This is a genomic window from Rhizobium changzhiense, from assembly GCF_013087625.1.
GTDB classification, from domain to species: Bacteria; Pseudomonadota; Alphaproteobacteria; order Rhizobiales; family Rhizobiaceae; genus Rhizobium; species Rhizobium sophorae.
On the sequence record NZ_JABFCQ010000001.1, the window covers coordinates 1 to 113,149 of the forward strand.

Sequence of the window (113,149 nt, forward strand, 5' to 3'; positions counted from 1 at the left end):
AGAAGTTCGGGTCGACATATTTGATGATCGTCGCCAGATTGTCGAAGGACTTCTTCATCGTGTCGGACTTCAGCGATTCCTCGTCGAGGTCGTTGAAGGCCTTCTTGTAGAACTCCGGACCGCCGGTCGACAGTACGATGGAATCGAACATCGTCGCTTCCTGCCAGTTCTGGCCGCCGAGTGCCAGCGGGATCACGCCGGCGGCCTTCGCCTTGTCGAGCAGCGCGATCAGATCGTCGAAGGTCTTCGGCTGCGTGCCGCCGATCTTGTCCATCACCGCCTTGTTGATCCACAGCCAGTTGACCGAATGCACGTTGACCGGGGCAGCCACCCACTTGCCGTCATAGACCGAGAACTTCTGCAGCGCTGCCGGAACCGACTTGTCCCAGCCTTCCTTCTTCGCCGTCTCCGTCAGGTCGCCCATGACGCCGGCCTCGGCATAATCGAGCACGGTATAACCCAGCATCTGCGAGGCTGTCGGATAGGTGCCGGCCGCCACCATCGCCTTCAGCGCCGTCATCGCCGCGTCACCGCCACCGCCGGCAACAGGAACGTCCTTCCAGGCAAAACCTTCCTTCGACAGATCCTGCTTCAAGACGTTCAACGCCGCTGCCTCGCCGCCTGACGTCCACCAGTGCAGCATCTGCACTTCCTTCACGTCGGCAGCTCGTGCGGACACGTGAGCGCCGGCCAGAGCCAATGCGATCATTGCGGTCGTGGTCAAAAACCTTTTCATCGAAGAACCTCCCAGTTCCAGTTTGGAAGATGCGGGACCCATTCCCGCACCAATCACCCGCCCTCATCGAGCGTAGTTCGGCCGCCGGCTAAGCCGGCTTTTCCGTCTGCGGCATCCACCAGCTGGTGCGTTTGCCGATATGCATGTTGAGCGTCTTGGTCTCCGTGTAGTCTTCGACCGCATGGCGGCCGAGCTCACGGCCGAGGCCGCTCTGTTTGTAGCCGCCAAAGGGAAGTTCCGAGGCGCCATCCATGAAGGTGTTCATCCAGACCGTGCCGGCCCGCACCGAGCGGCCGATCGTCAGGCAGGTGTCGAAATCGCGGCTCCAGATACCCGCCGACAGGCCGTAGTCGATGGAATTGGCAATCCTGATCGCTTCGGCTGACGTCTCGAATGTCAGCACCGAAAGCACCGGCCCAAAGACTTCCTCGCGCGCCACGGCCATATCAGGGGTGACCGCTTCAAGGATCGTCGGCGACATGAACTGCCCCATGCCGAGATCGAGCGTCTCGCCGCCATGCGCGACCCGGGCACCGCTGCTCCTGGCGCCGGCGACGTATCCTGATATCTTCTCCAGATGCTGCGGCGTGATGATGGCGCCGACCTGCGTCGAAGGATCGAGCGGGTCGCCGACCTTCACCGCCTTCGACAGCTCGGCAATCCGCTTGACGACATCGGAAGCGATTGATTTGTGAAGGATTAACCGCGAGCCGGCATTGCAGCACTCGCCGGCATTGAAGTATGCGCCGAAGACTGCGGCATCGATGAAAGCATCGAGATCGGCATCCGGGAAGACGATCTGCGGGTTCTTCCCACCAAGTTCCAGCGAGACCTTCTTCAGGGTCTGAGCAGCATTCGACATGGTCAGCTTTCCGACACCGGTCGAGCCGGTGAAGGACACCATGTCGACGTCGGGATGCGACGTCATGACCGCGCCGGCCTCTGGGCCCGTACCGGTGACAATGTTGACGACGCCATCCGGAATGCCTGCCTCTTGCAGGATTTCTCCCAGCACCAGCGTCGATCCCGAGGTCAATTCCGAGGGCTTGACGACGGTCGTGCAGCCGGCGGCCAGAGCGAACGGCAGCTTCTGGCCGACGATCAGGAACGGAAAGTTCCAGGGCGTGATGATCGACACCACGCCGATCGCTTCGCGCAAGACGACGCCGAGCGTGCCGTCGCCGAGCGTGTTGTAGCTTTCACCGTGGAGGTCCCGGGCAAGCGCCGCCGCGTAGCGCCATATGTCAACGGAGCCGGCAATTTCTCCCCGCACCTGCGTGATCGGCTTCCCTGCCTCGATCGCATCGAGAAATGCCAGTTCGTCCGCACGCGCCGCGATCAGATCGGCAGCCTTGAGCAGGATGGCGGAACGTTCGGAAGCAGTCATTCGCGGCCACGGCCCGAGATCGAACGCCTTGCGTGCCGCGGAAATCGCACGCTCGGCGTCCCTCTTGCTGCCGGTCGGAAACCTGCTGACTACGACACCATGGCTTGGCGCTACACGCTCGATCGGATCGGAGGAACCAGCCTCCCACTTGCCATCGATGAGCATCTTGAAATCACGCGCTTTGTGGTCGCTGAGCGCGGTGGGGTTGACGAGAACCGTCATTACCATTCTCCCTTGAACGTTGCCGGGCGCTTTTCGCTGAATGATGCGACGCCCTCCTTCAGATCGCCGGTCTTCGCAGCGAGGATCGAGCCCAGGGCTTCGACCGCAGTTCCGTTGTCTTCGCCGTTCGCCGATGCGATCATCAACTTGGCGATCTCGACGGCAGCCGGGCCCCTTGCGGCAATCCGCTCAGCGTATTCCCTGGCGGCAGCAAGCGAGCTTCCCGAGGGAACCACCGCGTCGACGATCCCGAGCAGACGCGCCTCCTCGGCGGTGAATATCTCGCCGCCCAAGGCCATGCGCCGGACGGCCTGCGCGCCGAACCGGCGCACCAGACGCTGTGTCCCCGACCAGCCCGGCACCATTCCCAAGCCGGTCTCCGGCAGGCCGATCTTGATGTGCTGCTCGGCGAGGCGAATGTCGGCAACCCCCGCAAGCTCAAGCCCCCCTCCGAGGGCGTGGCCGTTCAGAGCCGCGACCAGCGGCACCCTGAGCGTCGCCAGTCTCTCGAAGATACGGTGGCCGTGGCGAACCCAGAGATGACCGAACTCCTGAGGCGACATTCCGCCCCAGGCCTTGATATCGCCGCCGGCGGAAAAGCCCTTTCCTTCGCCCGTGAGAACGGCAGCGCGCACATTGGCGTTCGCCTCCACCGCGTCGGCCGCGTCTGCCAGCGCTTTCAGCATGTCGAGGTCGAGCGCGTTCAGCTTCTCCGGACGAGAAATCGTCAGCGTCGCAACATGTCCATCGACGTCAATTCTGACGGTTCCGCTAGCCATGGAAGCTGCCCTCCAGCGTCCGTGCCTTTTTTCCCGGAAGCGACAGACCGATCGCAGACTCCGCGAAGAGCGCGGCGTTCATGACCTTCAAATCAGGCGCAACGATCAATGGAAACTCCGACTGATCGAGGATGTGGGATTGGAGATCGATACCGGGGGCAATCTCGGTGAGGACGATGCCGTCGGGCGTCAGCTTCATCACGCACCGCTCGGTGACATAGGTGATATCCTGCCCCTGCTCGATCGCGCGCCTGCCGCTGAAGGTCACGTGTTCGACCTCGTTCACCAGCTTCTTCAGCCTGCCTTCCCTCTCGATCAGAAGGGCGCCATTGGCGATCGAAAGCTTCGCTCCGGCGTTGAACATGCCGGAGAAGACGATCTTCTTCGCCCGCGCGGTGATGTCGACGAAACCTCCGGCGCCGGCCGTCACATGCGGCCGGAAGGAGAGCTTGGAGACATTGACCGAACCGTCTTTGCCGATCTCGAGGAAGGACAGCAGCGATGCATCGAAGCCTGCCCCCTGGAAATAGGTGAACTGATAGGGGGACGGCATATAGGCGTCCGCATTGGAGGCGCAGCCAAAGGCGAAGTCGAGCAGCGGCACCCCACCGACCGCGCCTTGCTCGATGACCCAGGTGACCGCGCCATGCAGCCCCTCCTCCAGCAGAATGCGCGGCACGTTGGCCGATATGCCGAATCCGAGATTGACGCAGCTTCCCGCCTGAAGTTCCTGCGCGACACGGCGCGCGATGACTTTCTGAACATTGAACTCCGGAACGCTGAATGTATCGAGCGGGCGGAAAATCTCCCCCGAAATCGCCGGATCGTACTGCGTCTGCGTCGTCTGCTTCTGCTCCGGATCGACGACCACATAATCGACCAGCATTCCCGGCACCCGGACGTCATGCGGTTTCAGCGAGCCTTCCTTGGTGATCCGTTTGACCTGCGCAATGACGATGCCGCCGTTGTTGCGGGCGGCTAGCGCCTGATCGAGGCCACCGAGATAGGCGCCTTCATGTTCATATGTCAGGTTGCCGCGCTCGTCGGCGGTGGTGGCGCGGATGATGGCGACCTCGGGGACGATTGCGGGAAAGAACAGCCAGTCATCGCCCTCAAAGCTCACGCGCTTGACCACCGGATGTTCGGACGCCAGGCCGTTCATCGCGCAACCCTGCCGCTCCGGATCGACGAATGTATCGATGCCGATCTTGGTCAGGACGCCCGGCCGCTTGGCGGCGGCTTCGCGATGGATGTCGAAGAGGATACCCGAGGGAATGTTGTAGGCCGGGATTTCGTTGTTGGTGATCATTTGCCAGATCAGCGGCGGCTCAGACGATGACGGGCCGGACGGATAGGAGCCACCGATGATGCGCTTGAGCAGGCCCTTCTTGGCAATGTAGTCGACGCCCTTGATGCCGCTCATGTCGCCGGCGGCGATGGGATGAAGGGTCGTGATATCCCGGGGATGGCCGGTCGCATCGAAACGTTCGCCAATCGCCTTCAGCATGAGGTCCGGGCAACCGAGACCGCTCGAGGAAGACACCGTTACAACAGCGCCATCCGGGATTAGCGCGGCGGCTTCGGCTGGGGTGAGATGCTTCTGCATGTGCATTACTCAGCGTCCTGTTTCGATTTTTACGCTCTTGCCGGTCCTCGCCGGCGCGGTCTTGCCGGCGCCGCAGCTTTCGCGAACGACCAGCCGAACGGCTGTCGTCACCGTCTCCGCCTCGGCCTTGCCCGCATTGATCTGCTTGAGCAGCATCTGTGCGCCCCGTCGCCCGATGCCCTGCGGATCGACCGAGACCGTCGTCAGCGCGGGAACCGCTGCCTGAGCCTCGATGACGTCGTCGAAACCCACGACCGCGAAGTCGCCACCAGGCTCCAGACGGCGCGCACGCAATCCGTCGCAAACACCGAAGGCGACGGCATCGTTGAAGCAGACGGCTGCGGTCGGCCGACGGGCAAGAGCAATCGCTTTGCCGATCGCCTCCACCCCGCCGGCCCGCGAAGGTGCCGACGCGATGACGAGTTCTTCGTGATAGTCGAGCCCTGCAGTCTCCACACCGCTTCGGTAGCCGGCAAGCCTGTCGTCGAAGACAGCGGTGTCGGGAAAGCCGCCGAGAAAAGCGATGCGCGTGTGGCCGAGCCCCACCAAATGCTTGACCGCCGACATCATGCCGGCCCGGTTGTCGGAGACGATCGACGAGACTTTGGCGCCGGGCAGGTTTCGGACGACAACCACCACCGGTATGCCTGCCGCGACGAGCGGCTTGAAGTCTGCGGCATCGGTAGCGCGCGCTGGCGACACGATCAGCCCCGAAATGCCATGTTCCCGCATCGACGCGACGACCTCGCGCTGCCGGTCAATGCTCTCACTGGTGTTCGACAGGAACTGCACGAAGCCGGCCGACTGGACAACCATATCGACGCCAACCGCCAGCTCGGCAAAGAAGCTGTTCGTCAGGTCGTTGACGACGACGCCGATGATCTTCGATTTGGCGCCGGCTTGGCGAAGATTGGCGGCGCCGCGATTATAGACATAGCCCAACTCGCGCATCACGGCGTTGACCTTGGCGCGCGTTGCCTCATTGACCAGGGAGGACCCCTGAAGCACTAGCGAAACCGTCGACTTGGAGACGCCGGCGGCTTTCGCAATGTCGATGACGGTTACCCGCGCCTTTGTCATTTGCCCTCCCGACGCCAACGTCGACTGATCGTTAAATATTTGGAACGTTCCAATTATGTCAAGAGGAATTTGCACGAATACCAGCAAATGCTGGGTACGAGCGAATTCCGTGCGCATTTTTTTGGCGGTGAAAGCGCCAAAATAATTGGAACGATCTAAATTAAGACCGCAGAAGAGAGGCATTTGCCGATATTCTCGGGCACGAGAAAGCTAGAGTTTCTGTGAAGCACACGGCCAAATCTCAGGCTGGCATTTTTCACGACATCGACTACAAGTCGAAACGAGGCGCCTGTCGAGAGCTGAATATATTCGTCAAACCTATTGAGATTTTTATGCAAATTTTTAGAGCTTTTCGCGCTCGCCACCCCATTTGTGCAGCCACGCTGGGATTTCTATTCGGTCCAGATGTCGTTATGGCCTATCTCGGGCGCGGCTGGAAAGCGACTGCTTACTTTACCGTTGGCATCGTCATCTCGATCGCGCAACTCTGGTTGTTTGGCGTTCCGTCAGCCGCTGTTTTTGGTTATTTCCTGTTCTTGGCCTGGCGTCTGATCGGCCTACTGCATGGCTATCGTGCAGCAAAGATGATGCCAACAGACACCGTGTTTCCGTGGTATTCGCGGTGGTATAGTCTTGCCCTGATCTTTCTGATTGCACCGTTCGCCTTAGCGATGCTGGTTCGAAGTTTCGCCTTTCAACCATTCACGATACCGTCGAGCTCGATGCTGCCCAATTTGCGGAGCGGCGACTACATGTTCGCGCAAAAATACGCCTACGGGTACAGCCGCTATTCGCTCCCGTACGGGCTTGGACCGGAGCGTCGTATATTTGGACATGGACCGGAGCGAGGAGACGTCGTCATGTTCCGGACGCCAATGGACTCGAAGGTCGATTACGTGAAACGCGTCGTCGGCCTGCCAGGTGACCGCATTCAGATGAGATCGGGTGTTCTCTACTTGAATGGTACCGCAGTTGTGCGCGAGCCGGCAGGTGATTTGACCTATCAATCAGTAACAGTGCAGGCGTTTAAGGAGACGCTGCCATCTGGCCGCAGCTATGCGATCGTTGAGCAAGTGGACAACGCCCGTGGCGACAATACAAGGGAATTCGTTGTCCCCGACGGGCATTACTTCGTGCTGGGCGACAATCGTGACAACAGTCTGGATAGCCGCTTCGATATGGGATTTATCCCAGATGACAACATATATGCGAAGGCAGCCATCGTGCTTTTCAATTCCGAGGATGGATCGCGGCAGATGTCGTGGATTCAATAACCTCGATAGGCAGAAAATTTTGCGACCAGGCCCGTAAAGAGCGTGAACAGATGAAACTACGCGCTGAACTGATCGCTCTGCCGCCACGCCAGCAAGCACGGCGCTTGGCAGCCGTCGCCGCGTCTCTGGTCATCCAAATCAAGCATACCGAACCCCACGCGCCCGAAGCCGAGGCCGCCTTGGCGGCAATCCGCACCTGGGGTGATGGCGGAGGACTGACCGGCCGATACGTCTCCGATCTTGTCTATAGCGACGAGGAGCGCGGGACGCTTCGCCGACTCTCCGAGGCGGCCGGAAAGCCCAGCGAAGGCGCCTGGAATGCGCTCACGACGGCAGTCATGTACGTTGCCTGGCTTGTTTATCAGGAGACCGGCGAACCCATGCCGAGTGACGTCAACGAGGTGGGCGAGGACAGCCTTGATTTTCTGGACGAGCAACTGGCCCAACTCGGCTAAGTGACGCAGAATCGCGGCGCAGTTTGGCTGGAATTGTTCTCAAGGAACGCCCGCCCGGAGACATTAGCGAAACTTTATCGTTTCTAACGAATGCTACGGATACGTGCAACCCGCCAGATCTGAAGCAGGACCGGATGATGCCACACTCGTTTGAATCTATCCTTGAGAGCCTGCCTCAGGGCATTGTTCTGCTTGATCCTGCCGGTACGGTGACGGCTTTCAATTCACGCACGCTTGATATTCTCGGCCTTCCGCAAGGCGCTATCCGCAAGGGCATGAACATCGACGGATTGCCGGGCACCGCAGACTGCCGTGCAGTGGCATCCCGACAGTCGACGGTCGGTGGACGGCCGACGTCTCAGTTTGCCCTTTCCGACGGAGGGATGGTCTCACTGACCTGCGCCCCGTCGCGGGATGGGGGCTGGATCCTCAGTTACGAAGACATCTCGACCCTTATCCGTGTCGAAGACAGTCTCACCGAACAACATCACCGGTTCGACGCGGCCCTCAGCAACATGCCGCATGGGCTTTGCATGTTCGATTCGAAAAAGAACTTGATCCTGTGCAACGCCTCCTACGCACGGATGTACAATCTGCCGGACCTGCTGACGCAACCGGGAACGCCACTTGTGGATATCCTGGCCTATCGCAGCCGGGAGGGAAATGGCCCGGCCGATACCACGACCTATTTCGACGTGGTCTTTGAAGCGACAGCCCGCGGTGCGCCGGCCAGCCAGAACATCGTCCTCGCCGATGGGCGCGTTATCAAGATCACCCACAATCCGATGCAAAGCGGCGGATACGTGGCCACCCATGAGGACGTCACCAAGACCGTTCGACTTGCCGAAGAGCTGCGCCGGCATCACGATCAGCTCGAAGCGACGGTGAAGAGCCGCACGGCGGAAGTCGAGCGGCAGGCGCGGGAACTCGAGCGAATGCTGGCGCAGGAGCGGAACATCAACGAATTGCAGCGGCAATTCGTGGCGATGGCATCCCATGAATTCAGGACCCCGCTTGCTATCATCGACGCTGCCGCCCAGCGACTGCTGCGAAAAAAGGGGGCGGTCGAGCCCGAATTTCTCAGTGACAAGGTCGATCAAATCCGCGCATCGGTGAACCGGATTGTCGATCTTATGGAGAGCATCCTGTCAGCCGGACGGCTTGATACCGGCAAGATCGACATCAACTACGACGCCTGCGCATTGAGATCATTGATAAAAACCTGTTGTGAGCGGCAGTCGACGATCGCAAAATCGCACAGCTTTGTGTTGGATATCGATAGGCTGCCGGAGTTCATCGATGCCGACCCCCGCACATTGGCGCAGGTCTTTACTAACCTGCTCTCCAATGCCGTCAAGTACGCGCCTGGAACTTCCGAAATTCGCGTCACGGCATGGGCAGAGACGGGAAACGTCAAAGTTTCGATCAGCGATGATGGAGTGGGGATCGACGCCGAAGACGTGCCCCGGCTGTTCCAGCGCTATTTTCGGGCCCGGACGTCGACCGGGATTGCCGGAACCGGTATCGGCCTCAACCTGGTGAAGCAGATCATCGAACTGCACAACGGCTCGATAGAGGTTCGAAGTGCAAGAGGATGCGGATCGACGTTTACCGTAACTCTTCCAATCAAGAGAAATGGCAACGCTTCCGCGACCAATAACGCTGCCTGACGTTTCAGGATTGCTGTCCTGCTTATCTACCCTATCCTTCTCACAATAGAGGAGGATCATGCCATGGCTTTCATTCACACCCCCAATGCATCCGCCAGCGAGAAGACGACGTCGATGTATGCGTCGGCCGAGGCGAATTATGGTTATCTGCCGAACATGTATCGGGCCTTCGGCCATCGGCCGGAGGTGATGGAGAGCTGGGCGGCGCTGCTTTCGAGCATTCGCGGCCATATGAGCTTGCGGCGCTACGAACTGGTGACGCTGGCGGCGGCCAAGGAGCTCAAATCCTCGTATTGCATGCTGGCGCACGGCTCGGTGCTGCTGCGCGAGGGTTTCACCAGCGACGGGCTGACGGCTGTTGTCAACGAGACGGAGAAGGCGCCGATCGATGCCGGCGAACGCGCGATCATGGCCTTTGCCGCCAAGGTGGCTCGCGATGCGACGTCGGTGACGCAGCAGGACATCGACGGGCTGAAGAAACACGGGCTGAGCGACGCCGATGTCTTCGACGTCACGGCTGCGGCAGCGGCCCGGTGTTTCTTCTCGAAAATGCTGGATGCGCTGGGTGCTGCACCGGACCATGCCTATATCGAGCGGCTGGAGCCGAATGTGCGAAAGGCGCTCAGCGTCGGCCGAGAGGTCGAGCGGCCTCTGGCGCCGTCACCGTCTCGCGCGCAATGATGCGATGACGGAGAGCGTGAGTATCTGCTCTCGCGGCCCCTACTCCGGCGGTTTGTCCGCAAAATGCCGGATCGCGAACTCGGCGATATTCTGGATCGACCGATCGGCATCGTCGAGCAGCGAGGGAAACAGCTGCCACTGATGGGGCATGCCCGGCCAGACCTCGGTGGTGACGTCCACTCCAGCCTGGCGCGCCTTGTCGGCGAGCCGCAGCGCGTCGTCCAGTAGGACTTCGCCGGAGCCGACCTGCAGCAACAGCGGCGGAAAGCCGGTCATGTCAGCATAAAGCGGCGATGCCTGGGGATCGGTCGGAGACCGGCTGCGGAGATAGGTCTTGCGCAAGGTCTCGATCCAGTCCTTGTCGACCAGCGGATCGCTTCCGGCGTTTGATGTCATAGATCCGCCTGTCGCGGCAAGATCGGTGATGGGGCTGAGCGCAATCACAGCCGCCGGCAACGGCTTTGCCGCCTGCATCTGCCTCAGCACCGTCTCGATCGCCATATTGCCGCCGGCGCCGTCTCCGGCCACGATGACATTCTCGCTCCGATAGCCGTTGTCGAGAAGCCAGCGATAGGCGGTCAGCGCGTCGTTGATCTGCGCGGGATAGGCATATTCGGGCATCAGCCGATAATCAATGAGAAGAATGTCGCTGGATGCCGCCTTGGCGAGCGAGCCGGCAAGCAGGCTATGTGTGCGAATGGAGCCGCTGGAAAAGCCGCCGCCATGGATATAGAGGATCACCCTTTGGCCGATCGGGTGATGAAGACGGGCAGGCCACATCAGCTCGGCGTCGACGCCGTCGGCATCGACCTGCCGCACCTGGATGCGCGTCGGCCCCGGCGTCGTCTCCATCAGCGTCCTGAAGGCCGTTCGCCGCTGCTGCAGGCTATCGGCGCCGGCAAAGTGATCCTTCCAGAGGCCGATGAGTTTTTCGACCTGTTCGCCCGAGGCCGGGCTTTGCGGCCCAATGTCCCGCCCGACCGCCGCCGAGGCGAGCAGCATCAGCGCAGCCAAAGCGGGGAACAGACATTTGAGCCGCTTTGGGGCTCTTCGAATACCAGTTGGCAAAATCCGACCGTTCATCAACCTCTCCCGACGATGCAGGCCATGGCGGCATCTTTGGCCGGTTCGTCCACCGGAGTCAAAAGGGTGACAGGCGCGAACCCCAAGCTTTTCACTCCGCCTGCATCGCCTCGCCGCCTGAAGCCCGCCGGTCTCAGGCGGCGACCCGATGATGGAGATAGGGCGGCTCCTCCGGACGCGCCTCTGCTTGTGTCGGGAATGAAGTCGGCCGTTGCCCGTCCACTGCCGGCGCATCGGGCGCTACTAAAAAAATTGGACAATGCCTGCCGGTACGGCTTGCCATTTGCCGCGCTTCCGTCGGAAATGGACCACGTGCCTGGCTGCTCCCACCCTGGCGCCTCGTCTCGCGTGTGAGTGAAGGATACCGATGACCACCATTTACCTTGCCGGCCCGGAAGTCTTTCTTCCGGATGCCATGCCCATCATGGCCGAAAAACGCCGATTGGCGCGCCAGTTCGGCTTCGAGCCGACCGGTCCCGGCAGCGACGAAAACCAGACGCCAGTAAAGCGGACGGCCGCAGAGATCTACGCACGCAACGACGATGCCATGCGTCGAGCCGAGATCTGCCTTGCCAATGTCACTCCCTTTCGAGGTGTCAGCGCCGATCCGGGTACGGTCTACGAGATCGGCTTCATGATTGCGCTGGGAAAAGCGGTCTTTGCCTATACCAATCACCCCGACGACTATGGTCTGCGTGTTCGCTCGATCTGGTATGCGGGACTCGATATCGATGAGACGAGCGGGCGCCCACGCGGACCGGATGGTATTGCGATCGAAAATCACGGCATGGCCGACAACCTGATGATCGACGGAGGGGTTGAGGCGACGGGAGGCAAGGTGTTTCGTGCGGCCGCACTCCCGGCGGATCCTGCCCGCGACCTTACGGTTTACTTCGAGGCGCTTCAGACGATCGCCGGCATCCCGGCCTCTTTTACTCCGCCTTCATCGCGTCGATGACCGCCCTGAAGCCCGCCGACATATGGCGGCGGCTAGGATAGTAGAGATAGAGCGGTTCCTCCGGCTGGCACCAGTCGTCCAGGACCTGGATCAGTTCACCGCCGGCAACGGCCTTTTCCACGCGCGGCTCCCAGATGTAGGCAAGGCCGACGCCGCCGAGCGCTGCCTGCATCATCAGTTCGTGATCGTCGAGCGACAGCGGTCCGGTCGGCTGAAAGCTCACCGTCTGGCCGTCCTTCTCGAACTCCCAGGCATAACGCGCGCCTGACGGAAACATGTTCTGAATACAGAGATGGCGCTTGAGCTCGTGCGGTGTCGCCGGCTTCGGCCGGGTCTCGAAATAGGCGGGCGAGCCGACGACGACCAATCGGATGCGCGGTTTTATGCGGAGCGCGATCATGCCCTCGGTGACGCGCTCGCCGAAGCGGATGCCGGCATCGAAGCCCTCCTCGACGATATCGACCAGCCTGTCGGTTGCGTTGATCTCCAGCTGCAAGTTGGGGTTCCTTTTCAGCAGCGGACCGATAATGCGACCGATGACAAAGGGGCCGATCGAATTCGGCACGTTGATCCTCACCTTGCCGAACGGCGTGTCGCGATAGCGGTTCAGCGCATCGAGCGCTGCCACCATCTCGCCGAAGGCCGGGTCGAGATGCGAGATCAGCAGTTCGCCGGCCTCCGTAAGCGAGACGCTGCGCGTCGTGCGGTTGAGCAGGCGGATGCCGATCCGGTCTTCGAGATTGAGCACGGCATGGCTCACCGCAGAGGCGGTGACACCTCGCTCCTCGCCCGCCTTGCGAAAGCTCTTATGCCGGGCGACGGCGGCAAAGGCCGCGAGTTCGGACAGTTCGGTAGCACGCATTGCTGAATTGAACTCATCATAGTTTCAAGAATAACAAACCTTATACAGCAATGGATTTTCGGTCAAATTCACCTCGTCGGCACAGAGATGCCGCAACCGAACCGTTCGAAAGGAATTCGTCATGAAAGTCTGGTTCATTACTGGTGCATCCCGCGGCTTCGGCGCGCTGATGACCATGGAAGCCCTTGCGTCAGGCGATGCCGTCATCGCCACCGCCCGCAACCCGAAGACCGTGACCGAGCAGTTCGGCGATCACCCGAACCTGCTTGCCGTCGCCCTCGACGTGACCAACGAGGCACAGGCCAAGGAAGCCGCGGCTGCCGGCATCGCCCGCTTCGGCCGGATCGACGTCCTTGCCAACAATGCCGGCTACGGCCTGCTCGGCGCTGTCGAGGAAGCCACGGCCGAAGAGATCGAAAGGCTCTATGCCACGAACGTCTTCGGCCTGCTGAAGGTGACGCGCGCCGTGCTGCCCTATATGCGCCGCCAGCGCTCCGGCCACATCCTGAACTTCTCGTCGATCGGCGGTTACTTCGGCTATCCCGGCTGGGGCGTCTACGGCTCGACGAAGTTCGCCGTCGAAGGCCTGTCCGAATCGATGGCCGCCGAACTCGAACCTTTCGGCATCAAGGTGACGATCGTCGAGCCGGGCTTCTTCCGCACCGACTTCCTTGCCGACACTTCGCTGGCGATCAGCCCGGCCTCCATCGCGGACTACGAGGGTACGCCGGCCGGCAACATGCGCAGTTTCGCTGCCGACGCAAACCATGCCCAGCCCGGCAATCCCGCCAAGCTTGCCGCCGGCATCATGGCGCTCGCCAATTCGCCCAATCCGCCGCTGCGCATGCCGTTCGGCAGCGATACGGTAGCCGTGATCGAGGAGCAGCATGCCAGCGTCGAAAAGGAACTTGCCGCTTGGCGCGAGCTCGCGCTGTCCACGGATTTTCCAAGCGATGCAACGGCCTTGGCCTGAAGGGCACTGCCCGCCGCATCCTAGATCTCGGGATGCGGCGACAGCGCCGCTGTGACCGCAGGAAAACGCATGATGCGGCAAATTAGCATTCGCCTCACGCCTGGAATGACCTAGATCTAGGTTCGATCATCACCATGAAGAGGCGAGCATGTCCATCAAGTCCATCTGCATCTATGGCGCCGGGGCGCTCGGCGGCGCTATCGCCGCCAAGCTTGCAAGCCAAGCCGCAAACGACGCCACCATCTCCGTCATCGCGCGTGGGGCGCACCTCGACGCCATCCGCGACAACGGTCTCAGCCTGCGCGAAGCCGATGCGGAAAGGCCGCTCAATGTCCGCCTCACTGCGACCGACGATCCCAGGACATTGCCGCCGCAGGATCTCATCATCACCGGCCTCAAGGGGCATCAATTGGCACCTGCTGCCGAAGGCATTGCAGGCCTCCTTAAGGAGGGCACCCGCGTCGTCATGATCCTCAACGGCATTCCGTGGTGGTATTTTCACCGCGATACCCAGAGCCGGCATGCCGAGCTGCAGTTCGACGAGCTCGATCCCGGCGGCAGGCTGTGGCGGCTGATCGGGCCGGAACGCGTCATCGGCTGCGTCGCTTATCAGGGTGCCGAGGTGATCAACCCCGGCGAGATCCAGCTTTCCCACAACGGCCGCTTCGTGCTCGGCGAGCCCTCCGGCGACATCTCGCCCGATCTCGAGGCGATCGCCGCGGTGCTGACCGGCGCCGGTCTCAGCATTACGACGACAGCTGATATCCGCGGCGAGATCTGGAGCAAGTTGATGGGCAACGCCGCTTTCAACCCGATCAGCGCGCTGACCAAGGCGCTGATGACCGACATCATGGCGGATCCCGCCCTTTCGGCTACGGTCGGCAAGGTGATGAGTGAGGTCCGCGTCGTCGGCGAGGCCTTGGGTGCGCGGTTCAGCATGACCGTCGAGCAGCGGCTGGAACAGTCGCGCCATATCGGCGGCGTGCGGACGTCGATGCTGCAGGATCTGATCGGCGGCAAGGCGCTCGAAATCACGCCGTTGGTCGGCATGGTGGTGGCGCTCGGACGCCTGAGCGCCGTGCCGACGCCGGTTTCGGAAACGATCCTGGCGCTGGTGACCCAGTTGGATCGGGAAAACCAGCGCGGCAGCTGATCGCGGAGGAAAGGGCGGCCGGGAAAACCCGGCCGTCTTCGCGCTTACTTTCCGACCTGCTCGGCCCAGTTCGGCGCCTTGCCGCCGCCATCGAGAAAGGTCATAGCCATATTCGCCATGAGGGGCGAGGCGAAGGTCTCGTAGTGGGTGAGATCGGGCAGGATCGCCAGCCGGTTCTTCGACATGTTTTCCCGCATCCAACCCGCATCGCGCAGACCGCCGCCGAGCTTGTGGTAGAATTCGATCATATGCTCGGGCCGGATCATGTCGGCATCGCCATAGATCAGCATAACCGGCATGGTGAGCTTGGCAACGGCATCGCTATAGTCGATGGGTTCGCGCATCAGCGCGCCCATGGCGTCGAGCAGCTTCGGAAATTCGGAAACGTCAGGCGCGACCGCCTTGTAGGAGAGGAACATCGGCGTGTCCTTCATCATGTCGGCCATACCGGCGCCGACGGCCGCCTGCTGCGGCAGCATCTCCGGGAAGAAGCCGTTCTGCGCATAGGGTGCCGAGAGTATCACCAGCCGACGCACCTGGTCGGGCGCGTTCGCCGCCATGTTCAACGCCACCCCGCCGCCGAAGGAATAGCCGAAGACGTCGAGCTTATCGTAACCGAGCTGCTTCATCAGGATCGCAAGATCGGCACCGATGGCCGGAAGCTCGATCGGCCGCTTGCCTAGGGGCGTGCGGCCATGCCCCTGCAGATCGACGGCGATCACCTGCCGGTGGTCGGTGAAAACAGGCATGACCGGCGCGAACATCTCGATCTGCCCGAGGCCGCCGTGAAGCATCAGCAGCGGTTCACCCTCGCCGCGGATCTCGTAATAATAATGGATGCCGTTGACCGGCAGACTCCCCTTCCGGACGATCGGCGCTATCGCCTTTTTGTTCTCGATACCAGGTGCATTGCCGCCCGCACCCGCCATATCCGGCACGGCCAGGAATGCGGCAGCCGTTGCGATCATCGAAATTAGCGTCATCTTCGACATGTCCGTGCTCCATGTTTGCTTGGATATCGCAAGGACGGCGGCGATCATGCGTTTCCGACAGCGCGCTTCAAAATTTCTCGCATCGGTCTTTATGTCATTCCTATATTTTCGCCTTTCACTCCGAATGGATTTCCTATCGCAAACGGCAGTAGGCTTTTGCCATCGTTGCAAAGGTCAAACGCCATGCGAAATATCATGTCCTCCGCCTTCCACCCTCTTCGCCCGCACAGAATCACGCGCGGTAACCGGCAGATGCGCGAGAAGCGCACCGCCTGGGCGCTGATCGTCTTCGGCATCGTGCTCGCCTGCATAGAGCTTTACATCATTTATTCCGCGCTCTGAGGTCCGTCCGTGGAAACGGCTGGAATGCCGCGCCTTGGCGGCGCGATCACCGCCCTCGTTACGCCGTTTCGTCATGACGGTCTCGACAGGCCGGCGCTTCGGGCGCTTGTGGAATGGCAGATCCTCAACGGCGTCGACGGACTAGTCGTCTGCTCGACAACAGGGGAAGGCCCGACGCTTTCGCCGCAGGAGCGCGCCGAGGAGATCGACCTCAGCATTCGGTCTGCGGCCGGCCGCGCGCTCGTCATCGCCGCCACCGGCACCAATTCCACCGAAAGCACGATCGCGCTCACCCGTGAGGCGGAAGCGCTGGGCGCCGCTGCAGCACTCGTCACCGTGCCCTATTATTCCAAGCCCGGGCAGACAGGCATCGTCCACCACTTCGAGCAGGTGGCGGCAGCAGGCGGACTGCCTGTCATTATCGACCATGCGCCGGCGCAGACGGCGAGCGATCTTTCGACGGAAACACTTGGCAGACTGGCCGCCATCCCGGGAATCTTTGGCATCCGCGACGCCACGGGCGACATCGCTCGCTTCGTCGGCCTTTCGGCTATCCTGCGGCAGCGCTTCCGCTTCTTTTCCGGGCATGATCCTTCCGCGCTCGCCTTCACCATCGCCGGCGACGACGGCATGATCTCGTCGGGCGCCAATGTAGTGCCGCGGCTCTTCACCTCGATGCAGCAGGCGGCCCGGGCCGGGAACCTTTCGGCCGCGCATTCGCTGCAGGATCGGTTGTTGCCGCTGGTATCCGCGCTCGGGCCGGAGGGCGATCCGGCGCGGATCAAACACGCGCTGCGGCTGATGCGTGGGCTGGAGGTCGAGCTTCGGCTGCCGCTTGTCGCCGCCGAGCCGGATCTGTGTTCGGCCATCGGCGAAGCGCTTGCGCCCTTCCTTGACGAAAGCAGCGCGAGGAAGGCGCTATCCCTATGAGATTTTTATATTTTTGTCTCGGGCGCCAAATGGAAACCCTATCCGCCACGGCCTATTTGTTGAAGCGTGACACCGCCGCATCGTCAAGCGGCGATTGAGTGAGATTTCGAAAGGACAAACGATGTCACGCCTGACTGAACCGAGTGCCGCGAGCGACCCGCTGCAACGCAGTCCCATCAGAGCACTCGCTGCCGATCCCTCCCATCCGATGCTCTCCGGCTTTGCCGCCATTGCGCCCCGCCTTGCGGCAGCGATGGCCTTTGCCGGGCTGGTGCAGATGACCTTCAACCTCATCTCCCGCTGAACCATCAGGACCCAAGGATCATCACAATGGCAAACACACAGCAACGCCGCAGCCTTCCCGCTGCAGCACCCTCGCCTTCCCGCTTCACCGTCGGCCGCGACAGAAGCGGCCGCTGGATCGTCCACGACCGCGATGGCCTCGTCGGCGGACTCTTCATCAATGAGGCGGCCGCCCTCCACTTCGCCGCGGGGGAATGCAACTGCCCCTCGGCCGATATCCATAGGGCGGCCGCAAGCATGGTGCTTGAATTCGCGCCCTTTGCGCGCGGCACCGCGAAAATCCACTAAAACTTGCCGTACTCCCGCTGTTTTCATGCAGCGGGAGTACGAAGACATAAGCTGAAGGGCCGGTTTCCAACTTTTCCTTAACCCACATTCTGGTAAAATCCGGGCGCAGAGACTTCAGACGCCACGAGACCGATGCCGAAACCGAATTTCCGCTTCACCCATTACGATCTCAAGGAACAACGCGCCGGAACGATCATCGAGGTGTCGTTGAATGCGGTGAACAATGTCCGCCTGATGACGGCCCCGAATTTCCAGCGGTTCACCGAGGTTCTCGACTTCAAATATATAGGCGGCGTGGCACGCAAATCGCCGATCAAGATCGCCGTTCCGGAAAGCGGTCACTGGCATGTCATCGTCGATATGGAAGGCCATCACGGGCTTGCGGAATCTTCCGTCAAGGTGATTGCCGCGCCGGCAAATCAGAAGACACCGCGCGCCTCCTGAGGTTCGCCGGGTTTCAACGCGGATTGCGCTCCTTGCGAAGCTTTGCCCACCATTCCAGCCGCTTGCGGATATCGCGCTCGAAGCCGCGTTCCGGCGGATCATAGAAGATCTGGCGGCCCATCTTTTCCGGGAAATAATCCTGGCCGGAAAAGGCATCCGGCTCGTCGTGGTCGTAACGATAGCCCTCACCGTAACCTTCGCCCTTCATCAGCTTGGTCGGCGCATTGAGGATATGCTTCGGCGGCAGCAACGAGCCGTTCTGCTTTGCCGCCTGGCTTGCCGCCTTGAAGGCGGTGTAGACCGCATTCGACTTCGGGGCGGTGGCGAGATAGACGCAGGCTTGGGCCAGCGCCAGTTCGCCTTCCGGCGAGCCGAGATAGTCATAGGCATCCTTGGCGGCGTTGCAGATCACCAGCGCCTGCGGATCGGCAAGACCGATATCCTCCACCGCCATGCGCACCAGCCGCCGGCCGAGATAGAGCGGGTCCTCGCCTGCATCGAACATGCGGGCGAGATAATAGAGCGCGGCATCGGGATCCGAGCCGCGCACGGATTTATGCAGTGCCGAGATCAGATTGTAGTGGCCATCCTGCGCCTTGTCGTAGACGGGGGCACGGCGCTGGACGATGCGCGTCAGGCCTTCGGAATCGAAGCTCTCGCCTTCGCGCGCCGCGCGCCAGACTTCTTCGGCAAGCGTCAGCACCGCGCGGCCGTCGCCGTCGGCCATGCGGATCATGCTGGCCCGGGCATCCTCCGTCAGCGGCAGCGGCTTCTGCTCGATCGCCTCGGCACGCGTCAGCAGTTCCTCGAGGCTCTCCTCGTCATGCGACTTGAAGGTGAGCACACGGGCACGCGACAGCAGAGCGGCGTTGAGTTCGAAGGATGGGTTCTCGGTGGTGGCGCCGACGAGGATGACGGTGCCATCCTCCATGACGGGCAGGAAACTATCCTGCTGGGCGCGGTTGAAACGATGGATCTCATCGACGAAGAGCAGCGTCTGACGGCCGTCCATACGCCGCAGGCGGGCTGTCTCGAACACCTTCTTCAGATCGGCGATGCCGGAGAAGATTGCCGATATCTGCTCGAAAGCCAGGCCCGCCTCGCCCGAGAGCAGCCGTGCCACTGTCGTCTTGCCGGTGCCGGGCGGACCCCAGAAGATCATCGAGCCGAGCGAGCCGCTTTCGATCATTCTTTTCAGCACGCCATCCTCGCCGGTCAGGTGTTCCTGACCGGTGACATCGGCAAGCGTCTTCGGCCGCAACCGGTCGGCAAGCGGCCGCCTGGCAGCGACCTCCTCCGGAACACGCGGCGCGAAGAGATCGTTGCTCATCGGAAGAACTGCCGGATGCGCTGGCCGTCGCGCTCGATCTCGACCCGCCAGAGGCCGGGGTCGCTATCGGCGATTTCGGACAGTTCGCTGGTCGTCTTCACGTCGGTGCCGTTGATCGAGACGATGATATCCTTCGGTTCGAAACCGAGACGGGCGGCAGGCGAATCCTCTTTCACCTCGGATACGACGACACCCGCTGATTCCGGCGGCATGCGCAGTTCGTCGGCGACCCGCGGCGACAGGTTCTCGACGACGGCACCGGTAAACGGCGTGTGTCCGCCGATAGTACGCTGGTCGCGCGGCGAGGTTTCCGGGGCACGGGCGAGCGTCAGCGGCAGTTGCTCCTCGCGGCCGTTCTCGATGACGGTGAGCTTGACCGAATTGCCGAGACCGGCCGTCGTCAGCCGGTAGAGCAACGCATCCGGATGCTCGACGGAAATTCCGTCGACGGCGGTGACGATTTCGCCGGCCTTCAGCCCGGCCTTGGCGGCCGGCCCACCTTCCGAAACCTTGACGACGAGCGCGCCGCGGGCCTTGTTAAGCCCCAGCGCCTCAGCCACTTCCGAGGTCACTGCATCGAAGCTTGCGCCGACATAGGGCCGCTCGAAAGATTTAACGCCCGCATCGGCAGACGTGAGGAAGACCTTGACCAGATTGGCGGGGATGGCGAAACCAATGCCGTTCGATCCGCCGCCGCGCGAGAAGATCGCCGTGTTGATACCGATCAGCTCGCCCTTCATATTCATCAAGGCGCCGCCGGAATTGCCGGGGTTGATCGAGGCATCGGTCTGGATGAAGAAGCCGAATTCGTTCTTGATCACCTGGTTGCGGGCAAGCGCCGAGACGATCCCGCTCGTTACCGTCTGGCCGACACCGAAGGGATTGCCGATCGCCAGCACGAGATCACCGACCTCGACCGTATCGGAATTGCCAATCGGCAATGTCGGAAAGCTTTCCTTGGCGTCGATCTTCAGCACGGCAAGATCGACACGGTCGTCGCGCAGCACCACCTTGCAGGGGAACTCGCGGCCGTCCGAGAGCGCCACCTTTATATCGTCGGCGCCCTCGATGACGTGATTGTTGGTCACGACAGTGCCGTTCGCCTCGACGATGACGCCGGAGCCGAGCGAAGACTGCTTCTCCGAACGGTTCGGCATCTGCTGGCCGAAAAATTGCTCGAAGAAAGGGTCGCCGGCAAAGGGCGACTGCCGCTGGACGGTCTTTTCCGCATAAACGTTGACGACGGCGCCTGACGTCTGTTTGACGAGCGGCGCGAAGGAGAGCTGCATCTGCATCTGGCTCTCGGGTACGGTCTTTGCCGTCTGCGCATGGGCAGCAAGCGGCAGAACGAGTATGAGAGCGAATAGCGAGACGGAGGCGCGCTTGAACAGGCCTTGCATGGGTATCCCTTTTGAATCCTCTTGAGGAACGTTTTAGAGCATGATGCCGAAAAGTGTGAGCGGTTTTCGGACGACATCATGCTCTAACTATTTAATTGCGAACAGAATTCAGATTTTAGGCCGAACCGCCTAAAATCATCCTGTTCTGCGGCCCGACGCTAGAAAGGAAAGAGGGCGGAAGCATGGAAGAATAAGCCAAGAGGGCGTCTTGGAAACCGGTTGAAGTCATTGTGAATTTGATTCAGGAAGATTGGCCATGCAACTGATATCAAAAGCCAAAAACTGGGCGAAGTCACTGAAGCGTGACATCGTGGCCCTATGGCTTGCCGGCCGCGATCCCCGCGTACCGTGGCATGCCAAAGCGGTGGCCGGCGCCGTTGCCGCCTACGCGCTGTCCCCCATCGATCTCATCCCCGATTTCATCCCCATCCTCGGCTATCTCGACGATCTTCTCATCGTGCCGCTCGGTATCATGCTGGCGATCCGGCTCGTTCCCACAGAGGTGATGAACGAGCTTCGTACGGAGGCGACAAGGCGCATCGAGCGTCCCTCCAGCCGGGTCGGACTGATCTTCATCCTTGCCGTCTGGCTCATCTGCATCATCTTCCTGGCTCTGGCACTGCGGAAGCTAGCCTGACCGGCAGCAATAGGAACATATGAATGATCACGACAAGAACGACGACAGCGGCCCTCGGCTTTGCGATCCTGCTCATTGCATCGAACCTGGCACAGGCAGCAAGCTTCGATTGCGATGCGAAAGAATTGAAGGCGGATGAAAAAGCGATCTGCGACAACCGCGCACTCAACGACGCCGACGTGAGGATGGTGACGACTTTCGAACTGCTCTCGGGCCTGCTGGCGATGGGCTCGCGCGGAACGTTGCAGGACGAACAGACGGCCTGGCTGAAAAAACGGCAGGAATGCGGAGCGGATGGGGCCTGTATCAAGGCTGCCTATGACGAGCGGCTGAAGCAGTTCGGCGAGACCTATAAAAACATCAACCGGCCGCTTTGAAAGCGACCGGTCGGTGGAGCCGCCGACTCTTCATCGGTGGGTCGTAGGCTGAAGCTGATCAGCGGGCGTTCAGATCGCGCACGGCACCGCGATCGGCGCTCGTTGCGAAGGCTGCATAGGCCTTGAGTGCGGTCGTGACGTTGCGCTTGCGGACTTCCGTGGGATACCAGCCCTTGGCGTCCTGTTCGGCGCGGCGGGCGGCGAGTTCAGTCTCGCTGACACGCAGGCTGATGGTGCGGTTGGGGATGTCGATGTCGATCATGTCACCTTCGCGCACCAGGCCGATCGTGCCGCCATTCGCCGCTTCCGGCGAGGCATGGCCGATCGAGAGGCCGGAGGTGCCGCCGGAGAAGCGGCCGTCGGTGATGAGCGCGCAGGCCTTGCCGAGGCCCTTCGACTTCAGATAGCTGGTCGGATAGAGCATTTCCTGCATGCCCGGGCCGCCCTTCGGGCCTTCGTAGCGGATGACGACAACGTCGCCGGCCTTCACCTCGTTGGCAAGGATCGCCTTGACCGACGAATCCTGGCTTTCGAAGACGCGGGCGGGGCCGGAGAACTTCAGGATCGATTCATCGACGCCGGCGGTCTTGACGATGCAGCCGTCAATCGCAAGGTTGCCCTTGAGCACGGCAAGGCCGCCATCCTTGGAGAAGGGATGCTCGACCGAGCGGATGACGCCGTTCTCGCGATCGGTGTCGAGATCGTCCCAACGGGCTTCTTGGCTGAAGGCGACCTGGGTCGGGATGCCGCCGGGTGCGGCACGATAGAAGTTGCGCACGGTTTCGCTGTTGGTGCGGGTGATATCCCAGCGATCGATCGCATCGCCCAGCGTCTCGGCATGGACGGTCGGGCAATCGCGGTTCAGCAGGCCACCCTTGTCGAGTTCGCCGAGGATCGACATGATGCCGCCGGCGCGATGGACGTCTTCCATATGAACATCGCTCTTGGCGGGTGCGACCTTCGACAGGCACGGCACGCGGCGCGACAGCGCGTCGATATCGGCCATAGTGAAATCGATCTCGCCTTCATGGGCGGCAGCAAGAATGTGCAGGACCGTATTGGTGGAACCGCCCATGGCGATGTCGAGCGTCATGGCATTCTCGAAGGCCTGCTTGGAGGCAATGGTGCGCGGCAGCGCCTTGACGTCATCCTGCTCGTAATAACGGCGGGCGAGATCGACGATCAGATGACCGGCCTCGACGAAGAGGCGCTTGCGGTCGAGATGGGTGGCAAGCGTCGAGCCGTTGCCGGGCAGCGACAGGCCGAGGGCTTCCGTCAGGCAGTTCATCGAATTGGCAGTGAACATGCCGGAGCAGGAACCACAGGTCGGACAGGCCGAGCGTTCGATGGTCTGGACGTCCTCGTCGCTGATCTTGTCATCGGCTGCGGCAACCATGGCATCGACGAGGTCGAGTGCATGCGTCTTGCCGTGCATTACGACCTTGCCGGCTTCCATCGGACCGCCCGAGACGAAGACCGTCGGGATATTGAGGCGCAGCGACGCCATCAGCATTCCGGGAGTGATCTTGTCGCAGTTGGAGATGCAGACCATGGCGTCGGCGCAATGGGCGTTGACCATGTATTCGACGCTGTCGGCGATGAGCTCACGCGAGGGCAGCGAATAAAGCATGCCGTCATGACCCATGGCGATACCGTCATCGACGGCGATCGTGTTGAATTCCTTGGCAACACCGCCGGCCGCCTCGATCTCGCGGGCAACGAGCTGGCCAAGGTCCTTCAGGTGCACATGGCCGGGCACGAACTGGGTGAAGGAATTCACCACCGCGATGATCGGCTTGCCGAAATCCGAATCCTTCATGCCTGTGGCGCGCCAAAGGCCGCGGGCGCCTGCCATGTTGCGGCCATGGGTCGTGGTTCTGGAACGGTAAACTGGCATCGGTGTCTTCCTCAACGTGTCGGAATTATCAGGCGAAGCCGGGCGGCATGGAGCCTGCGGGCCGGGCAAACGCTGCTTTTTGGAATTGTCCTAATCCAATCGACGGGGGCTGTCACTACCGGGAAGCCCAAATCCGGTACGCCGGGGAGAAGCGCCATGAGACCCATCGATCATATACGGTTCGACGCGACGTTTTGTTACAGCCTATTCCATCACGGCCGAACACAAAAAATTGGCTTCCCGTCAGCAATATTCAAGGCTTAGACACTAATCTAGACATGCCGGCGGTTCGTTTAAGGGCTATATTTCAGGATATCCGCCGAGGAGGTTTCGACATGCCAAGCTATCGCCCGCCGAAGATCGCGTCATCGGAGATTACGCCGCGCCAGATCTATGTGCGCCGCCGTGAATTCCTCGGCGCGGCAGCGCTTGGCGCCATGGGGCTCTACAGCGCCGGCAAGGCGAGTGCTGCGGCCCTATCCGCCGTTGAGAGCAAATACAAGGTCGACGAGAAACCGACGCCGATCAAGGACGTCACGACCTACAATAATTTCTATGAGTTCGGCCTCGACAAGGGCGATCCCGCAGCACTTTCCGGCGATTTCAAGCCGCTGCCCTGGACGATCAAGGTCGACGGCATGGTCAACAAGCCAGGCACCTTCGACCTCGAGGCGCTGATCAAGGAATTCCCGATCGAGGAGCGCACCTACCGAATGCGTTGCGTCGAGGCCTGGTCGATGGTCATCCCCTGGGACGGCTTTCCGCTGGCATCGCTGCTCGACAAGGTGGAGCCGCTCGGCAGCGCCAAATACGTCGCCTTCGAAACCGTGGTGCGGCCAGAGGAGATGCCTGGGCAGAAGGGTTTCTTCCAATCGCTCGACTGGCCCTATGTCGAGGGCCTGCGCCTCGACGAGGCGCGCCATCCGCTGACGCTGCTGGCCGTCGGGCTCTATGGCGAAACGCTGCCGAACCAGAACGGGGCGCCGATCCGACTCGTCGTACCGTGGAAATACGGCTTCAAGGGCATCAAGTCGATCGTCAGGATCACACTCACCGACCAGCAGCCGAAGAATACCTGGCAGGTCACCAATCCGCAGGAATATGGCTTCTACGCCAACGTCAATCCAGCGGTCGACCATCCTCGCTGGAGCCAGGCGACCGAACGGCGCATCGGCGAAAGCGGCTTCTTCGGCGCGAGCCGCCACCCCACCCTGCCCTTCAATGGTTATGCCGACGAGGTGGCAAGCCTTTATGCCGGCATGGACCTGAAGGCGAATTTCTGATGGCGGAACTGTCGCTCGCCATCCCGAAGCGCTGGCAACCCGCCTCCGTCTGGCTGCTTTATGTCGTCGGGCTCGTGCCTGCGGCCTGGACTTTCTATCTCGGCGCGACCGATCAGCTCGGCGCCGATCCGGTCAAAACCTTCGAGCTCTTCCTCGGCATATGGACGATCCGTTTTCTGATCGCAACACTTGCCGTTTCCCCTGCCCGTGATCTCTTCGGCTGGAACTATCTGCGCTATCGCCGCGTGCTTGGCCTGCTGACCTTCTATTACGCGCTGATGCATTTCACCGTTTACATGGTGCTCGACCAGGCGATGGATATTCCCGCCGTCATCAACGACGTGCTGAAGCGCCCCTTCATCATGTTCGGCATGGCAGCCCTTGCGATGCTCATTCCGCTGGCGCTGACATCCAACAATTTCTCGATCCGCCGCCTCGGCAAGAACTGGATCTGGCTGCACCGCCTTGTCTATATCATCGCCGCCTGCGGGGCGCTGCACTTCGCGCTCTCGACCAAGATCCTCGATCTCGAGCAATATATCTATGTCGGGCTGATCATCGCGCTGATCCTCTATCGCTCCTACCGACCGATCGCACGCAACAAGCAGAAGGGCAAAGGGCGGACGCGCAATCGCGCAGTGGCGTCGGCCTCGTGAGACGGCAGGTTTAGCGCATAACCCCGAAAATCGGAATCGATTTTCGGAAAGGATTATGCGCAGATTCAAAGTGATAGAGCGTCCTTAGCGCGTCTGAAAAGACGCGCGGCGCTGTCGTGTACAAGCAAAAACAGCCGGGCTTCGCAGCCCGGCTGTTTTGTTTCCGCCGGAGCGGAAGATTAAGCGGCGACAGCCTGCTCTTCGGCAGCGACGCGGGCCTTGTCGGCAGCGCCCTTGGCATAGGCATCGCGGTCAACGAATTCGATCACAGCCATGGCGGCATTGTCGCCCTGGCGGAAGCCGGCCTTCATGATGCGCAGGTAGCCGCCGTTGCGGGTGGCGTAGCGCGTTGCGATCGTGTCGAACAGCTTCGAGACGACAGCGGCATCGCGGATCTGCGAGATCGCCTGACGGCGAGCGTGCAGGTCGCCGCGCTTGCCGAGCGTGACGAGCTTCTCGACGATCGGGCGGATTTCCTTGGCCTTCGGCAGGGTCGTGACGATCTGCTCGTGGGTAATCAGCGAAGCCGCCATGTTGGCGAACATCGCCTTGCGGTGGCTTGCAGTTCTATTGAGCTTGCGGCCGGCTTTACCATGGCGCATTGCTATTCTCCTTTAATGCAGGTGCCCTTACGCTAAGTGGGCCTGCCGTTTCCTGGCACATGCAGGCGATCGGCCTGCTGTTTGACGGGGAAAGGCAGCCGAAAGAGCCTGCCTTTTGTTATGTTCTTGCGATCGGCGTGCGGGCGGAAAACCGCCTTACACTTTTCCTCACGCCGCTCAGTACTGGTCTTCGTAACGCTTGGCGAGATCTTCGATGTTCTCGGGCGGCCATGCCGGCACTTCCATGCCGAGGTGCAGGCCCATGGAAGCGAGAACTTCCTTGATTTCGTTCAGCGACTTGCGACCAAAATTCGGTGTGCGGAGCATTTCTGCTTCGGTCTTCTGGATGAGGTCGCCGATGTAGACGATGTTGTCGTTCTTCAGGCAGTTTGCCGAACGGACCGACAGTTCGAGTTCGTCCACCTTCTTCAGGAGAGCCGGGTTGAAAGCGAGTTCGGTGACTGCTTCCTCTTCGGTTTCCTTCTGCGGCTCGTCGAAGTTGACGAAGACGCCAAGCTGATCCTGGAGAATGCGCGCCGCGAAAGCGACGGCGTCTTCGCCGGTGATCGAGCCATCGGTTTCGATGGTCATGTTCAGCTTGTCGTAGTCGAGAACCTGTCCTTCGCGGGTATTTTCAACCTTGTAGGACACCTTCTTGACCGGCGAATAGAGGCTGTCGACCGGGATGAGACCGATCGGAGCATCTTCCGCACGATTGCGCTCGGCCGGAACGTAGCCCTTGCCGTTGTTGACGGTGAATTCCATGCGGATCTCGGCGCCCTCGTCGAGCGTGCAGATGACATGCTCGGGGTTGAGGATTTCGATATCGCCGACCGTCTGAATGTCGCCAGCCGTGACAACACCCGGGCCCTGCTTACGCACGACCATGCGCTTTGCGTCGTCGCCATCCATCTTGATGGCGATTTCCTTGATGTTGAGCACGATGTCCGTGACGTCTTCGCGGACGCCCGGAATCGAGGAGAATTCATGCAGCACGCCATCGATCTGCACCGCCGTGACGGCAGCACCGCGCAGCGAGGAGAGCAGAACGCGGCGAAGCGCGTTGCCGAGGGTGAGGCCGAAGCCGCGCTCCAGCGGTTCGGCAACAAGCGTCGCCCTGGTGCGCGAGCTCGAAGAGAACTCCACCTTGTTCGGCTTGATCAGTTCCTGCCAGTTCTTCTGAATCATGAGTTTGCCTTCCGTTCGTTGCCACCATCCAATCGTGGCAACCGAGCTTGAAAACCACCGGGAGCGCTGAGGCGCTCACCGGTGACGAGAGCGATGATCAGACGCGGCGCTTCTTGCGCGGACGGCAGCCATTGTGCGGGATCGGGGTCACGTCGCGGATGGACGTGATCATGAAACCTGCAGCCTGGAGCGCGCGCAGAGCCGATTCACGACCCGAACCCGGACCGCAGACTTCGACTTCCAGCGACTTCATGCCGTGCTCCTGGGCCTTCTTGGCGCAGTCTTCGGCAGCGATCTGGGCAGCGAACGGGGTCGACTTGCGCGAGCCCTTGAAGCCCTTGGCGCCAGCCGACGACCAAGCGATCGCATTGCCCTGCGCATCGGTGATGGTGATCATCGTGTTGTTGAAGGTCGAGTTGACGTGAGCGACACCCGACGAGATATTCTTGCGCTCGCGACGGCGAACGCGGACGGCTTCCTTAGCCATGGTATTCCTTTCGTTGATCTCTTCACCGCCGTAATGCCAGCGGCTACACCGGAACGGCGCCTATATGGTCCCGCTCCAAACTCAAAAGAGGCCGGCGCAGACCGCCAGCCTCCCCACCCCGGTTTCCCGGAAATTACTTCTTCTTGCCAGCGATTGCCTTTGCCGGACCCTTGCGGGTGCGGGCATTGGTATGCGTGCGCTGACCGCGGACCGGAAGGCCGCGGCGATGACGCAGGCCGCGGTAGCAGCCGAGGTCCATCAGGCGCTTGATGTTCATCGCGGTATCGCGACGAAGATCGCCTTCGACCTGATAGTCGCGGTCGATGGCTTCGCGGATCTGAAGGACTTCTGCGTCCGTCAGCTGATGCACACGACGTTCGGCCGGGATACCGACCTTTTCGACGATTTCCTGTGCGAATTTCGGACCGATCCCGTGAATGTAGGTCAGCGCAATAACAACGCGCTTCGCAGTCGGGATGTTGACGCCAGCGATACGTGCCACGCCTGTTCTCCTTGCATTCCAGTTGCCATCCGGCAAGTGGGCTTCGTTATGCGGCTCTTGAGAACCGCCCGTTCAGATTTACGTCCGTAACATGTCAAAACGACCGCACCCGGACTTCCCTGGGAAATCCGCGCCGATCGCATGGAATGTCGCGAGTTGGCGCGGTGTTTAGCGGAATCACTGCTGAAAAGCAACCGTTCCGCCAAGTTTATTTTCAAAGCCTTAAAGCTTGGAAAGAATGCTTTCGACCTCGGCGGTCACCTGATCGATCTCTGCCATCCCGTCCACGGACTTGAGTTTGCCCTTGGCATGGTAATAGCCGATCAGCGGTGAGGTTTCCTTGTAGTAAACCTGTAGCCGAGCCGTCATGGTCTCCGGAGTGTCATCAGGACGGCGCTTGAAGTGGGTGGAACCGCACTTGTCGCACACACCCTCGGCAGCCGGAACCTTATCGGTATCATGATAGACGCTGCCGCACTGTGCACAGGAGTAGCGACCGGCAACGCGACGAACCAGCTCGTCGTCATTGACACGGAATTCGATGACGACCGAAAGATCGAGACCCTTCGCCCTCAGCATCGCCTCGGTGGCGTCCGCCTGGACGAGCGTCCTGGGGAAGCCGTCGAGGATGAAGCCGTTGGCGCAATCGGGTTGATCGATACGCTCGGAAACGATGGCGATAACGATCTCATCCGAGACGAGCTTGCCGGCGTCCATGACCGCCTTCGCGCGCTTGCCGACATCGGTGCCGGCGTTAACCGCTGCACGCAGCATGTCCCCCGTGGAAAGCTGCGGAATGCCGTGCTTTTCCACGATCCGCTGGGCCTGGGTTCCCTTACCCGCGCCCGGCGGCCCCAAAAGGATAAGTCTCATCGCCCCCTCTTTCCTCCACGCAACTTCGATTTCTTGATCAGGCCTTCGTATTGCTGCGCGATCAGGTGACCCTGGATCTGTGCAACCGTATCAAGAGTTACGCTAACCACGATCAAAAGCGAAGTCCCACCAAGGGCTAATGGAATGCCGGTTTGCGACACCAATATCTCCGGGAGGATGCAGACGAAGACCAGATAGAGTGCACCGATCACCGTGATTCGGGTCAGCACGTAGTCGATATATTCGGCGGTGCGCTCGCCCGGACGGATGCCGGGAATGAAGCCGCCATGCTTCTTCAGATTATCAGCCGTGTCCTTCGGATTGAAGACGATGGCCGTATAGAAGAAGGCGAAGAAGGCGATCAGCGCCGCATAGAGCACCATATAGAGTGGCTGGCCATGACCGAGGGCAGCGACGATCGATGTCGCCCAAGCGGGCATTGCCGTGGTGCTGGCAAAGCCCGCAATCGTTGCCGGCAGAAGCAGCAGTGACGATGCGAAGATTGCCGGAATGACACCTGATGTGTTGAGTTTCAACGGCAGATGGGACGTATCGCCCTGGAACATCCGGTTGCCGACCTGGCGCTTCGGATACTGGATCAGCAGCCGGCGCTGGGCGCGCTCGACAAAGACGATGATGGCGATGACGGCGATCGCGACGATGATCACGAGCAGGATCAGCGGGGTCGACAGTGCACCGGTGCGGCCGAGTTCAAGCGTTCCGGCAAGGGCTGTGGGAAGGCCGGCGGCGATGCCGGCGAAGATGATCAGCGAGATGCCGTTGCCGATGCCGCGCGAGGTGATCTGCTCGCCGAGCCACATCAGGAACATCGTGCCGCCGAGCAGTGTCAGAACGGTGGAGACGCGGAAGAACCAGCCCGGATCGACGACCAAGCCCTGGCCGCTCTCAAGGCCGGCGGCAATGCCATAGGCCTGCAGCGCGCCGAGGATAACAGTACCGTAGCGGGTATACTGGTTGATGATCTTACGGCCCTGCTCGCCTTCCTTCTTGAGGTTTTCGAGCGCCGGCACGACCGAGGTCATCAGCTGAACGATGATCGAGGCAGAAATATAGGGCATGATGCCGAGCGCGAAGATTGCCATGCGCTCAACGGCGCCGCCCGAAAACATGTTGAAAAGGCCGAGAATGCCGCCTGCCTGGCCGCGGAAAGCCTGGGCATAGGCTTCGGGATTGAGACCCGGAAGCGGAATATGCGTGCCGAGCCGGTAGACGAGGAGAGCTGCCAGTGTGAACCACAAGCGCTTCTTCAAATCCTCGGCTTTGGCGAAGGTCGAAAAATTGAGGTTGGATGCCAATTGTTCCGCTGCAGAAGCCATGCGTTTCTCCGCGCTACCAATTCCGGCGTCTCTGGGGGACAGGCCGGACCCGGAATCAGTATGAAATTATTCAAAACCGGGCTCAGGACGGATTGCAACGCAACCCCATGCCTCACCCTTGTTTTCGAGTCTTACCGGCATGACGCGGGCGCGCCAGCCAAGTTTTTGTGAGGCCCACATATGGGAGCAAAATCGCCCGGTGTGAAGCACCCCGGGCGATATATCATCAGATTATTATTCGGCTGCAGCCGGAGCCGAAAGCAGCGTCACGGTGCCGCCGGCCTTTTCGATCTTCTCGACGGCAGGCTTGGAGGCGCCCGCAACGACGATGGTGATCTTAGCCTTGATCTCGCCGTCGGCGAGAACGCGAACGCCGTCCTTGACGCGGCGGATGACACCAGCAGCCTTGAGGGCGGCTGCGTCAACTGTCGTCTTGGCATCGAGCTTGCCGGCGTCGATCGCCGTCTGGATACGGGCCAGCGACACGACAACAAAATCGGAAGCGAAAATGTTGTTGAAGCCGCGCTTCGGCAGGCGACGATAGATCGGCATCTGGCCGCCTTCGAAGCCGTTGATGGCGACGCCCGAACGGGACTTCTGACCCTTCACGCCGCGACCACCTGTTTTGCCCGAGCCCGAGCCAATACCGCGGCCGAGGCGCTTGCGGCTGTGGGTCGAGCCTTCGTTGTCCTTGATTTCATTGAGTTTCATGAGCGTTTCCTCCGTCTCACTTCTCGTCGACGACGCGAACGAGATGCTGGACAGCACGGATCATGCCACGAACCGAAGGAGTATCCTCCAGCGTGCGGCGACGGTGCATCTTGTTCAGTCCGAGACCGATCAGCGTGCGCTGCTGGACATCCGGACGGCGAATCGGGCTGCCGATCTGTTCGATCGTGACAGTCTTCGCTTCAGCCTTCTTAGTAGCCTTGGCCATCTGTCAAACTCCTCTTATTCTTCAGAGGCGTTGCCGGAGGCGCCACGACGAGCCTGCAGCGTTGCATACTTGATGCCGCGCTGAGCTGCGATGTCCTTCGGGTGAACCTGGTGCTTCAGAGCGTCGAAGGTGGCGCGAACCATGTTGTAGGGGTTCGACGAACCGGTCGACTTGGCGACGACGTCGTGCATGCCGAGCGTCTCGAATACGGCGCGCATCGGGCCGCCGGCGATGATGCCGGTACCGACCTTGGCCGAGCGCAGCAGAACCTTGCCGGCGCCGTGGCGGCCATGGACGTCGTGATGCAGCGTACGGCCGTCACGCAGCGGTACGAAGATCAGTTCGCGCTTGGCGGCTTCGGTTGCCTTGCGGATGGCTTCCGGCACTTCACGTGCCTTGCCATGGCCGAAGCCGACGCGGCCCTTCTGGTCGCCGACGACGACGAGTGCTGCGAAACCGAAACGACGGCCGCCCTTGACGACCTTGGCGACGCGGTTGATCGCGACAAGCTTGTCGACGAATTCGCTATCGCGCTCTTCACGGCTCTGGCGGTCGTCCCGCTGCGGCCTTCTTTCCTGTGCCATTGTCCTCTTCCTTTTTCTTTTCCGGGTGCAATCGGCAAACAAATGTGGACCGCATCAGCCTCCCCTTTCGGAGAGTGACTGCGGTCCGGCGAAAATCCGGCCGGCGCTTGAGGCGTCCGGCCGGAAACTGATCAGAAGGTGAGACCGCCTTCGCGGGCCGCTTCGGCGAGAGCCTTGATGCGGCCGTGATAGATGAAGGCGCCACGGTCGAACACGACTTCCGTAACACCGGCCTTGGAGGCGCGCTCTGCGAGGAGCTTGCCCACAACGGCAGCGGCGGCGGTATCGGCACCGGTCTTCAGAGAACCGCGCAGATCCTTCTCGAGGGTGGAGGCAGACGCAAGCGTCTTGCCGGCCACGTCATCGATGACCTGGGCGTAGATGTTCTTCGAGGAGCGATGAACCGACAGGCGCGGACGGCCATTGGCCACCGACTTGAGATGACGGCGCACGCGGTTGGCACGACGTGCAAGTGCTTCTTTCCTGCTAGCCATTTCGCGTGATCCTTACTTCTTCTTGCCTTCTTTGCGGACGATCCGCTCGTCAGCGTACTTGACGCCCTTGCCCTTGTAGGGCTCGGGACCGCGATATTCGCGGATTTCGGCGGCAACCTGACCGACCTGCTGCTTGTTGATGCCGCTGACGACGATTTCCGTCGGCTTCGGAACAACGATCGAGATACCGACCGGCGGCTCGTAGATCACGTCGTGGCTGAAACCGAGGGCCAGTTGCAGGTTCTTGCCCTGCATGGCGGCGCGGTAACCGACGCCGTTGATTTCAAGCTTGCGCTCGAAACCGTCCTTGACGCCCTTGAAGATGCCTTCGATCATCGTGCGGGACATGCCCCACTTTGCGCGCGCATCCTTGCTCTGGTTCACCGGCGTCACGACGACGGCGTTATTTTCAAGCTTGAGGCTGATTTCGTCGTTAGCAACGAAAAACAGCTCGCCCTTCGGGCCCTTTGCAGTCACCTTCTGGCCATCGACCGTAGCCGTGATCCCAGCAGGCACCTGAACGGGCTTTTTACCGATACGAGACATGTTTCAATCCTGTCTGTTCGCTATGGAGATCCCTGCCCGATCTTAGAAGACCGAGCAAAGAACCTCGCCACCAACGTTCTGTTCGCGAGCCTGGTGATCGGCCATCACACCCTTCGGAGTCGAAAGGATGGTGATGCCGAGACCGTTCGCGACCTGCGGAATGGACTTGACCGAGACATAAACCCGGCGGCCCGGCTTGGACACACGGCCGATCTCACGGATCACCGATGCGCCTTCATAATATTTCAGCTCGATGCTGAGTTCCGACTTGCCATTGCCGAAATCGACAACGGAGTAGCCACGGATGTAGCCTTCGGACTGCAGAACATCGAGAACACGTGCACGGAGCTTCGAAGCAGGCGTCGAGACCGACGACTTGCGGCGGGAAGCGCCGTTACGGATGCGAGTGAGCATATCGCCCAACGGATCAGTCATTGTCATGTAACCTGCTCCTTACCAGCTCGACTTGACGATACCCGGCACCTTGCCGAGATTGCCGAGTTCACGCAGCGCAATACGCGACATGCGCAGTTTGCGGTAATATGCGCGCGGACGCCCCGAAACTTCGCAACGGTTGCGAATACGGGTCTTCGATCCATCACGCGGCAGGGATGCCAGCTTGATCGAGGCCTTGAACCGCTCTTCGATTGGAAGAGCCTGGTTCATGATGATCGCCTTCAACCCAGCCCGCTTAGCGGCCTGGTTAGCGACCGTAGTACGGCGGCGCTTGTTCTTTTCAACTGCGCTTGTCTTCGCCATGTCAGGTTCCTTTTCTACGCTCGTCGTTACGGTTATTGACGGAACGGGAAGCTGAACTCTTTCAGAAGAGCCCGTGCTTCGTCGTCGGTCGTCGCCGTCGTGCAAACGATGATGTCCATGCCCCACATCTGATCAACCTTGTCGTAGTTGATCTCAGGGAACACAATGTGCTCCTTGATGCCCATGGCGAAGTTGCCACGGCCGTCAAAGCTTTTCGGGTTCAGGCCGCGGAAGTCGCGAACGCGCGGGAGCGCGATGTTCACGAGACGGTCCAGGAACTCGTACATGCGGGCGCCGCGCAGGGTGACCTTCGCGCCGATCGGCATCTGTTCGCGGACCTTGAAGCCTGCGATAGAGTTACGTGCGCGGGTGATGACCGGCTTCTGACCGGCGATCGCTGCGAGGTCGGCGGCAGCTACCGTCGGCTTCTTCGAGTCAGCGGTCGCTTCGCCGACACCCATGTTGATCACGATCTTGTCGAGCTTCGGGATCATCATCTCGTTGGCGTAGGAGAACTGCTCCTGCATCGCCTTGCGGATGCGCTCGACATATTCCTTCTTGAGCCGCGGCTCATATTTTGCCTCAGCCATCGATCACTTCTCCAGAACGCTTGGCCACACGGACCTTCTTGCCGTCAACAACCTTGAAACCGACGCGGGTCGGCTTGCCGTCCTTGTCGATGATTGCAACGTTGGACAGGTGAACCGGGGCTTCCTTGTTGATGATGCCGGCTTCCTGGGTCTGCGTCTGGCGCTGGTGGCGCTTGACGACGTTGACGCCACGAACAACGGCACGATCTTCCTTCGGCATGACCTGGACAACTTCGCCGGTACGGCCCTTGTCCTTGCCAGCGAGCATGACGACCTTGTCGCCCTTACGAATCTTCTGCATCGCTTCGCTCCTTACAGTACTTCGGGAGCCAGCGAGATGATCTTCATGTGGTTCTTGGCGCGAAGTTCGCGCGGAACCGGTCCGAAGATACGGGTGCCGATCGGCTCTTTCTTGTTGTCGATGAGGACTGCTGCGTTGGTGTCGAAGCGGATGACGGAGCCATCCGGACGACGGATGTCCTTGGCGGTGCGAACGACAACCGCCTTCATCACGTCACCCTTCTTCACACGGCCGCGCGGGATCGCTTCCTTGATCGAAACGACGATGACGTCGCCGATCGAGGCATACTTGCGCTTCGAGCCGCCCAGCACCTTGATGCACATGACACGACGTGCGCCGGAATTATCCGCGACGTCGAGGTTTGTTTGCATCTGAATCATATCAGGTCGCCTTCTTGGTTTACCGGAATGGTTGGGCTAGCCCCCTACTCCGGCTTATGAAAATTTTCGCCGGCCGAGCTGCCATAACGGCAGCACAGACGCGGCAATAGCTGAATAGCGCGGGATCGATCGTGCCAGGGTGGTTTCCCAAACGGGACCTTCCGTGCGCTCAAAGCAAAAGAACGCCCGGCTTTCGAGCGTTCTGACGCTGCTTCATACAGATATTTCGGCGAGACGCAAGGCCTCGCACAAAATTCTGTTACTGGCCCTGGGCGGAAATGACCGTCCAGCGCTTGTCCTTGGAGATCGGCGCGCATTCCTCGATGGATACGGTATCGCCAATCTTGTACTGATTGTTCTCGTCGTGGGCCTTGTACTTCTTGGAACGACGAACGGTCTTCTGGAGCAGCGGGTGAGCGAAACGACGCTCGACACGAACCACTACCGTCTTCTCGTTCTTGTCGCCAACGACGACGCCCTGCAGGATGCGCTTCGGCATATTTTTCTTCCTTTAGGCCTTAACTTCTGCCGCCTTCTGGCGGGCAATGGTTTTCACGCGGGCGATGTCCTTGCGGACTTCGTTGATGCGCGAGGACTTTTCGAGCTGGCCGGTCGCCTTCTGGAAGCGCAGGTTGAACTGCTCCTTCTTCAGCTTGGCAAGCTCGTCCTTAAGTTGGTCGGCGGTGAACCCGCGAACATCTGAGGCTTTCATGAGCTCAATCCCTTACTCTGCAATGCGCTGAACGAAGCGCGTCTTGACCGAGAGCTTGGCAGAGCCGAGGCGAAGCGCCTCACGGGCGATTTCTTCGCTGACACCGTCGATCTCGAACATCATACGGCCGGGCTTGACCTTGCATGCCCAGTATTCAACGGAGCCCTTACCCTTACCCATGCGGACTTCGGTCGGCTTTGCGGTTACCGGAACGTCCGGGAACACGCGGATCCATACACGGCCGGCGCGCTTCATATAACGCGTGATCGCGCGGCGGGCCGCTTCGATCTCGCGCGCGTTGACGCGGTTGGGTTCCTGTGCCTTCAGGCCGAATTCGCCGAATGCCAGGTCAGAACCGCCCTTGGCGACGCCCTTGATGCGGCCCTTGAACTGCTTGCGGTACTTGGTACGCTTTGGCTGCAACATTTTCTTATTCTCCGAACTTCTCTGCCACGCGCGCTATCAAGCGTTGTCGCGGCGACGGTCTCTGTCGCGGTCACGATCACGGCTTGCCGGACCCTGGGCGTCACCTTCCATCGCACGGCGCTCGGAAGCCATCGGATCGTGCTCAAGGATTTCGCCCTTGAAGATCCAGACCTTGATGCCGCAGATGCCGAACGCGGTTTCTGCTTCAGCCGTGCCGTAGTCGATGTCGGCGCGCAGCGTGTGCAACGGCACACGACCTTCGCGGTACCATTCCGTACGGGCGATTTCAGCGCCGCCGAGACGGCCAGCGCAGGTGATCTTGATGCCTTCGGCGCCAAGACGCATCGCGGACTGAACGGCGCGCTTCATGGCGCGGCGGAAAGCCACGCGACGCTCGAGCTGCTGGGCGATCGACTGAGCGACCAGCGTCGCATCGACTTCGGGCTTGCGCACTTCGACGATGTTGAGGTGCGTTTCCGAATTCGTCATCTCCGACAGCTTCTTGCGGAGCTTGTCGATGTCAGCGCCCTTGCGGCCGATGATCAGGCCCGGACGTGCCGAGTGGATCGTGACGCGGCACTTCTTGTGCGGACGCTCGATGACCACCTTGGAGATCCCGGCCTGCTTCAGTTCGCTCATGACGAACTTGCGCATCTTCAGGTCTTCGTGCAGCAACTGGCCGTACTCGGCATTGTCCGCAAACCAGCGGCTATCCCAGGTACGGTTGATTCCGAGACGGAAACCGATTGGATTGATTTTCTGACCCATTATGCGGCCTCCTCTGCTGCCTGCACTTCACGAACGACGATCGTCAGGTGCGCGAAGGGCTTTTCGATGCGCGACGCGCGACCGCGGCCACGAGCGTGGAAACGCTTCATGACGATCGACTTGCCGACATAGGCCTCGGCGACAACCAGCGAGTCGACGTCGAGATCGTGGTTGTTCTCGGCGTTGGCGATCGCAGATTCGAGCGTCTTCTTGACGGCGCCTGCGATGCGCTTGCGGGAGAACTCCAGCTCAGCGAGTGCACGCTCGACCTTCTTGCCGCGGATAGCCGCAGCAACCAGGTTGAGCTTCTGGGGGCTGACGCGGAGCGTGCGGGCGACTGCTTGCGCCTCGTTGTCCTTCAGCCGGCGTTCGGCTTTTGCCTTGCCCATTGTTACTTCCTCTTCGCCTTCTTGTCCGCGCCGTGACCGTAGTAGGTGCGGGTCGGAGAGAATTCACCGAATTTGTGGCCGACCATGTCTTCATTGACGCTGACCGGGATATGCTTGCTGCCGTTGTAGACGCCGAAGGTGAGACCGACGAACTGCGGCAGGATCGTGGAGCGACGGCTCCAGATCTTGATCACTTCACTACGACCGCCTTCACGAACCTTCTCAGCCTTCTTGAGAAGATAGCCGTCAACGAACGGACCTTTCCATACTGAACGAGCCATTGGAGACTTCCTCTCTTACTTCTTACGCTGATGACGCGAGCGCATGATCATCTTGTCGGTCGACTTGTTCGACCGGGTGCGCTTGCCCTTGGTCGGCTTGCCCCACGGTGTCACCGGATGGCGACCACCGGAGGTGCGGCCTTCACCACCGCCGTGCGGATGGTCGACCGGGTTCATGACGACACCGCGGTTATGCGGACGCTTGCCACGCCAAACGGTACGACCGGCCTTGCCGTCGTTGATGTTGGCGTGATCAGGGTTGGAGACCGCGCCGATCGAAGCAAGGCAGGAGCCATGAACGAGACGCTGTTCACCGGAGTTCAGGCGAAGGATCGCCATGCCCTGGTCGCGGCCGACGAGCTGTGCGTAGCCACCGGCGGAGCGAGCGATCTGACCACCCTTGCCCGGCTTCATTTCCACATTGTGGATAATGGAGCCGACCGGGATGAACTGCAGCGGCATGGTGTTGCCGGGCTTGACGTCGACAGCCTTCTCGGAAGCGATGACCTTGTCACCGGCAGCAAGGCGCTGAGGAGCGAGGATATAAGCCTTCTCGCCGTCAGCATAGTTCACCAGCGCGATGAAAGCCGTGCGGTTCGGATCGTATTCGATACGCTCGACCGTGCCTTCGACGTCGAACTTGCGACGCTTGAAGTCGATCAGACGATAGGTGCGCTTGTGACCGCCGCCGATGAAGCGGGCGGTGATGCGACCGAGGTTGTTACGACCGCCGCTCTTGGTCAGACCTTCCGTCAGCGCCTTGACCGGCTTACCCTTGTAGAGGGCCGAACGGTCGACGATGACCAGCTGGCGCTGGCTCGGGGTGATCGGATTGAATGTTTTCAATGCCATTTTCTTATACCTCAGAGACCGGTGGAGACGTCGATCGTCTGGCCTTCAGCCAGCGTCACAACAGCCTTCTTCACGTCCTTCTGCTTGCCGACGAAACCGCGGAACCGCTTGGTCTTGCCCTTGCGCAGCAGAGTGTTGACAGCCGTGACCTTGACGCCGAACAGCGCCTCGACCGCAGCCTTGATTTCCGGCTTCGTCGCCTGCTTGGCGACATTGAAAACAACCTGGTTGTTTTCGGATACCAGCGTGGACTTTTCGGTGATCGCCGGAGAGACGATCACATCGTAGTGGCGAAGATCGGTCACTTGAATCGCTCCTCTAGCGCTTCAACCGCAGCCTTGGAAAGCACGAGCTTGCCGCGGCGCACGATGTCGTAAACGTTGATGCCCTGGATCGGCAGAACATCGATGTTCGGGATGTTCTGAGCTGCGAGCTTGAAGTTGCCGTCAAGCTCTGCGCCGCCGATGAAGAGGGCGTTGGTCAGGCCGAGCGTCTCGAAAACAGACGCGAGAGCCTTGGTCTTGGCTTCGGTGGCAACCAAGTTGTCGATGACGATGACGTCATCGGCCTTGATCTTGGCCGAAAGGGCGTGGCGAAGGCCAAGTGCACGAACCTTCTTCGGAAGATCGTGCTCGTGGCTGCGCACGACCGGGCCATGAGCCTTGCCGCCGCCGCGGAACTGCGGAGCGCGAGCCGAATGGTGGCGGGCGCGGCCCGTACCCTTCTGCTTGTACATTTTGGCGCCGGTGCGCGAAACTTCCGCGCGGCCCTTAGCCTTGTGGGTGCCCTGCTGCTTCTTGGCAAGCTGCCAGCGGATGACGCGGGCGAGAATGTCTTCACGGGGCTCGAGGCCGAAAATCGCGTCCGAAAGGGAAACCTTCCCGGCGTCTTTTCCCTCGAGGGTCTTGACGTTGAATTCCATTGATCTGGCTCCCTTACTTCGCGGCCGACTTGACGGCGTCGCGCACGATGATCCAAGCACCCTTGGAACCAGGAACAGCACCCTTGATCAGGATCAGACCACGATCTTCGTCGGTCGAAACCACTTCCAGGTTCTGCGTCGTGACGCGCGTCTGGCCCATGTGACCAGCCATCTTCTTGTTCTTGAACACCTTGCCCGGATCCTGGCGCGAGCCGGTCGAACCGTGTGAACGGTGCGACACCGACACACCGTGCGTGGCACGCAGACCGCCGAAACCGTGGCGCTTCATGGCGCCGGCAAAACCCTTACCGATCGTCGTGCCCGTCACGTCGACGAGCTGACCGGCTGCAAAGTGACCCGCCTTGATCTCAGTGCCGATCTCGAGCAGTTGATCTTCCGACACGCGGAATTCAGTGAGCTTGGCCTTCGGCTCGACGTTGGCAATGGCAAAGTTGCCGCGCATCGCCTTCGACGTGTTCTTCACCTTCGCCTGGCCGGCACCGAGCTGAACTGCGGTATAGCCATTCTTTTCGACAGTGCGCGTGGCCACGACCTGGCAGCCTTCCATACGCAGTACCGTTACCGGGACATGCTCGCCGGCGTCGTTATAGACGCGGGTCATTCCCACCTTCTGTGCAATCACACCTGAACGCATCGGTTCAATCCTTCTCACTCAGCCCGAAGACCCGAGGTCTCAGAGCTTGATCTCAACATCGACACCGGCGGCGAGATCGAGCTTCATCAGCGCGTCTACCGTCTGCGGGGTCGGGTCAACGATATCGAGAAGGCGCTTATGCGTGCGCATCTCGAACTGTTCACGGCTCTTCTTGTCGATGTGCGGGGACCGGTTGACCGTAAACTTCTCGATGCGGGTCGGAAGCGGAACGGGGCCCCGGACGCTTGCACCGGTGCGCTTAGCCGTCGATACGATCTCGCGCGTGGAGGCATCGAGAATCCGGTGATCGAACGCCTTCAGGCGGATGCGGATATTCTGGCCGTTCATTCGACTTTATCCTTGTGTCTGTTATCCGCGTGTCACCACTTAGGGACACGGCTTACCTTCAGTTACGTTAGCGGGCCACCGGTTTCAAAGATCGAGAAGGACACCGAGATCGGCGTCCCTATCCTTTCCTTGGGCCAGGTGGCCCAGCCGCTAATTACTCGACGATCGACGCGACGATGCCGGCGCCGACGGTGCGGCCGCCTTCGCGGATGGCGAAGCGCAGCTTTTCTTCCATCGCGATCGGAACGATCAGCTCGACGGCAACCGTGACGTTGTCCCCCGGCATAACCATCTCCGTGCCTTCCGGCAGCGTCACAATGCCCGTCACGTCGGTCGTGCGGAAGTAGAACTGCGGACGGTAGTTGGTGAAGAACGGCGTATGACGGCCACCCTCTTCCTTCGTCAGGATGTAGGCTTCTGCCATGAACTTCTTGTGCGGCTTCACAGAGCCGGGCTTCGCCAGGATCTGGCCACGCTCGACGCCGTCACGGTTCACACCGCGGATCAGCGCACCGATGTTGTCGCCAGCCTGGCCCTGATCGAGCAGCTTGCGGAACATTTCAACGCCGGTCACCGTCGTCTTCGAGGTCGGACGGATGCCGACGATCTCGACTTCTTCGCCAACCTTGACAATGCCACGCTCGACGCGGCCGGTCACAACCGTGCCGCGGCCAGAGATCGAGAACACGTCTTCGATCGGCATCAGGAACGGCTGGTCGATCGGACGCTCAGGCGTCGGGATGTAGGCATCGACAGCGGCCATCAGTTCGCGGATCGCGTCTTCGCCGATCTTCTTGTCCGAATCTTCAAGAGCAGCAAGTGCCGAACCCTTGACGACCGGGATATCGTCGCCCGGGAAGTCGTAGGACGACAGCAGTTCGCGTACTTCGAGCTCGACCAGTTCGAGAAGCTCGGCGTCGTCAACCTGGTCGACCTTGTTCAGGAACACAACGATTGCCGGAACGCCGACCTGGCGAGCCAGCAGGATGTGTTCGCGCGTCTGCGGCATCGGGCCGTCAGCAGCCGAGCACACCAGGATCGCGCCGTCCATCTGGGCAGCACCGGTGATCATGTTCTTGACGTAGTCGGCGTGGCCGGGGCAGTCGACGTGGGCGTAGTGGCGGGCCGGCGTCTCATATTCAACGTGAGCCGTCGAAATCGTGATGCCACGCGCCTTTTCTTCCGGAGCCGCGTCGATCTGGTCGTACGCCTTGTACTCACCGAAGTACTTCGTGATCGCTGCCGTCAGAGACGTCTTGCCGTGGTCAACGTGGCCAATCGTGCCAATGTTGACGTGCGGCTTGTTGCGCTCAAACTTACTCTTTCCCATTTTCGGGTCTCCGTTTTGCTAGTCCCCGAGGGGATCTAATTCTTGTTATCGGTCAATTGGTATTCCGGTCACTTCTGACCGGAATACTTTGCCTGGATTTCAGTTGCGACGTTCGACGGGACCGGCGAATAGTGATCGAAGGTCATCGTGTACTGGGCGCGGCCCTGGGACATGGAGCGCAGGTTGTCGACGTATTTGAACATGTTCGCGAGCGGGACGTTCGCGTTGATGACGACGGCGATACCGCGGCTTTCCTGGCCCTGGATCTGACCGCGACGGGAGTTCAGGTCGCCGATAACGTCGCCGACATAATCTTCCGGGGTGACGACTTCAACCTTCATCATCGGCTCGAGCAGCTGAGCGCCGGCCTTCTTGGCTGCTTCACGGAAGCAGGCACGCGATGCGATTTCGAAGGCGAGAACCGAGGAGTCGACGTCGTGGAATGCGCCGTCTATGAGGGTCGCCTTGACGCCCAGCATCGGGAAGCCGGCGAGCGGACCCGAAGACAGAACGCTTTCGATGCCCTTCTGGACGCCGGGGATGTATTCCTTCGGAACGGCACCGCCGACGATCTTCGATTCGAACTTGAATTCGTCGCCGTCCGGGTTCGGTTCGAAGACGATCTTGACGCGCGCGAACTGGCCGGTACCACCGGACTGCTTCTTGTGCGTATAGTCTTCTTCATGCGTCCGGGTGATGGTTTCGCGATAGGCAACCTGCGGCGCGCCGACAGTTGCTTCAACCTTGAATTCACGACGCATGCGGTCGACGATGATGTCGAGATGCAGTTCGCCCATGCCGGCGATGATGGTCTGGCCGGATTCCTGGTCGGTCTTGACGCGGAAGGACGGATCTTCAGCAGCCAGGCGGTTGAGCGCGAGGCCCATCTTTTCCTGGTCGCCCTTGGTCTTCGGCTCGATGGCGATCTGAATGACCGGCTCCGGGAATTCCATGCGCTCGAGGATAACCGGCTTCAGCGGATCGCAGAGCGTGTCGCCCGTCGTGGTTTCCTTGAGGCCGGCGAGAGCGACGATGTCACCTGCGAAGGCTTCTTCGATGTCTTCACGCGAGTTGGAGTGCATCTGCAGCATACGGCCGACGCGCTCGCGCTTGTCCTTGACCGTGTTGATGACCGACGCGCCTTTTTCGAGCTTGCCGGAGTAGATGCGGGCGAAGGTCAGCGAACCGACGAAGGGGTCGTTCATGATCTTGAAGGCGAGCATGGAAAGTGGCTCGCTATCATCGGCATGACGCTCGATTTCGGCTTCCGTCTTGAAGTCGATGCCCTTGATCGCCGGGATGTCCATTGGCGACGGCAGGTAGTCGACAACGGCGTCGAGCAGCGGCTGCACGCCCTTGTTCTTGAAGGCGGTGCCACAGAACATCGGGTGGAACTTGACGTCGATCGTGCCGCGGCGAACCAGCGCACGGATCTGATCGTTGTCCGGCAGAATGCCTTCGAGGTAAGCTTCCGTGGCGGCTTCGTCGATGTCGACGACCGTCTCGATCAGCTTTTCGCGATATTCTTCAGCCTTGGCCTTCATGTCCTCGGGGATCTCGACGACGTCCCACTGGGCGCCGAGCGACTCGTCGCGCCAGATGAGTGCGTTCATCTCGACCAGGTCGATGACGCCCTTGAATTCGGTTTCCGCACCGATCGGCAGCTGCATGACGACAGCCGTTGCACCGAGACGGGTCTTGATCATCTCGACGGAGCGGTAGAAGTCCGCGCCGGTCTTGTCCATCTTGTTGCAGAAGATCATCCGCGGGACATTGTACTTCTCAGCCTGGCGCCAGACGGTTTCCGTCTGCGGCTCAACACCGGCGTTGGCGTCGAGCAGCGCGATGGCGCCGTCGAGAACGCGCAGCGAACGCTCGACTTCAATGGTGAAGTCGACGTGGCCGGGAGTGTCGATGATGTTGAAGCGGCGCATTTTGCCGTCACGACCCTTCCAGAAGGTCGTGGTGGCAGCAGAGGTGATCGTGATGCCACGCTCCTGCTCCTGCTCCATCCAGTCCATCGTGGCTGCGCCGTCGTGAACTTCGCCGATCTTGTGCGACTTGCCGGTGTAATAAAGAATACGCTCGGTGGTCGTGGTCTTGCCGGCATCGATATGCGCCATGATACCGAAATTGCGGTAGTCTTCGATCTTATATTCGCGAGCCATTGTGGACTGCCTTTCGATACCGTTCGGAATTACCAGCGATAGTGCGAGAACGCGCGGTTGGCATCAGCCATCTTGTGCGTGTCTTCGCGCTTCTTGACGGCGGAGCCGCGGTTGTTGGACGCATCGAGCAGTTCGCCGGAAAGGCGGTCAACCATTGTCGTTTCATTGCGCTTGCGGGCAGCAGCGATCAGCCAGCGAATAGCAAGAGCCTGGCGGCGCTCCGGACGAACGTCGACGGGGACCTGATAGGTCGCACCACCGACACGACGCGAGCGGACTTCAACGTGCGGGGCAATGTTCTCGAGCGCAGAATGGAAAACCGTGAGCGGCTCCTGCTTGGACTTGCCGTGGACCACGTCGAACGCACCGTAGACGATGTTTTCAGCAACGGACTTCTTGCCGTCGAGCATGATGGCATTCATGAACTTGGTGACGACGAGATCGCCGAACTTCGGGTCCGGATTGATCTCGCGCTTTTCTGCTTTATGACGTCTGGACATACTTTTGTCTCTTCAACCGTTAAGGCGCTTCATGACGCGGAGGACCTCGCGCAGCGCCGGATTATTCAAAACCGAATTACTTCGGACGCTTCGCGCCGTACTTGGAGCGGCGCTGCTTGCGGTTCTTGACACCCTGGGTATCGAGAACGCCGCGGATGATGTGATAACGGACACCCGGAAGGTCCTTGACGCGGCCGCCACGGATCATGACGACAGAGTGTTCCTGAAGGTTGTGACCTTCGCCGGGGATATAACCAATGACTTCGAAGCCGTTGGTCAGGCGGATCTTTGCGACCTTACGCAGAGCCGAGTTCGGCTTCTTCGGCGTCGTCGTGTAGACGCGCGTGCAAACGCCGCGCTTCTGCGGGTTCTCCTGGAGTGCGGGAACCTTGTTACGCTTTACGTTCGCCTGGCGAGGCTTGCGGATCAGCTGGTTTACGGTAGGCATTCAACCATCCCTTACGTTTTATCTCAGTACCCTTGCGGGCTTGAACTCGCGCCGTCTCCGGCAGTGACGTACGCTTTCCGCCAATGCGCAAAATATGGCCCGATCCGCTTCCGCAGATGGACCACAAGGAGCAGAGGACGCATAGAATATGCGTCGTGCGTGCAGCATCATGACTTCAACGTGCGTTTAGAACCTTGTTTGAGGTGAACTTCAGGGCGAGTCGCCCCGAACAGCCAAGCCTCACATGGGATCTGATGGCCGGGGTACTACTGGTTTCCACCCGTCTCGTCAAGGCCGGTTAAGAAATAAACTCGCCGTATCGCCTTGATATGCCGGACGAACGCCCTGTTTCATTCTTCTAGACGCATTCACGGCTGTGCACCAAGATAAAAACTTGGGCATTGCAGCAAAAGCAGTTAAGGAATCAGCAATTGCGGCGTTCGGCCCTCACAGCAGGATTCGAGCGACCGAATCGTCAAAGAGCCGAAGGACAGGCGATGATCACGACACCTGATAACGACAATAATTTCGACGGCCCGATGATCTTCATCATCATCGGCAAGGGCTACGAGTCGGACGCCAGCGAAGGCATCGACCTGCACATCATGCTGAAGGCGCCTGACGACGACACTGCCGTACGCGAGGCCCTGAACGCCCTTGCCGAGGAAGGCTTCATCGAGGCCGATCTCGACCAGATCGGCATGCTGACCGAGATCCCTGCCGAAGAGCCGCACGCATCTGCCTACCAGGGCGCAGTCGAAGGCGAGGTCGCGATTATCCGGTTCAACTGAAGGGAGCCGCCGCTCGCGCTGTCAAAGTCAGCATAAGCGGAAGCAGTCTCCCCTCGCCGCCCGCCCAATCAGAGCAGACTAAAAACGAAAACCGCCCGGATCGCTCCGGGCGGTTTTTCAATTCGTCGACTTCAGCCGCGGATTATTCCGCAGCCGGAGCCTTTTCGGCCATGTCCTGCAGCATCGGCGTGGCAACGGCAGCACCGGTGCCCTTGCGGCGCTCTTCGAGGATCATCTCGTCGCGCGACGTAGCGATGCGGCGGATCTGGGTCATGGTGCCGCCGGTACCGGCCGGGATGAGGCGGCCGACGATGACGTTTTCCTTCAGACCCTGCAGGCCGTCGGTCTTGCCGGCGATCGCAGCTTCCGTCAGCACCTTGGTCGTTTCCTGGAAGGACGCGGCCGAGATGAAGGACGGGGTCTGCAGCGACGCCTTGGTGATGCCGAGAAGAACCGGATCGCCGTAGGCTGGCTTCTTGCCCTGCTCGATCAGGTGATCGTTGACATCTTCGAGCTCGATCCGGTCGACATTGTCGCCGACGATATAGGTCGAGTCGCCCGCATCGGTGATTTCCACCTTCTGCAGCATCTGACGGACAATCACCTCGATGTGCTTGTCGTTGATGACGACGCCCTGCAGGCGGTAGACTTCCTGGATCTCGTTGACGAGGTAGGAGGCCAGAGCCTCCACGCCCTTGATCGCCAGGATGTCGTGCGGAGCCGGGTTACCGTCGAGGATATAGTCACCCTTTTCGATATAGTCGCCTTCCTGAAGGTGGAAGGGCTTGCCCTTCGGGATCAGGTACTCGACAGGCTCGACACCGTCTTCCGCCGGCTCGATGATGACGCGACGCTTGTTCTTGTAGTCGCGGCCGAGGCGGATCGTACCATCGATCTCTGCGATGATGGCGTGGTCCTTCGGACGGCGGGCTTCGAACAATTCGGCAACACGCGGCAGACCGCCGGTGATGTCCTTGGTCTTGGCGCTTTCGAGCGGCGAACGCGCGAGAACGTCACCCTGGGAGACCTTCGTGCCCGGCTCGACCGACAGAATCGCATCGACCGAGAGCAGGAAGCGGGCGTCACCGCCACGGGACAGCTTTGCGATATTGCCGCTGGCGTCCTTGACGACGATCGCCGGCTTGAGGTCCGAGCCACGCGGGGTCGAACGCCAATCGATGACCTGACGCTTGGTGATGCCGGTCGATTCGTCGGTCGCTTCCAGAACGGAGAGACCGTCGACCAGATCTTCAAACTGAACGGTACCGGCCACTTCCGTCATCATCGGACGGGTGTAGGGGTCCCACTCTGCCAGACGCTGGCCGCGCTTGACCTTGTCGCCTTCGTCGACATGCAGCTTCGAACCGTATGCCACACGCTGCGACGACCGCTCTACACCACGTTCGTCCAGGATCTGGACGGTCATGTTGCGGCCCATGGCAACGAGGTTGCCATCGGAGTTGCGCAGGATGTTGCGGTTCTTGATCTGCACCGTACCTTCGTACGAGGCTTCGAGGAACGACTGGTCGACCACGGTTGCCGTACCGCCAAGGTGGAAGGTACGCATGGTGAGCTGGGTGCCCGGCTCGCCGATCGACTGAGCGGCGATGACGCCGACGGCTTCGCCCATATTGACCGGCGTACCGCGCGCGAGGTCGCGGCCGTAGCAGACCGAGCAGACGCCCGTCTGGATTTCGCAGGTCAGCGCCGAGCGGATGCGGATCGACTGGATGCCGGCCTTCTCGATTTCGACGACGTCGGGCTCGAGGATCATCTTGCCGGCATCGACGATGCGCTCACCGGTGACCGGATGATCAATGTCGTCGAGCGCCGTGCGGCCGAGGATACGGGCGCCGATCGAAGCAACCACCTGGCCGGCATCGACGATGGCGGTCATGGTGAGGCCCGTCTGCGTTCCGCAATCGACGTGCGTGACGATGCAATCCTGCGCGACGTCGACGAGACGGCGGGTCAGGTAGCCGGAGTTGGCGGTTTTCAGGGCGGTGTCTGCGAGACCCTTACGGGCGCCGTGCGTCGAGTTGAAGTACTCGTTGACGGTCAGGCCTTCCTTGAAGTTCGAGATGATCGGGGTCTCGATGATTTCGCCCGACGGCTTGGCCATGAGGCCACGCATGCCGCCCAGCTGGCGCATCTGGTTCGGAGAACCGCGGGCACCGGAGTGGCTCATCATGTAGATCGAGTTCATCGGCTTCTGGCGACCGGTCTTCTCGTCGAATTCGACCGCCTTGATGCGGGCCATCATCTCTTCGGCGACCTTTTCGGTCGCCTTGCCCCAGGCGTCGACAACCTTGTTGTACTTCTCGCCCTGGGTAATGAGGCCGTCATTGTACTGCTGCTCGTATTCCTTCACCAGGTTTTCGGTGTCGGCAACGATCTTGGCCTTGGCATCCGGAATGACCATGTCGTCCTTGCCAAACGAAATGCCGGCGCGGCAGGCATGCGAGAAGCCGAGCTGCATGATGCGGTCGCAGAAAATGACCGTGTCCTTCTGGCCGCAATGGCGATAGACCGTGTCGATCATCTTCGAGATGTTCTTCTTGGTCATTTCCTGGTTGCAGATATCGAAAGGCACCTTGCCGTTCTTCGGCAACAGTTCGCCGATGAGCAGACGGCCAGGCGTCGTCTCATAGATCTTCGAGTAAGGCTTGCCATCCTCGTCGACCGACTTGAAGCGGCCGCGGATCTTGGTGTGCAGCGTCACGACCTTGCTTTCGAGGGCGTGATGCAGCTCGCCGAGATCGGAGAAGGCCATGCCTTCGCCCGGCTCGTTCTGATTGAGGATCGACAGATAGTAGAGACCGAGAACCATGTCCTGCGAGGGAACGATGATCGGCGCGCCGTTGGCCGGATGCAGGATGTTGTTGGTCGACATCATCAGCACGCGGGCTTCGAGCTGGGCTTCGAGCGACAGCGGCACGTGAACGGCCATCTGGTCACCATCGAAGTCGGCGTTGAACGCCGTGCAGACGAGCGGATGCAGCTGGATCGCCTTGCCTTCGACCAGGGTAGGTTCGAAGGCCTGGATGCCCAGGCGGTGCAGCGTCGGTGCGCGGTTCAAGAGAACCGGATGCTCGCGGATAACCTCGTCGAGGATATCCCAGACTTCCGGCTTTTCCTTTTCGACCAGCTTCTTGGCCTGCTTGACGGTCGAGGAGTAACCCTTGGCGTCGAGGCGGGCATAGATGAACGGCTTGAAGAGCTCGAGCGCCATCTTCTTCGGCAGGCCGCACTGGTGCAGCTTCAGTTCCGGACCGGTGACGATGACCGAACGGCCGGAATAGTCGACGCGCTTGCCGAGCAGGTTCTGGCGGAAGCGGCCCTGCTTGCCCTTCAGCATGTCCGAGAGCGACTTCAGCGGACGCTTGTTGGCGCCGGTGATGACGCGGCCGCGACGGCCGTTGTCGAACAGCGCGTCAACGGATTCCTGCAGCATGCGCTTTTCGTTGCGGATGATGATGCCGGGCGCACGAAGCTCGATCAGGCGCTTCAGACGGTTGTTACGGTTGATGACGCGGCGGTACAGATCGTTCAGATCCGACGTCGCGAAACGGCCGCCGTCGAGCGGAACCAACGGACGCAGGTCCGGCGGAATGACCGGAACGACCTTCATGATCATCCATTCCGGACGGTTGCCCGACTCCATGAAGTTCTCGACGATCTTCAGGCGCTTCATCAGCTTCTTCTGCTTGAGATCCGACGTGGTATCGGCAAGCTCGGCGCGCAGGTCCCCAGCGATCTTTTCGAGGTTCATCGAGGCCAGCATCTCGTAGATCGCCTCGGCGCCGATCATCGCGGTGAACTGGTCTTCGCCGTATTCGTCGACGGCGAGCATGTACTCTTCTTCCGAGAGGAGCTGGTGCTCCTTCAGGGCGGTCAGGCCCGGCTCGGTGACGATGTAGTTTTCGAAGTAGAGGACGCGCTCGACATCCTTCAGCGTCATGTCGAGCAGCGTCGAAATGCGTGATGGCAGCGACTTCAAGAACCAGATATGGGCAACGGGAGCGGCGAGCTCGATATGGCCCATGCGCTCACGGCGAACGCGCGACAGCGTAACTTCGACGCCGCACTTTTCGCAGATGATGCCCTTGTACTTCATACGCTTGTACTTGCCGCACAGGCATTCGTAGTCCTTGATCGGCCCGAAGATGCGCGCGCAGAACAGACCGTCACGTTCCGGCTTGAACGTGCGGTAGTTGATGGTTTCCGGCTTCTTGATCTCACCGTAAGACCAGGAGAGGATCTTCTCCGGAGACGCGATCGAAATCCGAATGGAATCGAAATTCTGTGCAGGCACCTGCGGATTGAAAAGATTCATGACCTCTTGGTTCATGCCTGTCTCCTTCATGGGCTAAAGCGCCCTCAAAATGCGATGGTCGGCGGCAAATTCCCGGGAGCCGCCTCCCTCGCTTAAACGAGAATAACCGCTGGATGCGGCGAAACTTCCCTTCCGGGCCGACACGGATACGGCGCCCGGCGGGACCGGCGTGCGCCGCATTGGCAGCGCACGCCCTATCAAGTGCTTACTCGGCCGCGTCGGGCAGCTGCGCTGCCTGCGCCTCGTCAAGCTTGGTGTTCTCGAGCTCGACGCTGAGGCCCAGCGAGCGCATTTCCTTGACGAGAACGTTGAAGCTTTCCGGAATACCGGCTTCGAACGTGTCGTCTCCGCGGACGATGGCTTCGTAGACCTTGGTGCGGCCGGCGACGTCGTCCGACTTCACCGTCAGCATTTCCTGCAGCGTGTAGGCCGCGCCGTATGCTTCGAGCGCCCAGACTTCCATTTCGCCGAAGCGCTGGCCGCCGAACTGCGCCTTGCCGCCCAGCGGCTGCTGGGTCACGAGCGAGTAAGGTCCGATCGAACGGGCATGGATCTTGTCGTCGACCAGGTGGTTGAGCTTCAGCATGTAGATGTAGCCCACGGTCACCTGGCGGTCGAACTGCTCGCCGGTACGACCGTCATAGAGCGTCGACTGACCGGTATCCTTGAGACCTGCCAGACGCAGCATGTCGTTGACGTCGGCTTCGTTCGCACCGTCGAAAACAGGCGTCGCAATCGAAACGCCACGCTTCCACTGGTCGGCGAGACGCAGAACCGAGTCGTCGTCGAACTCATGCACCTGCTCGGCCTTAGGGCCGGCACCGACGACATCGCCGATGGTCTTGCGCAGCGGCTCAATGTTGCCATTGGCCTTGTATGCGTCGATCAGTTCGCCGATCTGGCGTCCCATGCCGGCGCAAGCCCAACCCAGATGGGTTTCCAGAATCTGGCCGACGTTCATGCGCGAAGGCACGCCGAGCGGGTTCAGAACGACGTCGACATGCGTGCCGTCTTCGAGGAACGGCATGTCCTCAACCGGCACAATGCGCGAAACGACGCCCTTGTTCCCGTGACGGCCGGCCATCTTGTCGCCCGGCTGGATCTTGCGCTTTACGGCGACGAAGACCTTGACCATCTTCATGACGCCAGGAGGCATTTCATCGCCGCGCTGGACCTTTTCGACCTTGTCCATGAAGCGCTGTTCCAGGCGCGACTTGGATTCGTCGTACTGACCGCGGAGCGCTTCGAGCTCGCTCTGGACCTTTTCGTCTTCGACCGCGAACATCCACCACTGCGAGCGGGGATATTCGGAGACGACAGCGTTCGAAAGCTCAGCTCCCTTCTTGAAGCCCTTCGGGCCGGCAATGGAGGCCTGGCCGCGCAGCATCTCGATCAGACGGCCGTAGACGTTGCGGTCGAGGATCGCCTGTTCGTCGTCGCGGTCCTTTGCCAGACGCTCGATCTCTTCGCGCTCGATCGCCATCGCGCGCTCGTCCTTTTCAACGCCGTGGCGGTTGAAGACGCGGACTTCGACAATGGTGCCGTAGGTGCCAGGCGGCATGCGCATGGAGGTGTCGCGCACGTCGGAGGCCTTTTCGCCGAAGATGGCGCGCAGAAGCTTTTCTTCCGGCGTCATCGGGCTTTCGCCCTTCGGCGTGATCTTGCCGACGAGGATATCGCCCGGCTGAACTTCGGCGCCGATATAGACGATGCCGGCTTCGTCGAGGTTCTTCAGCGCTTCTTCCGAAACGTTCGGAATATCGCGGGTGATTTCCTCAGGACCAAGCTTGGTGTCGCGCGCCATCACTTCGAATTCTTCGATGTGGATGGAGGTGAACACGTCGTCGGCAACGATACGCTCGGAGAGCAGGATCGAGTCTTCGTAGTTGTAGCCGTTCCAGGGCATGAACGCGACGAGCGCGTTGCGGCCGAGCGCCAGGTCGCCGAGATCGGTCGATGGGCCGTCGGCGAGGATGTCGCCGCGGTTGACCTCGTCACCGACGGTGACCAGCGGACGCTGGTTGACGCAGGTGTTCTGGTTCGAACGCTGGAACTTCTGCAGGCGGTAGATATCGACGCCGGACTTGCCGGCTTCGAGGTCTTCCGTGGCGCGGATAACGATACGCGTCGCGTCGACCTGGTCGACCACGCCACCGCGGCGCGCGCCGATGGCGGCGCCGGAGTCACGGGCAACGACCGGCTCCATGCCGGTCCCGACGAACGGCGCTTCGGCACGCAGCAGCGGCACTGCCTGACGCTGCATGTTCGAGCCCATGAGCGCGCGGTTGGCGTCGTCGTTTTCCAGGAACGGGATGAGCGCGGCTGCGACCGAAACGACCTGTTTCGGCGAGACGTCCATCAGGTTCATGCTGTCGCGCGGGGCGAGCATGACTTCGCCGGCATGACGGCAAACGACGAATTCGTCGACGAAGGAACCGTCAGCGTTCATCTCGGCATTGGCCTGGGCGACGTAGTACTTCGCCTCTTCCATGGCGGAGAGGTAGAGCACGTCGCTCGTCACCTTGCCGTCGACGATGCGGCGGTACGGGCTTTCGATGAAGCCGTACTTGTTGACGCGGGCAAAGGTCGCAAGCGAGTTGATGAGACCGATGTTCGGGCCTTCCGGCGTTTCGATCGGGCAGATGCGGCCATAGTGGGTCGGATGCACGTCGCGGACTTCGAAGCCGGCGCGCTCACGGGTCAGACCGCCCGGGCCAAGAGCCGAAAGACGGCGCTTGTGGGTGATTTCCGAGAGCGGGTTGACCTGGTCCATGAACTGCGAGAGCTGCGAGGAACCGAAGAATTCGCGCACGGCAGCAGCTGCCGGCTTGGCATTGATCAGATCCTGCGGCATGACCGTGTCGATCTCGATCGAGGACATGCGTTCCTTGATCGCGCGCTCCATGCGCAGCAGGCCGAGACGGTACTGGTTTTCCATCAGCTCGCCGACCGAACGGACGCGACGGTTGCCGAGGTTGTCGATGTCGTCGATCTCGCCCTTGCCGTCGCGCAGTTCGACCAGCATCCTGACCACGGCCAGAATGTCGTCCTTGCGCAGGATGCGGACAGTGTCTTCGACGGTCAGGTCGAGGCGCATGTTCATCTTGACGCGGCCGACGGCGGAAAGGTCGTAACGCTCCGCATCGAAGAACAGCGAGTTGAACATGGCTTCGGCCGATTCCATGGTCGGCGGCTCACCCGGACGCATGACGCGGTAGATGTCGAACAGAGCGTCCTGACGGTTCTCGTTCTTGTCGGCTGTCAGCGTGTTGCGGATATAGGCGCCGACATTGATATGGTCGATGCCGAGAACCGGGATCTCGTCGAAGCCGTTCGCCAGGATGATGCCAAGCGTCTTCTCGTCGATTTCGTCGCCGGCCTCGAGGTAGATCTCACCCGTCGAGTAGTTGACGATGTCGCCGGCAAGATAGTTGCCGTAAAGATCGTCGTCGGCGGCCTTGAGTGCCTTCAGGCCCTTGTCGGAAAGCTGGCGCAGCAGGCGCGGGGTCAGCTTCTTGCCGGCTTCCACGACGACTTCGCCAGTATCGGCGTCGACCATCTCGGTGATCGCCTTGGCACCTTTCAGCGTTTCCGGCTTGAAGGGAATGCGCCAGCCTTCGCCGTCGCGCTTGTAGAGCGACTTCGTGTAGAAGGTGTCGAGGATTTCCTCGCCGTCCATGCCGAGCGCCATCAGCAGCGACGTCACAGGGATCTTGCGGCGGCGGTCGATGCGGGCGTAGACGATGTCCTTGGCGTCGAATTCGATATCGAGCCAGGAACCGCGATAGGGGATGACACGCGCAGCAAAGAGCAGCTTGCCGGAAGAATGGCTCTTGCCCTTGTCATGGTCGAAGAAGACGCCCGGCGAACGGTGCATCTGGGAAACGATGACGCGCTCGGTGCCGTTGACAATGAACGTGCCGTTATTGGTCATGAGCGGCATGTCGCCCATGTAAACGGACTGTTCCTTGATGTCCTTGATCGACTTCGCGCCGGTATCCTCGTCGATATCGAACACGATGAGGCGCAGCGTCACCTTCAGGGGCGCGGCATAGGTCAGGTCGCGCTGACGGCATTCGTCAACGTCGAACTTCGGCGGTTCGAACTCATAGGACACGAATTCCAGCATGGATGCGCCGGAGAAATCGGTGATCGGGAAAACCGACTTGAAAACGGCCTGAAGACCCTCGTCGGGTCGGCCGCCCTTCGGCTCTTCAACCATTAGAAACTGGTCGTAGGACGCCTTCTGAACCTCGATGAGGTTCGGCATTTCTGCGACTTCGGGGATCTTACCAAAAAACTTGCGTACGCGCCTGCGACCGTTGAACGAAAGGGTCTGAGCCATCGTCGCTCCTTCAAAATCTTGCACCCGGGCCTGCAACGGACGGGAACCGATGGCCAGTCGATCCCGTCAATCAATGAGTAGTTCAATCTCGTCCGACCCCAGAAAACGCTCAGCTCGGATTGCTGTGCTGCCCTCGGTGCGAGACCATCCTTTTGAAGAACCCATTACCCAAAAGCCGTTTCGACGCGGCTTTTGGGTAATTCGTTCAGAAAAACGGCAAATGGGAGGCAGTAGAGATACTGCCTCCCAAAAGCAGTTCAAGATTACTTGACGTCGGCCTTGGCGCCAGCGTCTTCAAGCTTCTTCTTGATGTCAGCGGCTTCAGCCTTGTTGACGCCTTCCTTGACAGCCTTCGGAGCGGCTTCAACGAGATCCTTGGCTTCCTTGAGGCCGAGACCAGTGATGGCGCGGACTTCCTTGATGACGTTGATCTTGTTGGCACCAGCTTCGACGAGGATGACGTCGAATTCAGTCTTTTCTTCTTCAACGACAGCAGCAGCAGCACCGCCGGCAGCGGCAGCAACAGCTACCGGAGCAGCAGCGGAAACGCCCCACTTTTCTTCGAGAAGCTTCGACAGTTCTGCAGCTTCCAGAACGGTCAGCGAGGAGAGGTCGTCAACGATCTTTGCGAGATCAGCCATTTTACTAGTTCCTTTTGTTCGGTTCGAACCGGTTGATTATAAACAGCGAAAAACCGCCTTACGCGGCTTCGTCCTTCTTGGCGTAGGCCGCAAACACGCGGGCAAGCTGGCTTGCCGGTGCTGCAACAACCCCAGCGATGCGGGTAGCCGGTGTCTGGATCATGCCCAGCAGCTTCGCACGCAGCTCATCGAGCGAAGGCAGGGTCGCAAGCGACTTGACTGCATCGGCGTTGAGCGTGGTTGTTCCCATGGCGCCGCCCAGAACAATGATCTTGTCATTGGTCTTGGCGAAATCCATGACGACCTTCGGAGCGGTGATCGGATCGGTGCTGTATGCAATCAGCGTCTGACCCTTGAAGAGATTGGACATCCCTTCCGCTTCCGTACCCTGAAGGGCAATCTTGGCCAGGCGGTTCTTCGCGACTTTGACGGTGCCGCCAGCTGCGCGCATCTTCGAACGAAAATCGTTCATCTGCGCGACTGTGGCACCAGCATAGTGGGCCACGACAACTGAGCCCGAAGCCTTGAAGACTTCGTTCAGTTCCGTGACGAATTCGCGTTTTTCCGCTCTTTCCACTGCCTATCTCCAGTTGGCGGGACCGAAAATGGGCCCGCCGGTTGCCTTTTGCCTCCTGGGATCATGCGAGATCCCAAGCGACGCTTGAGGATCCTGTCCCCCCGCGCTCTCGCGCCAATCAAGGCTAAAGAGGCACAAGGCATCCAAGGCTCGAACCGAGTTCCTAGAAGCGAACTTCTTGCAATTCGGGTCTTACCCGTCTCATGCAGGCTAAGTGATTAAGGGAAAACCACCTGCAATCTCGGACAGGATTCCGGATTTCTCCGGAATATTCCGGCCCCTTGCGAGGCCGGAAATTCAGTCGCCGGACTTAAAGCCCGGCCATAAACTTACGCAGCCGGAGCACCGGTGACCGAGCCGGGCTCGATCTTGACGCCCGGGCCCATGGTCGAGGAAATCGCCACGCGCTTGACGTAGTTGCCCTTGGCGCCAGCCGGCTTCGCCTTGATGACGGCGTCAGCAAAGGCGCGGATGTTTTCTTCCAGAGCCTTGGCGTCGAACGAGGCCTTGCCGATACCGGCATGGACGATGCCAGCCTTCTCGACGCGGAACTCGACAGCGCCGCCCTTTGAAGCCTTGACGGCTCCGGCGACATCCATCGTGACGGTGCCGACCTTCGGGTTCGGCATCATGCCGCGCGGACCGAGAACCTTACCGAGACGGCCGACGAGCGGCATCATGTCGGGGGTGGCAATGCAGCGATCGAATTCGATCTTGCCGCCCTGGACGATTTCGACGAGGTCTTCGGCGCCGACGATATCGGCACCGGCTGCCTTGGCTTCGTCAGCCTTGGCGCCACGAGCGAAGACGGCGACGCGAACCGTGCGGCCCGTGCCGTTCGGCAGGTTGACGACGCCGCGAACCATCTGGTCCGCATGGCGCGGGTCGACGCCGAGGTTCATCGAGACTTCGATGGTTTCGTCGAACTTGGCGACAGCCCGTTCCTTGACCATGCCGATGGCCAGGGTCAGAGCGTAGAGCTTGGTGGGATCAACACCTTCGTTGATCTTCTGCGTGCGCTTACCAGCCATGATCTTAACCCACCACTTCCAGGCCCATGGCGCGGGCAGAGCCCTCGATCATCGCCATTGCACCTTCGATATCCGCTGCGTTCAGATCCTTCATCTTGGCTTCTGCGATCGACTTGATCTGAGCCTTGGTGAGGGAGCCGGCCTTGGCGCCCTTGCCGGGCGTCTTGGAACCGGACGTGATCTTCGCTTCCTTCTTCAGCCAGTAGCTGACCGGCGGCTGCTTCATCGCGAAGGTGAAGGACTTGTCCTGGTAATAGGTGATGACGACCGGGATCGGCATGCCCTTTTCCATTTCCTGCGTGGCGGCATTGAACGCCTTGCAGAATTCCATGATATTAATGCCACGCTGACCAAGCGCCGGACCAATCGGCGGGGACGGGTTTGCCGATCCTGCCTTGACCTGAAGCTTGAGCTGGCCTGCAACTTTCTTAGCCATATCTCTCTGCCTTTCATGAACGGCCGGTCGCCCGGCCCGTGATGCCGGATCTCTCCGGCGGCTGCGGTTGCGTGGTGCGGATCCTTAGGGTCCGGCTAAGACCCCTCACCTCCCACGCGGGTGCGGACAAAGTCCGCAGGAAACAGGCCGCAAGGGCCAGCTTCCAGTTTCTGCAATCAGACCTTCTCGACCTGAGCGTATTCCAGCTCGACCGGCGTTGCGCGGCCGAAGATCGACACTTCCACCTTCAGGCGCGAACGTTCTTCGTCCACATCCTGAACCGTGCCGTTGAACGACGCGAACGGGCCATCGGAAACGCGGACCTGTTCACCAATCTCGAAAGTTATAGAGGCCTTCGGCCGCTCGACACCTTCCTGAACCTGACCGAGAATGCGCTCGGCTTCATAATCCGGAATCGGAACGGGCTTATTGTCGGAGCCGAGGAAACCCGTGACCTTCGGCGTATTCTTGATCAGGTGGTAGGCTTCGTCCGTCAGATTGGCACGAACCATGACATAGCCCGGGAAAAACTTGCGCTCGGAATCGACCTTGCGGCCGCGACGCACTTCCACCACCTTTTCAGTCGGCACGAGGATCTTCTCGAACAGGTGCTCAAGCCCCTTCTGGCGAGCCTTGTTCTCGATGTCTTCAGCTACCTTCTTTTCAAAATTTGAATATGCGTGGACGATGTACCAACGTGCCGCCATTTTCATCTCCACCCGTATCAGTTGCCGGTATTCAGCACGAAGCTCAGAGCCCAGCCGATCAGCTGGTCAGCGGCAAAGAAAAACAGCGCGGCGAAAACCACCATCACCAGCACCATGACCGTCGAGATCATGGTCTCGCGGCGCGACGGCCATGTAACTTTAGACGTCTCGGAGCGAACCTGCTGCAGAAACGCAAACGGATTGGATTTGGATGCCATCGACTGCCCACGCAATTACGGCGCGTAAAGCTGAAACTATCAGCCCCACGCACCGCGTGTCTGTTGAACCCTAAATAAACACCGATTTCCGAATACACAAGAGGGAAACCGAAGTTTAACGAAATTACTTACCACCAATCAATCCCCGGCCGGAAATGCCGCGAGCATGTCCGCGCTGTCCCGCATCAAGGAAAATGGCAGGGGCAGTAGGGCTCGAACCTACGACCTGCGGTTTTGGAGACCGCCGCTCTACCAACTGAGCTATACCCCTTCATACCGATCATTCAGCGCCTAGGCCAAGGCCCGCAAATCGCTGCTGAAAAGCATGGCGCTCCCTTTAAGACGACGACACGGGATTGGCAAGCACGATTTTCGATTTTCAAAGCCATTCTCCCGATATGCGAGCGATCGGCCTTTCAATCGCGGACCACGGTCCGTTCAGACCTTCACATATTTCCGCCAATCGTGTTCTTCCTTAAAACCCAGCACCTCGCGGATCTTGCGGTTGGAGAGCAGTCCCTCATATTCGCCGATCTCGCGGGTGAAGGGCACGTTCGGGAAGAATCGCTTCGCGAGCTCCTTCGATGGCGTATTCGCCGAGACGGTGTCGTTGGCGGCGTTGAAGACCTGATAGCCGAGACCGTCCTTCTCGATGCAGAGATGGCAGATCTGCCCGAGGTCGCGGGCGTCGATATAGCTCCAGGCGATACGCTTGCGCATCTCGGGATTGGCGAAATAGGTCGGAAACTTCTCGTACTCGTCAGGCTCGATGACGTTGCCGATGCGCAGCGCATAGATGTCGAAGCCCGAACGTTCGGCAAAGGCGCGCGCCGTCTTTTCGTTGACCACCTTGGAAAGGCCGTAGGAATCCATCGGATTGACGTCGTAGTCCTCCTCTAGCGGGAACTGGTGGAAATCGCGATGTCCTTCGGCGAAGCAGACGCCGTAGGTCGTCTCGCTCGATGCGACGATGATCTTCCGGATGCCGAGCTTCACCGCCGTCTCGATGACATTATAGGTGCCCATCGTGTTGATCCGGAAGGTTTCGTTGTCGGGCTTGATCAGAATGCGCGGGATGGCGGCGAAATGCACGACGGCGTCGAAGGGCTGCACGCCCCTGCCCGCATCGAGATCGGGAAAATCGCGATGCATCGAAAGCGCGTTGAAGACCTGGCCGCTATCGGTGATGTCGGCGATGAGATTGGTGACGCCGGGGCTATCCAGCGGCACGAGATCGAGGTTGTGAACCTCGTAACCGGCATTGACGAGCCACGGCACAGCATGGCGACCTGCCTTGCCCGAACCGCCGGTGAATAGAATACGTCTCTTCATGGAATATCCTCCGCGTCATGAAATCGGAGGCATAGATAGACGCTTCCGCGCGAAGAGCAAGCGAGCGTCATGCAAGGGTTCACCCCCGCGTCGCCAGGAGCATCCTATCCGGGAGCACCTGGCCGATCATTTCCGATCATCGCAAAACCCTGCGATGCCCGGCAAAGGTCGTCACTTGACGACACTTACCTCGCCAATCTGCACTCCGGCAGACTGAACAACTTCTTGCGGAATTGCGGCGATGAAAAACATCGTGAAAACATACATCGCGAATATCGTCGCAGCGAATGTGGCCTTTGGAATCATCCGGGCTCTCCTCTTGCAAGAAGGAGTCTGGACTAAAATGGCCCAATCACAAACCGGTTTCTGAACGTGAGATGAACAAAATACTGTGACAGGCCAATTTAACGATATTTTTACAACACCTGTTAAACCTACCGGAAGCCATCAAAATGAAAAACCCCGCCGTTTCCAGCGGGGTCTTCATAATTGCGGATAACTTAAAAGTTACTCGACGATCGACGCGACGATGCCGGCGCCGACGGTGCGGCCGCCTTCGCGGATGGCGAAGCGCAGCTTTTCTTCCATCGCGATCGGAACGATCAGCTCGACGGCAACCGTGACGTTGTCCCCCGGCATAACCATCTCCGTGCCTTCCGGCAGCGTCACAATGCCCGTCACGTCGGTCGTGCGGAAGTAGAACTGCGGACGGTAGTTGGTGAAGAACGGCGTATGACGGCCACCCTCTTCCTTCGTCAGGATGTAGGCTTCTGCCATGAACTTCTTGTGCGGCTTCACAGAGCCGGGCTTCGCCAGGATCTGGCCACGCTCGACGCCGTCACGGTTCACACCGCGGATCAGCGCACCGATGTTGTCGCCAGCCTGGCCCTGATCGAGCAGCTTGCGGAACATTTCAACGCCGGTCACCGTCGTCTTCGAGGTCGGACGGATGCCGACGATCTCGACTTCTTCGCCAACCTTGACAATGCCACGCTCGACGCGGCCGGTCACAACCGTGCCGCGGCCAGAGATCGAGAACACGTCTTCGATCGGCATCAGGAACGGCTGGTCGATCGGACGCTCAGGCGTCGGGATGTAGGCATCGACAGCGGCCATCAGTTCGCGGATCGCGTCTTCGCCGATCTTCTTGTCCGAATCTTCAAGAGCAGCAAGTGCCGAACCCTTGACGACCGGGATATCGTCGCCCGGGAAGTCGTAGGACGACAGCAGTTCGCGTACTTCGAGCTCGACCAGTTCGAGAAGCTCGGCGTCGTCAACCTGGTCGACCTTGTTCAGGAACACAACGATTGCCGGAACGCCGACCTGGCGAGCCAGCAGGATGTGTTCGCGCGTCTGCGGCATCGGGCCGTCAGCAGCCGAGCACACCAGGATCGCGCCGTCCATCTGGGCAGCACCGGTGATCATGTTCTTGACGTAGTCGGCGTGGCCGGGGCAGTCGACGTGGGCGTAGTGGCGGGCCGGCGTCTCATATTCAACGTGAGCCGTCGAAATCGTGATGCCACGCGCCTTTTCTTCCGGAGCCGCGTCGATCTGGTCGTACGCCTTGTACTCACCGAAGTACTTCGTGATCGCTGCCGTCAGAGACGTCTTGCCGTGGTCAACGTGGCCAATCGTGCCAATGTTGACGTGCGGCTTGTTGCGCTCAAACTTACTCTTTCCCATTTGAATGCTTCCTGTGAACGAAAATGGTGGCACCGGCGAACCGGTTTAGTGCCGCCGTTTAAGGCTTTCGGCGACATTGCGCAAGACTTAATTGCAGACGCCATTCTTGGCCTGACAGCGCATATGGGAGACAATTCGCCGCCTGCAAGGCGATTCGCCAAAGCACCCTCGAAAATCACTGAAATCTCAGAGAAAATCGCATGGACCGCCAGAAATGCGCCATAGACGTTCGGCGTCAAGCGCCCTTCCCTTGGCCGCCGATAGCTTCTTCGGCAGCGCCAGAGACATCTCGGGACACCCGCGACGGCGGTCGTATGAAGTGGCTTAAGGGAAACTGGAGCGGGTAGCGGGAATCGAACCCGCGTATTCAGCTTGGAAGGCTGCTGCTCTACCATTGAGCTATACCCGCGGGGTGGTCCGATCCGATGACGAATGGTGGAGAGAGTTGGATTTGAACCAACGTAGGCTGAGCCAACGGATTTACAGTCCGTCCCCTTTAACCACTCGGGCATCTCTCCAGTTTTCGTCCGGATCGCTAGACCAAGTTCGTCAGACTTCGAAGCGTTGCCGCCCGTCGTCTGCGCCGCGTATATGACCGGAGCATTTCAGTCTGTCAACACGATGACAACGGAAAAAACACGAAAAATTTCATTCGCCGCCGAAAGCCGGCATATGAAAGAAAGCCTATGCGGCAGCGAGCGCCATGGCTATAAAGCTGCATGAGCAAAGACAACAAATCCGGCGGCAAGGCCGCCGCAGACCCATCCGCCAAGGATACGCATTACGCCACTCTGCGGCGCGCCCACCGTGACGCCAAGCGCGAGCGCGGCGAGATTCCGACACCTCAGCCGCAGAAGCGAAAGCGCGGGGCTGAGGACTGGAAGCCGCCGGCGCTTGCGCCCGACCAGGTGCATCTCTATGGCCTGCATACGGTGCGTGCAGCGCTCGACAATCCCGAGCGCAAGAAGATCAAGCTGTTCGTGACTCAGAACGCGCTGGCGCGCCTCGAAGTCGATGTCGAGGCGCTCGGCATTCCCTTCGAGATCGTCTCGCCGCAGGAGATCGACAAGGTGCTCGGCCCCGAGGCGATCCATCAGGGCGTCATGCTGGAAACACGGCCGCTTCCGGTACGCCGGCTCGAAGCGCTGGAGGAAAGCCCTCTCCTGCTCGTCCTCGATCAAGTGACCGACCCGCACAATGTCGGCGCGATCATGCGCTCGGCCGTCGCCTTCAATGCCGGCGCTGTGATCACCACGCAGCGACACAGCCCGACCGAATCGGGCGTGCTCGCCAAGTCCGCCTCCGGCGCGCTGGAACTGATACCTTATATACAGGTCACCAATCTCGCCGATGCGCTCGGTGAGTTGCACAAGCTCGGCTTTTCCACCATCGGTCTCGATTCGGAAGGGCCGGCGCCACTCGAAGGCACCTTCTCGGGCGAGAAGGTGGCGCTCGTGCTCGGCTCCGAGGGCAAGGGACTTCGGCAGAAGACGCGGGAAACCGTCAACGCACTTGCCCGTCTCGACATGCCGGGCGCTATAAAATCGCTCAACGTCTCGAATGCGGCGGCGATCGCACTCTACGCGGCGCGGCTTCACCTGAAGGCATAGGCCGGCCCAAGCAAGGGCAGCCGGTCGATCCGTCCATCAGCCTGCGCGCCGTATCGCCTGCATAGACCACTTCGACAGGATAGACGATCATCCGTGACATGCGGCGCCGCGCGTCTTTTCAGACGCGCAATCGATTCGGATTTAAGGAATTAAGCAGGAGTTCGATCCGGCGCGACAAACGGAAACCGACACGCACAACGTTCGTGCAGCGCCCGACCGATGCCACAAAAATCCACTTTTGCCTTGGAATGACGCCCCGGAGCACTATGATCGGGCAATGATCGGTCGTAGCGACCGGCTCAGAAATAAGAAGGAACGATCCCTATCATGGCCATTCGACCGCTGATTTTCGGTATCCTTTTCATCGCGGTCTTCGTCGTGATTATCCTCAGCATCATTTGGGTGGACACGTCGCACCCCGTCCACCAGCCCGATCCCCTGTCGCCGACGGCGCCCGGCCCCGCGACGCCGGGCCAGGTGCAATAATACTTGCAGGAACGCCGACGGAGATCATGCGTTAATCCCGCGGATCGAACGAGGATTGAACGCTCATGCGCATAATGATCGCCGTCGTCGCCTTCATGGTCGCCTCCGTGCTTAGCATCGCAATGATGTCGCCCTCCGGCGCCGGACAGACCGGCAATGGCGACAGGATCGAGGCGAGCGTCAACGAACCCGTCACTCATTAAAGTAACGGCCCGGATGATCCGGGCCGTTATCGTCAGCTGCGGTAGAGCCAGAACGGCATGCCGCGATCGCGATCACGCCACTCGCGGCGCTCCTGCCAACGCTCGGCACGCCACCGCCGCCAATGACGGCGATCATCGCGCCAATCGGACCGGCGCCAATCGCGCCCATCGCGCCAGCCACGGTCGTCACGGTCGCGATCACGTCGCCAGCCATCGCGAATTTGAACGATATCGCCCTGCGCCGTCACCGCCGGCCGCTCGGCCGGCATGGCGGCCGCCGGTGCGACGGACGCGAAAGCCGCACCGAAGGAAATGGTTGCGGCGAGAAGAAGATGTGCGAGCTTCATGGCTGTTTCCTCATTGATGATGAGGCGAAGATAAGCGGGCGCGGCTGAATTGGCGGTGAAGCAGCCCTTCACGCGCGGTTCATCGAGCGATGTGAGCCTGCGAGATTGAGCGAAGCAGCATCGAACCTAGACTATGAGTCGGCAGACGGTATCGCGCGGAAAGATGGAGCCGGAGCATCTCGAACCAGTCCGCCTTCGTTCCTGACGGGACTACGGCGCGACAGCCTCCGCTTAGCTGTCTCTTCGGCTCGCCGAGCCGAAGCTCACAGAGCGTAGGCTGGTGCCCCCGCCAGGGTTCGAACCCGGGACCCCCTGATTACAAATCAGGTGCTCTACCAACTGAGCTACAAGGGCGTTAGTTGCCCAACTAGCAGATTCTGTGATTCTGTAAAGGGAAAATCCGTGTCTGCGCGGACAGGTCGGCTGCAACTCAAAACGCTTCGCGATAGAAAACGTCCTTGTCGCGTAAGGCCTTTATCCTTTAGCTAGGGCAGCATCATAAAGGGCATTGCATGGGCCGTTCATTTCAGACGCTTTCCTTTCTCGCCTCACCAACGACGGAGGCGCTTGCCGCGCGCGAGGAGTTGATTGGCATCTATGGTGACGTACCGGCTGACGAAGCCGACGTCATCGTCGCGCTCGGCGGCGACGGTTTCATGCTGCAGACGCTGCACAACACCATGAACTCCGGCAAGCTGGTTTACGGCATGAATCGCGGCTCGGTCGGCTTCCTGATGAACGATTATCGCACCGATCGGCTTCAGGAGCGCATCTGCGTCGCCGTCGAAAACGTCTTCCGGCCATTGCAGATGACGACGGCCAACGCCGACGGCACCAACTCGACGGCGCTCGCCATCAACGAGGTCTATCTTTTTCGCCAGTCCTATCAAGCCGCGAATCTGAGGGTCATGGTGGACGGGCGCGTGCGTCTGGAGGAACTGATCTGCGACGGGCTGATGGTCGCAACACCCGCCGGATCGACGGCTTATAATCTTTCCGCCCACGGCCCGATCCTGCCGCTCGAGGCGCCACTGCTTGCCATGACGCCGGTCAGCGCTTTCCGGCCGCGGCGCTGGAGAGGCGCTCTGCTGCCGAACAAGGTGACCGTCGATATCGACATTCTCGAGCCGGAGAAGCGGCCGGTGAACGCGGTGGCCGACAATACCGAGGTCAAGTCGGTGCTGCATATCCGCATCGCCCAGTCGGAGCATGTGACGGCGCGCATTCTTTCTGATCCCGACCGCTCCTGGTCCGACCGTATTCTCGCCGAGCAGTTCAAGGATTGAGACGATGGCAATGCGACGGATATTGATGACCAGCCTCCTGCTTGCGGGATGGAGCACCACAGCGGAGGCCGCGCCGGCGCAGGATGCCCTCCTGCCGGAATCGGTGATTTTCGCGACCAGCACCGGCTATTGGGAGGACGACGGCAACGCACCGGCAGTCGAGCGGGCGCCGAAGGGCGCCGAGAGCGTTGCCAACTCCGAAGAAGAAGGGACGCAGCGCCACGGCTACTACAAGCTCTTTGCCGTGCGGCAGCCGGACAGAACCTCGAAGGTCTATCTGCAGCAGATTGCCCAGACCGAGACCGGCCCGGCGATCGCCTCGACCATCGAGCTGCAGGAGTTCAGCGACCTGAAGCCTTACGTGACCGATATACGCCCCGAGAATTCGAACGGGATCATCAAGCAGCCGGGGCTCTTCGCCACGGTCTATCTGAAGACCGACCCTGCGGCGGAGCCGGATGGCTGGACCGTGCTGATCGACGAATTCGGCGACATCACCGTCGAGAAGGCGACGAATTGAACGGCTGGGACGTGTTCAGAGGGGCATTCAAGAGATGAAACTGGGCTTTCGCGACGGCGTCCTCTACGACGAGAAAAGGTCGAACTGGGATGCCGCCGGCCCCAGACCCATCAGTTGGTCCCTCTGGTACCCCGCCCCCGATGACGCGCAAAGCGACGTGCCGGAACGAAGCTGGTTCCAGAAGGCGGCCGTCGCCCGCAATGCACCCATCCGGCCGGAGGCCGGGCCCTATCCCCTCGTGCTGTTATCGCATGGCACCGGCGGATCCGCGGCCGGACTGGAGTGGCTGGCGCGACGCCTGGTCGATCGCGGATTTGCGGCGCTCGGCGTCAGCCATCACGGCAATACCGGCGACGAGCCCTATCGCGCTGAAGGCTTTGCCTGCCTTTGGGAGCGGGCGCCGGATCTCAGCTACATGCTCGACCATTGCGACGAGTGGCTCAGCGATCTCTCTGGCCGTATCGATACGAACAGTGTCTACGCAGCGGGGTTTTCGGCCGGAGCTTATAGCGTGATGCTGCTTCTTGGGGCTGTCGCCCAGTTCTCGCAGTTCGAACCGTCCAGGATGAAGCCGGGGGGCGCGCGCGGACCAAGGGAATTTCCCGACCTTGCCGATCATATCCCGGCATTGCTCAGCACCAGCGAGGTGTTTCGCGATTCGTGGGCCCGGATGTCGAAGTCCTACCGAGATGATAGAATCAAGGCCGCGCTCCTGTGCGCACCGGGCCGGTCCGTTCTCAGCTTCAGCGAGGAAAGCCTGAAAGCTGTCGATGCGCCTGCCCTTATCCTGGTCGGTGATGCCGACAGGGCGGCACCCGCCGAAGAATGTTCATCATGGCTGCATGCGCGGCTCCGGCGCAGCGCTCTTAAGATCTTCGGCGGCGGCCTTGGACATTATGTCTTCGTGCCAGAGGGCACGGCGCTCGGCCTTGCCTTTGCGGCAGAACTTTTTACCGATCCCCCGGGCATCGAGCGCGCAGCCGTTCATGACGAGATTGCCGATCTGTCGGCAGCGCTGTTTCAAGACAGCGACATCAGCGCAATGGCTTGAAGAAAAGGCAAAGCCCCATCTCCGGGGCTTTGCCAACTCAATCCATCATCAATCCGATCAGTCGACATCCTCGACGACCGCGTCGGCGGCGCCGCTGATGCGGTGGGCAAGGGCCGCTTCCATGAACTCGTTCAGGTCGCCGTCGAGAACGTCGTCCGGCGCGCTGCTGGCGACACCGGTGCGCAGGTCCTTGACCAGCTGGTAGGGCTGCAGCACGTAGGAGCGGATCTGGTGGCCCCAGCCGATATCGGTCTTGGAGGCGGCTTCGGCGTTGGCGGCGTCCTCGCGCTTCTTCAATTCCGCTTCGTACATGCGGGCGCGCAGCATGTCCCAGGCCTTGGCACGGTTCTTGTGCTGCGAACGCTCCTGCTGGCACTGCACGACGATACCGGTCGGGATATGCGTGATGCGCACGGCCGAGTCGGTAGTGTTGACGTGCTGGCCGCCGGCGCCCGACGAACGATAGGTATCGATGCGGCAGTCGCTTTCGTTGATCTCGATCTGGATCGAGTCGTCGACAACCGGATAGACCCAGATCGACGAGAAGGAGGTGTGGCGACGCGCATTGCTGTCGTAGGGCGAGATGCGCACCAGGCGGTGCACGCCCGATTCCGTCTTCAGCCAGCCATAGGCATTGTGGCCCTTGACAAGCAGGGTCGCGGACTTGATGCCCGCCTCTTCGCCGTCATGGACTTCGAGAAGCTCGACCTTGAAGCGCTGGCGTTCGGCCCAGCGGGTGTACATGCGCAAAAGCATGTTCGCCCAGTCCTGGCTTTCGGTGCCGCCGGCGCCGGAATGGACTTCGAGATAGGTGTCGTTGCCGTCGGCTTCACCGGAGAGCATGGCTTCCACCTGGCGGCGCGCGGCCTCGGCCTTCAAGGCCTTCAGCGTATCTTCGGCTTCCTTGACGACGCTCTGGTCGCCCTCTTCCTCGCCAAGCTCGATCAGCTCGATATTGTCGTTCAGCTGCTGCTCGAGCTGCTTGACGCCGTTGATACCGTCATCGAGCTGCTGGCGCTCGCGCATCAACTTCTGCGCTTCGGAAGCGTCGTTCCAGAGGTTCGGATCCTCTGCCTTGTTGTTCAACCAGTCCAGCCGTCTTATCGCCTGGTCCCAGTCAAAGATGCCTCCTCAGCAGGGTGATAGCCTGCTTGGTTTCATCGACCACGTTTTCGATTTCCGCTCGCATTTTCCTGCTTCTCTGTCTCGGTCTTCTTCAGGTGCTGGTGACATAGAGACGCCCGCCGCGGATGTAAAGGGCCGCGGCGGGCGTGCAAAATTCAGGCCTCAGTCAGAACAGGCCGGGCGTGCCGGTCTGGACGGCCTGGTTTGCCTGCGGCGAGGTCTTCAGGATCTCTTCCGGCGCCATGGTGCTGTCCATGCCGATCACGGAGAAGCTGTCGGCCGGGCCGGTGCCAGGCTTGAAAGCCTCGACAATGGTGTTCGGATCGCCGTCCCCGGCCGCCATGCCGGTCTTGCGGTCGATCGGGATCAGGTTCATGCCGGGCGGGATGACGAATTTCGATTCCGGCGTATCCTTGACGGCAGCCTGCATGAATTCGTTGAAGATCGGGGCGGAGAGACCGCCGCCGGTGCCGCCGCGGCCGAGCGGGCCCGGCGTATCGAAGCCCATATAGAGGCCTGCGACCAAATCCGGCGTGAAGCCGACGAACCAGGCATCCTTCTCGTCGTTGGTGGTGCCGGTCTTTCCGGCGACGTCGCGACCGCCGAGATCGATCTTGCCGGCGGCGGTGCCGCGCTGGATGACGCCCTGCATCATCGAGGTGATCTGGTAGGCGGTCATCGGATCGAGAACGGTTTCGCGATTGTCGACGACATTCGGCTCTTCCTGGTTCTGCCAGTCGCCCGCATTGCAGCCCTCGCAGAGACGCTCCTCATGCTTGAAGATCGTCTTGCCGTAGCGATCCTGGATGCGGTCGATCAATGTCGGCTTGATCTGCTTGCCGCCATTGGCGATGACCGAATAGGCCGAGACCATGCGCAGCACTGTCGTGTCGCCGGCGCCGAGCGACATGGAAAGAACTGGCAGCATGTGATCGTAGATGCCGAAGCGCTCGGCATATTCGGCGACGATGTTCATGCCGAGATCGTTGGCGAGGCGCACCGTCATCAGGTTGCGCGAATGCTCGATGCCCGAACGCAGCGTCGAGGGCCCGCCGGATTCGCCGCCGTAGTTTTCCGGCCTCCAGACCTGGCCGCCCGAGACGATTTCGATCGGCGCGTCCATGATGACCGAAGCCGGCGTATAACCATTGTCCATCGCCGCCGCGTACACGAAAGGCTTGAACGAGGAGCCCGGCTGGCGCATCGCCTGGGTGGCGCGGTTGAATTCGGACTGGGCATAGGAGAAACCGCCGACCATGGCGAGCACGCGGCCGGTCTTCGGATCCATGGCGACCAGGCCTCCTTGCACCTTCGGCGGCTGCTGCAGGCGATAGGAGGTCGACGCGTCGTCACCGAGCTTTGAGACATAGACGACGTCACCGGGGGATACGGCGCCGACCGGCGATTTCGTGGTCTTGCGGGCGCCGTCGGCCGAACGGAAGGCCCACTGCATGTTCTTGGCGTCGATGGTGCCGCGCTGGCGATCGGCCGCAACCTTGCCGCTGCCATCCTTGGTCGGCTGCAGGCCGATGTCGACGGTCGAGTCGGACACGGCGAGTACGACGGCAAGCCGCCATTCCGGCACATCGGACAGGGTGGGGATATCGGCTAGCGCCTTGCCCCAATCACCGCTTGCATCGATCTGCTTGATCGGGCCGTGGAAACCGCGGCGCTCGTCGTAAGTGACCAGACCGTCCTGCAGCGCCTTGCGGGCAGCGAGCTGCATCTGCGGATCGAGCGACGTGCGCACCGAAAGGCCGCCCTCATAGAGGACCTTTTCGCCGTACTGGTCGATTAGCTGGCGGCGCACAGCTTCGGCGAAATAATCCGAAGCAAAGAGCGAGGGGCCGGTGGTGCGGGCGGTGACGCCGAGCGGCTGCTTCTTGGCTTCCTCGCCGTCAGGCTGGCTGACATAACCGTTCTCGACCATGCGGTCGATCACCCAGTTGCGGCGCTCGAGCGCAGCTTCCGGATGGCGGAAAGGATGATAATTGGCAGGCCCCTTCGGCAGCGAGGCGAGATAGGCGGCCTCGGCGACGGTCAGTTCGGTGACGGATTTGTTGAAATAGGTGAGTGCGGCGCCGGCGATGCCGTAGGAATTCATGCCGAAGAAGATCTCGTTCAGATAGAGCTCGAGGATCTTGTCCTTGCTGTAGGCCTGCTCGATACGGAAGGACAGGATCGCTTCCTTGATCTTGCGGTCGATCGTCTGGTCCGAGCTCAAAAGGAAGTTCTTGGCCACCTGCTGGGTGATGGTCGAGGCGCCGACCGGGCGGCGGCCGGAACCGAAATTCTGCAGGTTGACGAGGATTGCGCGGCCGAGGCCTGTGAGATCGACGCCCGGATGATTGTAGAAGTTCTTATCTTCGGCCGACAGGAAAGCCGCCTTCACGCGGTCGGGAACCGCCTGTATCGGTAGGAAGAGACGCTTTTCCTTGGCATACTCGGCCATCAATGCGCCGTTGCCGGCATGGACGCGGGTTGTCACCGGCGGCGCGTAGCTGTTCAGAACGGCATAGTCCGGGAGATCCTTCGCGACATTGGCGAGATAGATGGCAACACCCGCCGCCGCGACCAGAAACAGGACGCAGGCCATTCCGAAGAAATATCCAAAAAGTCTAACCATATTTTCAGCTACCGGTCTCTTTGATCTTCAATCGGCGCAGACGCAACGATTGCATTGATCAAGGCAATTTGCACGTTGCGCGGCTTACTCCATGAGCGCTACCGCCACAAGCCGATTCCGCGATCAAGGCTTACGAAACATAAGCCGGAGTAACGGCGCGATTGTGAGGAAAATAGGGCTCTCCCCGCCGCATTCACCGCTGCAGACGCGTTTCATTAGGACTGTCACATCCAAGCAACGCCCGTCCCCGCCGCCAAGCTGAGGCATCTCGCTCAGAATTCGATTCATGCAACGCGACTTAAGTCTTTGTTTTTATGGATACCACTGTCCCGCAGCCGCGACACATTTGCGTTAGCCGCCATTCGCCATGACGGCGGCGCGGTATCGCTTGACTGCGTCGGTCAAGAGACCGGCGATCTTGCCGCGCCAGGCCTCGTCGAGCAGCAGTTTCTCGTCTTCGGCATTCGAGAGGAACCCGATCTCGAGAAGGATCGACGGCACGTCAGGGGCCTGCAGCACGCGGAAGCCGGCATGACGGTGCGGATTGTTGATAGTGCCGACCTGATCCTTGAAAGAATTCAGCACACTCTCGGCGAGCGAGATCGAGAAGGCCTGCGTTTCGCGCCGCGTCAGATCGAGCAGGATGTCGGCAACCTCTGGCGGCTCGGCAACCGTCTCCTTGCCGGCGATCTGGTCGGAAAGGTTTTCGCGTTCGGCAAGGTCGGCGGCGAGCTTGTCGGATGCCTTGTCGGAGATCGTGTAGACGGTCGCGCCGCGGATATCCTTCTGCTTCAGCGTATCGGCATGCAGCGAAATGAAGAGGCCGGCGTGGTTCTGGCGGGCGATCAGCACACGCTGCGAAAGCGACAGGAACTCGTCGTCCTCGCGCGTCAGGAAAGCCTTGATGCCCGGTTCCTTGTTCAACCGATCGGTCAAGGCCTTGGCGAAGGCAAGCGTCACCTGCTTTTCCTCGGTCTTGGTGTCGACGCCGATCGCGCCGGTGTCGATGCCGCCATGGCCGGCGTCGACGGCGATGACGAAATCGCCGGGAGCAGCCTTTTGCGGTGCCGGAATGGCGCTCGTGGTCTTAGCCGCCTCAGTCCGATCGCTCCAGGATTGCGTCTTCACCAGTTCGGCAAAGGCCTTCTTGTCGATCATCTCCGCATCGAGCACCAGCCGATGGCCGTTGCCCGCCTCATCGGCCTGCACCTTGGCAAGCGCCAGCTTCACCGGCCCTGCTGTCGTCAGCACGATGCGGGCGCTCTCTTCGTCCATCTTGCCGTAGCGGATATCCTTGAACAGGCCGCGGGCGGCAAGATCCTTCGCCGGAAAACCGAAGGCGGTCGCCGGCAAGTCGACGACGATGCGTTCCGGATTGGCGATATAGTGAACGGAGAAACGCGGCTCGCGATCGAAATCGATGACGATGCGGGTCCTTGCATCATCGCCGACGATGCGCGCGCCATAGGCAAGCAGCGGATCCCTGGCCTCGACAGAGCTGGCAGCGGCCGGCAGCAGACTAGCGGCCAAAAGCGCCGCCAGAACCCGCCTTGCGAATGTCGATCGCCGCGCTGCGGATTTCGCCGCGATCCGAGCCCTCTTAAACAATAAACCGCCACACCCTATCTGAATTGCGATGGACCCGATGCGGCTGCGGCCAACGTCCTGTGACGAAACACCCGCTGCAGCCTGCCGAATCGCGATCACTTTATCCCCAGCTTCTATGCGTTGCGAAATCCATCAATATTATGGCACATTTGGCTTTTCCCTTGCTATTGTGACACAGAAAACATACAACGAATTTCAGGGTAAAGTGTTGACGGGATAGAGTCGCCGCAAAGGCTGCCAGCCAGATCAGGACCTGGCGCCACACCGGTCATCGTCCGCCGTCTCATGCGCTTCATCCCTAGAACTGGATCCTGATTTTCCGGCTTATTGTCGGAATTCATTGGTGGATCAGCCACCACGCTCTCAGGGAGCAAACTCATCGGACCCGAACGGGTCTTCGTATTTGTCGATCACGCTTGGTTGTTGATGGTTTCGCAGCAGGTTTTATCTGAAGTGTACAGGCCCCGGACCGAAATGGTTCCGGCTGCGGTCTGGCTGCTGCCCTCCCCCTCGCATCAGGCGCGACTTTCATTATCCGGCGCGGCCACTGCGGACCGCATTCTTTCTGTTTCAACAGCAGTCGGGAATGCGCTCTTGCGGCCACGCCGAGGAGCACAGCTTACATGGCAGACAAAATGCTTATCGATGCGTCTCACGAGGAAGAGACGCGCGTCGTTGTCGTTCGCGGGAACCGCATAGAAGAATTTGACTTCGAGTCCCAGCACAAGAAGCAGATCCGCGGCAACATCTATCTTGCAAAGGTAACGAGGGTCGAACCCTCGCTGCAGGCCGCCTTCGTCGATTACGGCGGCAACCGGCATGGCTTCCTGGCCTTCGCCGAAATCCATCCCGACTATTATCAGATACCGCTTGCCGACCGTCAGGCACTGCTTCGGGCCGAAGCCGAGGAGCATCGCCGCGACGAAGACGTCGAGCATGTCGAAACCGCGCCGATGGTCGATCTTTCCAAGCAGGATCAGCCGGATGTCGGCATCGTTTCGACAGAGGCGCCGGAAACGGCTGCCGTTACGGAAGAGACAGCGACGGTAGAGGCCGCGGCATCGCCCGAGGCCGCCGAAGAAGCGCCGGCCAAGAAGGCAAGGCCGCGCCGCAGCCGCAAGAAGGTCGTAGAACCGGTTGCTGAGACGACAGCGACCGAGGATGCCGTTCCGACCGACGTCGAGGCCGAAGGCGCTTCGACTATCGACAACGAGGATGACGGTTCGACCGGCGGCGCGATGGCCGCCATGGTGGAAACCGACTCGATCTCCGAGGACGTCGATACCAGCAAGCGTCGCCACGATGACGACGATGATGATGACGATCACGGCGAAGAGGAAGTCATCGAATCCGTCGGCGCCGAAGACGCAATGGAAGAAGTGCCGGACCGCGTGCAGCGCAAGCCGCGCAAGCAGTACCGCATCCAGGAAGTCATCAAGCGCCGCCAGATCCTGCTCGTGCAGGTCGCCAAGGAGGAGCGCGGCAACAAAGGTGCAGCCCTTACCACCTATCTCTCGCTCGCCGGCCGCTACTCGGTGCTGATGCCGAACACGGCGCGCGGCGGCGGCATTTCCCGCAAGATCACCAATCCTGCCGACCGCAAGCGCCTGAAGGAAATTGCGCGCCTGCTCGAGGTGCCGCAGGGCATGGGCGTCATCCTTCGCACCGCCGGTGCCAACCGCACCAAGGTCGAGGTCAAGCGCGACTTCGAATATCTGATGCGCCTCTGGGAGAATGTGCGCACGCTGACGCTGGCGTCCACGGCACCCTGCCTCGTCTATGAGGAAGGCTCGCTGATCAAGCGTTCGATCCGCGACCTCTACAACAAGGATATCAGCGAAGTCATCGTTTCCGGCGAAGAAGGCTATCGTGAAGCGAAAGACTTCATGAAGATGCTGATGCCGAGCCATGCCAAAGTGGTTCAGCCCTACCGCGACATCCATCCGATCTTTTCGCGTTCCGGCATCGAGGCTCAGCTCGACCGCATGCTGCAGCCACAGGTGACGCTGAAGTCCGGCGGCTACCTGATCATGAACCAGACCGAAGCGCTGGTCTCGATCGACGTCAACTCCGGCCGCTCGACCCGCGAACATTCGATCGAGGACACCGCGCTGCAGACGAACCTCGAGGCTGCAGACGAAGTCGCCCGCCAGCTTCGCCTTCGCGACCTTGCCGGCCTGATCGTCATCGACTTCATCGACATGGAAGAGAAGCGCAACAACCGCGCCGTCGAGAAGAAGCTGAAGGAATGCCTGAAGAACGACCGTGCCCGCATCCAGGTCGGCCGGATCTCGCATTTCGGCCTGCTCGAAATGTCGCGCCAGCGCATCCGCGCTTCGGTTCTCGAATCGACCACGCAGGTCTGCTCGCATTGCGGCGGCAGCGGCCATGTGCGTTCGCAGTCCTCCGTCGCCCTGCATGTCCTGCGCGGCATCGAGGAATATCTGCTCAAGAACACCACGCACAACATCACCGTGCGCACCACGCCTGACATCGCGCTCTACCTGCTCAACCACAAGCGCCAGACGATTGTCGATTATGAGAGCCGCTTCGGCGTTGCGATCATCATCGATGCGGACGGCTCGGTCGGCGCGCAACATTTCGCCATCGATCGCGGCGAGCCGGTGGAAAACCCGGTCAAGATCGAAACCCTCTTCAACTTCGCAGCCATTCCCGAGGATGACGACGACGATATCGTCATCGAAGTGGATGAGGAAGAAGACGAGGAACTCGAGGAAAAGCCGGTCGTTGCCGAGCGGTCCGTCGCGGCACGCGCGGAAGGCGAAGCTGACGGCAACCGCAAGCGCAAGCGCCGCAGGCGCCGCCGCGGCCGCAACGGCAATGCCGAACAGCCTGTATCGGCCAGCGAAGCCGGCGACGAGGATGAGGACGGCGACGACGAGGGCGGCGAAGGTGATGAAAACACCGAAGCTACGCCCGACACACGCGCCGAAAGCGAGGAATCGCAGCGCCGCAAGCGCCGCCGTCGCGGCAAGCGTGGCGGCCGTCGCAATCGTGCCGAGGATGGTTCCGAACTGACGGCTGGCGAAGCCGTTGAAGACAATGGCGGCGACGAGGACGAAGGTGACGACGTTTCGAACGACGGTGCTCCGAGCGAAGCCGTAGCGGTTGAGGCGATTGCCGAACAGGCCGACGAAGGCCAGGCGGCGATGGCAGCCGTCGAGAGCGCGCCTGTCATAACCGAAGAGGTGAAGCCCGCCCGTGCCCGCGGCCGCCGCAAACCGGCCGCAGCGCCGGTCGAGGAACCGGTTGCAGAGACGGCCCCTGCGGTCGAGGCCGAACCGGAATTGGTGGAAGCCTCTGCCGATCTCGAAACATCAGTTCAGGAAGAAGCAAAGCCGGTTCGCGCCAACCGCGAATCCAACATCTCCTCCTCCGAGCCAACGGTGAAATCCACCCGCGTCGAGAATGGCGAAGGCGATGACGGCAAGCCGAAGAAAGCCGGCTGGTGGCAGCGCCGTGGCTTCTTTTGAACGCTAATTTTCGGACGTAAACATTGATATCCGGCCGCGGCGACGCGGCCGGATTTTCGTTTATGGCAAGGGATCGTAGCCGAGGTCAGGGAAATCCTGAGACCGCCCCTCATCCGGCTGCCGCCACCTTCTCCCCGTAAACGGGGCGAAGGGACAATGCCGCAACCTCTCCGTCCCCACCAACCTTTCGCAAGGCACGTCCCCTCTCCCCGTTTTTACGGGGAGAGGGTCAGGGTGAGGGGCAGCCATCAGCGCAAAACGCTTCGATATCGCTTCCTAGCTGCGCTCAGGCCGCAGGCGGATAGAGCAGGTCGACGATGTAGCTGGCGTCGAAGCGGGAATCGAGCATGCCGTAGGTGGAGCGCCAGCCGCCGGCAAGACGCGTTTCGATGAAGGCATCGGCAATGCGCCCTGCCCCCAGCCGATAGAGCTCGGCGGCACCGGCGGCGAGTGCCAGTTGTTCGACGAGCAGGCGCGCGGCGCCCTCATCCTGTTCGCACAGTGCGATTGCGGCGCGCAGCACGTCAATGGTCTTCTTGCCGGCAGGGCCGAGATCGCGGGCAAGGCCGGCGAAGACCGTTTCGAACAGATCCTTGCCACGGTTGAGCACGCGCAGCACGTCGAGCGCCATGACGTTGCCGGAGCCTTCCCAGATGGCGTTGACCGGAGCTTCGCGGTAATGGCGCGCGATCGGGCGCTCTTCGATGTAGCCATTGCCGCCAATGCATTCCATCGCCTCGTAGATCAGCGCCGGCGCGATCTTGCAGCACCAGTATTTGGCGACCGGCGTCATGACGCGGGCATAGGCCGCCTCCTCGGCATTGCCGCGCGCCTTGTCGAAGGCGTCGGCAAGACGGAAGGACAGTGCGGTCGCGGCGGCGACATCGAGCGCCATGTCGGCGAGCACGCGCGTCATGATCGGCTGGTTGACGAGCATCTTGCCGAAGACGCTGCGGCCGCGGGTGTGGTGCACAGCTTCGGCGAGCGAGGCGCGCATCATGCCTGACGAGGCCAGCGCGCAGTCGAGCCGGGTCAGCGTCACCATGTCGAGGATAGTGCGGACGCCGGCATCCGGACCACCGAGCAGGAAACCGAACGTGTCTGTAAACTCGACCTCGGAAGAGGCGTTGGAGCGGTTGCCGACCTTGTCCTTCAGCCGCTGGAATTGCAGCCCGTTGGCGGAACCATCCTCCAGAAGGCGCGGCACGAGAAAGCAGCCCATGCCCTCCTTCGTCTGCGCCAGCATGATGAAGGCATCGCTCATCGGCGCCGACATGAACCACTTGTGCCCGGACAGCCGGTAGATGCCCTCGCTGACTTTTTCGGCAGTGCTCCTGTTGGCGCGCACATCCGTGCCGCCCTGCTTTTCCGTCATGCCCATGCCGATGGTCACGGCGGATTTCTGCATGGCGGGCTTGTTCGACGAATCATATTTGCGCGAGAGAATTTTTGGCGCCCAGTCCTTCTGCACCGCAGGCGAAGCCGAGAGTGCCGCAACGGAGGCGCTCGTCATCGTCAGCGGGCAGAGATGGCCGGATTCCAGCTGTGACGTCAGATAAAACCGCGCAGCGCGAACCTTATGGGCCTCGTCCTTGGCCTCGGTATCGGCCTGGGGATCCCAGACGGAGGAATGTAGGCCGACAGACATGGAACGGCGCATCAGCGCATGCCAGGCGGGGTGAAACTCGACGACGTCGAGGCGCTCGCCACGCGGACCGTGGGTTCGCAGCTGCGGCGCGCCCTGGTTTGCCATGCGTGCCATCTCCTGCGCCTCCGGCGACGTGACGTAGCGGCCAATGTTTTCCAGGTCTTCGCGGATGCCGCGCGGCAGGGCGGCCGTCAGATCGACGATCAGCGGATCGGATCGATAGGCGTTGATGCCGGACCACAGGCTCGGCTGGTTGAGTTCTGCGAGTTTGTCGTCAGTCCGGTTGGCGGAGGTCATAATTCGCTTCTAGTGTAAGAACCCGGCAAAGGGAAACCGGAAGTTATGATTCGGTTCATTCTGCTCTATCGGAATTCGGGCGAAAATGCATGGGGACATAAGCCTTTGCCCACAGCACATGCTTGCCCCGGCGGGCAGCACTCTTTATAGACCCGCCAGAGACAGCAAGAGGCAGGGTCATGGTCTTTTTTCCCCACCGCCACCTCATCGGCATCAAGGGCCTCACCGAGCAGGATATCACCTATCTTCTCGACAAGGCCGATGAGGCCGTCAAAATCAGCCGCCAGAGAGAAAAGAAAACGTCGACGCTACGCGGGCTGACGCAGATCAACCTCTTCTTCGAGGCATCGACCCGCACGCAGGCCTCCTTCGAGCTTGCCGGCAAGCGGCTCGGCGCCGACGTCATGAACATGTCGGTCGGCAATTCCTCGGTCAAGAAAGGCGAAACGCTGATCGACACGGCGATGACGCTGAATGCGATGCGCCCCGACGTTCTGGTGATCCGCCATTCGAGCGCCGGTGCGGCCGCCCTTCTCGCCCAGAAGGTTTCCTGTTCGGTCGTCAATGCCGGTGACGGCCAGCATGAACATCCGACCCAGGCACTGCTCGACGCGCTGACGATCCGCCGTGCCAAAGGCAAGCTTTCGCGCATCATCGTGGCGATCTGCGGCGACGTGCTGCATTCGCGGGTGGCGCGCTCCAATATCCTGCTGCTCAACGCGATGGGCGCCCGCGTCCGTGTCGTTGCGCCAGCGACCCTCCTGCCTGCCGGCATCGCCGAGATGGGTGTCGAGGTCTTTCATTCGATGAAGGAAGGGCTGAAGGACGCCGACGTGGTGATGATGCTGCGGCTGCAGCGGGAGCGCATGTCCGGCGCCTTCGTGCCTTCGGTGCGCGAATATTATCACTTCTACGGGCTCGACGCCGAAACGCTGAAGGCAGCCAAGGATGATGCGCTGGTCATGCATCCCGGCCCGATGAACCGCGGCGTCGAGATCGCCTCGGAAGTGGCGGACGGGCCGCAGAGCGTGATCGCCGAACAGGTGGAAATGGGGGTCGCGGTGCGCATGGCCGTCATGGAGACGCTGCTCGTCTCGCAGAACCAGGGTCCCCGAAGCGATGGAATGATGGCATGAGCAACCCGATCGTCCTCAAGAACGTCCGTATCATCGATCCATCGCGCAATCTCGACGAGATCGGGACGATCATTGCCGAAAACGGCGTGATTCTCGCCGCCGGCCACAAGGTGCAGAACCAGGGCGAACCGGAAGGCGCCGTCATCCGCGACTGCACGGGCCTTGTCGCGACGCCCGGCCTTGTCGATGCGCGCGTCCATGTCGGCGAACCCGGCGGCGAACACCGTGAGACGATCGCCTCGGCGAGCCGGGCGGCGGCGGCCGGCGGCGTCACCTCGATCATCATGATGCCGGACACCGATCCGATCATCGACGACATTGCGCTCGTCGAATTCGTCAAGAAGACGGCGCGGGATACGGCCGCGGTCAACGTCTATCCCGCCGCCGCCATCACCAAGGGCCTTGCCGGCGAAGAGATGACGGAGATCGGCCTGTTGATGCAGGCGGGCGCCGTCGCCTTCACCGATGCTCATTCCAGCGTCCACGACACGCAGGTGCTGCGCAGGATCATGACCTATGCGCGCGAATTCGGCGCCGTCGTCTCCTGCGAAACGCGCGACAAATATCTCGGCGCCAACGGCGTCATGCATGAAGGGCTTTTCGCCAGCTGGCTCGGGCTTTCCGGCATTCCAAAGGAAGCCGAGCTCATCCCGCTCGAACGCGATCTGAGGATCGCGCAGCTGACGCGCGGCCGCTATCACGCCGCGATGATCTCGGTGCCGGAATCGGTCGAGGCGATCGAGCGCGCCCGCAGCCGCGGCGCCAAGGTGACCTGCGGCATCTCGATCAACAATCTGGCGCTCAACGAAAACGACATCGGCGAATATCGCACCTTCTTCAAGCTCTATCCGCCGCTGCGCCCGGAAGACGACCGGGTGGCGATGGCCGAGGCCGTTGCGAGCGGCGCGATCGATATCATCGTCTCCTCGCACGACCCGCAAGATGTCGATACGAAGCGCCTGCCCTTCGGCGAGGCCGAGGATGGCGCGATCGGCCTCGAAACCATGCTGGCGGCAGCCCTCAGGCTTCACCATGGTGGCCAAGTGAGCCTGATGCGCCTGATCGACGCCATGTCCACCCGCCCCGCTGAGATTTTCGGCCTGAATGCCGGCACGCTGAAGCCAGGCGCTCCGGCCGATATCGCGCTGATCGATCTCGATGAGCCTTGGCTTGTCGCCAAAGACATGCTTCTCTCCCGCTCGAAGAATACGCCGTTCGAGGATGCGCGTTTCAGCGGGCGGGCGGTCGCGACATACGTCTCGGGAAAGCTTGTCCACGCAATTTAGAACCGACACGATCGCCGTCCATCCCCCAGCGGGAGAAGGCTGACTCAAGGATAGGCCACGGAGAGGCTGAGGGGGCATATGTTATCCAATCTCATGTCATGGCAGATCACGCTGCCGATCGCGCTTGCCGCCACCGTTATCGGTTATCTCTTCGGCTCGATCCCGTTCGGCCTGATCCTTACGCGCGCCGCCGGCCTCGGCGACGTGCGCAGCATCGGCTCCGGCAATATCGGCGCGACCAATGTGCTGAGAACAGGAAACCGGACGCTCGCCGCGGCGACACTGCTCCTCGATGCGCTGAAGGCATCGGCCGCAGCCTGGGTCGTCGGTTATTTCCTCGGTGAGGAGGCCGCGATCATCGCCGGCTTTTTCGCCTTCATCGGCCATCTCTTCCCGGTCTGGATTGGCTTCAAGGGCGGCAAGGGTGTCGCCACCTATATCGGCACCCTGCTCGGAGTCGCGCCGATCATGGTCGTGCTCTTCGCCGCCGTCTGGCTGGCGGTCGCCTTCACCACCCGCTACTCCTCGCTGTCGGCGCTGGTTGCCATGCTTGTCATTCCGGTTGCGCTGTGGATATTGGGCAACGAAAAGGTTGCGGCAGTGATGGCGATCATGACGCTTATCTCCTACTGGAAGCACAAGGCGAATATTTCGCGCCTGATGGGCGGGACGGAAAGCAAGATCGGGGCAAAGGGATAATGGATGCGCTGAGCGCCGGATCAAAAGGCGTCGTGCTGACCGAGCGGCAAAGAATTGCCTGGCTGCGTCTCATCCGTTCCGACAATATCGGCCCTGCCACCTTTCGCGACCTCATCAATCATTTCGGCTCGGCCGAGGCAGCACTTGCCGCACTGCCGGAGCTTTCGGCGCGTGGCGGTGCCACACGGGCAATCCGCATCGCCAGCGAGGCCGAGGCGCATCGGGAACTGGAGGCGGCACGTCGCTTCGGCGCCCGCTTCGTCGGCATCGGTGAGCCGGACTATCCGCAGGCGTTGAAGCAGATCGACGGCGCGCCGCCGCTTCTGGCCGTCAAGGGCGCGCTTGCCGCCGCCAAACGACCGGCCGTCGGCATCGTCGGCTCGCGCAACGCCTCGATCGCGGGCGCGAAATTCGCGGCGATGGTGGCGCGCGACTGCGGCCGGGCGGGTTATACCGTGGTCTCCGGCCTGGCGCGCGGCATCGACACCGCTGCCCACCGGGCAAGCCTCGACACAGGCACGATCGCAGCGCTCGCCGGCGGCCTCGACCAGCCCTACCCACCGGAGAATATCGGCCTGCTCGAAGAGATAACCAGTGGCAATGGCCTGGCGGTGAGCGAGATGCCGTTCGGCTGGGAACCCCGCGCCCGCGACTTCCCACGCCGAAACCGGCTGATCGCCGGCATCGGACTCGGCCTCGTCGTCATCGAAGCGGCGACGCGTTCGGGCTCGCTGATCACGGCGCGGCTTGCCGGCGAGTTCGGCCGTCTGGTGTTTGCCGTGCCCGGCTCACCGCTCGATCCGCGCTGCCATGGCACCAACGGCCTGCTGAAGGACGGCGCTTCGATTGTCACCGCACCCGCCGATGTCGTCGAGGCCCTGGCGCCGCTTGCACAATTCGACCTGTTCCCATCATCGATGGCGGAGGAACCGGCGCCTGACGGCAAGGCAATGTCGGTGCCGCCCGGCGATTCCGATCGAAACCGCATCATCGATGCGCTCGGGCCGACGCCGGTCGAGATCGACGACGTCATCCGCCATACCGGCCTGTCGGCATCCGCGGTCTATCTCATCCTTCTGGAACTCGATATTGCCGGCAGGCTGCACCGGCATCAGGGTGGCCTCGTCTCGCTTTCCGATTGAACCTGGGGACGACATCAGGCGGTGGCTTTGCGAATTGCCGAACCCTGGGTCGAAGGCCTTCGACAGCCTATTTTTAATTGTATTTTCTAGATACTCTCGCTTTGGATGCGACAGACGCAAGAGGTAAAATTGTATCAAACCCCTTGACCGCGGCGATTTCCCTGTCCATGTCGGAGGGCCGATATCCATGTTGCGGTGTGTGTCGCGCTGGCTTCAACGCTGGCGTCGTTTCCTTTTTAGAGAATCATCATGAATGTTGTAGTGGTGGAATCGCCTGCCAAGGCCAAGACGATCAATAAGTATCTGGGTCCGGGATACAAAGTGCTCGCTTCCTTCGGCCATGTGCGCGATCTGCCTGCCAAGGATGGCTCAGTCCTCCCCGATCAGGATTTCGAAATGCTTTGGGAGGTCGACGGTGCCTCCGCCAAGCGGATGAAGGACATTGCCGACGCGGTGAAGTCTGCCGATGGCCTGTTTCTCGCGACCGACCCGGATCGCGAAGGCGAAGCGATTTCCTGGCACGTTCTCGACATGCTGAACAAGAAGCGCGTGCTGAACGGCAAACCGGTCAAGCGCGTCGTCTTCAATGCGATCACCAAGAAGGCGGTGCTCGACGCGATGGCCGATCCGCGCGACATCGACGTGCCGCTGGTCGACGCCTATCTGGCGCGCCGCGCGCTCGACTATCTCGTCGGCTTCAATCTTTCGCCGGTGCTCTGGCGCAAGCTGCCCGGCGCACGCTCGGCCGGCCGCGTTCAATCGGTGGCGCTTCGCCTCGTCTGCGACCGTGAATCCGAGATCGAGCGCTTCATTTCAGAAGAGTACTGGAACATCTCGGCGCTTCTGAAGACGCCGCGCGGCGACGAGTTCGAGGCAAGACTGGTTTCGGCGAACGGCAAACGGTTGCAGCCGCGCGCAATCGGCAACGGTGAGGATGCCGGCCGGCTCAAGGCCTTGCTCGAAGGTGCGAGCTATGTCGTCGATACGGTCGAGGCGAAGCCGGTCAAGCGCAACCCGGGACCGCCGTTTACGACCTCGACGCTGCAGCAGGCGGCCTCCTCCAATCTCGGCTTCTCCGCCTCGCGCACCATGCAGATCGCGCAGAGGCTCTATGAGGGTGTCGATATCGGCGGCGAGACGGTCGGTCTCATCACCTATATGCGAACCGACGGCGTGCAGATGGCGCCCGAGGCGATCGACGCGGCGCGCAGCGCCATCGTCGACCAGTTCGGCGAGCGCTACATGCCGGAGAAGCCGCGCTTCTACTCGACCAAAGCGAAGAACGCCCAGGAGGCGCACGAGGCGATCCGCCCGACCGATTTCTATCGTTCGCCCGATCGTGTGCGCAAATTCCTCGATGCCGACCAGATCCGGCTCTACGAGTTGATCTGGAAGCGTGGCATTGCCAGCCAGATGGCGTCGGCCGAGATCGAGCGCACGACGGCTGAAATCACCGCCGACAACAAGGGCGAGAAGGCTGGGCTTCGCGCCGTCGGTTCCGTGATCCGCTTCGACGGCTTCATCGCCGCCTATACCGACCAGAAGGAGGACGGCGAGCAGAGCGACGACGGCGACGAGGATGGCCGCCTGCCGGAGATCAATGCACGCGAGGCGCTCGCCAAGCAAAAGATCAATTCGACGCAGCATTTCACCGAACCGCCGCCGCGCTATTCGGAAGCCTCGCTGATCAAGAAGATGGAAGAGCTCGGCATCGGCCGCCCCTCCACCTATGCCGCGACGCTTGCGACGTTGCGCGACCGCGACTATGTGACGATCGACAAACGCAAGCTGATCCCGCAGGCCAAGGGCCGGCTGGTGACGGCTTTCCTCGAAAGCTTCTTCACCAAATATGTCGAATACGACTTCACCGCCGATCTCGAGGAAAAGCTCGACCGGATTTCCGCCGGCGAGCTGAACTGGAAGCAGGTGCTGCGCGATTTCTGGAAGGATTTCTTCGCCCAGATCGAGGACACCAAGGAACTGCGCGTCACCAACGTGCTCGATTCGCTGAACGAGGCGCTAGCACCCCTCGTCTTCCCGAAACGGGAGGACGGCAGCGATCCGCGCATCTGTCAGGTCTGCGGCACCGGCAACCTGTCGCTGAAGCTCGGCAAATACGGCGCCTTCGTCGGCTGCTCGAACTATCCGGACTGCAACTACACCCGCCAGCTCTCCTCCGAAAACGGCGGGGAAGCGGACGGTGCTGCGCTCAACGAGCCGAAGAACCTCGGCACCGATCCGACGACCGGCGAGGAGCTGACGCTGCGTTCCGGCCGCTTCGGCCCCTATATCCAGCGCGGCGACGGCAAGGAAGCCAAACGCGCTTCGCTGCCGAAGGGCTGGAAGCCCGAGGAAATCGACTATGAAAAGGCGATGGCGCTGATCTCGCTGCCGCGCGATATCGGCAAACACCCCGAATCGGGGAAGATGATTTCTTCCGGCATCGGTCGCTACGGACCGTTCCTCCTGCATGACGGCTCCTACGCCAATCTGGAAACCATCGAGGACGTGTTCTCGGTCGGCCTCAACCGTGCCGTGACGGTTATCGCCGAAAAGGCGAACCAGGGGCCCGGCCGGGGCGCGCGCGGTACGCCGGCGGCGCTGAAGACGCTCGGCGATCATCCTGATGGCGGCCCCATCACCGTTCGCGACGGCAAGTACGGCCCTTATGTCAATTGGGGCAAGGTCAACGCCACGCTGCCGAAGGGCAAGGATCCCCAGGCGATCACCGTCGAGGAGGCGCTTGCGCTGATCGCCGAGAAGGCCGGCAAGACCCCTGCGGGCAAGGCGGCCAAGGCGAAAGCCAAGCCGAAGGCCGCAGCCGCCGAAGCCAAGAGCACCAAGACGGCCGCCAAACCGAAGGCAACGAAGGCGAAAGCGCCCGCGAAATCGAAAAAGGGCTGACGTGAGCAGAATACCGCGCGAGAGAACGAACCCTGCGGGCAAGCGCCCGGGCAAGACCGGCCGCACCGGCAAGGACGCTCCCGCCGTCGAGCCGCTGAACATCGTCCACGGCGCGCTGCCTTCGCGCGAGGTGGTCCTACGCTTCATTGCTGATCATCCGCAAAAAGCGTCCAAGCGTGAACTCGCCAAGGCTTTCGGCCTGAAAGGCGATAGCCGCGTCGAGCTCAAGCAGATGCTGCAGGAGCTCGAGCAGGAAGGCATGCTGCAGAAGAACCGCAAGTCGCTGATCCGGCCCGGTGCGCTGCCGCCTGTCACCGTTCTCGATATCACCACACGCGACAAGGATGGCGATCTGATCGGCCGGCCGGCGGAATGGCCGGAGGACCAGGGCGTCGCACCCGCCGTCGCCATCCGCCAGCAGTCGCCCGCAGGCCGCCAGGGCAAGGGCAAGGCGCCCGTTGCTGGCCTCGGCGACCGCATCCTGGCGAAGATCTTCCCGGCTGTCGATCGCGGCGGGCCGGCCTATACGGCGCGGATCATCAAGGTGATCGACAGGCGCCGCGGCACCTCGATGGGTGTTTTCCGCACGGCGCCGGGCGGCGGCGGCCGGCTGCTGCCGATCGAACGGCGCGGCGAGGAGATGGTGATCGATCCCGACTTCACCGGCGGCGCCACGGACGGCGATCTGGTCGAAGTCGAAATCGCCCGTCTCGGCCGTTTCGGCCTGCCGCGCGCCAAGGTGCTTTCCGTCGTTGGTTCCGTCGGTTCGGAAAAGGCGATCTCGATGATCGCGATCCATGCGCACGGCATCCCGCATGTCTTCCCGCCGGCCGTCATCGCCGAGGCGGAGGCCGCAAGGCCCGCCAGCATGTCGCATCGCGAGGATTGGCGCGACGTGCCGCTGATCACCATCGACCCCGCCGATGCCAAGGACCATGACGACGCCGTCTATGCCGAGCCCGATCCCTCGCCCGACAATCCCGGCGGCGTCCTCGTCACCGTCGCGATCGCCGACGTCTCCTGGTATGTCCGCCCCAATTCACCGCTCGACCGCGAGGCGCTGAAGCGCGGCAACTCGGTCTATTTCCCTGATCGTGTCGTGCCGATGCTGCCGGAGCGCATCTCAAACGATCTCTGCTCGCTGAAAGAAGGTGTCGACCGCCCGGCGCTTGCGGTGCGCATGAGCTTTTCCGGCGAAGGCCGCAAGATCGGCCATACTTTCCATCGCATCATGATGAAGAGCGCCGCCAAGCTCTCCTACCAGCAGGCGCAGGCAGCCATCGACGGGAAACCGGACGATCAGACCGGACCGATGCTCGAGCCGATCCTGAAACCGCTCTGGCACGCCTATGAAGTGATGAAGCGCGGACGCGATCGGCGCCAGCCGCTGGAACTCGATATGCCGGAGCGCAAGATCCTGCTGAAGCCCGACGGCACGGTCGATCGGGTCGTCGTGCCGCCGCGGCTCGATGCGCATAAGCTGATCGAAGAGATGATGATCCAGGCGAACGTCTGCGCCGCCGAGACGCTGGAAAAGAAGCGCCAGCCGCTGATCTACCGCATCCATGACGGCCCGACGCTCGCTAAGCAGGAGATCCTGCGCGAGTTCCTGGCCACGCTCGGCATCTCGCTTGCCAAGGGCGGCAACATGCGCGCCAACAACTTCAACGGCATTCTTGCGAAGGCGGACGGCACGCCGCACCAGACCATGGTGAGCGAGATGGTGCTGCGTTCGCAGAGCCAGGCGATCTACGGCCCGGAGAATATCGGCCATTTCGGCCTCAACCTGATGAAATACGCCCACTTCACCTCGCCGATCCGCCGTTATGCCGATCTCATCGTGCATCGCGCCCTCGTCGGCTCGCTCGGTTTCGGCGAAGGTGGTATCACACCCGACGAAGAGGCGGCGCTCGACGATATCGCCGCCGAAATCTCGACCTTCGAGCGCCGGGCCATGGCAGCCGAGCGCGAGACCGTCGACCGGCTGATCGCGCATCACCTCAGCGGCCGAGTCGGCGAGGAATTTGCCGGGCGGGTCTCGGGCGTGACGAAATCGGGGCTTTTTGTCACCCTGCCGGACTATGGCGCCGACGGTTTCGTCCCTATATCTACGCTCGGCAGCGATTATTTCATCTATGACGAGGCGCATCAGGCACTCTCGGGTGAACGAACAGGGCTCGGCTATCGCCTGGGCGATAGCGTCACCGTGAAACTTGCCGAAGCGATCCCGCTTGCCGGTGCACTGCGTTTTGAGATGATCAGCGAGGGCCGCGAAATGCCGGCGGCGGTGCGTTCCTTCCACAAGGCGGGCCGCCGCGACAGGGGCCAGGTCCGCAAGAAGCCCGGAACGAGGCCGCCACGCGGACGTCATTAAAGCATCGTGCCGAAAGCGGACGCTGGTTTTCGGCAAAACGCGGCAACAACGCAGATCGCCGGTGTTGGACGTGGTTCACAAAACGAATCCGATGCTTTCGGTCTGAAAGAGGAACATGCGATGAGCACACCGACCGATCCGGCCGCCCGCTACGGCGATGCGCCCGAGGTCGAGCGTCCGCTTGGGCGCTCCATCATGCGCGGGCTGATGAACCGCTGCCCGGCCTGCGGCAACGGCAAGCTCTTTCGTGCCTTCCTGAAGCCGGTCGATCATTGCGCGGCCTGCGGCGAGGCGATGCATCACCAACGCGCCGACGACCTGCCGCCCTATATCGTCATCCTCGTCCTCGGCCACGTCGTGGTCGGCGGCTATATGCTGACCGACATGACCTTCGTGCTGCCGGTCTGGGTTCATCTGGCCATCTGGGCGCCGATCACCGTCATCACCGCTCTCGCCTCGATCCAGCCAATCAAAGGCGGGGTCATCGGTCTGCAATGGGCGCTGCGCATGCACGGCTTCGGCGGCGAGAGTGACGGTCCGGATGATTACGACATCCCCGGCCCGAATTAGCGCCTTCACCTTCCAGACATATTTAGCGTGTAGTGCCAGCCCTCCACCGACCACCACCACCCGAATGCGGGAGCCAACGATCCTCAAGACCTGACATGGTAAGCATTTCTTGCCCGAACGGGCTTTACATTCCGCAGATGGTCACTCACATCGGAAATACTGCGAAGCGGCATCCGTCACCTGGATTTGGCACGTCTGTGTCTATCTATCTGACGGGATCGGCCGATTCGTTCGCGCACCTCTCTAAGGATGGATAAATGTCTCAGCCGAGAACCGGCACACCGGGCGATGTCGAAGAAATCCATTGGCCTTCTCTGGTGGCAGCCGTCTCGTCCATATCAGCCGTTGGCATAGCAATCGGCCTCGGTCTGCCCCTCCTCAGCATCATCCTCGAAAAACGCGGCATCTCGTCCACCCTGATCGGGCTCAACACGGCAATGGCCGGGGTCGCGGCGATGGCAGCCGCACCGATCACCACCAAGCTCGCCCATAAATACGGCGTGGCGCCGACAATGATCTGGGCCGTGCTGATTTCGGCGCTGAGCGCGCTGGGTTTCTATTACGCCCAGGATTTCTGGATGTGGTTTCCGCTGCGTTTCGCCTTCCATGGCGCGACGACGACGCTGTTCATCCTCTCCGAATTCTGGATCAACGCCGCTTCGCCGCCCTCCAAGCGTGGCTTCGTGCTCGGCATCTATGCGACGGTGCTTTCCCTTGGCTTCGCGGCCGGACCACTGCTCTTTTCGATCCTCGGCAGCGACGGCATCTTCCCCTTCCTGATCGGCGCCGGCGCGATCCTGCTGGCCGCCATCCCGATCTTCATCGCCCGCGACGAAAGCCCGGTGCTCGAGGAAAAACCGGAGCTGCATTTCATGCGCTACGTTTTCCTGGTGCCGACGGCGACGGCGGCGGTCTTCATCTTCGGCGCGGTCGAAGCGGGCGGGCTGTCGCTTTTCCCGATCTTTGCCGTGCGTGCCCATTTCACCGAATCGCAGGCCGCGCTTCTGCTCACCATGATGGGCGTCGGCAACGTCATCTTTCAGATCCCGCTCGGTCTGCTTTCCGACCGCATCGGCGACAAGCGGCCACTGCTGGCCGGCATGGCACTGATGGGGTTCATCGGCTCGATGATGCTGCCGCTGCTGGTCGACAACTGGCTGCTGATGGCCGGGCTCCTGCTTTTCTGGGGTGGCTGCGTCTCAGGCCTCTATACGGTCGGGCTCAGCCATCTCGGCTCGCGGCTGACGGGCTCTGACCTTGCGGCGGCCAATGCCGCCTTCGTCTTCTGTTATGCGATGGGAACCGTAGCCGGGCCGCAGGCGATCGGCGCGGCGATCGATGTCGCCGGAAATAACGGTTTTGCCTGGGCGATTGCCGCGTTCTTCGGTCTTTACGCCCTACTTTCCGGCATCAGACTGATGTTCATTCGAAAACGGGCTTGACTTTTCGGGCTGGATTCGTAGTTTCGCGCCAGAATTTGCCGTGGAGCCCATCCGGCTTCCACGGCTTTCATTTTCTTAAAGGCAGGACGACCATGGCCAAGGCTACAACAATCAAGATCAAGCTGCTGTCGACGGCCGACACCGGTTTCTTCTACGTCACCACGAAGAACAGCCGTACGATGACGGACAAGATGACGAAGACGAAGTACGACCCGGTTGCGAAGAAGCATGTCGAGTTCAAGGAAACCAAGATCAAGTAATCACTTGGCCTGACGGATTTGAAAAAACGCGCGCCTTCGGGTTGCGCGTTTTTTATTGCCCGGCTTTGTGGGTTTAAAGATGATAGCGCAAACAGACAAAACGCCGCCCTTCCATCTTCGGGAAGTGGCGGCGTTTTCGTGAAAGGGGGTCGGCCAGCATGCAAAACGGCACGAGGAACCGCTATAACTTGCCTACTAGCCGACCGACCCCACGACCCAGGAGATGCGGCGGACCTGAGCATCATGGGGTATCGACAACTCCTCAACGGGAGCGCTTCTCTTATGAGCCGATAATTTGCGCAAAAATGAAAGAAAATCAACAAATTCTTAATGATGAATTTTCTGATCTTGATTCTATGGTTAAAAGTCCAGATTCGGGACATACAAAGATTTATCGGCTCTGCTTGAACGCGAAGCGTAGCGCTTCGCCCTTCGAAGAAATTCGACAATATAGCTTAACAACTTACGCCTCCCCTCCCCTTACGTGAGGTGACGTCGCCGCAATCTATTTGACCGTGTTGGCGGCAGGCATTTTTTTATAGTCTTCATTTCATGTTGAGCTACGGCCTGACACTCTCAAGACTATCGCGCGGCAACACATCCGCAGCAACGCGGCGAGTCCATTTTTGGGCTATTGAGTTGCGAAATTTTCACCCGCATTGCACAGGTGAAAATTAAAAATCGGTAACAATTCGCTTGCCGCAGTGGAAAACCCGCAAATGGCGCCTATGGCGGCAAGTGATTCGTTATGCGGCCGCGGCAACCACACGGTTTCGGCCGGTATTCTTGGCTTCGTAAAGGGCCAGATCCGCCTGTTTCATAAGCTGGTCCGGGGTCAGTACCGACGCAATACGCGAAGCGATGCCAAAGGAAGCAGTGACGTTCAGCGCCTCCCCGGCGTGTTTCAGCATGAAAGGAGCGTTTTCGATCGCTGCACGAAGGCGCTCGGCGACGGCGGCGGCAATTTCCGGCGAGGTGTCGGGCATCACGACAACGAATTCTTCTCCACCGTAGCGGCAGGCAAGATCGGCGCCGCGGATGGTCGAACGGACGCGATTTGAAAATTCCCGCAACACCTCGTCGCCGCCATCATGGCCGTAGGTGTCGTTCACATGCTTGAAGCGGTCGATATCGGTGATCAGCACCGAAAGCGGCCGGCCACGCGCCATCGAACGGTTGAAGAGCACGTTCAGGTGATTGTCGAGATAGCGCCGGTTATAAAGGCCGGTCAGCGGATCGGTCACGGCAAGCTCGATCGTCTGCTTGACGCTGGCGCGCAGACGGTCGTTATAGCGCTTGCGGCGGATCTGCGTCAGGCTGCGGGCAACCAGTTCGTTGGGATCGACCGGGCGGATGATGTAATCGTTGACGCCGAGATCGAGCGCGCGCACGACCATGTCGTCAGCACCCTGCTCGGTGATGATCAGGATCGGCAGGAAGCGCGTGCGCTCCAGCGAGCGCAGCTGCGAGCAGAGGCGAAGCGGATCGTAATCGTCGAAGTTGGCGTTGACGATAACCAGATCGAACGCGCTTTCGGCTGCCTCGAACAGGGCGGCCTGCGGATCGGAGAGGGCAAGTACGTCGGCGACCGGCTTCAGCGCCTTGATGATGCGCTCCTGCGAATTGGCGCGGCCGTCGACGAGCAGGACCTGAGCGGTCTCGTCGGCGCGGCCCTCGCCTGCCCGTGTGAGGTCGTCGATGCCCATCGTATGGGCGGTGTCGGCGCGAATGCGCAGCTCATCGCTCAACGTCTTTAGCCGCAGCAGGCTCTTCACCCGGGAGATCAGCTGCAGATCGTTGACCGGCTTGGTGAGAAAATCGTCGGCGCCGGCCTTCAGGCCGCGTACACGATCGGTCGGCTGGTCGAGCGCGGTGACCATGACGACTGGAATGTGGGCGGTCTTCTGGCTGGCCTTCAGCCGCTCGCAGACCTCGAAACCATCTATGCCGGGCATCATGATGTCGAGCAGGATGAGATCGACCTGGTTGCGCTCGCAGATCGCCAGTGCCGTGTAGCCGTCGGCTGCGGTCATCACGTCGAAATACTCCGCAAGCAGCCGCGCTTCGAGCAGCTTCACGTTGGCCGGAATATCGTCAACCACCAGTATTCGCGCAGTCATCAGCGTCTTTCCGATGCGTCAGGCATCGCCCAGATAGGTCTTGATCGTCTCGATGAATTTCGGAACCGAGATCGGCTTGGAAACATAGGCCTCGCAGCCGCCCTGGCGGATCCGCTCCTCGTCGCCCTTCATCGCGAAAGCCGTAACGGCGATGACCGGAATCACGTGCAGCTCGTCGTCTTCCTTCAGCCATTTGGTGACTTCGAGGCCGGAGACCTCGGGAAGCTGAATATCCATCAGGATGAGGTCGGGGCGATGTTTGCGCGCCAGATCGAGCGCCTCCATACCGTTTCTGGTCTGGATCGTCGTATAACCGGACGCCTCGATGAGGTCGCGAAAGAGCTTCATGTTGAGCTCGTTATCTTCTACAATCATCACCTGTTTGGGCATGACAAGCTGTCCCTACGTCCGTTCACGCAGCGGTTCGTCCCATGAGAAAGGCACATGCGGACAAAAGCTGCGTGAAACCGATAGCGCACGCTACCGATATTTGGTTGAAGAAAAGGTAACTTACCCAGCGAAATGCAAAGCAACTTCAAGACTTCGAAACAACAGGCCGCCGACCCGCACGAGACAGCGATCGCCGTGCTCGGCTGGCTTGCCGACGATCCGGAAATGTTCGGCCGTTTCCTCGCCCTGACAGGAGTGGCGCCCGGCCAGGTGCGCAATGCCGTCAACGATCCCGGATTCCTCGCCGGCATGATGGATTTCCTGATGAACCACGAACCGACGGCCATGGCCTTCTGCGCGGCGAGCGGAATCAGCCCGGAGACAGTGACGGCGGCCTGGCGGCATTTCTCTTCACCGGGCCTCGATTCCGGAGAATACTGACCGTGGCCTCCGGGGAACTCGACATCTCGCATATCCGCCTCGGCGAACGGCCGTTGATCGTCTGCGACGTCGACGACGTCGTGCTGCAGTTTATCGGTCCCTTCCAGCTTTTCCTTCAGAGCCAGGGCCACGCGTTTTTGCCGCGATCGTTCCGGCTTCATGGCAACATCGTCTCGCAAGCCGACGGCGTGGAGATCGAGGATCAAGAGGTTAGCCGGCTGATCGAGGAATTCTTCGAGGCACAAGAGCTGTGGCAGACGCCGCTCGACCGCGTCGTCGAAACGCTCGGCCGGCTTTCGGAAGAGGCCGATATCCTTTTCCTGACGGCCATGCGGCCGCGATTCCAGGACCAGCGCCGTCGCCTGCTCGACAGGATGGGCCTGCTTTTTCCGCTGCTTGCCACCGAACAACCCAAAGGGCCGATCGTTCACGCATTGCATGCCAGCCGCTCCCTTCCCGTCGTCTTCATTGATGATATGGCGCGCAATCTGCATTCCGTCAGGGATCACGTCGCCGATTGCCTGCTGATTCATCTGATGCCGAACTCGCCCGTCCACCGTTTCGCACCGGCGGTCGCCGACGACATCACTCGCGCCACCGACTGGACGCATGCGGCCGAACTGATCGAGGCGCATCTTGTTTCCGGCACCTTCACGCGCGCAGTTCCAGCCGCATGAGCGGACGGCCGTCCTTGCGCCGGGCTACCGTCTCGAAACCGGCGGCATCGAAGATCGCCGTCGAGCCGACGCAGAGCGTCACGGATTTCGACTGCTTCACATGATCGATCGGACAGGCTTCGAGCAGCCGCGCTCCCTGGCGCCGCGCATGGTCGATCGCGCCGGCGAGCAGACGATGGCCCATTCCCTTGCCGCGCAGTTTGGGCAGCAGGAAGAAGCAGCTGACGGCCCAGACGGATGGATCATGCGCATCGCCCTCTTCCAGTGGCCGCGAGACGGTGCGCGGCGAATTGAACTGTGGCACGTCGTAGCGTGGCCCGACCTGCACCCAGGCGACCGGCGCGCCGTCGGCATAACAGAGGATGCCAGGCGGCGGCCCCGCCTTGATCCGGCCCCGCATATGCGCCTTGCGTTCGTCGGCCGCCATCTTCGTCCTCACTGCATGTGGCAGGCGCAACGCGACGCACCAGCAGTTATAGAAGCCACCCTGCGGCCCGAACAAGGTTTCGAAGTCATCCCAGCGTTCTGGCGTTACCGGCTCGAAACGAAGATCGTTATCCAAAGGCAAAGCTTCCACCCTATCTTGTGACTCGGAAGCTTAAGGCGTAACCTCACAATGTTCAATCTTTGTTCCCATGATGACGCCCACGCCTGACAAGACACCCGGCTTCTGTCGCGACTGCCTTGCCGAGCAGAAGGGCGAGGCGCGCCGCTGCGTTTCCTGCGGCAGCCCGCGCCTCGTGCGCCATCGCGAACTCTACGCGCTGACGCTCGCCCATATCGACTGCGACGCCTTCTACGCAGCCGTCGAGAAACGCGACAATCCCGACCTTGCCGACAAGCCTGTCATTATCGGCGGCGGCAAACGCGGCGTCGTCTCCACCGCCTGCTATATCGCCCGTATCCATGGCGTGCGGTCGGCCATGCCGATGTTCAAGGCGCTGGAAGCATGCCCTCAAGCGATCGTCATCCGCCCCGACATGGAGAAATATGTCCGGGTCGGACGGCAGGTGCGCGCCATGATGCAGGATCTGACGCCGCTGGTGCAGCCGCTATCGATCGACGAGGCCTTCCTGGAGCTCGGCGGTACCCAGAGGCTGCATCACGATCCGCCGGCGCGCACGCTCGCCAAATTCGCCCGTCGCATCGAAAGGGAGATCGGGATCACCGTTTCGGTCGGGCTTTCCTATTGCAAATTTCTCGCCAAAGTCGCCTCCGATCTGCAGAAACCACGCGGCTTTTCGGTCATCGGCCGCGAGGAAGCCGTCGAGTTCCTGGCACCGCGTCCCGTGACCACGATCTGGGGCGTCGGCAAGGCCTTTGCAGCGACGCTGGAGGCGGACGGCATCCGCACCATCGGCCAGTTGCAGCAGATGGAGGAAAACGACCTGATGCGCCGCTACGGCAGTATCGGCCAGCGGCTCGCACGGCTGTCGCGCGGCATCGACGACCGCGAAGTGCATCTCAATGATGCCGCCAAAAGCGTTTCGTCCGAGACGACCTTCTTCGATGACATATCGCGCTACGACGATCTGGTGCCGATCCTGCGCAACCTCTCCGAAAAGGTCTCCTGGCGGCTGAAGAAAAACGGCATTGCCGGCCAGACCGTGGTTCTGAAGATGAAGAGCGCCGATTTCAAATCGCGCACTCGCAACCGCAAGCTCGAAGACCCGACCCAGCTTGCCGACAAGATCTTCCGCACCGGGCTCGAGCTTCTCGAAAAAGAGACGGACGGTACGAAGTTCCGCCTGATCGGCATCGGCGTCACCGATCTCGGCGATGCCGGCCGCGCCGATCCGCCCGATCTCATCGACCAGCAATCGGGCCGGCGGGCGGCGGCCGAAGCGGCGATGGACAAGCTGCGCGACAAGTTCGGCAAGAAGACGGTCGAGACCGGCTACACCTTCGGCAGCAAGCGCGATCACTAAGGCGTGAAACCTGCGGGCGATCCAGCCTATAAAATCTTCGTTAAACTTCGTCCCATAATGTGCCGGACAAGTATTGCGTATGGTTGGGTATCATGTTCTCGCGTCTCGTCTTCGGCCTCGGCTTGCTGTCGGCCACCGCACTCGTGCACCCCGCTCTTGCCGCGGATGCGCGCACGCTGCAGATCATCGTCTCGAAGGACAAGCAGTCGCTTGCGGTCTATGATGGCACCGAGGTCGTCGCGACCTCGAAGGTCTCGACCGGCAAGGACGGCCACACGACGCCGAGCGGCATCTTCTCGGTGCTGGAAAAGCAGAAATACCACGAATCCAATCTCTATTCCAACGCCCCGATGCCGTTCATGCAAAGGCTGACATGGTCAGGCATCGCGCTGCACGAATCCAATTCGGTGCCGCGTTATCCGGCCTCGCATGGCTGCGTGCGCATGCCCGGCGCCTTCGCAAAAATGCTCTATGGCATGACCGACCGCGGTGTACCCGTCATTATCAGCGACGGTGAAGTCGTGCCGCAGCCGATCGACCATCCGACGCTTTTCCATCCGGATGCGCCGGCGGCGATGCCGCTGCTTTCGGATGTCGAACTGCGGCCCTCCATGCCCGACAGCCCCGAGAAGCCGGTGCAGGTGGCGATGAACGATACGACTGCGATGCCGATGCCGGCCGCACCACTGATTGTAACGCCCGAACCTGAGCCGCCGTCCGAGCCAATCAGCATGCTGATCACGCGCCGGACGCTGCGCGAGACGGTGATCGACATCCAGACCCTGCTCAACCAACTCGGCTTTTCCGCCGGCGATCCTGACGGCTTGCTCGGTCCGTCGACCGTGCAGGCAATCAAGGCTTTCAGGGCGCTGCGGCCGACGGAATTTGCCGCCGACAGGAGCCTGGTTTCCGACACGCTCCTCAGCGAAGTCTACGCAGCGGCTGGCAAGGGCGAGCCGCCGAACGGCGTCATCATGGTGCGGCAGGCCTTCAAGCCGATCTTCGAAGCGCCGGTGATGATCGCCGATCCGGGACTGGCGCTCGGCACACATTTCTTCACGCTGCATGCGGTCCATGAAAAGGCCGGCACGGCGGACTGGCTCGGCATTACGCTCGAGAACAATCTTTCCCGCGAAACGATGAAGCGGCTCGGCATCACCAATCAGGAAAGCTCGATCATCACAGGCAAGCCGATCGCCCGTTCGCTCAGCCGGATTACCATCCCTGACGAGACCCGCCGCAAGATCGACGCCCTGATCGCGCCAGGCTCGACGCTAACGATTTCCGATACCGGCCTCGGCCGGGAGACCGGCGAAGGCACGGATTTCATCACAATCACCCGCGGGTGACGCGGGGCTGATCAAACCAGTTCGACGTCGACGACGCCGGGGGCGGCACGAAGGGCGGCGGCGATCTCCGGGGTAATCCGGTATTTCTCCGGCAGCGCCACTTCCACCTCACGTTTGCCCTCCTCCTTGATGACGATGAAGGAGACGAGGCCGTCGCCCTTGGCGTTCAAATGGCCGGCCACCATCCGCAGCGGTCCGGAATCGCGGACATAGACGCGCAGCGCCTTTTGCATCTGCAGTGACTTTTCCTCCAGCGACTGGATCGTCTGGATGCGCAGGCCGATGCCCTCCGGCCGCTCCTCGCCCGTCGCGGTCAGCACGAAAGATTTTCCCGACTCGAGCACGTCGCGATAATGGTTCAGCATTTCCGAAAACAGCACCGCTTCGAACTGGCCCGAGGAATCCGAAAAGACGATGATGCCCATCTTGTTGCCGGTGCGGGTCTTGCGCTCCTGCTTCGAGATGACGGTACCGGCAAGGCGCGCATTGGCCGCGCCCTGTTTGATGGCGGCGGAAAACTCGGCAAAGGTCTGCACCCGCATCTTCTGCAGGATGTTGTTGTAGGAATCGAGCGGGTGGGCTGTCAGATAAAAGCCCAGCACCTGGAATTCCTTGAGCAGCCGCTCGGAGGGGAGCCATGGCGAGAACGGCGGCAGAGAGATCTTCTCAGGCCCCGACGTCAGCGTGCTGCCGAAAATGTCCGACTGGCCGCTCAGCTTGTTCTCCTGGGCGCGCTGGGCATAACCGAGAACACGGTCGAGGCCGGCCGCCAGCTGGGCGCGGTCCATGTCGAAACAATCGAAGGCGCCGGCATAGATCAGGCTTTCGAGCACGCGACGATTGACCTGACGCGGATCGATGCGCAGGCAGAAATCCTCAATGCTTGCAAAGGGTTTGTCGCCACGCACCTCGACGATATGGTCGACGGCGGATTCGCCGACACCCTTGAGGGCGGCGAGCGCGTAATAGATGCGGTTGTCGCCGGTCTCGAAATGGCGGAAGGACGTCTGCACCGAGGGTGCGATCACCTCGATGCCGAGGCGCTTGGCATCCTGGCGGAAATCATTGACCTTTTCCGTGTTGGACATGTCGAGCGTCATCGAGGCGGCGAGGAATTCGACTGGATAATGCGCCTTCATATAGGCCGTCTGGTAGGAGACGATGGCGTAGGCGGCGGCATGCGACTTGTTGAAGCCATAATTGGCGAACTTCGCCAGCAGTTCGAAGATATTGTCGGCCTGCGGCTTCGATACGCCGTTCTTGACGGCGCCAACGACGAAGCGTTCGCGCTGCTGGTCCATCTCGGCCTTGATCTTCTTGCCCATGGCGCGACGCAGAAGGTCGGCTTCGCCCAGCGAATAGCCGGACAGGACCTGGGCGATCTGCATCACCTGCTCCTGGTAGACGATGACGCCTTGCGTTTCCTTGAGCAGGTGGTCGATCATCGGATGGATCGATTCCAGCTCTTCGTCGCCGTGCTTGCGGGCATTGTAGGTCGGGATGTTCTCCATCGGGCCCGGACGGTAGAGCGCCACCAGCGCGATGATGTCCTCGATGCAGTCCGGCTTCATGCCGATCAGCGCCTTGCGCATGCCCGCACTTTCCACCTGGAACACGCCGACCGTCTCGCCGCGCGACAGCATCTCGTAGGTCTTCTTGTCGTCGAGAGGAATGGCTGCGAGATCGACCTTGATACCGAGCTTGGCGACGAAATCGACCGCGACCTTCAGCACCGTCAAAGTCTTCAGGCCGAGGAAGTCGAACTTGACGAGGCCCGCCTGCTCCACCCATTTCATGTTGAATTGAGTGACCGGCATGTCCGAGCGCGGATCGCGATACATCGGCACCAGCTTGGAAAGCGGCCGGTCGCCGATGACGATGCCGGCGGCATGGGTCGAGGCATGGCGGTAAAGCCCCTCGATCTTCTGGGCGATGTCGAGCAGGCGCGCGACAACAGGTTCTTTCGCCGCCTCCTCCTGCAGCTTCGGCTCCTCCTCGATCGCCTTGGACAGCGGCGTCGGATTGGCCGGGTTGTTCGGCACGAGTTTGCAGATCTTGTCGACCTGGCCGTAGGGCATCTCCAGCACGCGGCCGACGTCGCGAAGGGCGGCGCGCGCCTGCAGCGAACCGAAGGTGATGATCTGCGCCACCTGCTCGCGGCCATATTTGGCCTGGACGTAGCGGATCACCTCTTCGCGGCGGTCCTGGCAGAAGTCGATGTCGAAGTCGGGCATGGAGACGCGTTCCGGATTGAGGAAGCGCTCGAAGAGCAGCGAAAAACGCAAGGGATCGACGTCGGTGATCGTCAAGGCATAGGCGACCAGCGAGCCGGCGCCCGAACCGCGGCCGGGACCGACCGGAATGTCATGCTGCTTGGCCCATTTGATGAAGTCGGCAACGATCAGGAAGTAGCCGGGGAAACGCATGCGCTCGATGACGCTGAGCTCGAAATCCAGCCGTTCGCGATAATCCCTTTCCTCGTAACCCGGCGACATGCCGAGCGTTGCAAGCCGCATGTCCAGCCCTTCGACCGCCTGCCGGCGCAGTTCGCTCGCCTCGGCGCGTTCGGCCTCCTCGGCATCGTCGGTCGCACCGGTGAAGCGTGGCAGGATCGGCTTTCGCGTCTTCAGCACGAAGGAGCAGCGCGTGGCGATCTCGATCGTATTTTCCAGCGCTTCCGGCAGGTCGGCGAAAAGCTTGACCATCTCGGCCCGGCTCTTCAGATAGTGATCCGGCGTCAGGCGAAAGCGGCTGTCGTCGGAGACGATGGCGTTGTGCGCGACCGCCATAAGCGCATCATGGGCGTCGTAATCGTCGCGTGTCGGAAAGAAAGCCTCGTTGGTCGCAACCAGCGGCAGGTCGTGGGCATAGGCGAGCCCAATAATCTTCTGTTCGTGCCGCTTGTCGTAAGTGCCGTGCCGCTGCAGCTCGACATAGAGCCTGTCGCCGAAGAGACGCTTCAGCCTGAGCAGCCGGGCTTCGGCCTGAGCGGGATGGCCTTCCTTGATCGCCACGTCAACCGGCCCGGTCAAGGCGCCGCTCAATGCGATCAGCCCTTCCGTGCCTGTCTCCTCCAGCCAGGAGGCGCTGATATGAACGGCCTGGTTGCTTTCGCCGCCGAGATAGGCCCGGCTGACGAGATCGACCAGCCGTTCGTAACCGGCATCCGTCGCGGCGAGAAGAACGATCGAAGGCAGCTTGACCAGGGCCTGCTGGCCGCCGCGCTTTTCCGTTTCCAACCCGTCTCCCATATCGATCGAGACCTGGCAGCCGATGATCGGCTGCAGGCCGTCCTCCATTGCCTTCTGGGAGAATTCCAGCGCAACGAACAGATTGTTGGTGTCGGTAATCGCAATCGCCGGCTGGCTGTCGCCGGTCGCCTTGTAGAGGATCTTCTTCAGCGGCAGGGCGCCCTCGAGAAGCGAATAGGCGGAATGGACCCTCAGGTGGATGAAGCCCGGCGTGCCGCCGGTCGCCTCATCCGTTGAACCCTTTGCCGTATCCGCCATGAAATGCCTTCCTAATCACCCGAATGAATCGGACGCATTGTCGGCATAGAGGGCGATGATGTCCAGAAGAAGTCCCGCGTCCGGACCGCACGATTGCCATACGGTCCCCTGAAAAGTTTAGAGCGCCATGACGATGAGCGAGAAGCTGGCAACGAACATTGCGATGGAGGTGAATGCTGCGATATCACGGATCATGTCAGTCATCGGTCTCTCCTTTACTCGTTATGTTTTCAATTTGTTCCATGTATGTTCTATTGTCAACAGGAATCTTTTCCTTCTTTGTTATGTTCGAGAAATGCCGGGATGTCCCCTGCGAATCGCTGGGAGCCAGCACCCGATGCGATGGGCAGCAGGTTGCCCCTTCTCGGCCTGTCGCAGATCGGTCACGGGGCCTAGAAGGCCAACCTCATCGGCGGCCCGTTTATTTCTAACCTATGTTCCCTTTTCGTTCTTTACGCATCGCAGCATATTTGCCAGCATCAGGTTGAGAGGAGAAGGACATGTCGGATATTACGATGCTGAACGAATTTGTTGTGGAGGCCAAAGCTGCGACCTATGTCGGCGGCGGCGTGGCGCGCACGCCCTGCCGGCCGAGTTCCCACGATATCGGTTACGAACGCGGCGACTGGCGCTATCTCGACAGCTATTTCGGTGGGACCGATTTCGCCGGACAGGAAGTGGTGTGGCTTGCCGACGAGCCCGTCTGGGCGATGAATTATTTCGGCTGCATCATTGCGCCTGATCTCATCGACGGCGCAGCAGCCGGAACGGTGATCAAGGCTGCGCTTTCGGCGATGTATCGCGAGGGCCGGTTTCTTGGCGGGATGGAATTCGACCATCCGTTCGGCCGCTATATCGACAGCAGCGAAGGCGGCTGCGAGCGGTTCATCGGCCACGAATGCATCATGGTCGATGGCCAGAAGGCCTATGCGCTCGATTATCGCGGCGGCCTGATCGTGCCCTGATCGCAGCCTTAAAGCGCATCGCGTCAATCTGGATTCATGAGGTGCGCTTTAAGTCTTTGATTTATACATGTCGTTATCCCAAAACCGCTGCACACTTTTGGGCGACATGCGTTCAGAAATCGACGATCTTGCCGTCGGAGATCGTCACGCGCCGATCCATGCGGCGGGCGAGTTCGTGATTGTGGGTGGCGATGAGGGCAGCAAGGCCGGACTGGCGCACCAGCGCTTCCAGCGCGTCGAAGACGTAGCTTGCCGTTTCGGGGTCGAGATTGCCGGTCGGCTCGTCGGCAAGAAGCAGGGTCGGGGCATTGGCGACGGCGCGGGCAATTGCAACGCGTTGCTGCTCGCCGCCGGAAAGCTCGCCAGGGCGATGCGAGCCGCGATGGCCGATGCGCATGTAATCGAGAAGCTGGCCGGCCCGCTCTCCGGCTTCCTTCCAGGAAAGCCCGGCGATCAGCTGCGGCATCATGATATTTTCGAGCGCCGAGAATTCCGGCAGCAGGTGGTGGAACTGGTAGACGAAGCCGATTTCGCTGCGGCGGATCGCGGTGCGCTTCTCATCGCTCAGGCCGTCACAGGCATGGCCGTTGATGTTGACTTCACCGCCGTCAGGATGCTCCAGCAGGCCGGCGATATGCAGCAGTGTCGACTTGCCGGTGCCGGAAGGCGCGACGAGAGCGACAGTCTCCCCCTTCGATATCGAAAAGTCTGCGCCCTTCAGGATCGAGAGCAGCGTATCGCCCTGCCCGTAATGGCGCTCGACGCCGGTAAGCTTGAGAACGACGTTGCGTTTCATGAAGGCGGCATTCCTTATTCGTAGCGCAGGGCCTGCACCGGATCGAGCCTGGAGGCACGCCAGGCCGGGAAGATGGTCGCGATGAAGGAGAGCGTCAGCGCCATGACGACGATCGAGATCGTTTCACTCAGATCCATCTCCGCCGGCAGCTGGCTGAGGAAATAGACCTGCGGATTGAAGAGCACTGTGCCTGAAATCCAGGAGAAGAACTGGCGGACGGATTCGATGTTGACGCAGACGAGAACGCCGAGCAGCACACCGGCAATGGTGCCGACAATGCCGATCGCCGCTCCGGTCATGAAGAAGATGCGCATGATCGCACCGGCGCTGGCACCCATGGTGCGCAGGATGGCGATATCGCTGCCCTTGTCCTTCACCAGCATGATCAGGCCGGAGATGATGTTCAGCGCCGCGACGAGCACGATCAGCGTCAGGATCATGAACATGACGTTGCGCTCGACCTGAAGCGCCGAGAAGAAGGTCTGGTTGCGCTGGCGCCAGTCGGTGATGGCGATCTGGCGGCCGGCCGCCTCCTCCACCTTGGGCCTCAGATCGTCGATATCGTCGGGATTGTCGACGAAGAGCTCGATCGACTGCACCAGTCCCTCGGCATTGAAATAGAGCTGCGCTTCCTCGAGCGGCATGAAGATGATCGAGGAGTCATATTCCGACATGCCGATCTCAAAGAGGCCGGAGATCTTGTAGGATTTGATGCGAGGGCTGACGCCCATCGGCGTAATGTCGCCATCCGGTGACGTCAGCGTGATGAGATCGCCAACGCGCAGACCGAGTTGATCGGCCATGCGGCTGCCGATCAGCACGCCATCGCCGGAGGCATAACCCACCATGTCGCCTGATTTGATGTTGTCGGAGACCGTCTTGAGCTTGGTCAGATCCTCGGCGCGGGCGCCGCGCACCAGAGCGCCGGTGCTGCCGCCGGCTTGGGCTGAGGCGAGCACCTGGCCTTCCACCAGGGGAAGCGCCATCTTGACGCCGGGCACGGCGGCGAGCTTGCTGCTGAGGACAGGATAATCGGTGAAGGGTCCGTCGACCGGCTGCACGATCATGTGCCCGTTGATGCCGAGGATACGCGAGACGAGCTCGGTGCGAAAACCGTTCATCACGGCCATGACGATGATCAGCGTCGCGACGCCGAGCGTAATGCCGACAAAGGAGAAGCCGGCGATCACCGATATGAAGGCCTCCTTGCGGCGGGCGCGCAGATAACGCCACGCCACGAGGCGTTCAAAGGTGGAAAATGGCTTGCCAGCCGGACCCAAGCCGGATTTCGAGCTCCGGTCCACTGCTGCCTCTGCCATTTCGCCTCCGTTTCCTTAAGCCACGAACCGATTGATCGCCGCTTCGATGGTCATCGTTTCGCGGGCGCCGGTCTTGCGGTCCTTCACTTCCACTTCGCCGTTTGCGACCGCACGCGGGCCGGCGATGATCTGGACGGGTACACCGATCAGGTCGGCGGTCGCGAATTTCGTGCCGGCCCGGTCGTCGGTATCGTCGTAAAGCACATCCTTGCCGGCCTTGGTCAGCGCGGCATAGATCAGCTCGCAAGTATCGTCACAGGCCTGATCGCCCGCCTTCATGTTGATCACAACGATATCGAAGGGCGCGACAGATGCCGGCCAGATGATTCCGTTATCATCATGCGATGCTTCGATGATGGCGGGAACAAGGCGTGTCGGGCCGATACCGTAGGAACCCATGTGGACGAAGTGTTCCTTGCCGTCCGGTCCCTGCACTTTCGCGCCCATCGGCTCGGAATATTTCGTGCCGAAATAGAAGATGTGGCCGACCTCGATACCGCGCGCCGACAGGCGGTCGCCCTCGGGAACGGCGTTGAAGGCCGCCTCGTCGTGCATTTCCGAGGTCGCCGCATAGAGCGAGGTCCATTTGTCGAAGATCGCCTGCAGGCCCTCGACACTGTCGAAATCGGTGCGGTCGCCAGGAATATCGAAACCGACGAAATCCTTGTGGCAGAAGACCTCGGATTCGCCGGTGTCGGCGAGGATGATGAATTCATGGCTGAGATTGCCGCCGATCGGGCCGGTGTCGGCGCGCATCGGAATGGCGCGCAGGCCGAGCCGATCGAAGGTTCTGAGATAGGCGGCGAACATCTTGTTATAGGAATGCTCCGCCGCTTCGCGCGTCAGATCGAAGGAATAGGCATCCTTCATCATGAATTCACGCGAGCGCATGGTGCCGAAGCGCGGACGGATCTCGTCACGGAACTTCAGCTGGATATGATAGAGATTGAGCGGCAGGTCCTTGTAGGACTTGACGGAGGAGCGGAAAATATCCGTCACCATCTCTTCGTTGGTGGGGCCGTAGAGCATCGGCCGATCCTGACGGTCCTTGATGCGCAGCATCTCCTTGCCGTAGGCGTCGTAGCGGCCGCTTTCCTGCCAGAGCTCGGCCGATTGCAGGGTCGGCATCGACAGCTCGATGGCACCGGCGCGGTTCTGCTCGTCGCGGATAATGGCGTTGACCTTGTCGAGCACACGCTTGCCAAGCGGCAGCCAGGAATAAATGCCCTGCGACTGCTGACGGATCATGCCGGCGCGGAGCATCAGCCGGTGGGAGACGATTTCCGCCTCCTTGGGGTTTTCCTTAAGGATGGGCATGAAATAGCGGGACAGACGCATGGCGGATTCCGGAGCAGTTGAGATCCCGCAGGGGGCGGAATCGAAAGACCATTATTAATGTCGGGAGCGTTCATAGCCGCTTCGCGGCAGGAAGGAAACCCGCAACGGATGCCGGCAACCTCCCGGAAGCGCATGTTCGCACCCGCAAAATGAAAGGGCATGAAAAAGCGCGTGTTTATAAGGACTTGAACGAAAATCTTGTCAACAGAAAAATTTTGCTAGAGTGTAGCAAAAATGCAAAAAAAGCTGATGACAAAGCCCAATGTTTGAGCTAGTTTTAGCTCACAAAACAGGCAGGAAGTTAAATTCTTGCCGAATTCGCGGTCAAGTCTTGGGAGGATCAGATCTTAGGCGCGCTCGTCGCAGCCCCGGCAACGGTTACAGATCACGCGATACTTAAAACAAGGCTTTTAGCCTTGTTTTTTTTTGGCTTTTCGGCCTCCATGCCCATCCAAAAATCCGGCCGGCTTCCGTTAGGGAATGATCCTCGTTCCGTTACGAGAGCTCTTTGCCGCAACAGTATGACGCCGGTATGACGAAGTTCGCTTTCAATAGGTTTACATATGCTCAAAGTTTGAGCAAAAGCCATCCCTAATAGAAGCTGGGGCCGAGTTGCGGCAGGGCGTCGAAGCCCCAGCCGAAATAGGTGTCACAAACATACCAGAGGCCGTAGACCAAGGCCGAAATCAGCGTCGTCAGCGAAAACACGAAAGCGGCCCGAAACCGGGTGGGCGCGCTTGGAACGGTGCCGAGCACGACGTCGTTGTCGTCCGCCTGGGTGCGCAGGCCGATCGGCAGGACGGCAAAAAGCGTCATCCACCAGATGATGAAGTAGACGGCAAATCCCTGAAGAAAGATCTGGAGCATTACGGTTCCCGTTGGTGTCGCGCTGCTGCATTCCTTAAATCGGAATCGATTTAAGGAATGCAGCAATTTTAATTGTTACAGCGTCCTTTGCGCGTCTTAAAATACACGCGGCGCTGTAATGTCGCGTCCTTATACGGCGGAATGGCGACCAACTCAAAGAGGTGCCGTCTTCGGGTCACTCTGCCGCAGCAGGGCTTAAGCCTGTTCGAGTTCGATCAACGTGCCGAAGAAATCCTTGGGATGCAGAAAGAGCACCGGCTTGCCGTGCGCGCCGGTCTTCGGCTGGCCGTCGCCGAGCACCCTGGCACCCGCCGCTACCAGCCGGTCACGGGCGAGAAGAATATCGTCCACCTCGTAGCAGATGTGGTGCATGCCGCCGGAAGGGTTCTTTTCGAGGAAGGCTGCGATCGGCGAAGTATCGCCGAGCGGTTGCAGCAATTCGACCTTGGTGTTCGGCAATTCGACGAAGACGACGGTGACACCATGCTCCGGCAGAGCCTGCGGCTGCGATACGGCAGCGCCCAGCGTATCGCGATAGGCCGCCGTCGCCGCGGCCAGATCGGGCACGGCGATGGCGATATGGTTGACCCGGCCGAGCATGGTCAGACCTTGGTGACGAAGGCGGTGACAACGGGCTTCTTGCCCCAGGCTTGGTTCGCAGCCGAGCGAATGGCCCGGCGCACGGCCTCCTGCAGCATGTCAATATCCTTGCGGCGGGCGCGCGGAATGCTCTCGATGGCGCTGATCGCGGCGTCGAAGAGCGTGTCTTCCATCTCATCGCCCTCGTCGTCATAGACCGGCAGGCCGATCGAAACGAGATCGGGATCGCCGACGATGTCATAGCGGGCGTCGAGCAAGACGTTGACTGCGACATGGCCGACATAGGAGAGCTTCTTGCGCTCGCCGATACCCATCTCGTCGAAATCGCCGATCAGCGAGCCATCCTTATAGATGCGGCCATGCGGCGCCTCGCCGATCACCTCGACGGGACCGGGCGCCAGCCGCAGGATATCGCCGTTGCGCACGCGCGGCACGATCGCGATGCCGGATTGCTCGGCAAGTTCCTTATGCGCCGTCAGATGCGTCGCCTCGCCGTGCACGGGCACGACGATCTTCGGCCGCGTCCACTCGTACATCCGCTGCAGCTCATTGCGGCGCGGATGGCCGGAAACGTGGACCAGCGCCTCGGTATCGGTGATGATGTGCACGCCCTGCTCGACAAGGCCGTTCTTGATGTCCTGGATCGCCTTCTCGTTGCCGGGAATGGCGCGCGAGGAAAAGACGACGATATCGCCTGCCGCAAACGCCACATTGCGCATCTCGTCGCGGGAGAGCTTGGCAAGTGCGGCCCGCGCCTCACCCTGGCTGCCGGTCAGGATGACGACGACCTTGTCGCGCGGGATATAGCCGTATTCGTCCTCGGAGATGAAGGGCTTGACGCCTTCCATCAGGCCGATGTCCTGGGCGACGTTGACGACGCGCTTCAGCGAACTGCCGAGCAGCAGCACTTCGCGGCCAGCCGCCTCGGCAGCCTCGGCAACGGTACGGATACGCCCGACATTCGACGAGAAGGTGGTGATCGCCACCCTGCCCTCGGCATTCTCGATGATCTTGCGCAGGCTTTCGGACACATCCTTCTCGGAGGGCGAAACACCGTCGCGCAGCGCATTGGTGGAATCGCACATCAGCGCCAGCACGCCCTCGTCGCCGAGCTGGCGGAAACGTGTCTCATCGGTCAGGGGTCCGAGCGAAGGCTCGTGGTCGATCTTCCAATCGCCGGTATGGATGACATTGCCGACCGGCGTACGGATCATCAGCGACATCGGCTCGGGGATCGAATGGTTGACGGCCACACCTTCGATGCTGAAGGGGCCGACATTGATCGTATCGCCTGCCTTGAACGGCGTCACCGGCACTTCGCCGATCGTCGCTTTCTCGAAATTGCGCTTGGCTTCGAGCAGACCGGCGGTAAAACCAGAGGCATAGACCGGTACGTTAAGGCCGGGCCAGAGGTCGGCGAGCGCACCATAATGGTCTTCATGCGCATGGGTGATGATGATCGCCTTGAGGTTCTTTCGTTCGCTGGCGAGGAAGCGGATATCGGGCAGCACGAGGTCGACGCCCGGCAGGTCCGGGCCGGGAAAAGTGACGCCGCAATCGACCATGATCCACTGGCGATGCTCGGGCGGGCCGTAGCCATAGAGAGCGAGATTCATGCCTATCTCGCCAACGCCGCCCAGAGGCAGGAATACCAATTCGTCCTGTTTCGCCATAATTTTCGTTTGTTCCGCTATCCAAAAAACACATCACCGGCAGCAATGGGCATTATCCTGCCAGTGCCGGTATCGAGCATCAACAAGCCATTATCATCAATTCCGGCGAATTGTCCGGAAATCGATCTGTCCGGCAAATTCACCGTAATCTTTTCGCCGATGCCGCAGGCGATGGCGCGCCAGAGCGCCGTGATCTCGCCGATGCCGCGGCCCTCGTCCCATATTTCAAGCACTTCCGCCGTCGCGGCGAAGAGATGCGCGAAGAGTTCCTCCGGCGAAGCCGCACTTCCCTGCTGGCGCAGGCAGGTGACGGGGTAGAGCGGATTGTCGGGCATGACAGAGATATTGATGCCAATGCCGATGATCAGCGCGTAACGTCCGTCCGGCAGCCCCTCGCCTTCGACGAGAATGCCGCAGGTCTTCTTTCGACCGATGAGAATATCGTTCGGCCATTTGACCTCGAGCGGCTCGGCGCCCAGTGGCAGCACCCTGCGGATCGCCTGGTGCACGGCAACGGCGATCGCCAGCGGCAGAGAACCAAGGCGCTCCATCGGCGCCGGGTCGATCAGGAGAAGAGAAGCGTAGAGATTGCCGCGCTCGGAAACCCAGAGCCTGCCGCGGCGGCCGCGGCCGCCCGTCTGCCTTTCGGCGGTCACCCAGAGATTGCCGCCATCGCCCGCCCGAGCCCGGGCGAGGCATTCGCTGTTGGTGGACAATGTTTCCGACAGAGCCTCGTGCCTGAAATCGCCGAGCGATATCCGGCGCCGTCCGTCGGAAGCCATCAAAAGAGCGTCGCAGCAGCTAGCTCTGCCGCACCGCCGATCGGGCCGCCGATGAGGACATAGGCGGTGACGAAGAGACCGGAGAGACCAAAGACCAGACGCAGAGAACCGGAGACACGGGCGAATTCGCCGGTCGCCTCATCGAACCACATCAGCTTGATGACACGCAGATAATAGTAAGCGCCGACGACCGAGGCGAGAACGCCGATGATGGCGAGCGCATAGAGCTTGGCTTCGATGGCGGCAACGAAGACGAAGTACTTCGCGAAGAAGCCGGCGAGCGGCGGGATGCCGGCGAGCGAGAACATCAGCGCCGTCAGTACCACGGCCATGAACGGGTTCGTTGTGGAGAGGCCGGCGAGATCGTCGACATTTTCGACAACGGTGCCGTCCTTGCGGCGCATCGACATGATGATCGCAAAGGTGCCGAGCGTCATGACCATGTAGATGACCATGTAAAGCATGACGCCGGTGACGCCGGTCTGGTTGCCGGCGGCAAGGCCGACCAGCGCATAACCCATGTGGCCGATCGAGGAATAGGCCATCAGCCGCTTGATGTTCTTCTGGCCGATCGCGGCAAACGAGCCGAGCAGCATCGAGGCGATCGAAATGAAGACGACGACCTGCTGCCAGTCCGCCAGAACCGGCTGGAAGGCGGTGATGACGATGCGGGTCATCATCGCCATGGCGGCGACTTTGGGTGCTGCGGCAAGGAAGGCGGTGACCGGTGTCGGCGCGCCTTCATAAACGTCCGGCGTCCACATGTGGAAGGGAACGGCCGAGATCTTGAAGGCGATGCCGGCGAGGATGAAAACCAGGCCGAAGATCAGGCCGAGCGAACGCGCGCCCTCGACGGACAGCGCCTGGGCGATTTCGGAGAAGTGGGTGTGGCCGGTGAAGCCGTAGACCAGCGACATGCCGTAGAGCAGCATGCCGGAGGAAAGCGCGCCGAGGACGAAATATTTCAGGCCGGCTTCGGTCGACTTCAGGCTGTCGCGGTTGATTGCGGCGACGACGTAGAGCGCCAGCGACTGCAGTTCCAGCGCGAGATAGAGCGAGATCAGGTCGTTGGCCGAGATCATCAGCAGGATGCCGAGGGTCGCAAGCACCAGGAGAACCGGGAACTCGAACTTGTCGAGCTGATTTTCGCGTGCGTGGCCGATCGACATGAACATGGCGACCAGCGAACCGATGAGCGCCACCAGCTTCATGAAGCGCGAGAAGCCGTCGGCCATGTAGACGCCGCCATAGGCGAGGCCTTCTGCGGGCACGAAGAGCAGCCACAGGCCGGAGGCCAGCAGCAGGACGATGGCGAGGCCGGTGACGACAAGGCCCGACCGCTCGCCTGAGAAGACGCCGACCATCAACAGGACAAGGGCGCCGACCGCGAGGATGAGCTCCGGCGCGGAAAGATGCAGACTGAGGAGAATTGTTTCAGCGGTCATGTCCAATAAGTCCCGTCATCATTTCATAGACAGCGCAACATTCTGCGCTGCGTGCACGGCGGCCGTGTAGTTGTTGACCAGCAGATCCACCGAGGCGGCCGTCGCATCGAAGACCGGAGCCGGGTAAACGCCGAAGAAGATGGTCAGCGCGACCAGCGGGTAGAGGATCAGCTGTTCGCGCGGCGAAAGATCGAGCAGCGCCTTCAACTTTTCCTTTTCCAGCGCGCCGAAGATCACCCGGCGATAAAGCCAAAGCGCGTAAGCGGCCGAGAGGATGACGCCGGTGGCGGCAAAGAGCGCCACCCAGGTGTTGACCCGGAAGACGCCGATCAGCGTCAGGAATTCGCCGACGAAGCCCGACGTGCCGGGAAGCCCGACATTGGCCATGGTGAAGACCATCATCGCCACGGCATATTTCGGCATGTTGTTGACGAGGCCGCCATAGGCGTTGATCTCGCGGGTGTGGGTACGGTCGTAGACGACGCCGACGCAGAGGAAGAGCGCGCCGGAGACGATGCCGTGCGAGAGCATCTGGAAGATCGAGCCCTGAACGCCCTGCATGTTGGCGGCAAAGATGCCCATGGTCACGTAGCCCATGTGCGCCACGGAGGAGTAGGCGATCAGCTTCTTGATATCGTCCTGCATCATCGCCACCAGAGAGGTGTAGATGATGGCGATGACGGACAAGGCGAAGACGAGCGGCGCGAAATAATCGGACGCGACCGGGAACATGCCGAGCGAGAAACGGATGAGACCGTAGCCGCCGAGCTTCAAGAGCACGCCGGCCAGGATCACCGAGCCTGCCGTCGGCGCCTGAACGTGGGCATCGGGAAGCCAGGTATGGACCGGCCACATCGGCATCTTCACCGCGAAGGAGGCGAAGAAGGCTAGCCATAACCAGGTCTGCAGCGCCGGCGGGAACTTATAGGCGAGCAGCGCGGTGATATCGGTCGTGCCGGCCTGCCAGTACATCGCCATGATGGCGAGCAACATCAGCACCGAGCCGAGCAGCGTATAGAGGAAGAACTTGTAGCTCGCATAGACGCGGTCCTTGCCGCCCCAGACACCGATGATCAGGAACATCGGAATGAGGCCCGCCTCGAAGAAGACGTAGAACAGCACGATATCGAGCGAGACGAAGACGCCGATCATCATCGTTTCGAGGATGAGGAAGGCGATCATATATTCCTTCAGGCGCTTCTCGATCGAGAGCCAGCTCGCCAGCACACAGAAGGGCATGAGAAAGGTCGACAGGATGACGAACAGCATCGAGATGCCGTCGACGCCGACGTGGTAGCCGATGCCGGTGCCGAGCCAGTTATGCTTCTCGACCATCTGGAAGCCTGGATTGGCGTTGTCAAAGCCGGTCCAGATGAAGAGCGAGACGACGAAGGTGAAGACGGTGGTGATCAGCGAGATCCACAGCACGTTCTTCCGGCCGGTTTCGCTCTCGCCGTTCATCAATAGCAGGAGCACCACGCCGACCAGCGGCAGGAAGGTGACCGTTGAAAGAATAGGCCAATCGGTCATCAGAAGGAACTCCCGAGCATCATCCAGGTAACGAGCGCCGCAATGCCGATCAGCATGGCGAAGGCGTAGTGATAGAGGTAACCGGTCTGCAGGCGCACCACGCGATCGGTGACGGCGACGACGCGGGCGGCGACACCGTTCGGGCCGTAGGTGTCGATGACGCCGACATCACCCTTCTTCCACAAGAAGCGACCGAGCGCCTTGGCTGTGCGGACGAAGAGGAAGTCGTAGAGCTCGTCGAAATACCACTTGTTGAGCAGGAACTGGTAGAGCACGCGGTGCTGCTGCGCCAGGATGCGCGGCGTCTGCGGCGAGCGGATATACATGTACCAGGCGGTGACGAAGCCGAGCACCATGGCGATGAACGGGCTCAAAGCCACGAGTGCCGGCACATGGTGGAACTCTTCGACCAGTTCGTTCTCGGCGCCGGTAAAGAGCGCACCCTTCCAGAACTCGGCATATTCCTCGCCGTAGAACCGGCCCTCGAAGATCACGCCCGCAAGCACCGCGCCGATCGCCAGCAGATAGAGCGGCACAAGCATGACCTGCGGCGACTCGTGGACGTGGTGCATGACCTCATGCGAAGCGCGTGGCTTGCCGAAGAAGGTCATGAAGATTAGGCGCCAGGAATAGAAGCTGGTGAACAGAGCCGCAATGACCAGCAGCGAGAAGGCGAAGCCCGAGACCGGCGAATGCGATGCATAGGTCGCCTCGATGATCACGTCCTTGGAGAAGAAGCCGGCAAAGCCGATCGGCGTGAAGGGAATGCCGACGCCGGTGATCGCCAGCGTGCCAATGATCATCAGCCAGAACGTCACCTTGATGTGCGGCCGCAGGCCGCCCATGTAGCGCATGTCCTGCTCGCCATCGACGGCGTGGATGACCGAGCCGGCGCACAGGAAGAGCAGCGCCTTGAAGAAGGCATGCGTGAAGAGATGGAAGATCGCCGCGCCATAGGCCCCTACCCCGAGCGCCACGAACATGTAGCCGAGTTGCGAGCAGGTGGAATAGGCGATGACGCGCTTGATGTCGTTCTGCACGAGGCCGACGGTTGCCGCGAAGAAGGCGGTGATCGCGCCGATCACGGTGACGACGACAAGCGCATCGTGCGACAGTTCGAAGAGCGGCGACATGCGGGCGACGAGGAAGACGCCGGCGGTGACCATGGTGGCGGCATGGATGAGGGCCGAGACCGGGGTCGGGCCTTCCATCGCGTCAGGCAGCCAGGTGTGCAGCAGGAACTGCGCCGACTTGCCCATAGCGCCCATGAAGAGCAGCAGGCAAATGCCGGTCAGCGCATGCGCCTTGTCGAGCTGCATGCCGAAGAGGTTGAGGATCACCTCGCCTGCTTCGCCGGCGCCCTCATGCGGGGCGAAGTTCGAGGCATTGGCGAAGATAGTGTCGAGGTTGATCGAGCCGAACAGCACGAAGACGCCGGCAATGCCGAGCACGAAGCCGAAGTCGCCGACGCGGTTGACGATGAAGGCCTTCATCGCCGCGGCCGTCGCCGACGGCTTCTTGAACCAGAAGCCGATCAGCAGATAGGAGGCGAGACCGACGCCTTCCCAGCCGAAGAACATCTGGGCAAGGTTGTCAGCGGTCACCAGCATCAGCATGGCGAAGGTGAAGAGCGAGAGATAGGCGAAGAAGCGCGGACGATGCGGATCGGTATGCATGTAGCCGATCGAATAGACATGCACCAGCGTCGAGACAGTGTTGACGACGATCAGCATGACTGAAGTCAGCGTATCCACACGCAGCGACCAGGAGACGTCGATGCCGCCGGACTGGATCCAGCGCAGCACCTCGACCTTGATCGGACCGCCTTCGGCATGGCCCATGCCGACGGTGAAGAAAACGACCCAGGACAGGATGGCGGCGATAATCATCAGGCCGCTGGTGACATATTCCGAAGCCTTGGCGCCGATGGCGCGGCCGAAAAGGCCGGCGACGATCGCACCGATCAAGGGAAGAAAGACGATAGCCTTATAGAGGAACATGAGCCACTCAGCCCTTCATCATATTGACGTCT

The 113,149-nt window shown here is 60.9% G+C and carries 111 protein-coding genes and 4 tRNA genes (1 of these 115 cut by a window edge); 38 read left to right on the forward strand and 77 right to left on the reverse strand.

Annotation, left to right across the window (positions count from 1 at the left end; all coding sequences use genetic code 11):
• The 5 genes from G9X68_RS00005 to G9X68_RS00025 all read right to left on the reverse strand — a co-directional run.
• Window positions 1–736: ABC transporter substrate-binding protein (locus G9X68_RS00005; protein ID WP_171600823.1), on the reverse strand; the 736-nt coding region annotated here is incomplete at its 3' end.
• A gap of 88 nt (window positions 737–824) precedes the next feature.
• Complete coding sequence (locus tag G9X68_RS00010) at window positions 825–2,345, reverse strand: aldehyde dehydrogenase family protein (RefSeq protein ID WP_171600824.1); 1,521 nt, start codon at window positions 2,343–2,345, stop codon at window positions 825–827.
• On the reverse strand, window positions 2,345–3,124 hold the full coding sequence (locus G9X68_RS00015; RefSeq protein ID WP_171600825.1) for an enoyl-CoA hydratase/isomerase family protein: 780 nt from the start codon (window positions 3,122–3,124) through the stop codon (window positions 2,345–2,347). Before G9X68_RS00015 ends, G9X68_RS00010 begins: the two co-directional genes overlap by 1 nt.
• Window positions 3,117–4,730: an acyl CoA:acetate/3-ketoacid CoA transferase gene (locus G9X68_RS00020; RefSeq protein WP_171602118.1), complete on the reverse strand. Its 1,614-nt coding sequence runs from the start codon at window positions 4,728–4,730 to the stop codon at window positions 3,117–3,119. Before G9X68_RS00020 ends, G9X68_RS00015 begins: the two co-directional genes overlap by 8 nt.
• A 9-nt stretch (window positions 4,731–4,739) precedes the next feature.
• The gene (locus G9X68_RS00025) at window positions 4,740–5,810 is read right to left on the reverse strand and encodes a LacI family DNA-binding transcriptional regulator (protein ID WP_171600826.1); all 1,071 of its coding nucleotides are present in this window, start codon (window positions 5,808–5,810) and stop codon (window positions 4,740–4,742) included.
• 221 nt (window positions 5,811–6,031) lie between these two features.
• Between G9X68_RS00025 and lepB the strand changes: the two genes are divergently transcribed.
• The 4 genes from lepB to G9X68_RS00045 all read left to right on the forward strand — a co-directional run bounded on the left by lepB (window position 6,032) and on the right by G9X68_RS00045 (window position 9,890).
• A complete protein-coding gene (lepB, locus tag G9X68_RS00030; RefSeq protein ID WP_342355305.1) occupies window positions 6,032–7,084 on the forward strand; it encodes a signal peptidase I in 1,053 nt (350 codons plus the stop codon).
• A gap of 50 nt (window positions 7,085–7,134) precedes the next feature.
• A complete protein-coding gene (locus G9X68_RS00035) occupies window positions 7,135–7,539 on the forward strand; it encodes an Imm6 family immunity protein (RefSeq protein WP_171600827.1) in 405 nt (134 codons plus the stop codon).
• 134 nt (window positions 7,540–7,673) lie between these two features.
• The gene (locus G9X68_RS00040) at window positions 7,674–9,209 is read left to right on the forward strand and encodes a sensor histidine kinase (RefSeq protein WP_171600828.1); all 1,536 of its coding nucleotides are present in this window, start codon (window positions 7,674–7,676) and stop codon (window positions 9,207–9,209) included.
• Window positions 9,210–9,272: 63 nt separating this feature from the next.
• On the forward strand, window positions 9,273–9,890 hold the full coding sequence (locus G9X68_RS00045) for a carboxymuconolactone decarboxylase family protein (RefSeq protein ID WP_003547626.1): 618 nt from the start codon (window positions 9,273–9,275) through the stop codon (window positions 9,888–9,890).
• 39 nt (window positions 9,891–9,929) lie between these two features.
• On the opposite strand, the gene G9X68_RS00050 is transcribed toward G9X68_RS00045, so the two are convergent.
• Entirely contained in the window at window positions 9,930–10,904 is a 975-nt protein-coding gene (locus tag G9X68_RS00050) for an alpha/beta hydrolase (protein WP_171602120.1), read from the reverse strand.
• A gap of 436 nt (window positions 10,905–11,340) precedes the next feature.
• Between G9X68_RS00050 and G9X68_RS00055 the strand changes: the two genes are divergently transcribed.
• On the forward strand, window positions 11,341–11,931 hold the full coding sequence (locus G9X68_RS00055) for a nucleoside 2-deoxyribosyltransferase (RefSeq protein ID WP_171600829.1): 591 nt from the start codon (window positions 11,341–11,343) through the stop codon (window positions 11,929–11,931).
• Here the strand turns inward: G9X68_RS00055 and G9X68_RS00060 are convergent.
• A complete protein-coding gene (locus G9X68_RS00060) occupies window positions 11,906–12,793 on the reverse strand; it encodes a LysR family transcriptional regulator (RefSeq protein ID WP_171600830.1) in 888 nt (295 codons plus the stop codon). The two genes, G9X68_RS00055 and G9X68_RS00060, sit on opposite strands and share 26 nt — an antisense overlap.
• A 121-nt stretch (window positions 12,794–12,914) precedes the next feature.
• Between G9X68_RS00060 and G9X68_RS00065 the strand changes: the two genes are divergently transcribed.
• Complete coding sequence (locus G9X68_RS00065; RefSeq protein WP_171600831.1) at window positions 12,915–13,766, forward strand: oxidoreductase; 852 nt, start codon at window positions 12,915–12,917, stop codon at window positions 13,764–13,766.
• 148 nt (window positions 13,767–13,914) lie between these two features.
• A complete protein-coding gene (locus tag G9X68_RS00070; protein ID WP_171600832.1) occupies window positions 13,915–14,919 on the forward strand; it encodes a ketopantoate reductase family protein in 1,005 nt (334 codons plus the stop codon).
• A gap of 44 nt (window positions 14,920–14,963) precedes the next feature.
• On the opposite strand, the gene G9X68_RS00075 is transcribed toward G9X68_RS00070, so the two are convergent.
• Window positions 14,964–15,959 (reverse strand): alpha/beta fold hydrolase, encoded by a 996-nt coding sequence (locus G9X68_RS00075; RefSeq protein WP_171600833.1) that lies wholly within the window; start codon window positions 15,957–15,959, stop codon window positions 14,964–14,966.
• A gap of 135 nt (window positions 15,960–16,094) precedes the next feature.
• Here G9X68_RS00075 and G9X68_RS00080 point away from each other — a divergent pair, with 135 nt between their 5' ends.
• The 5 genes from G9X68_RS00080 to G9X68_RS00100 all read left to right on the forward strand — a co-directional run bounded on the left by G9X68_RS00080 (window position 16,095) and on the right by G9X68_RS00100 (window position 18,218).
• The gene (locus G9X68_RS00080) at window positions 16,095–16,253 is read left to right on the forward strand and encodes a hypothetical protein (protein ID WP_171600820.1); all 159 of its coding nucleotides are present in this window, start codon (window positions 16,095–16,097) and stop codon (window positions 16,251–16,253) included.
• A gap of 9 nt (window positions 16,254–16,262) precedes the next feature.
• Window positions 16,263–17,183 carry a 4-hydroxy-tetrahydrodipicolinate synthase gene (gene dapA / locus G9X68_RS00085; RefSeq protein ID WP_171600834.1) on the forward strand — a complete coding sequence of 307 codons (921 nt, stop codon included), beginning with the start codon at window positions 16,263–16,265 and terminating at the stop codon, window positions 17,181–17,183.
• 121 nt (window positions 17,184–17,304) lie between these two features.
• Window positions 17,305–17,487 (forward strand): hypothetical protein, encoded by a 183-nt coding sequence (locus G9X68_RS00090; protein WP_171600835.1) that lies wholly within the window; start codon window positions 17,305–17,307, stop codon window positions 17,485–17,487.
• 26 nt (window positions 17,488–17,513) lie between these two features.
• The gene (locus tag G9X68_RS00095; RefSeq protein WP_171600836.1) at window positions 17,514–17,774 is read left to right on the forward strand and encodes a hypothetical protein; all 261 of its coding nucleotides are present in this window, start codon (window positions 17,514–17,516) and stop codon (window positions 17,772–17,774) included.
• Window positions 17,775–17,906: 132 nt separating this feature from the next.
• Window positions 17,907–18,218 carry a DUF1883 domain-containing protein gene (locus G9X68_RS00100; protein WP_003547605.1) on the forward strand — a complete coding sequence of 104 codons (312 nt, stop codon included), beginning with the start codon at window positions 17,907–17,909 and terminating at the stop codon, window positions 18,216–18,218.
• Window positions 18,219–18,231: 13 nt separating this feature from the next.
• Here the strand turns inward: G9X68_RS00100 and G9X68_RS00105 are convergent, their stop codons facing one another.
• Together G9X68_RS00105 and G9X68_RS00110 are read right to left on the reverse strand one after the other, a co-directional pair.
• Window positions 18,232–19,548, reverse strand: a complete 1,317-nt coding sequence (locus G9X68_RS00105) for a replication-associated recombination protein A (protein ID WP_171600837.1) — start codon at window positions 19,546–19,548, stop codon at window positions 18,232–18,234.
• A complete protein-coding gene (locus G9X68_RS00110) occupies window positions 19,545–20,948 on the reverse strand; it encodes a DegQ family serine endoprotease (RefSeq protein WP_171600838.1) in 1,404 nt (467 codons plus the stop codon). Before G9X68_RS00110 ends, G9X68_RS00105 begins: the two co-directional genes overlap by 4 nt.
• A 256-nt stretch (window positions 20,949–21,204) precedes the next feature.
• On the opposite strand from G9X68_RS00110, the gene G9X68_RS00115 reads away from it, so the two are divergent.
• Both G9X68_RS00115 and G9X68_RS00120 read left to right on the forward strand, forming a co-directional pair.
• On the forward strand, window positions 21,205–21,585 hold the full coding sequence (locus G9X68_RS00115; RefSeq protein WP_168317720.1) for a YkvA family protein: 381 nt from the start codon (window positions 21,205–21,207) through the stop codon (window positions 21,583–21,585).
• A gap of 23 nt (window positions 21,586–21,608) precedes the next feature.
• A complete protein-coding gene (locus G9X68_RS00120; protein WP_168317721.1) occupies window positions 21,609–21,962 on the forward strand; it encodes a lysozyme inhibitor LprI family protein in 354 nt (117 codons plus the stop codon).
• 58 nt (window positions 21,963–22,020) lie between these two features.
• Here G9X68_RS00120 and ilvD read toward each other — a convergent pair whose 3' ends face one another.
• Window positions 22,021–23,859, reverse strand: coding sequence for a dihydroxy-acid dehydratase (ilvD, locus tag G9X68_RS00125; RefSeq protein WP_065279617.1), 1,839 nt, complete (start codon window positions 23,857–23,859; stop codon window positions 22,021–22,023).
• 335 nt (window positions 23,860–24,194) lie between these two features.
• Here ilvD and msrP point away from each other — a divergent pair, with 335 nt between their 5' ends.
• Window positions 24,195–25,142, forward strand: coding sequence for a protein-methionine-sulfoxide reductase catalytic subunit MsrP (gene msrP / locus G9X68_RS00130; RefSeq protein WP_171600839.1), 948 nt, complete (start codon window positions 24,195–24,197; stop codon window positions 25,140–25,142).
• A complete protein-coding gene (msrQ, locus tag G9X68_RS00135; RefSeq protein ID WP_171600840.1) occupies window positions 25,142–25,798 on the forward strand; it encodes a protein-methionine-sulfoxide reductase heme-binding subunit MsrQ in 657 nt (218 codons plus the stop codon). Before msrP ends, msrQ begins: the two co-directional genes overlap by 1 nt.
• 179 nt (window positions 25,799–25,977) lie before the next feature.
• Here msrQ and rplQ read toward each other — a convergent pair whose 3' ends face one another.
• The 31 genes from rplQ to rpsL all read right to left on the reverse strand — a co-directional run bounded on the left by rplQ (window position 25,978) and on the right by rpsL (window position 45,177).
• Window positions 25,978–26,400, reverse strand: a complete 423-nt coding sequence (gene rplQ, locus G9X68_RS00140; protein ID WP_003558556.1) for a 50S ribosomal protein L17 — start codon at window positions 26,398–26,400, stop codon at window positions 25,978–25,980.
• A gap of 177 nt (window positions 26,401–26,577) precedes the next feature.
• Complete coding sequence (locus G9X68_RS00145; RefSeq protein ID WP_003547579.1) at window positions 26,578–27,588, reverse strand: DNA-directed RNA polymerase subunit alpha; 1,011 nt, start codon at window positions 27,586–27,588, stop codon at window positions 26,578–26,580.
• Window positions 27,589–27,685: 97 nt separating this feature from the next.
• Complete coding sequence (gene rpsK, locus G9X68_RS00150) at window positions 27,686–28,075, reverse strand: 30S ribosomal protein S11 (protein WP_003547577.1); 390 nt, start codon at window positions 28,073–28,075, stop codon at window positions 27,686–27,688.
• A 133-nt stretch (window positions 28,076–28,208) separates the two neighbouring features.
• Window positions 28,209–28,577, reverse strand: coding sequence for a 30S ribosomal protein S13 (gene rpsM, locus G9X68_RS00155; RefSeq protein WP_003573772.1), 369 nt, complete (start codon window positions 28,575–28,577; stop codon window positions 28,209–28,211).
• A 222-nt stretch (window positions 28,578–28,799) separates the two neighbouring features.
• Entirely contained in the window at window positions 28,800–29,450 is a 651-nt protein-coding gene (locus G9X68_RS00160; RefSeq protein ID WP_027668956.1) for an adenylate kinase, read from the reverse strand.
• Window positions 29,447–30,787, reverse strand: coding sequence for a preprotein translocase subunit SecY (secY, locus tag G9X68_RS00165; protein WP_171600841.1), 1,341 nt, complete (start codon window positions 30,785–30,787; stop codon window positions 29,447–29,449). Before secY ends, G9X68_RS00160 begins: the two co-directional genes overlap by 4 nt.
• Window positions 30,788–31,021: 234 nt before the next feature.
• A complete protein-coding gene (gene rplO, locus G9X68_RS00170; RefSeq protein ID WP_003547567.1) occupies window positions 31,022–31,498 on the reverse strand; it encodes a 50S ribosomal protein L15 in 477 nt (158 codons plus the stop codon).
• 16 nt (window positions 31,499–31,514) lie between these two features.
• Window positions 31,515–31,724 (reverse strand): 50S ribosomal protein L30, encoded by a 210-nt coding sequence (rpmD, locus tag G9X68_RS00175; RefSeq protein WP_003547566.1) that lies wholly within the window; start codon window positions 31,722–31,724, stop codon window positions 31,515–31,517.
• Between the two features lie 14 nt (window positions 31,725–31,738).
• Window positions 31,739–32,308: a 30S ribosomal protein S5 gene (gene rpsE / locus G9X68_RS00180; protein WP_017963908.1), complete on the reverse strand. Its 570-nt coding sequence runs from the start codon at window positions 32,306–32,308 to the stop codon at window positions 31,739–31,741.
• A gap of 131 nt (window positions 32,309–32,439) precedes the next feature.
• Window positions 32,440–32,802, reverse strand: a complete 363-nt coding sequence (rplR, locus tag G9X68_RS00185) for a 50S ribosomal protein L18 (protein ID WP_018241643.1) — start codon at window positions 32,800–32,802, stop codon at window positions 32,440–32,442.
• A gap of 12 nt (window positions 32,803–32,814) precedes the next feature.
• The gene (gene rplF / locus G9X68_RS00190; RefSeq protein WP_168313200.1) at window positions 32,815–33,348 is read right to left on the reverse strand and encodes a 50S ribosomal protein L6; all 534 of its coding nucleotides are present in this window, start codon (window positions 33,346–33,348) and stop codon (window positions 32,815–32,817) included.
• A gap of 42 nt (window positions 33,349–33,390) precedes the next feature.
• Window positions 33,391–33,789 carry a 30S ribosomal protein S8 gene (gene rpsH / locus G9X68_RS00195; RefSeq protein WP_003547562.1) on the reverse strand — a complete coding sequence of 133 codons (399 nt, stop codon included), beginning with the start codon at window positions 33,787–33,789 and terminating at the stop codon, window positions 33,391–33,393.
• A gap of 12 nt (window positions 33,790–33,801) precedes the next feature.
• Window positions 33,802–34,107, reverse strand: coding sequence for a 30S ribosomal protein S14 (gene rpsN / locus G9X68_RS00200; protein WP_003547561.1), 306 nt, complete (start codon window positions 34,105–34,107; stop codon window positions 33,802–33,804).
• 32 nt (window positions 34,108–34,139) lie between these two features.
• Window positions 34,140–34,697 (reverse strand): 50S ribosomal protein L5, encoded by a 558-nt coding sequence (gene rplE / locus G9X68_RS00205; RefSeq protein ID WP_003573788.1) that lies wholly within the window; start codon window positions 34,695–34,697, stop codon window positions 34,140–34,142.
• The gene (gene rplX, locus G9X68_RS00210; protein ID WP_003547559.1) at window positions 34,690–34,998 is read right to left on the reverse strand and encodes a 50S ribosomal protein L24; all 309 of its coding nucleotides are present in this window, start codon (window positions 34,996–34,998) and stop codon (window positions 34,690–34,692) included. Before rplX ends, rplE begins: the two co-directional genes overlap by 8 nt.
• Before the next feature lie 11 nt (window positions 34,999–35,009).
• Window positions 35,010–35,378: a 50S ribosomal protein L14 gene (gene rplN / locus G9X68_RS00215; protein ID WP_003573790.1), complete on the reverse strand. Its 369-nt coding sequence runs from the start codon at window positions 35,376–35,378 to the stop codon at window positions 35,010–35,012.
• 259 nt (window positions 35,379–35,637) lie between these two features.
• Entirely contained in the window at window positions 35,638–35,877 is a 240-nt protein-coding gene (rpsQ, locus tag G9X68_RS00220) for a 30S ribosomal protein S17 (RefSeq protein WP_003573791.1), read from the reverse strand.
• 12 nt (window positions 35,878–35,889) lie between these two features.
• Entirely contained in the window at window positions 35,890–36,090 is a 201-nt protein-coding gene (gene rpmC / locus G9X68_RS00225; protein WP_003547556.1) for a 50S ribosomal protein L29, read from the reverse strand.
• A 12-nt stretch (window positions 36,091–36,102) separates the two neighbouring features.
• Entirely contained in the window at window positions 36,103–36,516 is a 414-nt protein-coding gene (gene rplP, locus G9X68_RS00230; RefSeq protein WP_003573792.1) for a 50S ribosomal protein L16, read from the reverse strand.
• A 36-nt stretch (window positions 36,517–36,552) separates the two neighbouring features.
• Window positions 36,553–37,284: a 30S ribosomal protein S3 gene (gene rpsC / locus G9X68_RS00235; RefSeq protein ID WP_003547554.1), complete on the reverse strand. Its 732-nt coding sequence runs from the start codon at window positions 37,282–37,284 to the stop codon at window positions 36,553–36,555.
• Window positions 37,284–37,673, reverse strand: a complete 390-nt coding sequence (rplV, locus tag G9X68_RS00240) for a 50S ribosomal protein L22 (protein ID WP_003547553.1) — start codon at window positions 37,671–37,673, stop codon at window positions 37,284–37,286. Before rplV ends, rpsC begins: the two co-directional genes overlap by 1 nt.
• 2 nt (window positions 37,674–37,675) lie before the next feature.
• On the reverse strand, window positions 37,676–37,954 hold the full coding sequence (rpsS, locus tag G9X68_RS00245; protein WP_003547552.1) for a 30S ribosomal protein S19: 279 nt from the start codon (window positions 37,952–37,954) through the stop codon (window positions 37,676–37,678).
• 15 nt (window positions 37,955–37,969) lie between these two features.
• Complete coding sequence (rplB, locus tag G9X68_RS00250; protein WP_003547551.1) at window positions 37,970–38,806, reverse strand: 50S ribosomal protein L2; 837 nt, start codon at window positions 38,804–38,806, stop codon at window positions 37,970–37,972.
• An 11-nt stretch (window positions 38,807–38,817) separates the two neighbouring features.
• Complete coding sequence (locus tag G9X68_RS00255; RefSeq protein ID WP_003547550.1) at window positions 38,818–39,111, reverse strand: 50S ribosomal protein L23; 294 nt, start codon at window positions 39,109–39,111, stop codon at window positions 38,818–38,820.
• Window positions 39,108–39,728: a 50S ribosomal protein L4 gene (gene rplD / locus G9X68_RS00260; RefSeq protein ID WP_003573800.1), complete on the reverse strand. Its 621-nt coding sequence runs from the start codon at window positions 39,726–39,728 to the stop codon at window positions 39,108–39,110. Before rplD ends, G9X68_RS00255 begins: the two co-directional genes overlap by 4 nt.
• 13 nt (window positions 39,729–39,741) lie before the next feature.
• Complete coding sequence (gene rplC, locus G9X68_RS00265) at window positions 39,742–40,383, reverse strand: 50S ribosomal protein L3 (RefSeq protein ID WP_018067989.1); 642 nt, start codon at window positions 40,381–40,383, stop codon at window positions 39,742–39,744.
• Window positions 40,384–40,422: 39 nt separating this feature from the next.
• The gene (rpsJ, locus tag G9X68_RS00270) at window positions 40,423–40,731 is read right to left on the reverse strand and encodes a 30S ribosomal protein S10 (protein ID WP_003547547.1); all 309 of its coding nucleotides are present in this window, start codon (window positions 40,729–40,731) and stop codon (window positions 40,423–40,425) included.
• 154 nt (window positions 40,732–40,885) lie between these two features.
• Window positions 40,886–42,061, reverse strand: a complete 1,176-nt coding sequence (gene tuf, locus G9X68_RS00275) for an elongation factor Tu (RefSeq protein ID WP_018241634.1) — start codon at window positions 42,059–42,061, stop codon at window positions 40,886–40,888.
• A gap of 68 nt (window positions 42,062–42,129) precedes the next feature.
• On the reverse strand, window positions 42,130–44,229 hold the full coding sequence (gene fusA, locus G9X68_RS00280; RefSeq protein WP_168313484.1) for an elongation factor G: 2,100 nt from the start codon (window positions 44,227–44,229) through the stop codon (window positions 42,130–42,132).
• Window positions 44,230–44,258: 29 nt separating this feature from the next.
• On the reverse strand, window positions 44,259–44,729 hold the full coding sequence (gene rpsG / locus G9X68_RS00285) for a 30S ribosomal protein S7 (protein WP_003547538.1): 471 nt from the start codon (window positions 44,727–44,729) through the stop codon (window positions 44,259–44,261).
• Between the two features lie 76 nt (window positions 44,730–44,805).
• Window positions 44,806–45,177: a 30S ribosomal protein S12 gene (gene rpsL / locus G9X68_RS00290; RefSeq protein WP_003547537.1), complete on the reverse strand. Its 372-nt coding sequence runs from the start codon at window positions 45,175–45,177 to the stop codon at window positions 44,806–44,808.
• A 497-nt stretch (window positions 45,178–45,674) separates the two neighbouring features.
• Between rpsL and G9X68_RS00295 the strand changes: the two genes are divergently transcribed.
• Complete coding sequence (locus G9X68_RS00295; protein ID WP_011651421.1) at window positions 45,675–45,968, forward strand: hypothetical protein; 294 nt, start codon at window positions 45,675–45,677, stop codon at window positions 45,966–45,968.
• Window positions 45,969–46,110: 142 nt separating this feature from the next.
• On the opposite strand, the gene rpoC is transcribed toward G9X68_RS00295, so the two are convergent.
• From rpoC to G9X68_RS00360, 14 genes are all read right to left on the reverse strand, one after another.
• On the reverse strand, window positions 46,111–50,319 hold the full coding sequence (rpoC, locus tag G9X68_RS00300; RefSeq protein WP_168313483.1) for a DNA-directed RNA polymerase subunit beta': 4,209 nt from the start codon (window positions 50,317–50,319) through the stop codon (window positions 46,111–46,113).
• 190 nt (window positions 50,320–50,509) lie between these two features.
• On the reverse strand, window positions 50,510–54,649 hold the full coding sequence (gene rpoB, locus G9X68_RS00305) for a DNA-directed RNA polymerase subunit beta (protein ID WP_168313482.1): 4,140 nt from the start codon (window positions 54,647–54,649) through the stop codon (window positions 50,510–50,512).
• Between the two features lie 263 nt (window positions 54,650–54,912).
• Complete coding sequence (gene rplL, locus G9X68_RS00310) at window positions 54,913–55,290, reverse strand: 50S ribosomal protein L7/L12 (protein WP_003547523.1); 378 nt, start codon at window positions 55,288–55,290, stop codon at window positions 54,913–54,915.
• A 58-nt stretch (window positions 55,291–55,348) separates the two neighbouring features.
• On the reverse strand, window positions 55,349–55,867 hold the full coding sequence (gene rplJ / locus G9X68_RS00315; RefSeq protein ID WP_003547522.1) for a 50S ribosomal protein L10: 519 nt from the start codon (window positions 55,865–55,867) through the stop codon (window positions 55,349–55,351).
• Window positions 55,868–56,196: 329 nt separating this feature from the next.
• Window positions 56,197–56,898 carry a 50S ribosomal protein L1 gene (rplA, locus tag G9X68_RS00320; protein ID WP_003547520.1) on the reverse strand — a complete coding sequence of 234 codons (702 nt, stop codon included), beginning with the start codon at window positions 56,896–56,898 and terminating at the stop codon, window positions 56,197–56,199.
• Between the two features lie 4 nt (window positions 56,899–56,902).
• On the reverse strand, window positions 56,903–57,334 hold the full coding sequence (gene rplK, locus G9X68_RS00325; RefSeq protein WP_003547518.1) for a 50S ribosomal protein L11: 432 nt from the start codon (window positions 57,332–57,334) through the stop codon (window positions 56,903–56,905).
• Between the two features lie 176 nt (window positions 57,335–57,510).
• A complete protein-coding gene (nusG, locus tag G9X68_RS00330; protein ID WP_003547516.1) occupies window positions 57,511–58,041 on the reverse strand; it encodes a transcription termination/antitermination protein NusG in 531 nt (176 codons plus the stop codon).
• 17 nt (window positions 58,042–58,058) lie between these two features.
• A complete protein-coding gene (secE, locus tag G9X68_RS00335) occupies window positions 58,059–58,259 on the reverse strand; it encodes a preprotein translocase subunit SecE (protein ID WP_003547514.1) in 201 nt (66 codons plus the stop codon).
• A gap of 195 nt (window positions 58,260–58,454) precedes the next feature.
• Window positions 58,455–58,530, reverse strand: a tRNA-Trp gene (locus G9X68_RS00340).
• A 167-nt stretch (window positions 58,531–58,697) separates the two neighbouring features.
• A complete protein-coding gene (locus tag G9X68_RS00345) occupies window positions 58,698–59,591 on the reverse strand; it encodes an NAD-dependent epimerase/dehydratase family protein (RefSeq protein ID WP_171600842.1) in 894 nt (297 codons plus the stop codon).
• A gap of 171 nt (window positions 59,592–59,762) precedes the next feature.
• On the reverse strand, window positions 59,763–59,897 hold the full coding sequence (locus G9X68_RS32135; RefSeq protein WP_018068027.1) for a hypothetical protein: 135 nt from the start codon (window positions 59,895–59,897) through the stop codon (window positions 59,763–59,765).
• A 201-nt stretch (window positions 59,898–60,098) separates the two neighbouring features.
• Window positions 60,099–61,274 (reverse strand): elongation factor Tu, encoded by a 1,176-nt coding sequence (gene tuf / locus G9X68_RS00350; protein ID WP_018241634.1) that lies wholly within the window; start codon window positions 61,272–61,274, stop codon window positions 60,099–60,101.
• A gap of 335 nt (window positions 61,275–61,609) precedes the next feature.
• Window positions 61,610–61,683 (reverse strand) — tRNA-Gly (locus G9X68_RS00355).
• Window positions 61,684–61,707: 24 nt separating this feature from the next.
• A tRNA-Tyr gene (locus G9X68_RS00360) sits at window positions 61,708–61,792 on the reverse strand.
• Window positions 61,793–61,993: 201 nt separating this feature from the next.
• On the opposite strand from G9X68_RS00360, the gene rlmB reads away from it, so the two are divergent.
• The 3 genes from rlmB (at window position 61,994) to G9X68_RS00375 (ending at window position 63,573) form a co-directional block, all read left to right on the forward strand.
• Window positions 61,994–62,884, forward strand: coding sequence for a 23S rRNA (guanosine(2251)-2'-O)-methyltransferase RlmB (gene rlmB / locus G9X68_RS00365; protein ID WP_171600843.1), 891 nt, complete (start codon window positions 61,994–61,996; stop codon window positions 62,882–62,884).
• Between the two features lie 327 nt (window positions 62,885–63,211).
• Complete coding sequence (locus G9X68_RS00370; protein ID WP_164986477.1) at window positions 63,212–63,370, forward strand: hypothetical protein; 159 nt, start codon at window positions 63,212–63,214, stop codon at window positions 63,368–63,370.
• Between the two features lie 65 nt (window positions 63,371–63,435).
• Entirely contained in the window at window positions 63,436–63,573 is a 138-nt protein-coding gene (locus G9X68_RS00375; protein ID WP_003547501.1) for a hypothetical protein, read from the forward strand.
• 32 nt (window positions 63,574–63,605) lie between these two features.
• On the opposite strand, the gene G9X68_RS00380 is transcribed toward G9X68_RS00375, so the two are convergent.
• Window positions 63,606–63,992, reverse strand: coding sequence for a hypothetical protein (locus G9X68_RS00380; protein ID WP_171600844.1), 387 nt, complete (start codon window positions 63,990–63,992; stop codon window positions 63,606–63,608).
• Window positions 63,993–64,198: 206 nt separating this feature from the next.
• Window positions 64,199–64,274 (reverse strand) — tRNA-Thr (locus G9X68_RS00385).
• 158 nt (window positions 64,275–64,432) lie between these two features.
• Between G9X68_RS00385 and G9X68_RS00390 the strand changes: the two genes are divergently transcribed.
• Genes G9X68_RS00390 through G9X68_RS00400 form a run of 3 tightly spaced genes read left to right on the forward strand, consistent with a single transcriptional unit; the run spans window position 64,433 to window position 66,777 of the window.
• On the forward strand, window positions 64,433–65,206 hold the full coding sequence (locus G9X68_RS00390) for an NAD kinase (protein ID WP_025394132.1): 774 nt from the start codon (window positions 64,433–64,435) through the stop codon (window positions 65,204–65,206).
• Window positions 65,207–65,210: 4 nt separating this feature from the next.
• Complete coding sequence (locus G9X68_RS00395) at window positions 65,211–65,726, forward strand: hypothetical protein (RefSeq protein WP_171600845.1); 516 nt, start codon at window positions 65,211–65,213, stop codon at window positions 65,724–65,726.
• A 34-nt stretch (window positions 65,727–65,760) separates the two neighbouring features.
• Entirely contained in the window at window positions 65,761–66,777 is a 1,017-nt protein-coding gene (locus G9X68_RS00400; protein WP_171600846.1) for an alpha/beta hydrolase family protein, read from the forward strand.
• Between the two features lie 57 nt (window positions 66,778–66,834).
• On the opposite strand, the gene prfB is transcribed toward G9X68_RS00400, so the two are convergent.
• The 3 genes from prfB to G9X68_RS00415 form a co-directional block, all read right to left on the reverse strand.
• Window positions 66,835–67,966 (reverse strand): peptide chain release factor 2 gene (gene prfB / locus G9X68_RS00405; RefSeq protein WP_171600847.1). Its coding sequence is split into 2 segments (ribosomal slippage): window positions 66,835–67,896 and window positions 67,898–67,966, totalling 1,131 coding nucleotides; the frame shifts between segments, so codons are not numbered across the junction.
• A gap of 102 nt (window positions 67,967–68,068) precedes the next feature.
• Window positions 68,069–70,528: a penicillin-binding protein 1A gene (locus G9X68_RS00410; protein ID WP_171600848.1), complete on the reverse strand. Its 2,460-nt coding sequence runs from the start codon at window positions 70,526–70,528 to the stop codon at window positions 68,069–68,071.
• Window positions 70,529–70,879: 351 nt separating this feature from the next.
• The gene (locus G9X68_RS00415; protein ID WP_171600849.1) at window positions 70,880–72,136 is read right to left on the reverse strand and encodes an N-acetylmuramoyl-L-alanine amidase; all 1,257 of its coding nucleotides are present in this window, start codon (window positions 72,134–72,136) and stop codon (window positions 70,880–70,882) included.
• A gap of 623 nt (window positions 72,137–72,759) precedes the next feature.
• Here G9X68_RS00415 and G9X68_RS00420 point away from each other — a divergent pair.
• Window positions 72,760–75,630: an Rne/Rng family ribonuclease gene (locus tag G9X68_RS00420; protein ID WP_171600850.1), complete on the forward strand. Its 2,871-nt coding sequence runs from the start codon at window positions 72,760–72,762 to the stop codon at window positions 75,628–75,630.
• Between the two features lie 286 nt (window positions 75,631–75,916).
• Here G9X68_RS00420 and G9X68_RS00425 read toward each other — a convergent pair whose 3' ends face one another.
• Window positions 75,917–77,575 carry an acyl-CoA dehydrogenase family protein gene (locus G9X68_RS00425; protein ID WP_171600851.1) on the reverse strand — a complete coding sequence of 553 codons (1,659 nt, stop codon included), beginning with the start codon at window positions 77,573–77,575 and terminating at the stop codon, window positions 75,917–75,919.
• 179 nt (window positions 77,576–77,754) lie between these two features.
• On the opposite strand from G9X68_RS00425, the gene G9X68_RS00430 reads away from it, so the two are divergent.
• From G9X68_RS00430 to rpmG, 9 genes are all read left to right on the forward strand, one after another.
• A complete protein-coding gene (locus G9X68_RS00430) occupies window positions 77,755–78,711 on the forward strand; it encodes an aspartate carbamoyltransferase catalytic subunit (protein WP_129418771.1) in 957 nt (318 codons plus the stop codon).
• A complete protein-coding gene (locus G9X68_RS00435) occupies window positions 78,708–79,997 on the forward strand; it encodes a dihydroorotase (RefSeq protein WP_171600852.1) in 1,290 nt (429 codons plus the stop codon). Before G9X68_RS00430 ends, G9X68_RS00435 begins: the two co-directional genes overlap by 4 nt.
• A gap of 78 nt (window positions 79,998–80,075) precedes the next feature.
• Window positions 80,076–80,696: a glycerol-3-phosphate 1-O-acyltransferase PlsY gene (gene plsY / locus G9X68_RS00440; protein WP_171600853.1), complete on the forward strand. Its 621-nt coding sequence runs from the start codon at window positions 80,076–80,078 to the stop codon at window positions 80,694–80,696.
• On the forward strand, window positions 80,696–81,838 hold the full coding sequence (dprA, locus tag G9X68_RS00445; RefSeq protein ID WP_171600854.1) for a DNA-processing protein DprA: 1,143 nt from the start codon (window positions 80,696–80,698) through the stop codon (window positions 81,836–81,838). The genes plsY and dprA overlap by 1 nt, the downstream gene beginning before the upstream one ends.
• Window positions 81,839–82,087: 249 nt before the next feature.
• Window positions 82,088–84,742 carry a type I DNA topoisomerase gene (topA, locus tag G9X68_RS00450; RefSeq protein WP_171600855.1) on the forward strand — a complete coding sequence of 885 codons (2,655 nt, stop codon included), beginning with the start codon at window positions 82,088–82,090 and terminating at the stop codon, window positions 84,740–84,742.
• 1 nt (window position 84,743) lies between these two features.
• Window positions 84,744–87,116 (forward strand): ribonuclease R, encoded by a 2,373-nt coding sequence (rnr, locus tag G9X68_RS00455; RefSeq protein WP_171600856.1) that lies wholly within the window; start codon window positions 84,744–84,746, stop codon window positions 87,114–87,116.
• Between the two features lie 120 nt (window positions 87,117–87,236).
• The gene (locus tag G9X68_RS00460; RefSeq protein WP_171600857.1) at window positions 87,237–87,686 is read left to right on the forward strand and encodes a DUF983 domain-containing protein; all 450 of its coding nucleotides are present in this window, start codon (window positions 87,237–87,239) and stop codon (window positions 87,684–87,686) included.
• 257 nt (window positions 87,687–87,943) lie between these two features.
• The gene (locus G9X68_RS00465) at window positions 87,944–89,128 is read left to right on the forward strand and encodes an MFS transporter (RefSeq protein ID WP_171600858.1); all 1,185 of its coding nucleotides are present in this window, start codon (window positions 87,944–87,946) and stop codon (window positions 89,126–89,128) included.
• 92 nt (window positions 89,129–89,220) lie between these two features.
• A complete protein-coding gene (gene rpmG / locus G9X68_RS00470; RefSeq protein WP_003547442.1) occupies window positions 89,221–89,388 on the forward strand; it encodes a 50S ribosomal protein L33 in 168 nt (55 codons plus the stop codon).
• A 746-nt stretch (window positions 89,389–90,134) separates the two neighbouring features.
• Here the strand turns inward: rpmG and G9X68_RS00475 are convergent.
• Both G9X68_RS00475 and G9X68_RS00480 read right to left on the reverse strand, forming a co-directional pair.
• A complete protein-coding gene (locus tag G9X68_RS00475) occupies window positions 90,135–91,508 on the reverse strand; it encodes a PleD family two-component system response regulator (protein ID WP_171600859.1) in 1,374 nt (457 codons plus the stop codon).
• An 18-nt stretch (window positions 91,509–91,526) separates the two neighbouring features.
• A complete protein-coding gene (locus tag G9X68_RS00480) occupies window positions 91,527–91,898 on the reverse strand; it encodes a response regulator (RefSeq protein ID WP_003547430.1) in 372 nt (123 codons plus the stop codon).
• A gap of 132 nt (window positions 91,899–92,030) precedes the next feature.
• Here G9X68_RS00480 and G9X68_RS00485 point away from each other — a divergent pair, with 132 nt between their 5' ends.
• A complete protein-coding gene (locus G9X68_RS00485) occupies window positions 92,031–92,339 on the forward strand; it encodes a DUF3572 domain-containing protein (RefSeq protein WP_171600860.1) in 309 nt (102 codons plus the stop codon).
• Window positions 92,340–92,341: 2 nt separating this feature from the next.
• Window positions 92,342–93,016 (forward strand): hypothetical protein, encoded by a 675-nt coding sequence (locus G9X68_RS00490; protein ID WP_171600861.1) that lies wholly within the window; start codon window positions 92,342–92,344, stop codon window positions 93,014–93,016.
• On the opposite strand, the gene G9X68_RS00495 is transcribed toward G9X68_RS00490, so the two are convergent.
• Window positions 92,991–93,578, reverse strand: a complete 588-nt coding sequence (locus tag G9X68_RS00495; RefSeq protein ID WP_171600862.1) for a GNAT family N-acetyltransferase — start codon at window positions 93,576–93,578, stop codon at window positions 92,991–92,993. The two genes, G9X68_RS00490 and G9X68_RS00495, sit on opposite strands and share 26 nt — an antisense overlap.
• A 76-nt stretch (window positions 93,579–93,654) precedes the next feature.
• Here G9X68_RS00495 and G9X68_RS00500 point away from each other — a divergent pair, with 76 nt between their 5' ends.
• Complete coding sequence (locus tag G9X68_RS00500; protein WP_171602121.1) at window positions 93,655–94,944, forward strand: DNA polymerase IV; 1,290 nt, start codon at window positions 93,655–93,657, stop codon at window positions 94,942–94,944.
• 92 nt (window positions 94,945–95,036) lie between these two features.
• Entirely contained in the window at window positions 95,037–96,293 is a 1,257-nt protein-coding gene (locus G9X68_RS00505) for a L,D-transpeptidase family protein (RefSeq protein ID WP_171600863.1), read from the forward strand.
• Between the two features lie 11 nt (window positions 96,294–96,304).
• On the opposite strand, the gene dnaE is transcribed toward G9X68_RS00505, so the two are convergent.
• On the reverse strand, window positions 96,305–99,802 hold the full coding sequence (dnaE, locus tag G9X68_RS00510; protein ID WP_171600864.1) for a DNA polymerase III subunit alpha: 3,498 nt from the start codon (window positions 99,800–99,802) through the stop codon (window positions 96,305–96,307).
• Between the two features lie 500 nt (window positions 99,803–100,302).
• On the opposite strand from dnaE, the gene G9X68_RS00515 reads away from it, so the two are divergent.
• The gene (locus G9X68_RS00515) at window positions 100,303–100,767 is read left to right on the forward strand and encodes a DUF5680 domain-containing protein (RefSeq protein WP_171600865.1); all 465 of its coding nucleotides are present in this window, start codon (window positions 100,303–100,305) and stop codon (window positions 100,765–100,767) included.
• 112 nt (window positions 100,768–100,879) lie between these two features.
• On the opposite strand, the gene G9X68_RS00520 is transcribed toward G9X68_RS00515, so the two are convergent.
• The 11 genes from G9X68_RS00520 to nuoK form a co-directional block, all read right to left on the reverse strand.
• Window positions 100,880–101,563 (reverse strand): ABC transporter ATP-binding protein, encoded by a 684-nt coding sequence (locus G9X68_RS00520; protein WP_064649063.1) that lies wholly within the window; start codon window positions 101,561–101,563, stop codon window positions 100,880–100,882.
• Between the two features lie 14 nt (window positions 101,564–101,577).
• A complete protein-coding gene (locus G9X68_RS00525; RefSeq protein WP_171600866.1) occupies window positions 101,578–102,882 on the reverse strand; it encodes a lipoprotein-releasing ABC transporter permease subunit in 1,305 nt (434 codons plus the stop codon).
• 15 nt (window positions 102,883–102,897) lie between these two features.
• Window positions 102,898–104,220, reverse strand: a complete 1,323-nt coding sequence (gene proS / locus G9X68_RS00530) for a proline--tRNA ligase (protein ID WP_168310736.1) — start codon at window positions 104,218–104,220, stop codon at window positions 102,898–102,900.
• Between the two features lie 591 nt (window positions 104,221–104,811).
• The gene (locus G9X68_RS00535) at window positions 104,812–105,087 is read right to left on the reverse strand and encodes a DUF1467 family protein (protein ID WP_003547401.1); all 276 of its coding nucleotides are present in this window, start codon (window positions 105,085–105,087) and stop codon (window positions 104,812–104,814) included.
• Between the two features lie 195 nt (window positions 105,088–105,282).
• Window positions 105,283–105,687: a methylmalonyl-CoA epimerase gene (gene mce / locus G9X68_RS00540; RefSeq protein WP_128439648.1), complete on the reverse strand. Its 405-nt coding sequence runs from the start codon at window positions 105,685–105,687 to the stop codon at window positions 105,283–105,285.
• A gap of 2 nt (window positions 105,688–105,689) precedes the next feature.
• Window positions 105,690–107,360, reverse strand: a complete 1,671-nt coding sequence (locus tag G9X68_RS00545; protein ID WP_171600867.1) for a ribonuclease J — start codon at window positions 107,358–107,360, stop codon at window positions 105,690–105,692.
• A gap of 17 nt (window positions 107,361–107,377) precedes the next feature.
• Entirely contained in the window at window positions 107,378–108,142 is a 765-nt protein-coding gene (locus G9X68_RS00550; protein ID WP_171600868.1) for a biotin--[acetyl-CoA-carboxylase] ligase, read from the reverse strand.
• A complete protein-coding gene (gene nuoN / locus G9X68_RS00555) occupies window positions 108,142–109,587 on the reverse strand; it encodes an NADH-quinone oxidoreductase subunit NuoN (protein WP_138387550.1) in 1,446 nt (481 codons plus the stop codon). Before nuoN ends, G9X68_RS00550 begins: the two co-directional genes overlap by 1 nt.
• An 18-nt stretch (window positions 109,588–109,605) precedes the next feature.
• A complete protein-coding gene (locus G9X68_RS00560) occupies window positions 109,606–111,117 on the reverse strand; it encodes an NADH-quinone oxidoreductase subunit M (protein WP_171600869.1) in 1,512 nt (503 codons plus the stop codon).
• Complete coding sequence (gene nuoL / locus G9X68_RS00565) at window positions 111,117–113,117, reverse strand: NADH-quinone oxidoreductase subunit L (protein ID WP_171600870.1); 2,001 nt, start codon at window positions 113,115–113,117, stop codon at window positions 111,117–111,119. Before nuoL ends, G9X68_RS00560 begins: the two co-directional genes overlap by 1 nt.
• 7 nt (window positions 113,118–113,124) lie before the next feature.
• On the reverse strand, window positions 113,125–113,149 hold the final stretch of the coding sequence (nuoK, locus tag G9X68_RS00570) for an NADH-quinone oxidoreductase subunit NuoK (RefSeq protein WP_027685143.1). The gene runs 284 nt beyond the window's last position; only the last 25 of its 309 coding nucleotides appear in the window; the start codon falls outside the window, past its right edge — the gene reads right to left on this strand; it ends in the stop codon at window positions 113,125–113,127.

Bases quoted from the DNA above. Each gene is read 5' to 3' on its own strand.
- G9X68_RS00010 (WP_171600824.1), bottom strand. From the start codon at position 2,345: ATGACGGTTCTCGTCAACCCCACCGCGCTCAGCGACCACAAAGCGCGT.
- G9X68_RS00015 (WP_171600825.1), bottom strand. From the start codon at position 3,124: ATGGCTAGCGGAACCGTCAGAATTGACGTCGATGGACATGTTGCGACG.
- G9X68_RS00020 (WP_171602118.1), bottom strand. From the start codon at position 4,730: ATGCAGAAGCATCTCACCCCAGCCGAAGCCGCCGCGCTAATCCCGGAT.
- G9X68_RS00025 (WP_171600826.1), bottom strand. From the start codon at position 5,810: ATGACAAAGGCGCGGGTAACCGTCATCGACATTGCGAAAGCCGCCGGC.
- G9X68_RS00035 (WP_171600827.1), top strand. From the start codon at position 7,135: ATGAAACTACGCGCTGAACTGATCGCTCTGCCGCCACGCCAGCAAGCA.
- G9X68_RS00040 (WP_171600828.1), top strand. From the start codon at position 7,674: ATGATGCCACACTCGTTTGAATCTATCCTTGAGAGCCTGCCTCAGGGC.
- G9X68_RS00045 (WP_003547626.1), top strand. From the start codon at position 9,273: ATGGCTTTCATTCACACCCCCAATGCATCCGCCAGCGAGAAGACGACG.
- G9X68_RS00055 (WP_171600829.1), top strand. From the start codon at position 11,341: ATGACCACCATTTACCTTGCCGGCCCGGAAGTCTTTCTTCCGGATGCC.
- G9X68_RS00060 (WP_171600830.1), bottom strand. From the start codon at position 12,793: ATGCGTGCTACCGAACTGTCCGAACTCGCGGCCTTTGCCGCCGTCGCC.
- G9X68_RS00065 (WP_171600831.1), top strand. From the start codon at position 12,915: ATGAAAGTCTGGTTCATTACTGGTGCATCCCGCGGCTTCGGCGCGCTG.
- G9X68_RS00070 (WP_171600832.1), top strand. From the start codon at position 13,915: ATGTCCATCAAGTCCATCTGCATCTATGGCGCCGGGGCGCTCGGCGGC.
- G9X68_RS00075 (WP_171600833.1), bottom strand. From the start codon at position 15,959: ATGATCGCCGCCGTCCTTGCGATATCCAAGCAAACATGGAGCACGGAC.
- G9X68_RS00080 (WP_171600820.1), top strand. From the start codon at position 16,095: ATGCGAAATATCATGTCCTCCGCCTTCCACCCTCTTCGCCCGCACAGA.
- G9X68_RS00090 (WP_171600835.1), top strand. From the start codon at position 17,305: ATGTCACGCCTGACTGAACCGAGTGCCGCGAGCGACCCGCTGCAACGC.
- G9X68_RS00095 (WP_171600836.1), top strand. From the start codon at position 17,514: ATGGCAAACACACAGCAACGCCGCAGCCTTCCCGCTGCAGCACCCTCG.
- G9X68_RS00100 (WP_003547605.1), top strand. From the start codon at position 17,907: ATGCCGAAACCGAATTTCCGCTTCACCCATTACGATCTCAAGGAACAA.
- G9X68_RS00105 (WP_171600837.1), bottom strand. From the start codon at position 19,548: ATGAGCAACGATCTCTTCGCGCCGCGTGTTCCGGAGGAGGTCGCTGCC.
- G9X68_RS00110 (WP_171600838.1), bottom strand. From the start codon at position 20,948: ATGCAAGGCCTGTTCAAGCGCGCCTCCGTCTCGCTATTCGCTCTCATA.
- G9X68_RS00115 (WP_168317720.1), top strand. From the start codon at position 21,205: ATGCAACTGATATCAAAAGCCAAAAACTGGGCGAAGTCACTGAAGCGT.
- G9X68_RS00120 (WP_168317721.1), top strand. From the start codon at position 21,609: ATGATCACGACAAGAACGACGACAGCGGCCCTCGGCTTTGCGATCCTG.
- ilvD (WP_065279617.1), bottom strand. From the start codon at position 23,859: ATGCCAGTTTACCGTTCCAGAACCACGACCCATGGCCGCAACATGGCA.
- msrP (WP_171600839.1), top strand. From the start codon at position 24,195: ATGCCAAGCTATCGCCCGCCGAAGATCGCGTCATCGGAGATTACGCCG.
- msrQ (WP_171600840.1), top strand. From the start codon at position 25,142: ATGGCGGAACTGTCGCTCGCCATCCCGAAGCGCTGGCAACCCGCCTCC.
- rplQ (WP_003558556.1), bottom strand. From the start codon at position 26,400: ATGCGCCATGGTAAAGCCGGCCGCAAGCTCAATAGAACTGCAAGCCAC.
- G9X68_RS00145 (WP_003547579.1), bottom strand. From the start codon at position 27,588: ATGATTCAGAAGAACTGGCAGGAACTGATCAAGCCGAACAAGGTGGAG.
- rpsK (WP_003547577.1), bottom strand. From the start codon at position 28,075: ATGGCTAAGGAAGCCGTCCGCGTTCGCCGTCGCGAGCGCAAGAATATC.
- G9X68_RS00160 (WP_027668956.1), bottom strand. From the start codon at position 29,450: ATGAGACTTATCCTTTTGGGGCCGCCGGGCGCGGGTAAGGGAACCCAG.
- secY (WP_171600841.1), bottom strand. From the start codon at position 30,787: ATGGCTTCTGCAGCGGAACAATTGGCATCCAACCTCAATTTTTCGACC.
- rplO (WP_003547567.1), bottom strand. From the start codon at position 31,498: ATGAAACTCAATGAAATCAAGGACAACGAAGGCTCGACCCACAGCCGC.
- rpmD (WP_003547566.1), bottom strand. From the start codon at position 31,724: ATGGCCAAGGCTACTAAGAAGGCTGAAGCGAAGACTGTCACGATCGAA.
- rpsE (WP_017963908.1), bottom strand. From the start codon at position 32,308: ATGGCACAGGAAAGAAGGCCGCAGCGGGACGACCGCCAGAGCCGTGAA.
- rplR (WP_018241643.1), bottom strand. From the start codon at position 32,802: ATGGCTAGCAGGAAAGAAGCACTTGCACGTCGTGCCAACCGCGTGCGC.
- rplF (WP_168313200.1), bottom strand. From the start codon at position 33,348: ATGTCTCGTATCGGTAAAAAGCCCGTTCAGGTGCCTGCTGGGATCACG.
- rpsH (WP_003547562.1), bottom strand. From the start codon at position 33,789: ATGACAATGACTGATCCGTTGGGCGATATGCTCACTCGCATCCGTAAC.
- rpsN (WP_003547561.1), bottom strand. From the start codon at position 34,107: ATGGCGAAGACAAGCGCAGTTGAAAAGAACAAGCGCCGCCGTACTACG.
- rplE (WP_003573788.1), bottom strand. From the start codon at position 34,697: ATGGCTGAGGCAAAATATGAGCCGCGGCTCAAGAAGGAATATGTCGAG.
- rplX (WP_003547559.1), bottom strand. From the start codon at position 34,998: ATGCAGAAGATTCGTAAGGGCGACAAGGTCGTCATGCTCGCTGGCAAG.
- rplN (WP_003573790.1), bottom strand. From the start codon at position 35,378: ATGATTCAGATGCAAACAAACCTCGACGTCGCGGATAATTCCGGCGCA.
- rpsQ (WP_003573791.1), bottom strand. From the start codon at position 35,877: ATGCCGAAGCGCATCCTGCAGGGCGTCGTCGTTGGCGACAAGAACGAG.
- rpmC (WP_003547556.1), bottom strand. From the start codon at position 36,090: ATGAAAGCCTCAGATGTTCGCGGGTTCACCGCCGACCAACTTAAGGAC.
- rplP (WP_003573792.1), bottom strand. From the start codon at position 36,516: ATGTTGCAGCCAAAGCGTACCAAGTACCGCAAGCAGTTCAAGGGCCGC.
- rpsC (WP_003547554.1), bottom strand. From the start codon at position 37,284: ATGGGTCAGAAAATCAATCCAATCGGTTTCCGTCTCGGAATCAACCGT.
- rplV (WP_003547553.1), bottom strand. From the start codon at position 37,673: ATGGGCAAGGCAAAAGCCGAACGCCGGCTGAAGGACAACGAGGCGCAA.
- rpsS (WP_003547552.1), bottom strand. From the start codon at position 37,954: ATGGCTCGTTCAGTATGGAAAGGTCCGTTCGTTGACGGCTATCTTCTC.
- rplB (WP_003547551.1), bottom strand. From the start codon at position 38,806: ATGGCATTGAAAACATTCAATCCGATCACCCCGAGCCAGCGCCAGCTG.
- rplD (WP_003573800.1), bottom strand. From the start codon at position 39,728: ATGGAATTCAACGTCAAGACCCTCGAGGGAAAAGACGCCGGGAAGGTT.
- rplC (WP_018067989.1), bottom strand. From the start codon at position 40,383: ATGCGTTCAGGTGTGATTGCACAGAAGGTGGGAATGACCCGCGTCTAT.
- rpsJ (WP_003547547.1), bottom strand. From the start codon at position 40,731: ATGAACGGCCAGAATATCCGCATCCGCCTGAAGGCGTTCGATCACCGG.
- tuf (WP_018241634.1), bottom strand. From the start codon at position 42,061: ATGGGAAAGAGTAAGTTTGAGCGCAACAAGCCGCACGTCAACATTGGC.
- fusA (WP_168313484.1), bottom strand. From the start codon at position 44,229: ATGGCTCGCGAATATAAGATCGAAGACTACCGCAATTTCGGTATCATG.
- rpsG (WP_003547538.1), bottom strand. From the start codon at position 44,729: ATGTCCAGACGTCATAAAGCAGAAAAGCGCGAGATCAATCCGGACCCG.
- rpsL (WP_003547537.1), bottom strand. From the start codon at position 45,177: ATGCCTACCGTAAACCAGCTGATCCGCAAGCCTCGCCAGGCGAACGTA.
- G9X68_RS00295 (WP_011651421.1), top strand. From the start codon at position 45,675: ATGATCACGACACCTGATAACGACAATAATTTCGACGGCCCGATGATC.
- rpoC (WP_168313483.1), bottom strand. From the start codon at position 50,319: ATGAACCAAGAGGTCATGAATCTTTTCAATCCGCAGGTGCCTGCACAG.
- rpoB (WP_168313482.1), bottom strand. From the start codon at position 54,649: ATGGCTCAGACCCTTTCGTTCAACGGTCGCAGGCGCGTACGCAAGTTT.
- rplL (WP_003547523.1), bottom strand. From the start codon at position 55,290: ATGGCTGATCTCGCAAAGATCGTTGACGACCTCTCCTCGCTGACCGTT.
- rplA (WP_003547520.1), bottom strand. From the start codon at position 56,898: ATGGCTGGTAAGCGCACGCAGAAGATCAACGAAGGTGTTGATCCCACC.
- rplK (WP_003547518.1), bottom strand. From the start codon at position 57,334: ATGGCTAAGAAAGTTGCAGGCCAGCTCAAGCTTCAGGTCAAGGCAGGA.
- nusG (WP_003547516.1), bottom strand. From the start codon at position 58,041: ATGGCGGCACGTTGGTACATCGTCCACGCATATTCAAATTTTGAAAAG.
- secE (WP_003547514.1), bottom strand. From the start codon at position 58,259: ATGGCATCCAAATCCAATCCGTTTGCGTTTCTGCAGCAGGTTCGCTCC.
- G9X68_RS00345 (WP_171600842.1), bottom strand. From the start codon at position 59,591: ATGAAGAGACGTATTCTATTCACCGGCGGTTCGGGCAAGGCAGGTCGC.
- G9X68_RS32135 (WP_018068027.1), bottom strand. From the start codon at position 59,897: ATGATTCCAAAGGCCACATTCGCTGCGACGATATTCGCGATGTATGTT.
- tuf (WP_018241634.1), bottom strand. From the start codon at position 61,274: ATGGGAAAGAGTAAGTTTGAGCGCAACAAGCCGCACGTCAACATTGGC.
- rlmB (WP_171600843.1), top strand. From the start codon at position 61,994: ATGAGCAAAGACAACAAATCCGGCGGCAAGGCCGCCGCAGACCCATCC.
- G9X68_RS00370 (WP_164986477.1), top strand. From the start codon at position 63,212: ATGGCCATTCGACCGCTGATTTTCGGTATCCTTTTCATCGCGGTCTTC.
- G9X68_RS00375 (WP_003547501.1), top strand. From the start codon at position 63,436: ATGCGCATAATGATCGCCGTCGTCGCCTTCATGGTCGCCTCCGTGCTT.
- G9X68_RS00390 (WP_025394132.1), top strand. From the start codon at position 64,433: ATGGGCCGTTCATTTCAGACGCTTTCCTTTCTCGCCTCACCAACGACG.
- G9X68_RS00395 (WP_171600845.1), top strand. From the start codon at position 65,211: ATGGCAATGCGACGGATATTGATGACCAGCCTCCTGCTTGCGGGATGG.
- G9X68_RS00400 (WP_171600846.1), top strand. From the start codon at position 65,761: ATGAAACTGGGCTTTCGCGACGGCGTCCTCTACGACGAGAAAAGGTCG.
- G9X68_RS00410 (WP_171600848.1), bottom strand. From the start codon at position 70,528: ATGGTTAGACTTTTTGGATATTTCTTCGGAATGGCCTGCGTCCTGTTT.
- G9X68_RS00420 (WP_171600850.1), top strand. From the start codon at position 72,760: ATGGCAGACAAAATGCTTATCGATGCGTCTCACGAGGAAGAGACGCGC.
- G9X68_RS00425 (WP_171600851.1), bottom strand. From the start codon at position 77,575: ATGACCTCCGCCAACCGGACTGACGACAAACTCGCAGAACTCAACCAG.
- G9X68_RS00430 (WP_129418771.1), top strand. From the start codon at position 77,755: ATGGTCTTTTTTCCCCACCGCCACCTCATCGGCATCAAGGGCCTCACC.
- G9X68_RS00435 (WP_171600852.1), top strand. From the start codon at position 78,708: ATGAGCAACCCGATCGTCCTCAAGAACGTCCGTATCATCGATCCATCG.
- plsY (WP_171600853.1), top strand. From the start codon at position 80,076: ATGTTATCCAATCTCATGTCATGGCAGATCACGCTGCCGATCGCGCTT.
- dprA (WP_171600854.1), top strand. From the start codon at position 80,696: ATGGATGCGCTGAGCGCCGGATCAAAAGGCGTCGTGCTGACCGAGCGG.
- topA (WP_171600855.1), top strand. From the start codon at position 82,088: ATGAATGTTGTAGTGGTGGAATCGCCTGCCAAGGCCAAGACGATCAAT.
- G9X68_RS00460 (WP_171600857.1), top strand. From the start codon at position 87,237: ATGAGCACACCGACCGATCCGGCCGCCCGCTACGGCGATGCGCCCGAG.
- G9X68_RS00465 (WP_171600858.1), top strand. From the start codon at position 87,944: ATGTCTCAGCCGAGAACCGGCACACCGGGCGATGTCGAAGAAATCCAT.
- rpmG (WP_003547442.1), top strand. From the start codon at position 89,221: ATGGCCAAGGCTACAACAATCAAGATCAAGCTGCTGTCGACGGCCGAC.
- G9X68_RS00475 (WP_171600859.1), bottom strand. From the start codon at position 91,508: ATGACTGCGCGAATACTGGTGGTTGACGATATTCCGGCCAACGTGAAG.
- G9X68_RS00480 (WP_003547430.1), bottom strand. From the start codon at position 91,898: ATGCCCAAACAGGTGATGATTGTAGAAGATAACGAGCTCAACATGAAG.
- G9X68_RS00485 (WP_171600860.1), top strand. From the start codon at position 92,031: ATGCAAAGCAACTTCAAGACTTCGAAACAACAGGCCGCCGACCCGCAC.
- G9X68_RS00500 (WP_171602121.1), top strand. From the start codon at position 93,655: ATGACGCCCACGCCTGACAAGACACCCGGCTTCTGTCGCGACTGCCTT.
- G9X68_RS00505 (WP_171600863.1), top strand. From the start codon at position 95,037: ATGTTCTCGCGTCTCGTCTTCGGCCTCGGCTTGCTGTCGGCCACCGCA.
- dnaE (WP_171600864.1), bottom strand. From the start codon at position 99,802: ATGGCGGATACGGCAAAGGGTTCAACGGATGAGGCGACCGGCGGCACG.
- G9X68_RS00515 (WP_171600865.1), top strand. From the start codon at position 100,303: ATGTCGGATATTACGATGCTGAACGAATTTGTTGTGGAGGCCAAAGCT.
- G9X68_RS00520 (WP_064649063.1), bottom strand. From the start codon at position 101,563: ATGAAACGCAACGTCGTTCTCAAGCTTACCGGCGTCGAGCGCCATTAC.
- G9X68_RS00525 (WP_171600866.1), bottom strand. From the start codon at position 102,882: ATGGCAGAGGCAGCAGTGGACCGGAGCTCGAAATCCGGCTTGGGTCCG.
- proS (WP_168310736.1), bottom strand. From the start codon at position 104,220: ATGCGTCTGTCCCGCTATTTCATGCCCATCCTTAAGGAAAACCCCAAG.
- G9X68_RS00535 (WP_003547401.1), bottom strand. From the start codon at position 105,087: ATGCTCCAGATCTTTCTTCAGGGATTTGCCGTCTACTTCATCATCTGG.
- mce (WP_128439648.1), bottom strand. From the start codon at position 105,687: ATGCTCGGCCGGGTCAACCATATCGCCATCGCCGTGCCCGATCTGGCC.
- G9X68_RS00545 (WP_171600867.1), bottom strand. From the start codon at position 107,360: ATGGCGAAACAGGACGAATTGGTATTCCTGCCTCTGGGCGGCGTTGGC.
- G9X68_RS00550 (WP_171600868.1), bottom strand. From the start codon at position 108,142: ATGGCTTCCGACGGACGGCGCCGGATATCGCTCGGCGATTTCAGGCAC.
- nuoN (WP_138387550.1), bottom strand. From the start codon at position 109,587: ATGACCGCTGAAACAATTCTCCTCAGTCTGCATCTTTCCGCGCCGGAG.
- G9X68_RS00560 (WP_171600869.1), bottom strand. From the start codon at position 111,117: ATGACCGATTGGCCTATTCTTTCAACGGTCACCTTCCTGCCGCTGGTC.
- nuoL (WP_171600870.1), bottom strand. From the start codon at position 113,117: ATGTTCCTCTATAAGGCTATCGTCTTTCTTCCCTTGATCGGTGCGATC.